This window comes from Pseudomonas sp. NFACC56-3 (assembly GCF_900100025.1).
GTDB classification, from domain to species: Bacteria; Pseudomonadota; Gammaproteobacteria; order Pseudomonadales; family Pseudomonadaceae; genus Aquipseudomonas; species Aquipseudomonas fluorescens_AA.
Genome location: NZ_FMTK01000010.1, coordinates 57672 through 171440 on the forward strand (window position 1 = coordinate 57672; position 113769 = coordinate 171440).

Below are 113769 nucleotides of genomic sequence, written 5' to 3' on the forward strand. Positions count from 1 at the left end.
AACAGCCCCAGCTCCAACCCCACCAGCATCAAGCCGGCCGCGTAGATGAAGCCCAGGGCCACCATCACCAGCAACTGCCCCCGCACGAACGCCCCCAACACTTCATGGCACTCGCCGGTCAGGGTCATGATGCGTTCTTCGCGCTGACGCGGCAGCAGGCTGCGGATCTTGGCCATCATCAGATCCCAGTCCCGCAGCAGATAGAAAGCCACCACCGGGATCAGCACCAGGTTCGCCAGCCAGCCGATCAACGCCAGGCCCGAGGCCGTGGCCTGGCTCAACACCACGCCAACGATGTCGGTCGTCTGGCCCATGTGCTCGCTGATGGCGGCCTTGACCTTGTCGAACTTCCAGAAACCGTCGGCCAAGCCCAATTTCGACTGCACCCACGGCATCGCGCTGTGCTGCAACCAATCGAGCATCTGCGGTGCCAATTCGTACAGGCGCACCAGTTGCTTGGCGAGCATCGGTATCAGCACCAGTAACAGGGCACTCACAATCAGTGTGAACAGCGCAAACACCGTCACCACGCCCCAGGTCCGCGACAGGCCGAGTTTTTCCAGGCGATCCACGACAGGGTCGAACAGATAGGCCAACAGCAGCGCAACCAGGAACGGTGTGAGGATCGGATGCAGCAAATAGATAAGGGCGAACAGCAGGGCAACCCCACCCAACCAGAACCAACGCCGCGTATCGCCCATGAACCACTCCTAGCTATATAAAGAAAGACAACCTACCAGCGGAACCGCAAATTGGCGGCCGGTGCTGGCGCAGGTGCTGCAACCGGGGCCGAGCCATCGGCGGCGGGCGGCGCGACCGGTACCGGCGCGATGGCCTCCCCGGCTGGAACCTCCTGCAGTTTTGCCAGGGCCAACTGCGCCTTCAATTGTTCGGCGCTGCCGTTGACCCGATAGACGATCCGGTCCCCTTCGACCCGCTGCAACTGCCCTGCGAATGGTTCGAGCAAACGCCCCAGCGCCGCGTAGCGCTCCAGGTTCATGCCCTGCACTTCCAGCAGTTGTTCCGTGGCCACCCCCGGCTTGGCGACGAAGCGCGGCGCCAGGCGCTGGCTCACTGCGAGCATGACCGCATCGGCCAAAGCCGAAGGATCGGCGCCCTGGGCAGTACCCTGCTCACGCTGGTCCCCCAGCCATAGGCGCCAGGTACCGTGCCACTGGCCGCCTTCTTCCTTCGCATGGACCGCCAGCAAGGCGTCCGCCGCGTAGCGTTCCGACGCATCGCGCAGAGGCGCCGGGTCGCTGCCTTCCAGGTTCGGCGCGGTGGCGACGATTTGCTCGCTCAGATCCGCCAGCGGCAGGTGCAAAGCCAGGCCCCGATGCTGCGCGGCACGCCGCAGCGACGTGGCGCTGGCTTGGCCATCGCCCACCAGGCTGGAGCCCTCGGCCGAATCGTTCAGCCACCAGCCCAGGATCGATGGCCGGTTCGCGCTCCAGAGCGACAAGCCTGCCGAGCGCAATGCCCGGTCGGTGCTCGCCGGGTCGAAATCCACCTTGAGGCTTTCCGGCGGGCCGGCGTCGTAGCCATATTGAAGAATGATCTGTTGCGGATCCTGGCGGATGGCCGCCAAGCCGGGACTCTGGGCCGCCTTGGCATCGCCGGTCAGGCGCAGCACCAGCGTATCCAGGGCGCGCAACGTCGCCTGGTTGCGCTCCTCCGGCGTCTGGCTGGTGACCGGTTCGAGCACTTGATAGAGGCCGCTGACGGTTTCGGCATGGCTCGCCAGGCTGATCAGCGACAAGCAGCCCACGGACAAGAATTTGAACAAACGCATGGAAGATTCCCGGACATAACGGCTGGAACAGGCCGTGTGAAGAAGATTGAGCATGGCTGAGACCACAGCACCCGGCAAAACATTCACACGCCCGGTGGAAGTTTCGCACGGTCATCACCATAACCGGTTACCGCTACACCTTATACAGAGGCGTTGCGCAGTACCAATATAAGAAATATCGGTTTTTTTCCGCGGATATGTCCCTGCCCGTCGGCGCGAGGATGGCCGCTGCCCCTCAAGCCTGATAAAATCGCGCGCCTTCGCAGACCGGCAACGGCCGGGCCCCCGGAATAATTCGTACAACGGTTATTCAATGGCCCTGGCGGTCGGTCGTTACCCAGAAATCCCCCCTAAAGGCCTGGATCATGAGCAAGCAACCCTCCCTGAGCTACAAGGACGCCGGTGTAGACATCGACGCCGGTGAAGCATTGGTCGAACGCATCAAGAGCGTCGCCAAGCGCACTGCGCGCCCGGAAGTCATGGGCGGCCTGGGCGGTTTCGGCGCCCTCTGCGAGATCCCGGCCGGCTACAAGCAACCGGTCCTGGTCTCGGGCACCGATGGCGTCGGCACCAAGCTGCGCCTGGCCCTGAACCTGAACAAGCACGACAGCATCGGCATCGACCTGGTGGCCATGTGCGTGAACGACCTGGTGGTGTGCGGTGCCGAGCCACTGTTCTTCCTTGACTACTACGCCACTGGCAAACTGAACGTCGACACCGCTGCCCAGGTCGTGACCGGCATCGGCGCCGGCTGCGAACTGGCCGGCTGCTCCCTGGTCGGCGGCGAAACCGCCGAAATGCCAGGCATGTACGAAGGCGAAGACTACGACCTGGCCGGCTTCTGCGTCGGCGTCGTGGAGAAAGCCGAGATCATCGACGGCTCGAAAGTCGCCGCTGGCGATGCCCTGCTCGCCCTGCCTTCTTCCGGCCCGCATTCCAACGGCTACTCGCTGATCCGCAAGATCATCGAAGTCTCGGGTGCCGACATTGAAAACACCCAGCTCGACGGCAAGCCACTGGCAGACCTGCTGATGGCCCCGACCCGCATCTACGTCAAGCCGCTGCTCAAGCTGATCAAGGACACCGGTGCCGTCAAGGCCATGGCCCACATCACCGGTGGTGGCCTGCTGGACAACATCCCGCGCGTGCTGCCAAAAGGCGCCCAGGCCGTGGTCGACGTGGCGAGCTGGACCCGCCCTGCGGTATTCGACTGGCTGCAAGAGAAAGGCAATGTCGATGAAACCGAAATGCACCGCGTGCTGAACTGCGGCGTGGGCATGGTCATCTGCGTGGCCCAGGAGCACGTCGAGACCGCCCTGAACGTCCTGCGTGAAGCCGGCGAACAGCCTTGGGTCATCGGCCAGATCGCCACCGCGGCCGAAGGCGCCGCACAGGTCGAGCTGAAAAACCTTAAGGCACACTGATGTCCGCAACCTGTGACGTGGTGGTGCTGCTGTCCGGCACCGGCAGTAACTTGCAGGCCTTGATCGACAGCACGCGGACCGGCGACAGCCCGGTCCGTATCCGTGCGGTGATTTCCAACCGCGCCGATGCCTACGGCCTGCAACGCGCCAGGGACGCGGGCATCGACACCCGCGTCCTGGATCACAAGGCGTTCGAGGGCCGTGAAGCCTTCGACGCCGCGCTGATCGAACAGATCGACACCTTCAATCCGCAACTGGTCGTGCTGGCTGGCTTCATGCGCATCCTCAGCGCAGGCTTCGTGCGTCACTACCAGGGCCGCCTGTTCAATATCCACCCCTCGCTGCTGCCCAAATACAAAGGGTTACATACTCACCAGCGCGCGCTGGAGGCCGGAGACACGGAGCACGGCTGCTCCGTGCACTTTGTCACCGAGGAACTCGATGGCGGACCACTGGTCGTACAGGCAGTAATACCGGTAGAGTTGCACGACACGCCGCAAAGTCTGGCGCAACGGGTTCACGCCCGCGAGCACCAGATCTACCCAATGGCCGTGCGTTGGTTTGCCGAAGGAAGGCTGACCCTCGACGATCGCGGTGCCTCACTGGACGGCCAGTTGCTCGCCGCCAGCGGCCATTTGATTCGATACTAGGAGATTTTATGCGTCGCGCCCTGCTCTTCGCTTGCGCTCTGCTTGCCTTGCCCCTGGCACAGGCCGCAGAACTTCAACCGTTCTCCGCCAGCTACACCGCCGACTGGAAACAGTTGCCCATGAGCGGCACCGCCGAGCGCAACCTGACCAAGGAGGCCAACGGCACCTGGAAGCTGAGCTTCAAGGCTTCGATGATGATCGCCAGCCTGACCGAAGAAAGCACCCTGACCCTGGACAAGGACACCCTGCTGCCACAGTCCTACCACTTCGAACGGGGTGGCCTGGGCAAGGCCAAGAAGGCCGACCTGGACTTCGACTGGAACACCAAGATGGTCACCGGCACCGATCGCGGTGACGCGGTCAAGCTGCCGCTCAACCGCGGCATGGTCGATAAATCCACTTACCAGTTGGCCCTGCAGCATGACGTGGCGGCTGGCAAGAAAAGCATGAGCTATCAGGTCGTGGATGATGGCGAAGTCGATACCTACGACTTCCGTGTCCTGGGCTCGGAGAAGGTCGACACCAAGGCCGGACAGATCGATGCGATCAAGGTCGAGCGCGTGCGCGACCCGACACAAAGCAAGCGCATCACCGTGCTCTGGTTCGCCAAGGACTGGGATTACCTGCTGGTGCGCCTGCAACAGGTCGAGACCGACGGCAAGGAGTACAACATCATGCTCCAGGACGGCACGGTCAACGGCAAGGCTGTGAAAGGCAGCTGATCCACACTGATATCAAGAAGCCCCGCACCTGCGGGGCTTCTTTTTGACCAAACTTTCATGAATGCCTAGATGCCCTGGTGGGCTATGTGGGAGCGAGCTTGCTCGCGATAGCAGCGTGTCAGTCGCCATGTTTGTCGCTGATCTACCGCCATCGCGAGCAAGCTCGCTCCCACAGGATGTGTCTTCATGGAGAATGCCTCCTTCAACATGAAATCTTCTTCATGAATAACACCTGCGACCGAATGCCGCGCACCACCTGGCCTGCAGGATTGTTGCACTTTCCATGAAAACTTCTTAACGAACCGGGGCATTTACTTAGCACGCTATCAAAATCTATAACAAAGTCCTGCACACGCCTTGCTGCAGATAACAGAGATTGGAGCTTGCAAGATGACTGTGAAAGTAACTGAACGCGACGACGCCCATATGTCCCACGAAGGCATTGCCGCCGGTATCCGAATCTGGGACGTGCATCAACAGGATCTGCTGGTGGGCATGTTCCACTCCGAAACGGACGCCCACAGCTACAAGGCTGAGCTGGAGCGCGAGGAACGACTGCGCTCGCGTGAAATGGCAGAATCCTGAACGATAAAAAACCTGTGGGAGCGGGCTTGCTCGCGAAAGCAGAGGGTCAGTCGACATCATCGTTACCTGACCCACCGCATTCGCGAGCAAGCCCGCTCCCACATTAAGTTTTGCATTTGGCTCAGCAGTATTGCGTCCGGCTTACCACATCAAATCATCAGGAATCTGATACGCCGCGTACGGATCATCGGCATCCACTTCTTCGGTCTGGGTGTTGAGCTGGACGATGCGCTTGGGGTCGCGTTCCTGGATCTTCAGGGCGGCCTCGCGCGGGATCACTTCGTAACCGCCGGCGTGGTGGACGATCGCCAGGGAGCCACTGCTCAACTTGTTGCGCATCAGCGTATTGACCGAGATGCGCTTGACCTTCTTGTCGTCGACGAAGTTGTAATAATCCTCAGTGGTCAGCTTCGGCAGGCGCGAGACTTCGATCAATTGCTTGATCTGCGCGGCCCGGGCCTTCTGCTCGACCTTTTCCTGCTGCTGCCGGTTGAGTTCCTGGTCGCGCTTGACCTTTTCGGCCATGGCTTCCTGGGCGGCGCGCTGCTGGGAATCATCCAGTTCGATCTGGCCTTTGTGGGCCAGGCGCTGCTGCTTCTGTTTCTCTTTGCCGACCTGCTTGGCCTGCTTTTGGTTGACCAGCCCTGCTTTGAGCAACTGGTCGCGAAGGGAAAGGCTCATGGTGCTTACTCACTTAGGCAACGGCCTCAGCCACAGCTGGGCAAATTCTTTTCCTGACGTTTGGCTTCGCCCCACAAGGCGTCCAACTCTTCGAGGGTGCAATCTTCTATGGGACGGTGGGTGTCGCGCAATGCCTGTTCGATAAATCGGAACCGTCGCTCGAACTTCCCGTTGGCGTCGCGCAGCGCGGTTTCCGGGTCGACCTTGAGGTGGCGAGCCAGGTTCACCACGCTGAACAGCAGATCGCCGATCTCGTCGCTGATAGCCACCGGATCGTTGTCAGCCATGGCTTCGAGGACTTCGTCCAGTTCCTCGCGGACTTTGTCGAGCACCGGCAACGGACCTGGCCAGTCGAAACCGACCTGGCCGGCACGCTTTTGCAGCTTCGCCGAGCGGGACAACGCCGGCAGCGCCCCCGGTACATCGTCGAGCAGCGACAATTGCTCGGGCGCCGAGGCTTTCTCGGCCCGTTCCTCAGCCTTGATCTCTTCCCAGCGATGCTTGACCTGTTCTTCACTCAGGCGCGGGATGTCCACCGGGGCATAAAGGTCACCGGTAGGAAACACATGGGGATGGCGGCGGATCAGCTTGCGGGTGATGCTGTCGACCACGCCGGCGAATTCGAAGCGGTTTTCTTCCCGGGCCAACTGGCTGTAGTACACCACCTGGAACAACAGGTCGCCCAACTCGCCCTGCAGGTGATCGAAATCGCCGCGCTCGATCGCATCGGCCACCTCGTAGGCTTCTTCAAGCGTATGAGGAACGATGGTGGCGTAGGTTTGCTTGATGTCCCACGGGCAGCCGTACTGCGGGTCCCGCAAGCGGTTCATCAGGTGGAGCAGGTCTTCAAGGCTGTACATTAAATCGTCTCATCACACAAACCCTGTGGGAGCGGGCTTGCTCGCGAAAGCGGCGTATCAGACAACATTAATGTCGACTGACACATCGTCTTCGCGAGCAAGCCCGCTCCCACAATTAGTTATGGGATCACCCCGGCGTCCGGTTACGCCGGGTCTCGATGATGTTCGGCAACTGGGAGATCCGCCCCAGCAACCGCCCCAGCGCATCCAGCCCCGGAATCTCGATGGTCAGGGACATCAGCGCGGTGTTGTCTTCCTTGTTCGAACGGGTATTGACCGCCAGCACGTTGATCCGCTCGTTCAGCAACACCTGGGACACGTCACGCAGCAGACCGGAGCGGTCGTAGGCGCGGATGACGATGTCCACCGGGTAGGTGAGCACCGGCACCGGCCCCCAACTGACCTGGATGATCCGCTCCGGCTCGCGACCGGCCAGTTGCAGCACCGAGGCACAGTCCTGGCGGTGAATGCTCACACCGCGGCCCTGGGTGATGTAGCCGACGATCGCATCCCCCGGCAATGGCTGGCAGCAGCCGGCCATCTGGGTCATCAGGTTGCCCACGCCCTGGATCTGGATATCGCCGCGCTTGCCCGGTTTGTAACCGGTGGCCTTGCGCGGGATCAGCTCCAGTTGCTCGTTGCCACGCTCCGGCTCCACCAGTTGCTGGGCCAGGTTGACCAACTGCGCCAGGCGCAGATCGCCGGCACCGAGGGCGGCAAACATGTCCTCGGCGGTTTTCATGTTGGCTTTTTCGGCCAGTTTGTCGAAGTCCACCTGCGGCAGCCCCAGGCGCCCGAGTTCACGCTCGAGCAGGGTTTTGCCGGCGGCGACGTTCTGGTCGCGGGCCTGTAGCTTGAACCAGTGGACGATTTTCGCCCGCGCCCGGGATGTGGTGATGTAGCCCAGGTTCGGGTTCAGCCAGTCGCGGCTCGGCGTACCGTGCTTGCTGGTGATGATTTCGACCTGCTCACCGGTCTGCAGGCTGTAGTTGAGCGGCACGATCCGCCCGTTGATCTTGGCACCACGGCAATTGTGGCCGATCTCGGTGTGGACCCGGTAGGCGAAGTCCAGCGGTGTCGCGCCCTTGGGCAGATCGATCGCGTGGCCGTCGGGGGTGAAGATATAGACCCGGTCCGGTTCGATGTCGACGCGCAGCTGTTCGGCCAGGCCGCCGATGTCACCCAGTTCCTCATGCCACTCGAGCACCTGGCGCAGCCAGGAAATTTTCTCTTCGTAGTGGTTGGACCCGGACTTGACGTCGGTGCCCTTGTATTTCCAGTGGGCACAGACCCCCAGCTCGGCTTCCTCGTGCATGGCATGGGTGCGGATCTGCACTTCCAGCACCTTGCCCTCGGGGCCGATCACCGCGGTGTGCAACGAGCGATAGCCGTTCTCCTTGGGGTTGGCGATGTAGTCGTCGAACTCCTTCGGAATGTGCCGCCACAAGGTGTGGACGATCCCCAGCGCGGTGTAGCAGTCGCGCATTTCCGGGACCAGCACACGAACGGCGCGAACGTCGTAGATCTGGCTGAATTCCAGGCCCTTGCGCTGCATTTTTCGCCAGATCGAGTAGATGTGCTTGGCCCGACCACTGATGTCGGCTTCCACGCCGGTGGCCTGCAACTCTTCGCGTAACTGGGTCATCACATCGGTGATGAAGCGCTCGCGATCCAGGCGCCGCTCATGCAACAGCTTGGCGATCTGCTTGTATTGGTCGGGCTCCAGGTAACGGAAGGACAGGTCCTCCAGCTCCCACTTGATGTGACCGATGCCAAGACGATGGGCCAGAGGTGCATAGATGTCGAACACCTCCCGGGCGACGCGATTGCGCTTTTCGTCATCGGCGGACTTCACGGCGCGGATCGCGCAGGTGCGCTCGGCCAGCTTGATCAGCGCGACGCGCACGTCGTCGACCATCGCCACCAGCATCTTGCGCAGGTTTTCCACCTGGCCCTGGGTGCCCAACACCATGGATTGGCGCGGGCTGAGGCTGGCGCTGATAGCGGCCATGCGCAGCACGCCGTCGATCAGCTTGGCCACCACGGTGCCGAAGCGCTGGCTGACCACCGGTAGCTGGATCTGCCCTTCGCGCACGCCGCGGTACAGCACCGCCGCCACCAGGGAGTCCTGGTCGAGCTTGAGGTCAGCGAGAATTTCGGCGATCTCCAGGCCCGTCTGGAAACTCGAGGTGCCTTCGGACCACAGGTTCTTCGCCGCGTTATGTTGCTGCTCCGCCTCGCGAGCGAACTCGCAGGCGGCCTTCAAGGCTTCGCGATCCAGTGCCATGTCGACGCTGACCGCATGATCGAGCCAAGCCTCGAGATTGATACTGCCGTCGGTGTTGATCGGCTGGTGTGCTCTCACCTGTACCATCTTTGCTTACCTTCCCTACGACGCAGATTCAATGCGTCAACTTCGCTGACCTTCGCTGCCCGTGTTTCCGCCCAGGGCTGTGGCGGGTTGGCACGAACGGGTCAGTCGGACAAGCCATCCTGGCTCGCTTCAAATAACGCCATGGCCTCGACATGCGCCGTTTGAGGAAACATATCGAGAATCCCGGCACGTTTTAACCGGTAGCCCTGCTTGATCAGTTCGACCGTATCCCGGGCCAAAGTTGCCGGGTTGCACGATACATAAACCAACCGTTTGGCCCCCAGGGACGACAGCTTGCGCACCACCTCGAAAGCACCGTCACGGGGTGGGTCCAAGAGTACCGCAGAAAAGCCTTCACCGATCCATTCGGCATCAGCCAGAGGCTGGGATAAATCGGCCTGAAAAAAGGCAGTGTTATTCAAATTGTTGCTGACTGCATTGGCCGCCGCACGGTCCACCATGGCTTGCACGCCTTCCACGGCCACCACTTGGCGCACGCTTTTGGCCAGCGGCAAGGCAAAATTGCCCAGGCCGCAGAACAGGTCCAGCACCCGCTCCTCGGAACGCGGCGCCAGCCATTGCAGGGCCTGGGCGATCATCGCCTCGTTGACCCCGGCGTTCACCTGGATGAAATCCCCGGGCCGGTACGCCAGCTCAAGGTCCCAGGCATCCAGGCGAAAGCCCAAGGCCTGTCCGGGTTCGACCGGTTGCGGCTCACCTTCACCGTGCAACCACAACTGGGCTTCATGAAACGCGCAGAAATCCTTGAGAATGGTCAGGTCGGCCTCCGACAGCGGCGCCATGTGGCGCAGCAATACCGCAAGGGACGAGCCGGCGAACAATTCCACATGGCCCAGGGCCTGGGGTTTGCTCAAGCGTCGAAGCATCTCCGGCAAGCGATTCATGATCGACTGCAAGGGCTGTACCAGCACCGGACAATCGCCAATGGCGACGATGTCCTGGCTGCCGACAGCACGGAATCCCACTTCGAGTTTTTTCGCCTTCTGATCCCAGCGCACCGCCACGCGGGCGCGACGCCGATAACCGAACTCAGGCCCGCTCAATGGCGCGGCCCATTCATCCGGCTCGACCCCGGCCACCCGCGACAGCTGCTCGGCGAGCATGCGCTGTTTCAGGGCGAGTTGTTCGTCATGGGGCAAATGTTGGACGCTGCAACCGCCGCAACGACCGGCATGGATACACGGCGCTGCGCGACGCAAGTCACTGGACAGGAACACCCGCTCGGTCCGGGCCTCGACCACTTTGCCGTGGGCACCGAGCACCCGCGCCTCGACCTCTTCGCCGGCCAGGGCGCCGATGACAAACCAGGTCCGCCCATCGACGAACGCAATGCCCCGGCCATCGTTGGCCAGGCGTTCGATGGTCAGGCGCTGCTTTTTACCGGTGGGCACTTGTGGGGCCCGGCTTCCGCCGCTGGGCTGGAAGCGCAAGCCTCTTTCATGCTTGGCCATCAGTTGGGCGCGTCGAAAATGCCGGTCGACAGGTAACGGTCGCCACGGTCGCAGATGATCGCCACGATCACCGCATTTTCCACTTCCTTCGACAGACGCAGCATCCCCGCCACGGCACCGCCCGACGACACGCCGCAGAAGATGCCCTCCTCACGGGCCAGGCGACGGGTCACGTCCTCGGCTTCGCTCTGGGCCATGTCGATGATGCGGTCCACGCGGTCGGCCTGGTAGATCTTCGGCAGGTACTCTGCGGGCCAGCGGCGAATGCCGGGAATGGCCGAGCCTTCCATCGGTTGCAGGCCGATGATCTGCACATTCGGGTTCTGTTCTTTCAGGTAGCGCGAGGTGCCCATGATGGTGCCGGTGGTGCCCATCGAACTGACGAAATGGGTGATCGTGCCGCCGGTCTGGCGCCAGATCTCAGGGCCGGTGGTGGTGTAGTGGGCCTCGGGATTGTCGCCGTTAGCGAACTGATCCAGCACCTTGCCACGCCCCTCGGCCTGCATGCGCTCGGCCAGGTCCCGGGCACCTTCCATGCCCTGCTCCTGGGTCACCAGGATCAACTCGGCGCCATAGGCCGTCATCGCCGCCTTGCGCTCGGCACTGGAGTTGTCGGGCATGATCAGGATCATCTTGTAGCCCTTGATCGCCGCCGCCATCGCCAAGGCAATACCGGTGTTGCCGGAAGTCGCCTCGATCAGCGTATCGCCAGGCCGGATCTGCCCGCGCAACTCGCCACGGGTGATCATCGACAGCGCCGGCCGGTCCTTGACCGAACCCGCCGGGTTATTCCCTTCGAGCTTGAGCAAAAGCGTATTAGTGGTCTCGCCGGGCAAGCGCTGCAAGCGGACCAGCGGGGTGTTGCCGACGCAATCGGCGATGGTGGGGTACTGCAATGTCATGGCGTATTCGCAATCCGGACTGCGGGGGCGCCTATCATACCGGCAAACCTGGCGCGGCCATATCACGCAAAGTGTGATGGTTATGGCTTATGGGAATAAGCGAGCCAAAGGTGTGGAAAGAGGGCTTGATCCCGCCGGGCTGCGAGCTATCGCCGACGTCGCGAACACGGGAAGTGAAGCAAATCCGACTGGGGACCTCACGTATGGAACCCGTCCCCCTGTCCGCAACTTCCAAACCTATACCTTCTGTACATCAAATACCCCATCAGCTTTCTGGTGATCCACAGTTTTTACGTCAAAATGACCTTTGTATTTGTTTTTTATCTCGAGGGTATCAAGGGTCAAATCTCCAGTGTTTGCCGACCCTAAGAAACCGTGGAACGACATGTATATCCAGATATTATGTTTCTTGATCTCATAGGTACCCGGCGCTGTCAGTGAGCCGAACTGCACGATGACTATACTTTCATCCTCTTCTATAAACCCCACAATGGAGTTAGCGGGCTGATCCAGAATATAAACGTCCTCAGTTTTAATGACCTGTCCATTAAGCGTGATGGTTATTGAGCCTTTCGCATCAAGCCTAGGAGCAGCCTTTACGGCTTTTAATCTTTCTTCTGCACTTATGGCACTCATGTTCTTTCTCCTGATACGCTTATCAATTCAATGCCCACACCGTGCGCACTTGCCGAGCGGTATAGCCAATGGCCTTGAGCTTGCTACGAATCTGGCTGACGTGCATGCCCAGGCTACACCTGGAACTGGCGCCCATCTGCCACCCGAACCTATATAATCCGAACGTCAAATACCCCTTCCATTTTCCGGTGGTCGATAGTTTTTACATCGAAACTACCTTTATATCGTTTTTGTGGCACAAGTGTCTCAAGAGTTAAAGCTCCCGTTTTTCCGACCCCTTCATATCCGCTATAATCCACCTCTACCCAGAGTCTATACCTCTCAATTTCATAGGTACCAGGCTCTACTAGAAGGTGAAACTCCACTACAACTATACCCTGCCCCTCCTTTATAAACGCCACGAAGCCTTTACTATCCCCACTCATGACATAAAAATCTTCGGCTGTAATAGGGGCCTGCCCGTTAACCGTCACCGTCATTGAGCCTTTCGCATCAATCTTAGGATTAGCCTTTAAAGCTTTTATCTTTTCTTTTTCGCTCGTGGCTTTCATGTTTTTCTTCCGATGTATTTATATAACTCAACGACACCGAGCTTAAACAACGGATAGAAAACAACACCTGTCAGGATTGACAGTCCCGACCGATGGTCAATGGCGAGCTGGAAGTGACAAATGGTTTGGCTGCCTACCCGGATCATCGCCAGTTTGACTCCAAATGCCACCGCCACTTATCGCCGTGGGCAATTGCCCAGCGCTACGAATGCACGGCAGACATGAATTTACGAAGATTGCCCGACTGCAAATCGCTACACTGCGCAGGTGGTGCGTGCCGGATGCGCGCACAGCTCAATCAGACCGCTGGATGCAGGAGACAAGTGTGCTCAAGAAACTGGGAATCAAAGGCCGCGTGCTGTTGCTGACCCTGTTGCCGACCAGCCTGATGGCGCTGGTCCTGGGCGGTTATTTCACCTGGATGCAGCAATCGGACCTGCACGCCCAGTTGCTGCAACGTGGCGAGATGATCGCCGAGCAACTGGCCCCGCTGGTCGCCCCGGCCATGAGCCGCCAGGACACCGATCTGCTGGAGCGCATCGCCACCCAGTCCCTGGAGCAAACGGACGTGCGCGCCGTGACCTTCCTCGCCCCCGACCGCGCGCCGTTGGCCCACGCCGGCCCGACCATGCTCAACCGGGCACCGGAGGGCAACAGTGCACAGCTGCTGCAACGCACCGGCAATGACGCCACGCGCTACCTGCTGCCGGTATTTGGCAAGCACCGCAACCTGGCGGGCGAACTGATTCCCGAAGAAGCCGACCGCCTGCTGGGCTGGGTCGAGCTGGAGTTGTCCCACAGCGGCATGTTGCTGCGCGGCTATCGCAGCCTGTTCGCCAGCCTGCTGCTGATCGGCGCGGGCCTGTGCCTGACCGCGTTGCTGGCCCTGCGCATGGGCCGCACGATCAACCGCCCGCTGAGCCAGATCAAGCAAGCCGTGGCGCAACTCAAGGACGGTCACCTGGAAACCCGCCTGCCACCGTTGGGCAGCCAGGAGCTGGATGAATTGGCCTCGGGCATCAATCGCATGGCCAGTACCCTGCAGAACGCCCAGGAAGAATTGCAGCACAGCATCGACCAGGCCACCGAAGACGTGCGCCAGAACCTGGAAACCATCGAGATCCAGAACATCGAGCTGGACCTGGCCCGCAAGGAAGCCCTGGAAGCGAGCCGGATCAAGTCCGAGTTCCTGGCGAACATGAGCCATGAAATCCGCACACCGCTCAACGGCATCCTCGGTTTTACCCACCTGTTGCAAAAAAGCGAACTGACCCCGCGCCAGCTCGATTACCTGGGCACCATCGAGAAATCCGCCGACAGCCTGCTGGGGATCATCAACGAGATCCTCGACTTTTCGAAGATCGAGGCTGGCAAGCTGGTGCTCGACAGCATTCCGTTCAACCTGCGGGACCTGCTGCAAGACACCCTGACCATCCTCGCCCCGGCCGCCCACGCCAAGCAGTTGGAACTGGTGAGCCTGGTCTACCGGGACACACCGCTGTCGCTGGTGGGCGATCCGCTGCGCCTCAAGCAGATCCTCACCAACCTGGTGAGCAACGCGATCAAGTTCACCCGCGAGGGCACCATCGTCGCCCGGGCCATGCTCGAAGACGAGCACGAAGACAGCGTGCAGTTGCGCATCAGCATCCAGGACACCGGTATCGGCCTGTCCAACCAGGACGTGCGGGCGCTGTTCCAGGCATTCAGCCAGGCCGACAACTCACTGTCCCGGCAACCGGGGGGCACCGGCCTGGGCCTGGTGATCTCCAAGCGCCTGGTGGAGCAGATGGGCGGCGAGATCGGCGTCGACAGCACACCGGGCGAAGGCTCGGAGTTCTGGATCAGCCTGCGCCTGCCCAAGACCCGTGACGATGCCGAAGACCTGCCGGGCCCGCCGTTGCTGGGCCGCCGCGTGGCGGTGCTGGAAAACCACGAACTGGCCCGCCAGGCCTTGCAGCACCAGCTCGAAGACTGCGGCCTGCAAGTGACGCCGTTCAACACCCTGGAGAGCCTGACCAACGGCATCACCGTCGCCCACCAGACCGACCAGGCGATCGATCTGGCCGTGCTGGGCATCACCAGCAACGACATGCCGCCGGAGCGCCTCAACCAGCACATCTGGGACCTCGAGCACTTGGGCTGCAAAGTGCTCGTGCTGTGCCCCACCACCGAACAGACCCTGTACCACCTCTCGGTGCCCAACCCCCACAGTCAGTTGCAGGCCAAGCCGGCTTGCACCCGCAAGTTGCGCCGTGCGCTGTCCGACCTGGTCAACCCGCGCCCGCCCCGCAGCGAACCCAGTGAGCCGGTTTCCAGCCGTGCCCCGAAAGTGCTGTGCGTGGACGACAACCCGGCCAACCTGCTGCTGGTGCAAACCCTGCTCGAAGACATGGGCGCCAAGGTGCTGGCGGTGGAAAGCGGCTACGCGGCGGTCAAGGCCGTGCAGAAGGAGACCTTCGACCTGGTGTTGATGGACGTGCAGATGCCCGGCATGGACGGTCGCCAGAGTACCGAGGCGATCCGCCAGTGGGAAAGCGAGCGGCACTGCACGCCGCTGCCCATCGTCGCCCTCACCGCCCACGCCATGGCCAACGAAAAACGCGCGCTGCTGCAAAGCGGCATGGACGACTACCTGACCAAGCCCATCAGCGAACGGCAACTGGCCCAGGTGGTGCTCAAATGGACCGGCCTGGCCCTGCGCAACCAGTCGCCGGAGCGCAACAGCGATGCCCAGGGTGGTAGCGAACTGCTGGTGCTCGATCATGAAGAAGGCTTGCGCCTGGCCGCTGGCAAGGCCGACCTGGCAGCGGACATGCTGGCGATGCTGCTCGCATCCCTGGAAGCCGACCGCGAAGCGATCCGCCAGGCCAGCGAGGCCAACGATCACAACGCCCTGATCGAACGGGTCCACCGCCTGCACGGCGCCACCCGCTACTGCGGCGTACCGCAATTGCGAGCGGCCTGCCAGCGCAGCGAAACCCTGCTCAAGCAACAGGACCCGAAAGCCGCTGCGGCCCTGGAAGACCTGGAGCGTGCGATCAATCGCCTGGCCAGCGAGGCGCGTATCAGCGCCTGATCCAGGGCAATACCCTGGAAATTGGAATCGCTGAAAATCCACGCTCCGACCCCGAACTGTTTTTTCTGCCAGGAGGCCACCATGCGCGCGATTCTTTTCAGCAGCCAGACCTACGACCGTGACAGTTTCATCCAGGCCCCGGCGCCCGCCGGCCTCGAGTTGCAGTTCCAGCCCGCTCGCCTGAACCTGGACACCGTGGCCCTGGCCGAACGGCATGAAGTGGTTTGCGCGTTCATCAACGATGACCTGAGCGCCCCGGTGCTGGAACGGCTGGCCGCGGGCGGCACGCGGCTGATCGCCCTGCGCTCGGCCGGCTACAACCACGTCGACCTGCCCGCCGCCAAGCGCCTGGGCTTGAGCATCGTCCGGGTACCGGCCTACTCGCCCCACGCCGTGGCCGAACATGCCGTGGCGTTGATCATGGCCCTCAATCGCTGCCTGCACCGCGCCTACAACCGCACCCGGGACGGCAATTTCAGCCTCCATGGCTTGACCGGATTCGACCTGGTGGGCAAGACCGTCGGGGTGATCGGCACCGGGCAGATCGGCGCGACGTTCGCGCGGATCATGGCCGGTTTCGGCTGTCAGCTACTGGCTTACGACCCGTCCCCCAATCCTCAGGTGCAAGCCTTGGGCGCGCGCTACCTGCCCCTGGATGAACTGCTGGCGCAAGCGCAGATCATCAGCCTGCACTGCCCGTTGAACGAACAGAGCCGCCACCTGATCAACGCCCAATCCCTGGCATCGATGCAACGCGGCGCCATGTTGATCAACACCGGACGCGGTGGCCTGGTGGATACACCGGCCCTGATCGAGGCGCTGAAGAGCGGTCAACTGGGCTATTTGGGGTTGGATGTCTATGAAGAAGAGGCCGAACTGTTCTTCAAGGACCGCTCCGACCAGCCCTTGCAAGACGATGTGCTGGCACGCCTGCTGACCTTCCCCAACGTGGTGATCACCGCCCACCAGGCCTTCCTCACCCATGAAGCCTTGGCGGCGATTGCCATGACCACCCTGAATAACATCGCGGCCTGGGCCGCCGGCACGCCGAAAAACCTGGTTGACCGCTAAACCTGAACCAACACAACCCCTGTGGGAGCGAGCTTGCTCGCGATAGCGGTCTGTCAGTCAACATCAATACTGACTGATTTGCCGCCATCGCGAGCAAGCTCGCTCCCACAGGGGGTGGAGTTTCGTCGGCAAGATTCGTGGTTGACCATCCCAAGCCATGCCCCGTGCTAGCATGTCGCGCCTATTTGGAGGACCCATGGCCGAACACGATTTTCGCTACACCCTGATGAACCCGCAGCACACCCTGACCGAAGTCCGCGCCCTGGCGCCGGGCCGCTACCAGGTCACCGGCAATGGCGGTTCGATCCAGGCCAACGATGTACTGCTCGTCACGCTCAAGGGCAGCAAGGATTTGTCCATGCGCCTGACCGTGGACACCGTGCGGCACCTGCTCAAACCCATGGGCCAATGGACGGCCATGACCACCGGTCCGGTGTTCGGCGAACTGGCGATCCATACCTGGCAGGTCAACTGCGACGCTTGCGCCAAGGCTCTGAGCTTCGAATTCGCCGTCGATGCCAAACTCGGCGTCAAGGCCGAGAAACCGGCCGCCAGCGCACGGATCGCCGAGCTGGGCTGGACCACCGTGGGTGAAAAACACCTGTGCCCGACATGCCAGGAAGCCGCCTGATGAAACGTTTGGCCCTGTCCGCGTCGATCGGCATGAGCCTGATGGGGTGTGCCGCTGAACCTGTGCAGTTGCAACACAACCGCAGCTATATCCTGGAATGGATCGGCGAACGGCCATTGATGGACTACAGCCACCTGACCATCACCCTCGGGGATGACGGTCGGGCCTACGGCAACGGCGGCTGCAACCACTGGTTCGCGCCCTACACCCTGGAAGGCCATCGTCTGAACTTCGGCAAGATCGGCAGCACCCGCAAGCTCTGCGCCCCGGCGCTGATGGAGCAGGAGACGCGCTTCTTGCAGGCCCTGGAGAAGGTCGAACGCTGGGACATCTCGCCCATCGACCAACTGCGCTTCTGGCCGGCCCAGGGCAAGCCGCTGCGGTGGTGGCTGGAGGAAGGCTGAGGCCTCCAAGGGAAGATCCCGAATCCGGCATGGGTCCCCTGTGGCGAGGGGATTTATCCCCGCTGGGTCGCGAAGCGGCCCCAGATCTATTTGCTACCGTGGTTTGTCAGACGGGACGCAGGGGGCTGCTGCGCAGCCTGGCGGGGATAAATCCCCTCGCCACAAGGTATCCCGCCTGCCATAACGGGGGCTATTTGAACGCCTGCAACGCCTCAAGCTTGGCCATTACCCCCGCCGCCGTCTGCTCCCCCAGCAACTGCTCGCGCACCTTGCCCCGGTTATCGATGATGTAAGTCACCGGCAAGCCTTCACTGCGAGGCAGGTCGAAGATCTCGGCCGGATCCCGGGCCAGCACCGTGAAGCGAATCCCCATCTTGTCGCTGGCGCTCTTGAGCTCTTCGCCTTGCACCTGGTCGAAGTTGACCCCGAACACACCGACGTTGCGCCCCTTGAGCTGTTCGGCCAAGGCATTGAATTCCGGGATTTCGGTGCGGCACGGCGCACACCATTCCGCCCAGTAGTTGAGCACCAGCCATTGTTTGTCCAGCCGCTGCGAGTCGATGGCCTGGCCGTTCTGGTCCACTCCGTAGTCGTTTCCGCAACCGGCGAGCAACAGGATCCCCATGAATGTCAGTGCCGCCATCAATCGCCTTGTCATGTGCCAATCCTTGTCTGAATGTGAACGCTGCTGCGACCCGTCGCCTCTCTAAGGTGCTAGGGACTTCGCGGCACAGTAGAATAGCCGCCACCTTACGCAAGATGCGACCCGCTCATGACCGATCTGACGCTTTATCACAACCCGCGCTGCTCGAAATCCCGCGGTGCGCTGGAACTGCTGGAGGCCCGCGGCCTGACGCCCACCGTGGTCCGCTACCTGGAAACACCGCTCGACGCCGCCCAGCTTGAACGCCTGCTGGGCAAGCTGGGCATCACCGCCCGGCAATTGCTGCGCACCGGCGAAGATGAATACAAAGCGCTGAACCTGGCCGACGAAAGCCTGAGCCAGGCCCAGTTGATCGCAGCCATCGCCGCCCACCCGAAACTCATGGAACGGCCGATTCTGGAAGCCGGTGAAAAGGCCGTGATCGGCCGGCCGCCGGAGAAGATTCTGGAGATCCTGCCGTGACCATGCCGTACATCCTGGTGCTGTATTACAGCCGCAGCGGCTCCACCAACGAGATGGCCCGGCAAATCGCCCGGGGTGTCGAACAGGCCGGGCTGGAAGCCAGGTTGCGTACGGTGCCGGCGATTTCCGCCGAGTGCGAAGCGGTTGCCCCGGACATCCCCGAGCAAGGCCCGCTCTACGCCAGCCTCGATGACCTGAAACATTGCGCCGGGCTGGCCTTGGGCAGCCCGACTCGGTTCGGCAACATGGCTGCGCCACTCAAGTACTTTCTCGACGGAACCAGCAACCTGTGGCTGACCGGCGCGCTGGTGGGCAAACCGGCCGGGGTGTTCACCTCCACCGCGAGCCTGCACGGCGGCCAGGAAACCACCCTGCTGTCGATGATGCTGCCGCTGTTGCACCACGGCATGCTGATCACCGGCCTGCCCTACAGCGAATCGGCCCTGATCGACACCCAGGGCGGCGGCACGCCCTACGGTCCGAGCCATCATGCCGGGGCCGACGGTAAAAGCGGCTTGAACGAACATGAAGTCGCCCTATGCCGCGCCTTGGGTTTGCGCCTGGCGAAAACCGCCCTGCTGCTGGAGAACGGCCGTGGCTAAGAAGCCGAAGATCCTGCCTTCCATCCAATGGCTCGAACCGCGCGTACGCCTGGCTCGTGTCCTCAGCCTGCTGTGCTTCTTCGGCCTCGTGGGGTTGCTCAGCGCCTACTACCTGCTGATCGCCGACCTGCACGGCGCGCGGCCCTGGGTGATTCTGCTGATCGAACTGGTGCCGCTGCTGATACTCGCCCCCGGCATGCTCAGCGGCAGCGCCCGCGGGCATTCGTGGATGTGCTTCGTGGTGAACCTGTATTTCATCAAAGGCGCACTGGCGGCCTATGACCCGAACCGGCAATGGTTCGGCGTGCTGGAAATGGCGGCGAGCGTGGCGGTGTTCTGCTCGGCCCTGCTGTATGTGCGCTGGCGGTTCCAGTTGAACCGGCGGTTGGCGGGGGAAGGCGAGATTTCCGTCGCCTGATACATCGCCATCGCGAGCAAGCTCGCTCCCACAAGGGCTCGATGGCACCCTGTGGGAGCGAGCTTGCTCGCGATAGCCGCAACGCGATCTCAATGATTCACGGTATACGCCAGCATCATCGATATCTGGCTCATGGGCCTTCCCCCGCTCTCTTCATGCCACTGGTTGAAGGCATTCTGCACCGTCGCCAGGTCCCTCTGGCTGGTGGGGACTTTGTCGATGATGTCCTGGGCATTGAGCGCGGCCACCACGTCATAGCTGGGCACGAAGGTGTCCTTGCCCATCATCCGCAAGAAGCGAGGAGCCGACAGGCCACCCAGTTGATGGCCGTGCTTTTTCAGGTAGGTCCACAGGCCGACGATGTCGGTCACCGGCCAGTCGGCCACCAGTGCGCCAAAGCTGCCCTTTTCATGGGCCACGTCCAATATCAGTTGCGCGTTGCGCGGCACGCTCTTGAGCTTGCCCAGGTGACGGATGATCCGCGCGTCCTGCATCAAACGCTCCAGGTGCTCGGCGCTCATCAGCACGACTTTCTCCGGGTCGAACTTGAAGAACACCTCTTCGAACGCCGGCCACTTGGCATCCACCAGGCTGTGCTTGAGCCCGGCGCGGAACACCCGCAGCGCCATGGTCGAAAGGTAGCGGTCGTCGCCGATCTTGCGCAGTTGCGCCGGGGTCTTGGGAACCGGCAGGTGGGCTTCCAGTTCAGCCGCCGAACCGAAGCGGTTCAGACAATACTCGTGCAGCCACTTGTAATCGCGCATGCCCTCTCCTGGGGTCGGAAATGAAAACGGCGCCAGGGGCCCTTATAGCCACTGGCGCCGTGAATAGAGCGGTTGACGCCGTCAGAGGTTCACCACGTTGACGAACCGCGGCGTGGCGTTTTCGTCGATGCGCAGGTTGGTGAAGTCGAACAGGTTGCGGTCCGCCAGTTGCGACGGGATGACGTTCTGCAGGCCACGGAAAATGCTCTCGGTACGGCCCGGGGTCTTGCGTTCCCATTCCTGGAGCATCTCCTTGACCACCTGGCGTTGCAGGTTTTCCTGGGAGCCGCACAGGTTGCAGGGGATGATCGGGAACTGCTTGAAATCCGAATAGGCCTGGATGTCTTTCTCGCTGCAATAGGCCAGCGGGCGGATCACCACGTTGCGCCCGTCATCGGCCCGCAGCTTGGGTGGCATGGCCTTGAGCGAACCGTTGTAGAACATGTTCAGGAAGAACGTCTCGACGATGTCGTCGCGGTGGTGCCCCAAGGCCATCTTGGTCGCGCCGATCTCGTCGGCAAAGGTGTAGAGCGTTCCGCGCCGCAGGCGCGAGCACAGCGAACAGGTGGTCTTGCCTTCGGGAATCAGTTCCTTGACCACCGAATAGGTGTCTTTCTCGACGATGTGGTATTCCACGCCCAGCGACTCGAGGTAGGCCGGCAGCACATGCTCGGGGAAGCCGGGCTGCTTCTGGTCCATGTTCACCGCGACGATGTCGAACTTGATGGGCGCAACCTTCTGCAAATGCATCAGCACATCGAGCAAGGTGTAGCTGTCCTTGCCGCCGGACAGGCAGACCATGACCTTGTCGCCGTCCTCGATCATGTTGAAATCGGCGACCGCCTCACCGGCCTGACGGCGCAGGCGCTTTTGCAGTTTGTTCTGGTTGACCGTAAGAGTGCCCATGACGCGAAATCCGTGAGGTGTGACGAAAGGCCAGCATTTTACGCAAAAAACCTCCCGTATGGCACCGCCCCTCTGTGGCGAGGGAGCTTGCTCTCGCTGGGGTGCGAAGCAGCCCCTAAATCTGCGAGCGCTGCGCACTCGAGCGGGAGCAAGCTCCCTCGCCACAGGTGAATTCTGCCAGCCAGAGCGGTGCACAGACTTATCAGCGATTAACGTTCCCTTCTACAGCGCGATTTGCTCTAAGCCCCCCATCCCCCTCGGAGTAACTCCTTTCTATACTGCGACATAAGGTCGCACACATATTTCAGACCTTTACTTACTTGGCCACCTTGGCCCGTGTAGGCGCTCCGTTGGGGGGCGATGGCAATAACAAAGGAGTGACTGACTATGATCCATCATGTCGTGGGGCTCTTTACCCACCCTGATCAAGAATGGAAAGAAATCCGTGGCGATCAGGAGGAAAGCATCAGCCACATGTACCTCACCCATACGCTGATCTTGGCGGCCATTCCCGCAGTATCGGCGTTCATCGGCACCACACAGGTGGGATGGGTCATCGGCAATCGTCCACCAGTCATGCTCACGCAGGAAAGCGCGCTGTGGATGACCATCATGTCGTACCTGGCCATGTTGGGCGGCGTGGCGGTAATGGGTGCCTTTATCCACTGGATGGCTCGCACCTACGACGCCAATCCAAGCCTGGCCCGTTGCGTCGCGTTCGCCACCTATACCGCGACACCGCTGTTCATCGGCGGCCTGGCGGCGCTCTACCCGCACATGTGGCTGGGAATGATCGTCGGCACGGCGGCAATCTGCTACACCGTCTACCTGTTGTATGTAGGCCTGCCAACGTTCATGAACATTCCCCAGGACGAAGGTTTTCTGTTTTCCAGTTCGGTACTCGCGGTCGGCCTGGTGGTGCTGGTGGCCATCATGGCGTTCACGGTGATTGTCTGGGGGCTGGGCGTCGGCCCGGTCTATACCAATTGAAGTAATGCCCGCCAATAAAAAAGCAGGATCTGCCGACACAGGCCGCCGCAAGGCGGCCTTCCTGTGTTCGAAACGACCACTGGGCGCCTGGGCGATTCGCAACGTCCGACGCTTGCGGCATACTCGGGCTTCTGGAGACCCGTAAAGCATGCTCGAGCAACTCAATACCCGCGTCGAAGAGTGTTACCAACAAGCCGAATCCTTTTTCAAACGTCCTTTCAAACGCCCGGTGGTCAGCTTCAAGTTGCGTGGCCAGAAGGCCGGTGTCGCGCATCTGCATGAAAACCTGCTGCGCTTCAATCCACAGTTGTACCGGGAAAACGCCGAAGACTTCCTCAAGCAGACCGTCGCCCACGAAGTCGCGCACCTGATCGCCCACCAACTGTTTGGCGACCGCATCCAGCCCCATGGCGAAGAATGGCAACTGATCATGCGCGGCGTGTACGAACTGCCGCCCAACCGTTGCCACACCTACGAAATCAAACGCCGCAGTGTGACCCGCTACATCTACAAGTGCCCTTGCGATGGCAGCGACTTCCCGTTCTCGGCCCAACGCCACAGCCTGGTACGCCAGGGACGTCGGTATTTGTGCCGCAGCTGTCGCAATACCTTGGTGTTCAGTGGGGAAACACGGGTGGAGTAATGCTTTTGTGGTGTCTGGGCTGGCCTCATCGCGAGCAAGCTCGCTCCCACAGGATCCTTGAACGCCAAAGATCCAGTGTGGGAGCGAGCTTGCTCGCGATGGCGGCCTTGTCGCCCTACAAAACCACCCCGCTCCTGCGCAATTCGGCAATCCGCTGCGCACTGAACCCCAACGCCCCCAACACCTGATCCGTATGCGCCCCCAGCCCCACGCCAATATGGCGAGGTTCGGGCAGCCCCTCCGAAAACCGCAACGGACAGGCCATTTGCGCCTGGCTCGAACCATCCCCCCGGGGCACCTGTTTCACCAGTTCCCGAGCCTGTAACTGCGGATGCCGGACAGCTTCCTCCAGGCTCAGCACCGGCTCGACACAGGCATCGATCCCGGCAAACAAACCGCACAGTTCGGTAAAATCATGCTTCTCGAACTCGGTTTGCAAGGCCTGCTTCAGGGCCCGCTGCTGCTCAGGCTTGGGCGACAGCCCCTGGGCCGCCAGTTCCGGACGGCCCAGGGCCTCGCACAGCGCCTGCATGAAAGCCGGTTCCAGGCTGCCCACCGACATCCAGCGACCATCGCGAGTGCGGTAATAGTCGTAGAAGCTGCCGCCGTTGAGCATCTGGCTTTCCCAACCCGGTTCCACACCGCAGGCCAGGTAACCGGCACCGGCCATGGCATTGAGGCTGAACACGCAGTCGGTCATGCTCACGTCCAGGTGCTGGCCCTGACCGGTCTGCTGACGGGCGATGACCGCCGCCAACAGTCCGATCACCCCGTGCAATGAACCACCGGCGATATCCGCCGCCTGAATGCCCAGCGGCAACGGTCCGCTGTCGGCACGGCCGGTATGGCTGGCCAGCCCTGCCAGGGCCAGGTAATTGATGTCGTGGCCGGCGCGGTCCTTATAAGGGCCGGTCTGGCCGTAGCCGGTGATCGACACGTAGATCAGCCGCGGATTGATGGCTTTCAAGGCTTCGTACCCCAGGCCCAGCCGCTCCATCACGCCGGGGCGGAACTGTTCCAGCAGGATGTCGTAGTCCCCCAGCAACTGCGTGATCACCTCCAGCGCTTGCGGCTGCTTGAGGTCCAGGGCGAGGCTGCGCTTGTTACGGTTGAGGTAGGCGTGGCTGGCCGATACGCCCTGGTCATGGGGCGGCAATACCCGCAGCAAGTCCTGACGGGTCGGCGACTCGATGCGCAACACCTCGGCCCCCATGTCCGCCAGCAACAGCGAGGCGAACGGGCCTGGCAGCAGGGTCGAGAAGTCCAGAACCTTGAGCGATGCCAGTGGGCCTTGCATGGGTGATCTCCGAGGGGTGACAGCTAAAGACTAGGCAGGGACTGGCGGTGGGGCAATTACCACAGGTGCCAGTCTGGATGACCATTGCGCTCAGCGTGAGAGCCCTTGTGGCGAGGGAGCTTGCTCCCGCTGGGCTGCGCAGCAGCCCCCGCCAGTTGCCTGAGGAACCGTGGTGACAGACACATCTTAGGGTCGCTTCGCAACCCAGCGGGAGCAAGCTCCCTCGCCACAGAAGCCTCCTCGACTGAAGAGTTCTTCCAATAAAAAACCCGCCGAAGCGGGTTTTTCATTGCAGCCTGAAGATTACTTCACAACGCCTGGAGCAGAGGACTCAGCCGCTGCAATCTGCGCCGCCGCGATCTGCTCGTCATCTTCACGAACGTCGGAGATACCGCGACCACCGGAAGCCAGCTCGGTCTGCAGTTGATCTACGTCCAGCTCCTTGACCCACTTGGCAACCACGATGGTGGCGACAGCGTTGCCCACCAGGTTGGTCAGGGCGCGGGCTTCGGACATGAAGCGGTCGATACCCAGGATCAGCGCCAGGCCGGCCACCGGCAGGTGACCTACGGCCGACAGGGTGGCCGCCAGTACGATGAAGCCGCTACCGGTCACGCCAGCCGCACCTTTGGACGACAGCAGCAGCACCAGCAGCAGGGTGATCTGGTGAGTCAGGTCCATCTGGGTGTCGGTGGCCTGGGCGATGAACACCGCCGCCATGGTCAGGTAGATCGAAGTACCGTCGAGGTTGAACGAGTAGCCCGTCGGAATGACCAGGCCAACGACCGACTTCTTGGCGCCCAGGCGTTCCATCTTGATCAGCATGCGAGGCAGGGCCGATTCCGAGGAGGAAGTACCCAGCACGATCAGCAGCTCTTCACGGATGTAGCGGATCAGCTTGATGACGCTGAAGCCGTGGGCGCGGCAGATGGCGCCCAGCACCACCAGCACGAACACCACGCAGGTGATGTAGAAGCAGATCATCAACTGGCCCAGTTGCACCAGCGAACCGACACCGTAGGCACCGATGGTGAAGGCCATGGCACCGAACGCACCCAGTGGAGCCAGCTTCATGATCATGTTGATGATGATGAACATGACGTGGGCGAAGCGATCGATGAAGTCCAGCACCGGCTTGCCATAGGCGCCCAGGCGATGCAGGGCGAAGCCGAAGAGCACCGAGAACATCAGCACTTGCAGGATGTCGCCGTTGGCGAACGCGCCGACGATGGTGTTCGGGATCACGTTGAGGATGAAGGCGACGATGCTCTGGTCTTTACCAGCCGAAATGAAACCGGCGATCTTGCTGGTGTCCAGGGTCGACACGTCGATGTGCATGCCATTACCCGGTTGCACGACGTTGACCACGACCAGGCCGATCAGCAGGGCGATGGTGGAGACGATTTCGAAGTACAGCAGCGCGTAGCCGCCGGTCTTGCCCACCGATTTCATGTTCTGCATGCCGCCGATACCACTGACGACGGTACAGAAGATGATGGGGGCGATGACCATTTTGATCAGTTTGATGAACCCGTCACCGAATGGCTTGAGAGCGACACCTGTCTGCGGGTAGAAGTGGCCGAGCAAAATGCCGATGGCAATGGCTACGATCACTTGGAAATACAGGGATTTGTACAGTGGCTGACGAGTCGTCATGGCAAACCTTCCTCAAGTGTCTCGTGTGATGACATCCACCTGTCATCCACGACACCTCAATTGCGAACCCTCCTGCGCTGGAGGGATTTGTTTTTGTCGGCTGCACGGGGCAGACCTACCCAACGCATCGCAAAGCCCGTGCCATTTTTGCGAAATGCCCTACACCCGGTATAGCAGAAGGGCTTGCGGTTTTCACACGCGACTAAACGCAGTGTATAAGTGGCGGATTTCCGCCTCCAGGCCATCCCGCGCTCCGGGATTTGGCGGATATCCGCCTTGTGCAGTCTCAAGCCCCTGCTACCATCGGCCGCCTAACGGACGGACTTCTGCCATGCGCCAACGCACGATCGCCAGCCACTTCGCCCGCGCAGCCCTGGGCGGCGCACGTCGGCAAGGCTTCGATTATTTGCCTTTGCTGCAACAGCTGGGCATCAGCCCCGAGCTTTTGGATGAGCCGCGGGCACGAATTGCGCCGGAGCAGTTCGCCCGCCTGTTACAAGCGCTGTGGCTGGCAATGGAGGACGAATACCTGGGATTCGGCCGAGCGGCGAGTAAACCCGGGACGTTTGCCATGATGTGCCACGCGTTGATCCACTGTCGGACCCTGGGCAAGGCCCTTCAGCGCGGCTTGCTGTTCTACAGCCTGTTCCCCGACGCCCCACGCCTGACGCTGGAAACCGAAGGCGAACGGGTGCGGCTGGTGCTGGACGACTCAACGTTGTGGGATCCCGATCACTTCCTGACTGAAAGCCTGCTAGTGGTCTGGCATCGCCTCGCCAGTTGGCTGATCGGCCAGCGGATAGGCCTGGAGCAGGTGACTTTCGGCTATGCCAAGCCCGCCCACGGGGCCGAATACGACTTATTGTTCCCCTACCCGCTGGTGTTCGACGCGCCCGGCAGCAGCCTGCTGTTCCACAGCCGCTACCTGGACATGCCGCTGTTGCAGGACGAACGCACCCTCAAGCATTTCCTCGAACACTCCCCCGCCGACCTGCTGTCGCGCCCGGACGATGGCCATAGCCTGAGCAGCCAACTGCGCCGCCTGCTCAGCCGCGACACGGCACGCTGGCCCGACCTGGATACCGTCGCCGCCCACTTGCACATCAGCCCACAGACCCTGCGCCGGCATTTGCGGGAGGAAGGCACCAGCTTCCAGGAACTCAAGGATCAGCTGCGGCGGGATATCGCCATCTACCACTTGGGGCGTGCGGATTTGTCGTTGCAGCAGATTGCCGAGCAGTTGGGCTTCTCCGAACCGTCGGCGTTTCACCGGGCGTTCAAGAAGTGGACGGGGCTGACGCCGGGGGCCTACAGGGAGTTGGAGAACTGATTTCTTGATTGGTTTTTGTGGCGTGCTGACGGGCCTCATCGCGAGCAAGCTCGCTCCCACAGGGATTTGTGAGCGCCGAAAATCCAATGTGGGAGCGAGCTTGCTCGCGATGAGGCCCGCAAACACACCGAAAACTTCCCAGTCAAACCACCGGAAAATGAATCCGGAACGCCGCCCCGCCCAGCTCTGAATCCCCCAGGGTCAACCGGGCGCCGTAGCTTTCGATGATGTCCTTGACCACCGCCAGGCCAATGCCCTGCCCCGGATGCTGACGGTCCAGCCGTTCGCCCCGTTGGAGTATTCGCGCACGTTGATCCGGCGGCACGCCCGGCCCGTCGTCCTCGACGCTCAACTCCGTGCCGCCGAGGGTCTGGTGCACGCTGACGCGCACCTCGCCCAGGCACAGTCGATAGGCGTTCTCCAGCAAGTTGCCGAGCATCTCCAGCAAGGCGCCCTGCTCGATCGGCACCTGGCAGTGCTCCGGCAGATCGAAACTCACATTGACCCGTTTGTCGCGATAGACCTTGTCCAAGGTGTCGCACAGGCTTTGCAGCACCGGGTGCAAGCGCACCTGATGGCGCACCAACCCGCTTTTGCGCAGGCTGGCGCGCTGCAATTGGTAGCCGATCTGCTGGCTCATACGCTCGATCTGGGTTTGCAGCACCCAGGCCTGGCCACGGTCTTCGGGGCGCCGGGCCATGTCTTCGCTGACGCCCTGCAACACCGCCAGCGGGGTCTTCAGGCTGTGGGCGAGGTCATCGAGGGAATCACGGTAACGGCTGCGCTGCTCCCGTTCGCTATGGAGCAGACGGTTGAGGGAGCCGGTCAGGCGCAACAGTTCCCGGGGGTGCTCGGTACTGAGGCTTTCCCGCGCCCCGCTTTCGATTTCGTCCAGTTCCTGACTCAGGCGTCGCAGTGCCCGCAGGCCCCAGGTCAGGCCGATCCATAACAGTGCCAGCAACACTGCCAGGGCAGCGCCAAAGCCCAGGTAGAGATTGTCCCGCAGCCCCTGCAAGGTCACTTCGTAGTCGCGCACTGGTTGCAAGGTGACGATGCTGAACGCCGCGTTCTGGCCGCCGAGCAACTTGATCTCGACGTCATAGACAAAGAACTCCTGGCCGTCGTTCTCGCGAATGCGGGCGAACTGGTTGCCCTGGCCGTCATAGCGCGGCGTGTAGTTGATGTTCTCTTCCTGGGTAGCCTTGGACCGCCAGACCAAGCGCCCCTCACGATCATAGATGTAGCCCAGCAGACGGGCATCGGCGAGGTTGAAGCGCTCATCGGGCAACTGCGCCGGCATCTTCAAGTGGTTGTTTTCCACCCGGGCGGCGGAAATCAGCGTGGTCACGTCCGAGGCCAGGCGTTGCTCGATGGACTCCTGCAGCGCCAGGCTGAACGCGCCTTGCATGGCCGGCAACAAGGCCAGCATGAACAGCACCGCCAGGGTCATCGCGGCCAGCATCAGCCGCAGCCGAAGCGAACGAATCACTGGCAGCGCTCGTTGAACAGGTAACCCAGGCCGCGCACGGTGTCGATGGGCTTGAAGCCGGCGGGGGCTTCCAGTTTGCGGCGCAGGCGCCCTACCAGCACTTCGATGACATTGGGATCGCGCTCGTCGTCATCGGGATAGAGCTGCTCCATCAAGCGGTCCTTGGCCACCACTTGCTGGTGATGGCGCATGAGGTATTCGAGGATGCGGTATTCGTAGGCGGTCAGCGCCAGCGGCTCGTCATCGAGGACGGCCTGCTTGCGATTGAGGTCCAGCAGCAACGGCCCGGCGACGATGGTCGATTGGGTGAAGCCGCTGGAGCGACGCAACAAGGCGTTCAGCCGGGCCTCCAGTTCTTCGAACTGGAACGGCTTGACCACGTAGTCGTCGGCACCGGCGGCCAGGCCCTCGACCTTGTCCTGCCAGTTGCCGCGGGCAGTCAGGATCAGGATCGGAAACGTCTTGTCCTGTGAGCGCAGCCGGCGGATCAGTTCCAGCCCGCTGATACCCGGCAGGCCGAGGTCGATCACCGCCAGGTCGTGGTTGAATTCCCGGACCTGGTACAAGGCCTCTTCGGCATTGGCCACGGCCTGCACCACATGGCCGCTGTCAGTGAGACGGGTTTGCAGGTGATGACGCAACAGCGCTTCGTCTTCGACGACCAGTAACTTCATGGAGCCTCTCCCCAGGCAAATCAAACAATCGCGCGCAGCGCACCTCAACGAAAGGCGCCGGATCGTCTACCACCGATCCGGCTGGATACACTCACCCTGGCCCGCTTAGAACGTGTAGTTGGCGGACAGGTAGGTCTGGGCACTGCTGGTCAGGTCCAGCGAACCGACCTTGTCGCCACCGTGCGGGCTCATCTCGGTGCTGGCGTTGCTGCGCAGGTAACGGTAACCCAGTTCAACCGAGGTGTTTTGCGAAATTTGTTGCAGCACGCCGCCCTGCAGGCCTACCGCGTAGCCGATGTCGCTGTCGCGGCTGAAACCGGGAGAGTCCTGGGTCAGCTTGGTCAGGCCCGCCGTGCCGCCACCGAACAGTTTGGTGCTGCTGGTGACCGGAAGGAATACATCGTAGCTGCCCAGCAGGTTTTCCTGGCGCAATTTGATGCCGTTGTGGGTGCCCGAGACGTTGTCGTAGGTGGCGTAGTAGCGGCCCTGGTCGTTCTGCTTGCCCAGGCGCAGGCCATACGTGGTGTCCTTACCGATGATGCCGTCGGCATTCGGGTGGTTCAGGTTGGCATCCAGGGCGTCGGATTTCTTGACCTTGTCGCTGGTCTGGCCGAGGGTCAGGCTGGCGAAGTTGTCATCGGCGTGGGCCAAGGCGCTGGCGCCCAGCACGGTGAAAGCCAGCAACAGTTTTTTCATCTGAGTCATGGTCGAACTCCTTTGAAGCATGGGTGGTGTGTGAAGTCGCTGTCACGTTAACCAGCGCTCCCTGAACCCCCCTTGAACGTTCTCTGAACCTGCGCTGAATGAATCGGCTAATCTGTGCGGACCACTTTCATAAGGAGATCCGTCATGCGCAGGCTGCTTGCTGTTGTACTTCTGGCCATGAGCGGCGTGAGCCACGCCGCCATCCAGACCCAGGAGCTCCCCTACACCAGCGCCGATGGCACCCAGCTGATCGGTTACTACGCTTATGACGACGCCGTCAAAGGCCCGCGCCCGGGTGTGGTGGTGGTTCATGAATGGTGGGGGCTGAACGATTACACCAAGCGTCGCGCCCGTGATCTCGCGGGCCTGGGCTACAGCGCCCTGGCCATCGACATGTACGGCGACGGCAAGAATACCGAGCACCCCAAGGACGCCATGGCCTTCATGCAGGCGGCGCTCAAGGACGGCAAGGCCGCCAGCGCACGCTTCCAGGCGGGGTTGGACCTGCTGAAAAAACAACCCCAGACCGATCCGGACAAACTGGCCGCCATCGGCTACTGCTTCGGCGGCAAGGTGGTGCTGGACGCGGCGCGCCAGGGTGTGCCGCTGGCCGGCGTGGTGAGTTTCCACGGCGCGCTGGTGACCAATACCCCGGCCACCCCGGGCAGCGTCAAGGCCAAGATACTGGTCGAGCACGGCGCGCTGGACAGCATGGTCACCGAAGACAACGTCACCGCTTTCAAGAGCGAAATGGACAAAGCTGGTGCCGACTATAAGTTCGTCAGCCTCGAAGGTGCCAAGCACGGCTTCAGCAACCCTGACGCCGACCGTTTGAGCCACGGCGAACATGGCGGGCCGGACATTGGCTATAACAAGGAAGCCGACGAGAAGTCGTGGGCGGACATGCAGAAGTTCTTCAAGAAAATCTTTGGCTGACGCCCTGAAAGAGACTTCTTGTGCACATCTGTAGGAGCTGACGAGTGCAACGAGGCTGCGATCTTTCCCTGCCAATTGAATCGAGAGCGGAAGATCAAGATCAAAAGATCGCAGCCTTCGGCAGCTCCTACAGGTCCGGCCCGGCAGGGAAAATCCCATCGCCACTACCCAGCCCCAAGCCAACCCGGCAGAATGCCCGGCATGAAGACACTCCCCCCGCTGCCCGCCTGTTGCTCGCCTCTGGATGAACACTGGCTATTGCCCGACGCGCTGCCCGATACGGTGCTGCTGAGCACCCGCTTCGACCCGTTGCTGCTGACGGGCACCGACTTTCCCGACAGCGCCATCGAACCACCGGCGAGCATCCAGCGCTCGGTGGCCAAGCGTCAGGCAGAATTCCTGGCCGGACGGATCTGCGCCCGGGCGGCGTTGCAGCGGCTCGACGGCCAGGCCTGCGTGCCGGCCATCGGCGAAGACCGCGCCCCGGTGTGGCCAGCTCATATCAGCGGCTCGATCACCCACAGCACGGGCCTGGCAGCGGCCATCGTCGCGAAAAAAGACCACTGGCAAGGCTTGGGCATGGACGTGGAAAACCTGCTCGACCCCGAGCGCGCCGAACGCCTGGCCGGTGAAATCCTCACCTCGCCAGAGTTGCAGCGCATGACCCGGCTCACACGCGATGACCAGGCCTTGCTGGTGACCCTGACCTTTTCAGTGAAGGAAAGCTTGTTCAAGGCGCTGTACCCCATCGTCAGGCAGCGTTTTTATTTCGAGCATGCCGAAGTGCTGGACTGGACACACGACGGGCAGGTGCGGCTGCGCTTGCTGACGGACCTGTCGACCCAATGGCGCCATGGCAGTGAACTGCAGGCGCAATTTGGGGTGAAGGATGGGCAGTTGTTGAGCCTGGTGGGGGTCAGGGCCTGAGATTTTTGGTGTCTGGGAGGGCCTCATCGCGAGCAAGCTCGCTCCCACAGGTTGACGTATGCCCATGTGGGAGCGAGCTTGCTCGCGATGAGGCCGGCACAGGCACCACCTCTCTCAAGACCTGTCCTGATGCCTCGGCCAACTCAAGCTGAAGCAGGCCCCACCCAGGCTCTTGCTCTTGCCGATCAACGCCCGACCGTCATGCCAGTGGATGATCCGCCGCACGATCGACAGCCCCAGCCCATGACCGCCCGACGCGCGGGCGCGGCTGTCGTCCAAGCGCAGGAAGGGTTTGAAAATCCGCTCCCACGCCGCTTCCGGCACACCGGGCCCGTCATCTTCCACGTCCACCCGACAGCGCAACTGGCCCACCTGGTAGCTGACCGTGACCTTGGAATGGGCGTGGCGCATGGCATTGCCCACCAGATTCTGCAAGGCCCGATGCAGAAAGCGTGGCTCGGCCTCGACCCAGGCGCCGTCGCAATCGGCGGCCGACAGGCATAGACCGCGCTCGACCGTGATCCCGGCCCGCAACGGCCCCAGCTCATCGATCACCTGATTAACCAGCGCATCCAGATCCACCCGCTGAAAATTCAACGCCGGCGAACCCTGTTCCAGCCGCGCGTAGGTGAGCATTTCGTCCACCAACCGATCCAGGTCTTCGATGTCGTGGTCCATGCCCGCCAGGTATTTGTTCCGGGCCTGGGGTGTGGTGGCGCTGCCGAGCATTTCCAGGCCAAACCGCAGGCGCGCCACCGGGGTGCGCAATTCGTGGGACACCGCCCGCACCAGCTCGCGCTGGATCGCCAACAGTTGTTGCAAGTGTTCGGCCATGCCATTGAACGCCGCCGCCAATCGCCCGACCGAGTCGGCACCGCGGGCCGGCACCCGGGTTTCCAGGCTGCCCTGGGCGATCTGGGTGGCGGCCGACTCCAGACCGCGCAAGCGCCGCTCCAGCTGACGCACCAACAGGTAGACGATCAACCCGATCAGGCTCAACCCCAGCGCCGCGATCAGCACCAGCCATTGCGGCGGATAAGGGTTCATCTGGTACAGCGGGCCGATCTCCAGGACCCACGGGGTGCCGACCATGCCGGCGAAGACCCGGATGGAATCGCCGCCCTTGCCCAGCGCCATCACCGTATCGCCCTCGGACACACGACGGCGCTGATCTTCGTCCATGTCGGCCTGCTCGGCGGTCATGAGTCGCAGGTCGAAACCAAACCCTTTTTCCTGCTCCAGTTGCGCCAGCCGCTTGGGCTGCTCGGCCACGGGGTAACGCACCAGTTCGTCGGCCAACAGGTAAATGGTCGCGCGGGCCAATTGCTCGCTGATCTGCTGGACTTCCCCGACCAACATCAATTGCTCGGTTTCATTGACCAGCCGATAGACTTTTGCCGCATGGGGCCCGATCTGCTCGACTAACGCCTGGCCGCGCAGTACACGGGTACGCTGGCCGAGATCCAGATCGGTCTGGGAGAAGGTCTGCAATACCAGAGGAATGCCCAGCAGGCGCTCCCACACCAGCAGCGCCCGGTGGCGCTCGGTGTCGTTCATGGGCCGCAGGTTGTCGGCCATCAACGAAAACGTACCGTGGGCCAGGCGCTCGCGGTATTGCTCGCCGCGAGTCTGGTTGAGCAGGTGCAGGGCCAGCACGCCAAGGAACGCCACCAGCACCAGCGCCGCGCACATGCCGCCATAAATACGCAGGAAGATCGAATTCACGGCGCCAAGTCTGCGCAAGCTTCGGGAACGAACAGGTAGCCTTTGCTGCGGATGGTCTTGATCAGCCGTGGATGGTCCGGGTCGTCGCCGATCTTGGGCCGGATGCGCGAAATACGCACGTCGATGGAGCGGTCCTGGCCGTCATAGCCGATGCCGCGCAGGGCGGTGAAGATTTCTTCCCGGGACAGGATGCGCCCGGCATTGGACACCAGCAGCCACAGCAGGTCGAATTCGGCGCTGGTCAGCTCGATACCGTTGCCCTGCAACCAGGCTTCGCGCAGGGCGTCGTCGACCACCAGCGGGCCGAATTGCAGGCGTCGCTGCTTGTGCGCCACGCTCGGTTCCGGCTCGCTGCGTCGCAGCAGGGCCTGGATCCGCGCCAATAGCAAGCGCGGGCGAACCGGCTTGCAGACGTAATCATCGGCGCCCAGGTCCAGGCCCTGGATCTGATCGGTGTCGTCGGTGCGGGCGGTGAGCATCAGGATCGGCCCGTCATAGTGCTCGCGCACCTTGCGGCAGATGCTCAGGCCGTCTTCGCCGGGCAGCATCAGGTCGAGGACCACCAAGTCCGGCTGCTCGGCAATGATCCGCGCCGCCGCCACCGCACCGTCGCCTTCGATGGCGACACGCAACCCGTTGCTTTCGAGGTATTCCCGGGTCAGCTCGGCCAGACGCTGGTCATCCTCGACGATCAATACCTGCCAGGCTTCTTGTTCCACTGGGGCCTCGTCTTGCTGTGAACATAAAAGGAAGGATCAGCACTCACCTGTGGCGAGGGAGCTTGCTCCCGCTGGGCTGCGAAGCGGCCCCGCTTTTGCGATTGCTGCGCAATCGAGCGGGAGCAAGCTCCCTCGCCACAACAGTGCTCGCTCCAGAGATTCGAATACAGCCCCCTCTTTTTGTCATATCAAAAGAGGATAAACATGCCAGTACACCGGCCGATTGTATAAACGTCGCCCCTCTAGAAAACAAGCGGACAAATGCGTTTCGGTCGGGTGGTTTTTATGTGGTAAGGTCCGCGCCCGCAAAAAACCTTCAGGCTGTTTTCGGATCGTCGAAACCGGTGAAAAAAGGTCCACTCCAGCTAGTTCGCGGCCTACAGAGCAGTTCCACGTTTCGCACACAAATTACGCACAGGCTTATCCACAGGTAGTACGTTGCATACCCCCCGAAAACGCATTATCTTGTAGCCCGCCGCGTAAAAAACCCTACATGTAGGGTTTCAGGCCAAAAACCAAACACAAGTCGGGCAGAGAATTCAAGCGCTTTTCTTGCTTCTGTCCAACTGAAACATCGTATTTCCCCAAGCCCAGACCGCCCCTGCGGATGGCAGCTGTTTCCAGGTCGAAAACGACCGAAACGGTACGGGTGTTGCAGTCAATTACTGCCACCCCGGCAATCCGGTTTCGAGCCTCGCTCGCAACCTGAGAACTTCGGATGGAAGCGGCATTAAACGCCTGCTTCCTACTGTCCCGAAGTTGTTATGCCCGGCGCCAGTCGGTTGTAGTGCTTCAGGACGGAACGGTGGGCACCGTGATGGTGCCCAAACAAACATAAAGAACGTGGAGACACCCATGCACACCGACACAACTCGCGAGAACCCGCAGGGCACCGCGCCGCTGGCCGCCGATTCGAGCCCGGATCTGTCCGCCACCGCGCCGGGCCAACTGCGTGTGATCAAGCGTAACGGCACTGTCGTTCCTTACACCGATGACAAGATCACCGTCGCCATCACCAAAGCGTTTCTCGCAGTTGAAGGCGGCACCGCTGCCGCTTCGTCGCGAATCCATGACACCGTGGCCCGCCTGACCGAACAGGTCACCGCGACCTTCAAGCGTCGCATGCCTTCGGGCGGCACCATCCACATCGAAGAAATCCAGGACCAGGTCGAACTGGCCCTGATGCGTGCCGGCGAGCAGAAAGTGGCCCGCGACTACGTGATCTACCGTGACTCCCGCGCCAAGGAGCGTGCCACCCGCTCCCCGGCCGACGCACCGGTCCAGGCCCACCCTTCGATCCGCATCGCACGCGCCGACGGCAGCCTGGCGCCGCTGGACATGGGTCGCCTGAACACCATCGTCACCGAGGCCTGCGAAGGCCTGGAAGAAGTCGATGGCGACCTGATCCAGCGCGAAACCCTGAAGAACCTCTATGACGGCGTCGCCCTCAAGGACGTCAATACCGCGCTGGTGATGACCGCCCGGACCCTGGTGGAACGCGAGCCGAACTACTCCTTCGTGACCGCCCGCCTGCTGATGGACACCCTGCGTGCCGAAGGCCTGAGCTTCCTGGAAGTCGCCGAGAGCGCGACCCACCACGAAATGGTCGACCTGTACGCCAAGGCGTTGCCCGCTTATGTCGCCAAGGGTATCGAGTTCGAATTGCTGAACCCGGTCCTGGCCGAATTCGACCTGGAAAAACTCGGCAAGGCGATCAACCACGAGCGTGACCAGCAGTTCACCTACCTGGGCCTGCAAACCCTGTACGACCGTTACTTCATCCACAAGGACGGTATCCGTTTCGAACTGCCGCAGATCTTCTTCATGCGTGTGGCCATGGGCCTGGCCATCGAAGAGAAGCAGCGCGAAGACCGTGCGATCGAGTTCTACAACCTGTTGTCGTCCTTCGACTACATGGCGTCGACCCCGACCCTGTTCAACGCCGGCACCCTGCGTCCACAGCTGTCGAGCTGCTACCTGACCACCGTTCCGGACGACCTGTCGGGCATCTACGGCGCCATCCACGACAACGCCATGCTGTCGAAATTCGCCGGTGGCCTGGGCAACGACTGGACCCCGGTTCGCGCATTGGGCTCGTACATCAAGGGCACCAACGGCAAATCCCAGGGCGTCGTGCCGTTCCTCAAAGTGGTCAACGACACCGCCGTTGCGGTCAACCAGGGCGGCAAGCGCAAGGGCGCGGTCTGTGCCTACCTGGAAACCTGGCACATGGACATCGAAGAGTTCATCGAGCTGCGCAAGAACACCGGTGATGACCGTCGTCGTACCCACGACATGAACACCGCCAACTGGATCCCCGACCTGTTCATGAAGCGTGTCTTCGACGACGGCAAGTGGACCCTGTTCTCGCCATCCGAAGTGCCGGACCTGCACGACCTGACCGGCAAGGCCTTCGAAGAGCGCTACGAGTACTACGAAGCCCTGACCGAGTACAACAAGATCAAGCTGTTCAAAGTCGTCCAGGCCAAAGACCTGTGGCGCAAGATGCTCTCGATGCTGTTCGAAACCGGCCACCCATGGCTGACCTTCAAGGACCCGTGCAACCTGCGCAGCCCGCAGCAGCACGTGGGCGTGGTCCACAGCTCGAACCTGTGCACCGAGATCACCCTGAACACCAACAAGGACGAGATCGCGGTCTGCAACCTGGGCTCGATCAACCTGCCGAACCACATCGTCGACGGCAAGCTGGACACCGCCAAGCTGCAACGCACCGTGAACACCGCCGTGCGCATGCTCGACAACGTGATCGACATCAACTACTACTCGGTGCCGCAAGCGAAGAACTCCAACTTCAAGCACCGTCCGGTCGGCCTGGGCATCATGGGCTTCCAGGACGCGCTGTACCTGCAGCACATCCCGTACGGTTCCGATGCCGCGGTCGAGTTCGCCGACAAGTCCATGGAAGCGGTCAGCTACTACGCGATCCAGGCTTCCTGCGACCTGGCCGACGAGCGTGGCGCCTACGAGACGTTCCAGGGTTCGCTGTGGTCCCAGGGCATCCTGCCGCTGGACTCGCAACAGATCCTGATCGCCCAGCGCGGCCAGAAGTACATCGACGTCGACCTGAACGAATCCCTGGACTGGGCACCGGTTCGCGCCCGTGTGCAGAAAGGTATCCGTAACTCCAACATCATGGCCATCGCACCGACCGCCACCATCGCCAACATAACCGGCGTGTCGCAGTCGATCGAACCGACCTACCAGAACCTGTATGTGAAATCGAACCTGTCGGGCGAATTCACCGTGATCAACCCGTACCTGGTTCGCGACCTCAAGGCTCGCGGCCTGTGGGACTCGGTCATGATCAACGACCTGAAGTACTACGACGGTTCGGTACAGCAGATCGAACGCATCCCGCAAGAGCTCAAAGCGCTCTATGCCACGGCGTTCGAAGTGGACACCAAGTGGATCGTCGACGCCGCCAGCCGTCGCCAGAAGTGGATCGACCAGGCTCAGTCGCTGAACCTGTACATCGCCGGCGCTTCGGGCAAGAAGCTGGACGTGACCTACCGCATGGCTTGGTACCGTGGCCTGAAAACCACTTACTACCTCCGTGCCCTGGCTGCCACCAGCACCGAGAAGTCGACCATCAACACCGGCAAGCTGAATGCGGTTTCCAGCGGCGGCAACCACGGTGACGATTCGGTCCTGGCGGCTCCAGCAGGTCCGGCGCCAGTGCCAAAGGCCTGCGCGATCGACGAACCGGATTGCGAAGCTTGCCAATAAGCTGAGCGTCTGGGCGCGTAAAGGCGCCTGCTGAAAGAAGCCCCCGATAGGCCGCTGGTTTATCGGGGGTTTTCTTTTGTGTGGAGAAAAGTGCCTGGCCTGGCCCCATCGCGAGCAAGCTCGCTCCCACCTTTGAGCTGCGTGTACAGGCCCCTGTGGGAGCGAGCTTGCTCGCGATGAGGCCGGACCTGGCACGACAAAACCTGCGCCCACAAAAAAGCCCCTCTTGCGAGGGGCTCCTTGTACAGCCTTCAAGCAACCCTCGACATCAGGTCATCTGGATGATGGTCTGCATGATGGTGCTCTGGGTGGAGATGGTCTTGGCGTTCGCCTGGTAGTTGCTCTGGGCCTTGATCAGCTCGACCAGTTCGTTGGTCAGGTTGACGTTGGACTCTTCCAGGGAGTTGGAGACGATCGAACCCAGGGTGCCAGTGGTTGGAGCGTCGTAGCCCGGGATGCCCGAGGCGAAGGTTTCCTTCCAACTGGTGCCGCCTACTGGCTGCAGGCCCTGCTCGTTGGTGAAGCTGGCGAGGGCGAGCTGGCCGATCGGCTTGGTCTGGTTGTTGCTGAAGTTGGCCAACAGTACACCGCTGCCGTCGATGGTCAGGTTGGTGATCTGGCCCGTGGCGTAACCGTTCTGGGTCGGGATCGACCGTGCGGTGTCGGAATTGAACTGGGTGGTGTTGCCCATGGAGATCGTGATGCTCGGCGCGCTGGCGGCACCGTTGGCGGTCCATACGCCGTTGGTCACGGTGCCCGGAACCCAACCGGTCAGTACCAGATCACTATTGACCGTCGCTGGCGGAGTGGTGACCGTGGTCAGCTTGCCGCTCGAATCGAAGTTCATGGTCGAAGGGATCGGCGCAGTCGCACCGGTCGTCGTCGGCAAGCTGCCATCCAGGTTGCGACCGTCAATCAGCGTATAGACATTCCAGGTGTTACCGGAAGTCTTGACCATGTACTGGTCCATGGAATGCTGGTTGCCCTGGGTGTCGTAGACCGGGGTGGTGAACTGCTTGGTGAACGTAGCGGTGTCGTTCGGATTGAACGCCGCAGTGATCGGCGTGGCCGTCGAGTTCAGGTTGATCGTCGAGGACACCAGGCTGGTGGCAGTCGGCGGCAGGTTGGAGGTGTCGATACGCAGGTCGGTCAGGATACCGTTCTGGATCTTGCCGTTGGCGTCCACACCGTAGCCCTGAAGGCGCGAAGTACCGTCAGTGTTGGTGATGAAACCCTCCTTGTCGGTCTTGAACGTACCGGCACGGGTGTAGCTCAGGGAGCCGTCGTTGCTCAGGACAAAGAAGCCCTGGCCCTGGATGCCCATGTCCAGCACGTTGCCGGTATTGTTCACGTCACCCTGGCCGAACTGTTGGGAAACGTTGGCCAGGCGCACACCGTTGCCGACGGTCTTGCTGCCCGAGCCCAGCCTGGTGGCCGAGTAGACGTCTTCGAATTCCGCGCGGGACGATTTGAAACCGGTGGTCGCCACGTTGGCGATGTTGTTGCCGGTCACGTCCAGCTGTTTGTTGGCTGCATAGAGACCGCTAAGGCCGATGTTAAAAGACATGTTGACTCCTTTTGCCGGTTAGTCGGCTCTACATACCAATGGTTTGTACTTTGGACAGGGCAATGCTGCCCAGCCCGGCCAGGTTGAGCATCAGCTCGCCGCCTGTCTGGCTGATGGTCACGCTGCTGACCGTGGCCGGCAGGTTGGTGATCAGCGAGGTGGCCTTGCCGTCGATGGTGGTCGAAGCCGCGAACGTGTAGGTGCCCGACTCGACCGTCGTGCCCGCGTCGTTCTTGCCGTCCCAGATAAAGGCGGAGTTGCCGGCGTTCTGGCTGCCCAGGTCGATGGTACGAACGGTCTTGCCGTCCTTGTCCACGATCTTGACCGCGACAGAGGACACCGAGGTTGGCACCACCACTGTACCGTTGAGGCTCTTGGAGGTATCGACTACAGCCTTGTCACCCGGGGCAATGACTGAGCGGCCCACCAGCGACGAGGCCTGCAAGGCCTGGGACGAGTTGTAGTTGCCGGCGATGCCGCTCACCGTCTCGTTGAGGGTGGTGATGCCTTCCAGGCTGCTGAACTGCGCCAACTGGGCAACGAATTCGCCGTTGTCCTGGGGCTCCAACGGGTTCTGGTTCTTCAGTTGGGTAACGAGCAGTTGCAGGAACGCATCCTTGCCCAGTTCCTTCTTGCCGGTCGCCGCACCTGTCATTGCCCCGAGGGTATCGGAGGTGTTGTTGGTCTTGACCGAGGAGTTGGCCAGAATCTCGTTGAGGCTCAAACCGCTTGTAGTGTTGGTAACGCTCATGTGACTCGCCCCTTATCACTGACCGAGGGTCAGGACCTTCTGCATCATGGCTTTGGCGGTGTTCATCATTTCGGCGTTGGTCTGGAACGAACGACTGGCGGAAATCATGTCGGCCATTTCTTCGACGACGTTGACGTTCGGGTAGTAGACATAACCCTTGGCGTCCGCGGCCGGATGGTTTGGCTCATAACGTGCTTCGAGGTTGCTCTGGTCCTCGACCACGCCAAGCACCTGCACGCCCTGCCCGGCCGCTTCCTGGTCCTGGAACAGCGAGTCGCTGCCGCCGGACTGGCCGCCCTGGAACATGGTGGCGAACACCGGGTGGCGGGCGCGGTAGGTCTGGTCGATGCTCGACGAAACGGTCTCGGCGTTGGCGATGTTACTGGCGACGGTGTTCAGGCGAGTGGTCTGGGCACTCATGGCACTGCCGGCAATGTTGAATACGCTAGCAATCGACATGGCTTACTCTCCGCGCAGGGCCGATATCAGCCCTTTGAACTTACTGTTGAGCAGGGTGAAGCTGGCCTGGAAGTTCACGGAGTTTTCCGCGTAGTTGGACTGTTCCAGTTGAGCGTCCACGGTGTTCTGGTCGATCGACGGTTGCATCGGCGTGCGATACATCAGCGACTCGTCGCCATTGCCCAGGCCTTCGGCTTCGATATGACGGCTGTTGGTCATGTTCAAGGCGAAGTGGCCGTTCTTGGTCTTATCGTTCTGCTCGGCGAGCACCTTGGAAAAGTCCAGGTCCCGCGCCTTGTAGTTCGGGGTGTCGGCGTTGGCGATGTTGTTGGCCAGGACTTCGGCGCGCTGGGCGCGGAAGCTCAGGGCCTGTTCGTGGATACCGAGCGCTTTATCGAAGCTGATGCTCATGTCGGAAACCTTTGGGTGACCAGAATGTACGTACGACGGCTAAAGCAAGCGCCGTGCCATTTCAAAAAACCCCATAAACCGGGGCTTTGCGGGCACCGGCAAAGCGGCAATGCCAGAAAAGCGGCAACGGGTTTCCGCTTACCTGCCGCTTTTCTGCCGCTTTCATCAGGCGACGCGAGTCAAAAATGTGGGAGCGAGCTTGCTCGCGATGGCGGTCTGTCAGCGACATGGATTTTGGATGTGCCACCGCTATCGCGAGCAAGCTCGCTCCCACAGGGGATGGTGCCGGCGGCAGGCAAAAAAAAGGGAGCCCCTTGGGACTCCCGTTTTTTGACAACACCCGCCAATCACTTCGCCTGGTAGATGATCCCCGGGCTGCACTGGACCATCTGGTAATGATCCGGCAAACCGTTCAGCGCTTCGGAGGCGCCAAGGAACAGGTAGCCGCCTGGCTTGAGCGTGCCGTGGATGCGCAGCAGGATGTCTTTCTTCACTTCGGCGGAGAAGTAGATCAGCACGTTGCGGCAAAACACGATGTCGAACTTGCCCAGGCTGGCGTAGCTGTCCAGCAGGTTGAACGAGCGAAACTCCACCCGGCTCTTGATCGGTGCCTTGACCACCCACTTGCCCGGCCCTTTCGGGTCGAAGTAGCGTTGCAGCCGGTCCGGCGACAAACCACGGCCGATGGCCAGGCTGTCGTACTCGCCGGTCTTGCAGTTATTGAGCATGGTCCCGGACAGGTCGGTGGCGACGATCTGCACGCCGCCTTTCAACTGGCCCAGGTTGGAGCGCTCGAACTCATCGATGGACATCGACAGCGAATAGGGTTCCTGCCCCGACGAGCAGGCCGCCGACCAGATCCGCAGGCGCTGGCCCGGGCTGGCCTTGATGGCGGCCGGCAGCACTTTGTTCTTCAGCACTTCGAACGGATAGGTGTCCCGAAACCACAGGGTTTCGTTGGTGGTCATGGCGTCCACCACCATCTCGCGCAAGCCGCTGCGCGGTTGGGTCTGGATACGCTGCACCAGCTCGCCCAATGACTTGAGGCCCTGTTGCTCCATCAATTTATTGAGACGGCTCGACACCAGGTATTGCTTGTTTTCACCAAGCAAGATGCCACAGGCTTTTTCCAGGAAGACCCGGAACTGTTCGAAATCCAAATTACCCGTAGACAAGATACCGCCTCTTTCATCGTGTTGACTTGCCGGGCGCACAACGCGCCCGACCTTTGCTTTATTCTGCTGCCTTGATCCGATCGACGACCCGGGACGCCAGGTCATCGGGACGGAATTTCGCCAGGAAATCGTCGGCACCGACCTTCTTGACCATCGCCTGGTTGAAAACCCCGGACAACGAAGTATGCAAGATGATGTGCAGCTTTTGCATGCGCGGATCGCTGCGGATTTCCGACGTCAGGGTGTACCCGTCCATCTCCGGCATCTCGATGTCGGAGATCATCATCAGGAACTCCTCTTCGGGCTTCTTGCCCTCGTCGACCAGCGCACGCAGGTAATCCAGCGCCTGCCGCCCATCGTTCAACGCCACCACTTCCACACCGACCGTTTGCAGGCAACGGGTCACCTGCTTACGTGCCACCGACGAATCGTCGACAGTCAGCACCCGCAGCGAAATCGCCTTGTGCTGGGTCTCGGCGTCCACCACACCCGCGGAAATCGCCTCCGGCGTGGGGGCCACTTCGGCGAGGATCTTCTCCACGTCGATGATTTCCACCAACTGGTTGTCGACCCGGGTCACAGCCGTCAGGTAGTGATCGCGGCCGGTGCCCTTGGGCGGCGGATGGATCTCCTCCCAGTTCATGTTGACGATGCGCTCCACCGAGCGCACCAGGAACCCCTGGGTCTTGGTGTTGTACTCGGTGATGATCACGAACGGATTGCTCTGGTCCAGCAACCGACCGGAACCGGTCGCCATCGCCAGGTCGAGAATCGGGATGGTCGCACCCCGGATATTGGCCACACCGCACACGACGGGGCTGGACTTGGGCATCAGGGTCAGCTTGGGGCATTGCAGCACCTCGCGGACCTTGAATACGTTGATCCCATACATTTGTTGGCCGTCGAGACGGAACAACAACAGCTCCAGGCGATTCTGACCGACCAGCTGAGTGCGCTGGTTCACCGAATCCATTACTCCCGCCATGCCCTGACTCCTACCTAACGCTAATGTGTCCGACGCGCATTCATCACTAAACGGCACGGGGCTTGCTATTGAACCGGCATGAACGCACAAACGACATTTTCTCGACGCCTGACCACTCACTGCCGCCACTGGCTCGGTGCACTGCTGGCTGCCTGCCTGTTCGCTTCGAGCGGTCCTGCCCTTGCGGCGGCTCCGGTTACCTTGCCTGATCTCCTTATCGGCGTCACTCAGGGCTTTCTTGAATTCACCGTAGAAGACTACCTGGCAACCAGTCAAACCGAAGGCCGTTACGAGATCGAAGTCAATCAGCTCGACCCGCGCTTGCGCATGCCCATGTGTGACAACGAATTGACTGCTTCGCTGGAGAGCCCGGCCCGCCCCCTGGGCCGTGTCACGGTGAAGGTTCGTTGCGACAGCGCCGCGCCCTGGACGGTGTTCGTGCCCGCTCAAGTGCGCCTGTTCCGGGAAATCGTCACCACCACGCGTCCGCTCAAGCGGGCCGGGATCGTCGAGCCCCAGGACGTGATGTTGCGCGAACGGGACATCAGCCAGATCACCCAAGGCTTCCTGACCTCTGTCGATCAGGCCATCGGGCAGAAGCTTGTCCGACCAATGGTCGCCGATCAGGTCGTGACGCTGGTGCACTTGGAACAGGCCGAGGTGGTCCGCAAGGGCGACCAGGTGGTCATCACCGCCCGCAGCGGCTCACTGGCCGTGCGGATGCCCGGCGAGGCCCTGTCCAACGGCGGCATGCGTGAACAGATACGGGTAAAAAACCTTAATTCCCAGCGCGTCATCAAGGCGCAAGTGATGGCTCCAGGCCAAGTGGAAGTGGCGATGTAATGACCCGGTAGAGGAGGTAGAAAGCTGGCGCTTGATCCCGGTGTTCCCTAGACTGTGCCTTACGCAAAGGCAAGCGCAGACGTGCGCACGTTCATTGAATAAATGAGCCTAAAGTTTTTTTGGGAATGGCCGAAAACATGGCAAGCGTCCAAATACCCAGAGGTTTTTTACCATGGTCATCGATTTCAATCGTTTAAACAGCTCTTCACCGCTGACAGGCACTACGCGTACCGGCGCCACCAAGGAAACCGTCGAAACCGACAAATCCGCGCCGGTGTCCACGCCAGCCGAAAAGGTCGGCAACGGGGAGTCGGTACACCTCAGCAATGAGGCTCAGCAGTTGCAGAAGCTCACTGACAAGCTGCGCGATCAACCTGTCGTCGACAACGCCCGCGTGGCTGAGTTGAAAGCAGCCATCGCCGATGGCAGCTACAAAGTCGACAGCAACCGCGTAGCCAGCAAACTGCTCAACTTCGAAGCCCAGCGCTAGGCCGCCGCCTGCGCCAGGCTTTTGGACGCTAAGACCCAAGGCCAGCCATGCACGACACTCATTTATTGCAACTGATCATCGACGACTTCGTTCCAGCGCAACAACTGCTGGAGCTATTGCAGGCCGAATCCGTGGCACTGCACGGTCGTGACATGCCTTTGCTGGAAACTATCCTGGCGCAGAAACAGGCACTGATCATCTTGCTCGACCAGCATGGCCGCAAGCGCAGCGAGATCCTCGCCAGCCTGAACCTGCCCGCCAGTCATGACGGCCTTGAGCAGTTGGCTGCCCAGTCGACCCTCGGCGATCAACTGCGGTCCCAGAGCAAAGTGCTCAACGACCTGCTCGCCCAATGCCAGGCAACCAACGCCCGCAACGGCCAGTCGATCCTGATGCAGCAGGCCGCCACCGCCAACCAGTTGCGCATTCTCAACGGTGGCGAGATCCCGACGCTGTATGACGCCAGCGGTTCGACGGCCAGAATGGTCAAGCACCGCCCGCTCAGCCAGGCATGAAACGAACAATGCCTTCGCTCTATCAACGCGCGATACATGCTGGCAAAATGCCGGCCATTCGTAGTCGTATTTTGCCTGGAGATTGACCCACCGTGTTCAATGCCTCAAACGCGGATGACGCTCCGCAGCCCCCCAAGGTCCTCACCACGCCCCTGGAAATTTCTGGCAACCTGCGGATGCTGCAAGATAGCCATGACCCGCTGATCATTACCTTCCATGAACGTACCCAGCGCTTCCAGAGCTATCTGGTCGATGTCGATCGCGAGACCAACTCCATCGCCCTGGATGAAATGATTCCCCGGGACGGCGAGCGTTTCCTGCTGGCCGGCGAGCCGTTTCGCGTCGAAGGTTTCCATGACGGCGTGCGCATCGCCTGGGATGGCAAGGGTCCACTGACCATCGATGAATCCAGCGACGGTCGCTGCTATCGCGGCGCCCTGCCCGACGAAGTGGTCTACCACCAGCGTCGCAACGCTTTCCGCGCCGCCCTGAAACTGGCCCAACTGGTGAGCGTTGAACTGGGCGGCGACAAGCTCAAGTCCCCCGTGGACGGCAAGCTGCTGGACATCTCCGCCACCGGTTGCAAGTTGCGCTTTGACGGCGACATCACCCAACGCCTGCAATTGGGCCAGGTGTACGAACGCTTCATCGCGGCCCTGCCGTTTGGCAACATGATCGCCCCGGTCGAGCTGCGTTACCTGCATTTCGAAGAAAGATTCAACACCACGTTCGCTGGCGTACGCTTCCACAACATCAGCGGCCTGGTGCAACGGCAGGTCGAGCGGTTCGTCTACCAGCTCCAGCGTGAAGCCCGACGCTTCGATAAAGACGACCTCTGATCGTCCAGCCATGAAAAACGGGCAGTCCCTTGCGGTGACTGCCCGTTTTTTTCATGCCCGTTTCAAGGCCTGGCCTGGGTAAAGCTGGGGGGTTCAGGCGCCTCGGCGTCAACTTCAGCCACGGTCTCAGGGGCGGGCTCGGGCTCCACCTCCGGGCTGGCCGGTGCCTGCATCTGCTCCTGCACCACTTGTTCATCCACCCGCGGATCGAGGCACGCCACCAGAGGCGAACTCGACATGCTGTCCGGCATCGCCACGTGATGCAGCGGTGCGTCATCGACCTGATGCAGGTTGGTCACCGCTTTCGGCCGGATCCGCCACACCAGCACCAAAGCGAAGAAGGCGAAAAAGCCGTAGAGCATCTGGCTACCGAACATCTTCATCAGCACACCCGCCACCAGCGGCCCGATACTGGCGCCAACGCCATAGGTCACCAATAGCATCGCGGTCAGGGACACCCTTCGATCCGCTTCGACGTGGTCGTTGGAAAACGCCACCGCCAGTGGATACAGACAGAACTGCACCAGCGAACAGAAGAACCCGGCGACGAACAGCACCTCCAGCGGCACCGCCGGAAAGATCGCCAACGGCAGCGCACAAATGGCCAGGACCAGCGCAAAGCAACGGATCAGCAGCGCCCGGTCGTAACGGTCAGAGAGCCAGCCCAGCGGCCACTGCACCAACAATCCGGCAAAGATGCAGCTCCCCATGAACAGACCGACCTGCTCGGTCGACAGGCCCTGCTGGGAAGCGTACAGCGGCGCCAAACCATAGAACGAGCCGACGATCAGCCCCGAACCCAACACCGTACTCAACGACTGCGGCACACGCTTGATGAAGAAACGCGGCTCCATGGGCGCCGGGTGCAGCGCCGCCGGGTGAATGCGCCGGGTCAGCGTTACCGGCACCAGACACAGGGCGAAGCACAGCGCCACCAGCATCAGCAGCTCCAGGCCCAAGGCCGGGTGCATGACCAGGATCAACTGCCCCAGCACCAGCCCCAGGTACGAGGCGATCATGTAGCCGCTGAACACCACCCCGCGCTGCTTGGCATCGGCCTGCTCATTGAGCCAGCTCTCGATGACCATGTACTGGCACATCATGCCCAGACCAACAATCATCCGCAGCACGATCCACGCCGGCAGCCAGTCCACCAGGCCATGGCCCAGCACCGCCGCCCCGACGATCCCGGCGCAGGCCGAATAGGCGCGGATGTGCCCGACGCGGGCGATCAGCCGGTGGCCGATCTTGCCACCCAGCACCAGGCCGAAATAGTTGGCGGCCATCAGCGCACCGACCCAGAGGCTGTCCACATGGTCGGCGGCCAGGCGCAAGGCCAGGTAAGTACTCAAGAGGCCCGAGCCGATCAACATCATCAGCGAGGCGAAATAAAGCGCTCGAAAAGGTTTCCAGATTTGGCGCATCGGCGTTCCGAGCGGCTCCTTGAGGTGAGTAAGGGCTATCCGTTGAAGATAGCCCGGATGCAGCGGTTCTTTATGCCTGGGCCGCCAGGACACGTCGCTCCCAGGGGGTGATCTCATCGAAGAAGCTGGTCAGCTCCAGGGTCTTGGAAGCGATGTAGCCTTCGATGAACTCCGTGCCGAACAGTTCCTTCGCCAGATGACTACGCTTCAGACGCTCCAAGGCGGCATGCAAGGTACAGGGTAGCGAAAGATTATCCGGCACTTCGAATTCGCCCTGGATCGCCGCGCTCGGCTCCAGACGCTGTTCGATCCCGTACAACCCGGCGGCCAGGCTGGCGGCAATCGCCAGGTATGGGTTGGCATCGGCCCCGGGCAAGCGATTCTCGACCCGGCGGGCCACCGGCGAACTAGCGGGAATCCGCAGCCCGGCCGAACGATTGTCGTGGGACCAACAGGCATTGTTCGGTGAAGCGAACGGGTGGCACAGCCGCTGGTAGGAATTCACGTTCGGCGCGAACAACGCGGTGAAGTCCGCCAGGCAAGCCTGTTGCCCCCCGATGAAATGCCGGAACGCGGCCGTCGGCTCGCCCGCTTCGTCGCTGAAGACGTTGCGGCCGCTGCCCGCCTCGACGACGCTCTGGTGGATATGCATCGAACTGCCCGGCGTATGGGCCAGGGGCTTGGCCATGCAGACCACGGTCAGGCCGTGCTTGAGGGCCACTTCCTTGAGCAGGTGCTTGAATAAGAAGGTCTGGTCGGCCAGCAGCAGCGGGTCGCCGTGCAGCAGATTGATCTCGAACTGGCTCACGCCCATTTCATGCATGAAGGTGTCGCGCGGCAAGCCCAGCGCCGCCATGCAGGCATAGACCTCGCTGAAGAACGGGCGCAGGCCATTGTTGGAACTGACGCTGAACGCCGAGTGGCCGTCTTCGCGACGTCCATCCAGGCCCATCGGCGGCTGGAACGGCTGGGTCGGGTCCGGGTTGGGGGCGAACACGAAGAACTCCAACTCGGTCGCCACCACCGGCGCCAGGCCAAGGGCGGCATAGCGCGCGACAACGGCCTTGAGCTGGCCGCGCGTCGAGAGCCGGGAGCTTTCACCGGTCAGTTCGTCGGCGTCGCAGATGACCAGGGCCCGGGGCTGTTGGCTCCAGGGCAGGCGGTGGATCTGTTTCGGGTCGGCCACCAGCGCCAGGTCGCCGTCGTCGCTGCCATAGAAACGCGACGGCGGATAACCGCCCATGATGCATTGCAGCAGCACGCCCCGCGCCAGTTGCAACCGCCGGCCTTCGAGGAAACCTTCGGCGGTCATCACCTTGCCTCGCGGCACGCCATTCAAATCCGGCGTGACACATTCAATCTCATCAATGCCCGTCAGTCGCTGCGCGAGTGAACGCTGGCCATCGGTCGTCATGACGCAATCCTTGTTATGTGCGAGCCGCGAACGGCAACCCGTACAAAATAGGCTCCGGCTGTTCGGAATATCAAGCACCCTGAGACAATTAAAATCTTATGCGATATGGCTGTGGGAGCGAGCTTGCTCGCGATAGCGTCGGCCCAGCCAATATTGAGTTGACTGATACACCGCTATCGCGAGCAAGCTCGCTCCCACAGGGGATTTGTGTTGCCAGGGACACTCATGGAGGGCCTGTTCAGGGCAAGTAAAGCCGGAACACCCCACCGCCCAACACACCGCCATTGGCGATCTCGGTCCGCCCGCTCACACCGCCGCGCTGGTGCAGCCCGGCGATTCGCGCGGCGAAGTACAGGCCCAGCCCGGTGCTGCCGCTGCTGTGGTTGATGCCCTGCACATACTCGGCCTGACGCTCGATCATCTCTGGCGGGTAACCGTCGCCATCGTCATTGATGGTTAGCACCAGTTGCCCGGCTTCGTCGCTCACACTGATCAGCAGCGCCTGGCGCGCATGGCGAATGGCGTTGTTGATGCAGTTGTCGAGCACCGAGGCCACCAGCTCGCGGTCGAAAAAGCCCAAGGGGCTAAGGGGATCGACATCGTAGGTGGCCATGATTCCGCGGCTGCGGAACACATCCTGATGGCCGGCCAGTTGCGCCTCGATGAAATCGTCCAGCTCATGGTAGGCCGGGTGCAACGGCAACTGGTTGACGCCGAGCTTGTACAGCCCCAGCAACTGCACCATGAGGCCATTGAGGTGGGCGAACTCGAACTCGATGACGCCCTGCTCCGACGTCTGTCGCTCGGATTCGGGCTGGCGTTCGAGCCATTGCCCATGTGCCTGCATGAGCAAGGTCAGGGAGTTTTTCATGTCGTGCACGGTCGACGCGATCACCGTGGAAAAATCGAGGGCCTGTTCGCTGTCATTCATCGCCAAATGCCTTGCTTCGCAGTTTTTGATAACGCGCAAAACGCGCATCGGAGTCGGGCATCATGCCCACCAGTTTCAGGCAGTCGCGGCACTCCTGCAGCAGTTCCGACTCCACGCTGGTGTCGGTGCCATGCAGCAGCGATTGCGCCATGTTCAGGGCAATACTGATGTTCTTCGGTTGCATCTTCAGGGCGCGGCGGAACAGCTCCCGCGCTTCCGGCAATGCGCCGGTCTTGTAGACCCGCACACCTTCGCGGTTCAACTCGGCGGCGGCATTGCCCTGATTGAGGATGTTCGGGTCGTCGGTGAGCTTGGCAATGCCTTGCATCACCGCCGGGTCATCACCGTAGATTTCCGCGCAGTTCTTGAGCATCGACTCCCCGGCGCTGGTCTGGCCAAGCATTTGCAACTGCTTGGCCACCAGCAACGCGGCCTCGGCGCTCATGAACTGCTCCATGCCATCGAGGCGCTGCAGGGCCTGTTCGGTGAGCTTCTCGGCGGTTTCGGCATCGTTGAGCAACAGGCTGGTGGCCTTCATCAGCCGCGCCCGGACCTGCAACCCCGGGTCGTTGAGGTTCTCCTTCGCCACGGCACTGAGGGTAGTGTTGATCTCCAGCCGGGTGCGGGTATCGAGGCCTTTTTCGCTGCCCTTGCTGATCAGCGCATGGGCCAGGCCCAGATTGGTCTCCGGGTCCTTGAAGCGCGATTGCGCGCCCTGCCCGACCGCCTGGCGATAAGCCCTGGACGCGGTGTCATAGTCTTCGTTGGTCATTGCCAGCTTGCCCAACAGCGCCTGCCGACGGACCGCCAGCGGCGACAGGCGAACCGCTTCTTCCAGCACACTCTGGGCCTGTTTGGTGTCGCCTTCGGTCACCAGCACCTCGGCCATGCCGTCGTATAAGGCTGGCATCATAGGGAAGGTTTTCAAGGCCTTTTCATAGACCTCCTTGGCCTGCCCCACCTGACCGCGCTTGAACAGCAACTTACCCAGCCCCGCGTAGGCCCACGGCAACGGGCGATCCGCCAGGATGGAGTTGTACAGCCGCTCAAGGGCCTCGTTCTGATTCAGGTCACGCAACGCATCGGCCCGATAACGCAGGCACAACGGCCCGTAGCGCGGGTCCTGCTTGCACAAGGCGATGCAGGCATTGAGCACTTCCATCGGCTTGCCACGATCGAGGGCCTGCAGGATCGGCTTGAGCAGGGTCTTGCGCTGCTCGAGCCGCTCCAGCCGCTGGGCCAGGCCGGAGCGGTTGAACGGCTTGGTCAGGTAGGCATCCGGCTCATGCTCCAGGGCACTGAGCACCATCGCCTGGCTGGTCTCGGCGGTCACCATGAGAAACACACTTTCATGGCTGATCAGCTTCTCGACCATCAGGTCTTCCAGCACCTGCTGGCCATTCTTGCGGCCATCGCCCAGGTGATAGTCCTGCAAAATGAAGTCATAACGCTTCTGCGAGCACATGCGCAGCGCCACTTCACCGGTGTCGGCGGTGTCCACGTCCTTGACGCCCAGCTCACGCAGCATGGACCGGATCGAACTGCGGAAATCCGAGAAATCATCGACGATCAGAAAACTTTTTTGGTGGTACGCCAGCATCGAGGATGTCCAGGCAAGTAAGAAAATAACCCAATGGCATAACAACGAAACGCCGTGTCACAACCCCGAGGCGCGCAGATGATAGCCACCAGCCAGCAACGTTCAAGGGATTTCAGTAATCGCTTGGTCTGGCTGTGTCGTGACGCACATTGCGAGCCAAACGCAGGAGACAACCGGGCTCATCGGGTTATCGGCAGCAGATGGCGTTCCGTTAAGGGGAAGGTGTGGGAGAAACCGAGTGCAGAGAATCAGACCGTGGCGAGGGAGCTTGCTCCCGCTGGGCCGCGTAGCGGACCCGTTTTTGCGACTGCTGCGCAACCGAGCGGGAGCAAGCTCCCTCGCCACAAAGGACGATGTCAGGCTTCATCCCTCAAACAATCAGCAAATAACTTCACCCTCACCATTCACCCCCTCCAATAGCATGCCTCTGAGACCCGCACGCTCCAGCCGAAGCTTCACGTCCTCGCTAACGATCAATGCCCCCAAGTGTTTCTTGATACGAAAAATATGTTTTCCCTGGACCTTGGCAGGATCAATGACGAGATTCAGAAAAACGCTGTATTCGCCAGCTCGATCAGGTCGTACGGGATCATGGACCTCATATTTTTTGAAAGCGGAGCGTGATTCGTCTACGCAATCCAATTGGGTCTCGACAATCATCACATAGTAACGATCATGAGCTTGCTCGCCTGCAACCGACACAGGCTCGAGCACGACATTCATATACGGTTCATCAACGTCGGGAACGCCCAACAATGCATCCCTGGCTTTTTCACTCAAGACCGGTACAGAAGCATAGCCAGCCAAGGAAAAATCCAGACTCACACCTTCCTCACGAACCTCAAGGGCGTAAGTACATGGCTCCATGTACTCAGAAGGGGGGTCGATGAAGAGCCAGTTGTTGCAGTGCTTTATATCTCCCAAATACCAGCGTTCAGGAAACTGCACATCTTCCCGCAACAAGTAATACTTCATTTCAGCTCACCGCATGTCGTTGCTTAACTGAAAAGGGTCGCGCCTACGTTTAAAGCCCGAAGAAACGCTTGTAGGCCGTTTCCACCCGGACAGCAAGCTGATCAGAAATGATGACCAGGTGTTCTAGCGCAGCCGTCTCTGCGGACAATAAAGGGCTCGACACCGCTGGAACAGTTAAACCTAGCTGCTGTCGGACCTGGAAAATCGCGTGGATCTCCACAGGCAACAAATCGAAAGGCGCATATTTGAATTCAGGGTCCCACGCCCCACCGCGGTCTTCCGCATGGATGAGGTGATATTGACATAGCTCTTCCAGAGCATGAGCCAGCCCTTGTTCATCTGTCCATTTGTCTATCACGTTTTGATAAATCCCCAGATCCATCGACTTGATCTCTGAAAGCGTCTCTCCTTGCGTATAGACTGAATAAAGCCAGAGCATGAAAGGCTCGAATCGACGCTGTTCAAGATAGCTGGAATCCACGGCGCCATTGATAGTCAGCATTCCAGCCAGCACATCGGCCACGGACGCGGCCAGATCTCGACGATCAGCCACTATCAATCCGGCCAGCAAGCATCCAGCAATGCTCAATTGATTAGTCAAATTGGGGATGGTTTTGATGCCTTGAAGAAAACTCGTTTTTGAGAAAGTCTTGGCGTTGAGCATCAGCGCCCAATAACGGTACATCATCGAGCGCGAGACGTCTTCCCAGCCAGAAGCCTCTCCATCACTGACCGAGACTTCGCCCCGAATGCCGTAATATGTCGCCAGCATCCCCAACGAGTCAGCAACATTGTTCAATCCGCTTAATGAGTCGCTGGCAAGATCCTCATCAATATAGCCAAACTCTTGAGCCATCAGGCCTTCCGACTGGGAAAGCCAACGACGGTGCTGATCAAGCCGGACGTTGATTTCATCCATTTCGATACACTCCTTTTACACCAGCAGGACGTCCTTCCGCTTACCGTGCTCACTCAGGACCGCATCTGCCGAAGGATCGTTAAGTGAACCTCTAAATTGCACTTAACCAACTGATCCAGCGAAGCCGTCCCTCCAAAAAACAATGCAGGCTCAAAGCCATAGATCTCACGCTCGTCAAGTGCACCCAACTTCTCCAACGCCCGCTCAAATAGAAACTCACCTTGATGATCCTCCAGATCATAACGCTCCTTATCAGACATAGCGAAAAATGTCTGAAGGGCGAGATCCGGATCTTTATTAGGCGTTTTCAGCTTATTCATCAACGCGACGATAGAGCCCGTCGGACATGAAACTACAATTTTCTGATTGTATTTCTCCCCCCAAGCATAAAGAGTCCCAAACGCGCTTCTTGCAATAACGTGGTAATTATCTATCTGTGGAAATTCAGTACCCGCGAGCCACATATCGAGCAGATGTTTATAATCATCCGGGTTCACTGTCCAGAAAAGGCCATTGGCATATCCACACCAACCCTCCTCCTGCCAATAGTCGAGCAGCGCGTCAGGGAGCACTTTACGGTACTTCTCAATTTGGGAGTCAGACACCTGTCGATGAGATGTGGCCTCCCCCATCACGCTGATGAAATACTGGAAATCTTCATCCCTCAACTTGTCGTCGCTCCTCTGAGTAGCACTGAAAAGAAAGGGACGGATCTATCAAAGAGCAATTATATAATACCTGCCCCCTTTCCTATCAATGCAATATTCTCGGTCCCTATCTCCACAAAAAACCTAATCATCATAATTGTAGTCAATACTAATTTTCATCCTCTCTACATCCAACGTAACTGCACACGAAGACCAAGCCTTTCCATTTTGGCACAATCCATTTCAACATAATAGCGCCGAAGCTCAACCAACAACTCTGTCAAGTCTCCCACAGCCCTGCTGTCTGGATCGAACCAGCTTGAGCGGTTTGTCTTATCGAAATAATCAAACTCATAACTTCCTCCATCGCCCTCGGCAAAAAGTCTAGCTCTAACAACTATTTTCTGGGCCTCCGAGGGACCAGCATCCAATAAAAGCTGGCCAATTTTTTGATACAGCCTCTGCTCACTCATCAGTTTCCACCTTTAGGTGCATTTTTAGAGAGAAAAGGGGACAGATTTATTTAAGAACAGCGCAATTAAATAAATCTGCCCCCTTTTCCGCTCGAAGTTGAACCTCTCCGACATCAATGACACAAAAATAGTCACCTACTTCATCCTTGCTACAGACCCAGCCCTGTTCACTCAAGATTGAAACAATATCTTTTCTTCCATTACTTCGCCCCAGGAAAATTCATAATCTCTATAGGAATGCCGTTAGGGTAACCTTGATCCTTTAACGGAACCCCCGGCGTCAGGCCAAAGCTTTCAGCCACTTTCCCCCTAGGAATTGAGAAAAGGGGCCAGAGAAAAGGGGCCAGATTTATTTAAGACCAGGACAACCAAATAAATCTGTCACCTTTTCCCATTAACTCTTGGCAAGAGATACAGAGACTTTTCCATATCTCCAGAGGCAAGAACACGCTCAGTTCTATCAACCAACTCTTACGAGGACGGGAAATAACTAAATATACGTCGAACCTCCTCGGAGCCACTGTGCGCTTTCAACAATCCCAAAAAGTGAGACTTATCAAAAACCGCCCTGTCTTCACAGAAGGCACACCAGCTCGACAACAAAGAACTCATGTTTATTTCTCGCCAGTTTTTGGTGTAGGCGGCAATAAATCCTCGCAACCGTTACTCTTCATCCCAGAATTCCCCTGGTGGTGCATATTCACCGCCCCTCAAGATAGCGCACCAACCAAAACTCCTATAAAACATCTCAAGATCAATTATTTCATAAACCCCACCCCCAATATCCTTCAGAGTAATCAGACCAGAAGCATGATGCGTATACTGACCACCCGCCCCTGCAACAGCTCTTAACTCCAATTCTTTCCGATCCCATCCCAACACCACTCCAGACGATTCAGGAATAGTTTCCGCAAAAAAAACCTCAAACTCGCTGGCTATCTTGCATACACAGGGAATCCGCTTCTGCCGAAGCAACTCATCCGTAACCAAATTATTGGGAAATTCAATTTTCAACTTCATTACAAAGCACTCCGAGGCACAACAACCTCACCTGAAAAATTTTTCTCAAAGGTACTGACAGGGCTAAAATACTGAGTGCCATGCGGATCACGGATGGCAACAACAGGGATATTATTTCTTGTTGTAATTCCATCCACGACAACGAAATGCGAGAAATCAGAGCCTCCGGACTTGTCAAAAATACGGACAACCACTGGAGTCCCTTTTGAAGTGTATCTAGCCAAGTCAGCAACATTCCTGCTCCCAAAGGCACTTGCAGGCACACCTTCAGAATTCATCAGAATAGCAACATCTCGAGCGAAAATCCCTTTTTCAGAAGGAGGAAGCTTCTGGATAAGAGTACCTATATCAACGTTTTTTCCCAACGTATCCAAGACCATACCGCAAGAATTGTGACCGCAAGTAGGTACAGACCCCTGATTCACTGTTAGACGGTCACCGTTTCTCGGTATTGCATCATCAAGCAACGGGTTTTTGGCTCCCGCGCCAGCGATCTCACCAGCTTTCGTAAGCCTGGCCATATCAGCCATCTTTTCAAGCCCTTCCGCCCCCACCTTGATTCCGGCTTTCGCCAGCGCCACGCCACCTTTCGCCGCTCCGCCAACCCCCGTGGCAATACTGCCAACCTGCCAAACGAGCTCGCCAATATCCTGGCCCAGTTGCACAGCGCGGTCGTCGCCGCCGTTTTCCAGAGCGTCTTTCACGCGGTCGAGTTTGGCGTTGAGTTCGTTGACCACGCCATCGCCGAACTGCTTGCGGGCCTCGGGGTCGTTGATCAGGGCTTTGAGGCCGTTGATTCCGTCAACCGGATGGAGGAAGAATTGCGCCAGCCCCTCGACGTCGCTCCAGCCCGCCTGCACCAGGCCTTTGCCCACGCCGAAGCGGGTCAGTACGTCTTGCTTCTGGTTGATGTACCCCCATTTGGCGATCACTTGCGCCTTCGCCAGCAGCCCATCGGCCTCGCTGTATTCCTTCTCGGCCTGGACCAATTGCTGGGTCGCCAGCCAGTTGTTGTCCACCGCGGCGCCGGCCGCGCTGGTGGCGGTGGCCGGGTCCAGCGAGGAGCTGGTGGCCGCCAGCCCAGTGACGATGCTGACAATCAGGTTGCGCTTGGCTTCGCGCTGGGCTTCGCTTTCATCGGGGCTGGCTTCGGAGAACAGGCCGGTGAGCAGGCTTGATGCCGCCGCGCCCGCGGCACCGCTGCCACAACTCTGGCTGCTGGCCGCGGCCCCCGCGCAGGCGACGATGCCGTGCAGGGCGGCGTGCAGCGGCGAGCCTTCGGTGAGCTTGCCGTCCGCCACCAGGTCGCCGATGTAGCCGGCGCCCTGCTGTTGCACGTAATTGACCACCAGCCCTTGGACGAACGCGCTGTTGCCGCCACTGATGTTGCCGCTGGCCGCGCCCACCAGGGCAGTGGTGATCTGCCGGTAGGTACCGCCCGCGCCCCACTTGTCGGCGATGCCGCTGGCTTCGGCATTGAGGCGCTGAGCGTTGCCGAGCAGCGCCAGGCGTTCGGTGTCGGTGAGTTGGGCGTTGGGGTCCAGGGCCGCAGCCTGAGCCGCCTCGGCCTGTTTGCGCTTGAGGTCGACTTCCTTGGCCTTGTTGGCGAGCAAGGTGCTGGCCTCGTTGGCGAACGCTCCGACAATCTCGAAACCGGCACGGATTTCGTCTTCATCGAAGATCGGCTTGAGCGTGTTGGTGGTGTCGCGGTCGCTGGAGACATCGCGGTTGAGGCTGGCGACGGTTTGCTCGCCATTCTTGCCGGTGCGCTTCTGTTGCTCGGCGTCGTTGCTGATGACGATGGTGCCGCCACTGATGCCACTGCGAGTGACGCTGCTGGCGTCGTCGCTGGCACTGATGGCAATCGGCATGGTGGCGCTGAGGTCGTTATCGTTCTTCGGCAAGTCGGTGCCAGGGGTTTTCGTGCCGCCGCTGGTGGCGTTGCCCTGCTGGTCCTTGCCGACTTCGCGGTAGCCGCCCCCGACGCTGACGGTGCTGGCGTCGTACTCGGCCTTGTTCTTGATGTCGCGGCTGGTGAGGCTGGCGGTGACCAAGCGGTTCTTGCCGTCCTGCACCGCCTTGTCGCTGCTGGCGATGACGCCGCCAACCAAGTCGGTGTTGCCACCTACGCGAATGTCGAAGCCGTCGTCCCCGGCCTTGATGCCCGATTGCTCGGTCACGCTGGCGTAGTTGGAGTCGATATCCGTGGCACCGAAGCTGCCACTGGCACCGCTGACCGAACTCATGCCGTAGCAGAACGGCGGAATGCACAGGCTGATGCCAAAGCCCAGGCTCTTCTCATCGACCACGTAGGTGTTGGTGTCTTGCAGGCTTTCGATGTTCAGGTCGCCGCCGATGTCGGCCAGGACCTGTTTGCCACTGGCCACCGCGCCTTTGAGGTTGGTGTCGCCGCCGGAGGCCAGCAGCAACTGGTTGCCCGCCTGGACATGGGTATTGGTGTGGGTGAGTCCATCGCCATCCGCCTGGCCGCGACTGCCGGATGCCCCCAGGTCCAGGGTGAAACCGTTGCGTGTGCCGCCCAGGGAAAAGCCGATGCCGATGCTCGCGCTGGTGCCTTTGCTGTCGGTTTCCTGCTTGTCGGTATTGCGGGCGGCGAGCAGGTTGATGTCACCGTCCGCCAGCAGGCTGGCGTTGCGTCCGGCCTTGATATCGCTGCCTTGCACGGTGATGTCGCTGGCGGCCCCGGCGCCCGTGGCGCGCAGGCGGATGTCATTGCCGGCGGTCATGGTCGAGCCGGCCGCGCTGTCGCTGGTGTAGGTGGTGGTGCTTTGGTTTTTCTTGGTGCCCAGCGACAGGCTGATGTTGATCCCGCCCGCCGAACCCGGGTCCATCGCCACGGCGGTCGCCGCGTTGTTGGCGGCCAGCACGGCGGTGGCGGCGGCCAGGGCCTTCATGCGCCCGTCGTCGGTTTTCTCCGACGCATGTTTCATTTGCTGGGACGTCTGGATCGCGCTGATCACCGGGTTGGTCACGGTAAGGGTGAACCCGGTCTGCTTGAACAGGGTTTCACGCTCGCGTTCGCGGGTGTTGCGCGCCTCGACGACATCGATGGTCTGCGCCGTGACGTCGATGTTGCCTTGTGGCGCCGACACCTGGCTGCCCACCTGGCGATAGCCCTTTCCGGCTTCGATCAACACATCGCCGGCGGTCGAGCCGACGGTGCTGGCCGCAGCCGTGTGCTCGGTGGTGAGGTCCTTGACGCTCTGTTGCTGGGTCCCCAGGGTGACGGCGATGCCACCGCCGCTGAACAGGCCGCTTTTCTTCACGGACTTGTCGTGGCGCTCGCTGCTGCTGGCGGTGTCGGCTTCGATGTTGACGTTGTTGTCCGCCACCAGAACCGTCTGGGTCGTGGACACCACGTTGCTGCCCTTGAGGTTGATGTCGCGACCGGCCTGGACATAGGTCTGCTCGCCACTCAGGGTGGAACCTTCGACCGAGGTCTGGCTAATGGTGTCACGGGTGGTGGTGGTCTTGCTGGAGAACATCCCGTTGCTGCCTTTGACCTTGTGCGCTTCATCGGCGAACTGGTAGTTCTGGCCGGCGGTCAGGTTGACGTCGCGCTTGGCCTCGGCAAACACTGCGCCTTGCTCGCTGGTGACACGGGCGGCGCGGGCGTTGAGGTCCTGGCCCGCGCTCAAGCGCACGTCGCCCTGCCCTTGGACCAGGGAGCCGACTTCGGTCCGGCTGGCGTCCTTGCGCCAGTTGCTGCTGTTCCAGGTCAGCCCTTGCTCGTGCGCTTCGCCGACGGTGGCCAGGTTGATGTTCTTGCCCGCCTCCAGCAACGTGCTGCCGCCCTTGCCGGCATTGACCACCTGGGCCCCGGTGAGGTTGAGGTCGTTGCCGGCGCTCACACCCATCGTGCCCTGGGCGCCGCTGACGAACAGCCCGGCGACCCGCGACAGGTTGGTGCGGGTGCCTTGGGCACTGCTGCTGTCCCGGCTGCTGGAAATGACATTGATGTCCTGCCCGGCCTTGACCGACAGGCTGTCCACGGCACCGATCAGGCCACCGAGGTTGTTGAGGTTTTCCCGCGCGGTGAGCGATGCCTTGTCGGCCTGGATACGCCCACCAAGGTTCTCGATGTTCTGCGCGGTGATCGCCATGACGCTGCGCCCGGCGAGGCTGCCACTGTTGACCAGGTCGCCGGCGATGTTCAGGTTCAACTGCTGCCCGGCAATCAGGGCGCCGGAGCCGTTGAGGTCGCCTTCCTGGACCCGTACGTACACTTGCGGCACCAGCACGTTGCGGGTGTCACCGTTGGCCAGGGTCACCTGCTTCTGCACCAGCCAGACAATGTCGCTGGTCAACTGGGCCATCTGCGCGGAGGTCAGGGCCACGCCGGGCACCAGTTGCCACTGGCTGGCGACGGTCACGGCGTTGTCGATCAGGGCACGGTATTGCGCCTCGTCATTGGCGTAGCCGTCGAGGAAACGTCGACCGGTGAGTTGCGCCACTTGCTCGCGAATCAGCTTCTGCTCATAGAAGCCGTCGCCCAGACGTTGTTGCGTCAGTGCCGGGTCCACTTGCAGGCGCTGCAACATGTAGTCCGACGACAGCCAGGTGCGATAGCTGGCAAAACGCGGATCGGTTTCGATCAGGTAGCGGCTGGTGCTCTGGGGGTTGGTGCTGAACAGGCTGTTGTTCGGTAATGCCAGGGATGGCCCGCCGCTGCGGATCTGCTCGGCGACGCCCTTGCCGTTCAGGGTGGTCTGGGCCGCGACCTGAACGATGGGCGCCACTTGATAGGTCCTGTCGACCGGGGCGCTGACCGTGCCTGTGGCGGCGATCTGCTCGCTGACGCCCTGTGTGGCACGGGCGCCGATCTGGGTGCCGGTCCCGTTGCCAGTGGCGTTCTGGGCGAACACGGTCGGTTGCAGGGTGATGTCCTGGATCAAGGAGGCAGGCGTGTAGGCCGTGACGGCTGTTCCTTGACGGTCCCGGCCCTTGCGCTGGATGCGATAGAAATTCGTAGCGGTGCCACTGTCGGTGGTGGTGCGCTGGCCGGTCAATTCGGTGTTGGTCAGGCTGGCAATGTTGGCCTGCAACAACCCGCCGGCAATGATGCGGCTCTTGTCGTTGAGCACATCGCCTGCGTTGATTTGCATCGTCCCGCCAGAGAGGATCTGCGCCGGTGCCGAGGTGGCGATCTGGGTTTCCTGGACCACGCGGGTGTAGTCGTAGCGGTTCCAGTTGTCTTTGCGCCCCTCGGGCGTGTAGAGGTACAGGACCTCATCGTTGCGCAGGGAAATCTGGTCGCCCTGGTAGCGGTTCGGCGAACCGCTGAGCTGGAACTCCTGCAAGGCCGTGCGGCTGACTTCCACCTGTTGGGTGCTGAAGTGTTCGTTGGTGTTGCGCACGCTTTGCACATCGAGCGACAGGTTGCCGAGGGCCTCGATGGTCGCGCTGGCGTTGCTCAGCAGTTGGGCCCGCTCCTGGGCCTTGTCAGTGGCGCTCAGCGCACCGCCGATGGCGAGGTCCCCGGCACTGAAGATCAGCGCCCGTTCGCGGTTGTCCAGGGTGCCGGTGCCAATGTCCAGCGACTCGCGGGCGGCGATGGTCGCGGCGACACCGTTTTCATCGCGGTTGCTCAGTGCCGAGGTGGCGATCGCCAATCGATCACCGTACAGGCGCCCGGTGCCCAGGTTATTCAGCGACAGCGCTTGCACACGCACTTGCTGGCCGTCGATCAGGCCACGGTTGGTCAGGCTGTCGTTGACGTTCAGGCGAACCTGGCCGGCGCTGATCTCGCCGTTGGCGGCGTTGTCCAGCGTCTGCGAGTGCACCAGCAGGAGATTGCCCGCCAGCAGTTTTCCGCTGTTGTTGAAAGCCCCATCGGTGCTCAGGTCAACCTTGTTATTGGCCTGGATCTGTCCACTCAGGTCCAGGCCACTTTGCAGGCTGAACGTCAGGTCGCCCAGGCTCAGGGCCCGACCGGTGCCCGCGTAATAGGCGGCGTTGAGGGACAACAGGCTGCCGGCGAGCAAGGTCCCGTCGAGGTTGTGCACCGACTGGCGACGTTGCGCCGGATCGCGATCGGTGATGGTCAGGCCGGCCCCCGAGGAAATCAGGCCGCCCTGGTTATCCAACGCCTGGCTGACGCCGATGGACAACCCTTGGTCGGCGCGCACGGCACCGGCCTGGTTGCCGAAGGTGTTGAGCGCCAGGCTCATGGCGCGACCTTCGAGCCCCTGGTTGGCACCTTGGGTGGCGCTGTTGTCGAGCACGTCGGCAGTCACGCCCAGGGTGCCCGCGCTGCGCACCAGTCCGCCCTGGTTGTTGAGGGTCTCACCCAGCGACAACTGGAGATCGCCGAGGCCCTGCAACTGACCGCCGCGGTTATCCACCCGGGCGCCTTCGACCTGAACGCTCTTCTGGCCAATGATCTGGCCGCCGCTGCCGTTGGTCAGGTCGGTGGCCTTGAGCACCAGCGCGCCCTTGGCACCGAGGAATCCGGCGCTGTTGTTGAACTGGGCGCTGTGGATTTCCACCGCATCCTGGCCGCTGATGCCTTGGGTGGTGCCAGACTGAAGGTTGTTCAGCGCCTGGCTGCCGGTGTCGATGAACAGCTTGCCCTTGGCCTGGATCAGGCCCGCCGCGTTGCGCAACTCACCGCTGCGCAGGTCGAGGGTCGCGCCGGCATTCAACGTGCCCTGGCTGTTGTCCAGCAGCAGGCCGTGGCTGTTCAGGTCCAAGGCCTGGCCACTGATCACCCCGCCCTGGTTATTCAAACCTTGGGCCGACAGCGTGATATCGCCCAGCGCTTCAAGGCGCCCGCCGCTGTTGTTCAGCGCATCCGCCGAGACGCTGACCAGCAACCCGGACTTCACCGAGCCCAGCACGCCGTTGGTGTTGTTCAACTGCCCGGCGATGATCTGCATGCGCTGGGTCGCGGCCAGCGTGCCACCAATGTTGTTCAAGCGATCGAACGTCGCGTCCAGCTCACCGCCGGCACTCACTGTGCCTTGGGTGTTATCCAGCGCCTCGCCGCTGACCTTTGTCGTACCGCTGGCGGCCAGCGTCCCGCCACCGTTATTGATCTCTTTGTCGGCCGTGACGGTCAACGCACCGTTATCGGTGGCGAGGACTTTGCCGCCCTGGTTGTTCAACGTGCCGACCTTCAAAACCACCGCTGCAGGACCGCTGACTTGCCCGGCCTGATTGTCGAAGCGTTCACGGGCGGTGACCTGCAACGGTTGCGCGCCGGTCTGGAGAATGCGCCCACGCTGGTTGGACAGGGTCGTGGTGTCGAGCGTGATCTGTTGACCTTGGGTCAGGCCGTCATCGACCACCACCTCACTGGCCTTGACACTCAACTTGCCATTGCTCGCCAGAGTGCCTTTGCTGCCGGCCAACTGGTTGGCCTGGATGTCCAGGGTGCCTTTGCCGGCGTGCTCGACCTTGCCGTTGTTGTTGTCGAGGCGATTGGCGCCAAGCTTCAGGTTGCTGGCGTTGGAGGCAATACGGCCACCGCTGTTGTCGAGCGTGGCGGCAGCGGTGATCGACGTGTCGGCGGTGCCGGTCTGCACCAGTTCACCGCCGGCATTGGACACATCCCGCGCACTCAATTGCAGGTTGCCAGCGCTGACTTTGGCCGCATCGGTGCGCAGGGTCTTGGCCGCTTTGGCGGTCAGCACCTGGGCCGCATCGACTTGGCTGCCACTGAGGTTGGCATCGCCGGAACTGGCCGTCAGCGTGACGTTGCTGCCCAGGGTCTGGCTGCCACTCAGGTCCAGGTCAGCGGCCTCGACGCCGACATCGCCGCCGGCAAGGTTCTGGCCTTGCGCCTTGATCGTGGTGGCCCGTAGCGCGAGGTTGCCACTCTTGCCCAGCTTGCCGTCCGCGCCAACGCCCGCCGCCAGGCTCGACGCCTTGGTGCTGCGAATGGCCTTGGCGGTGAGTGTGGTGTGGTTCTGGCTGGCAATGGTGCCGCTGTTGTCGATATCACCGACGCTGTCGAGCTTCAGGTCGCCCTTGGCGTAGAGCGTGCCGCTGTTGTCAACGCTGGCGGCAGTGATTTGCGTCGCCGTTGCGCTGCTGATCGCGCCCTGGTTTTGCAATTTGCCGTCGGCGCTGATCACCACCTCGCCAGCCATGGCGCCGATCTGCCCGGCGTTGCGCACCCCCACGCCGGACTCCGTGCCCACCAGCATGATCTTCCCGGCATACATGCCGCCGAGCTTGGCAACGTCGATGGCAACGGTGGGTTTTTCTCCCTCGGTGCCCGGCAGCGGCGTGGCCTGGGTGTTATCGGCATTGACCTGATTACGTCCGGCGGTGACCTTCAAGTCGTTGGCCCACACCCCGGCGTTGACCTGCACCGAGCGGGCAATCAGGTCCGTGTAGTCAGCCTCGCGGGCATCCAGGCCTTTGCCTTCGATGTTGATCGCGCCGCCCTGCACGGTGTAGCCCGTGATGCGACCGTTCTCCAACTGCGCGCGGCCGGTGCTGAGGGTGGCCCGGTCGGCGTTGATGAAGCCGCAACCGTTGCAAGTGATGCCGGAGGGGTTGGCGATGACCACTTCGGCGCGCTGGCCGGCGACTTCGACGTAACCGCGCAATTGGCTGGGGTTGCTGGAATTGACTTCGTTGAGGATGACCCGCGCGCTGCCATTGCCCAACATCGGGTTGCCTTCGATCCAACCGCCCAGTTTCGTCTGGCTGTTGCCTGCGCCGTTGTTGAGGATCACCCCCCGGCTGTCGACATCGAACTGGTTGTAGGTGTTGCGCGAGACCCCGCCGGCGCTGGGCGCGCGGATATTCACCTGCGGCGTGCCGTTGGCGCTTTGTATCACCGTCGGTTGTTGGCCAGCCGGAGCGCCTGGGTCGGCGACGATGGTGCCGGCCCAGGTCGGTGCGACGCTCAGGGACACCAGGCCGATCGCTGTCATCACGGCAAAGCGCAACGCCCCCAGTGTCGCCGTGCAAGCCGCTGCGCCCGTCGTCGGCCCGGAGCGGGTCCCCGGCGCCTTGACCTGGCTGGTGACGTTCTCGGCTACGACCATCAACAGCCCGCGGGCCTTGTTGAAAACGATTCGGTACAGATGCTTGTTCATAGCAATTCCATTTGCGGAGCCTGCCCGCACGACCAGTGGTTGGAGTTACGCTTCGACTGCCAGCGGGTGGGCGGCAAACCAGGCCTGGGCCTGTTCGGGGATGACCCCGATCCCTTGGAATGTCTTGACCCGCAGGCCACGCTCGTCGCCTCGGTGATAGAGGGCTCGGGCGCAGCGATCGATGAAAAGGTGACGTTGCAACAGGCGGCTCAATACCGCCGTGTGGCCAAAGGGGGCGACCCAGTCGTTGAGCCAGAGGCGTTCGCCGCTGTTCCAGTCCTCTTGGCTCAGCGCCAGCGGCGACTGGCGCAGGTAACGTTGCTCTGCCGCCTCGTCGAGGTTGAGCCAGGACAGGTAGAACACCGGCTTGCCGTGTTCGGAGCCGAGCACGAACTGGCGATGCTTGAGCGCCGGCAACAGCAACGTCGGCAAGGTGTGCAACGGCGCATCGCGATGGGCCTTGGAATGCATCCACAACCAGGTGGCGGAGCCGAACACTGCGGCTTCGCTCCAGGGTTCGTCGATCAGGCCGGGAGCGATAATGTCTAGCGTCTCGAACTGCATGGGATCACCTCAGAATGACCAGATGACGGTGAACGCGCTGGTCACGTTGGCCGTCTCGAAACCATCGGGTTTCTTCAACGGCGTACCCACCGACCAGTCATAGGACAGGCCCTTGTAACCGCCGCGTATGCCCACCACGGCCCCCGCCAGGCGCTGGCCGATCAGGAACTCACTGGATTGGCCGCTGACTTCGCCATAGTCGATGCCGGTGTAGAGCTCCTGGCCGGTCTGCCCCAGGGACAGTCCGATTTCGTTGCGCAGGGTCCAGCCACGGTCGGCGGAAAGAATGTTTTCACCATCGAAGCCGCGCACGCTGTAGCGCCCGCCGATGGAGAAGCGATCCTGGGGCACCAACGGCGTACGGTTCCATTGCGCGCGCCAGCCACCGATGTAGCGCAGGCGCTGATCGGCGACCTGAAACGGCACCTGCAATTGAGCATCGGCGGTGATGATCTGCGAGCGCGACGTACCGGCGTCAAAATCTTCCTCAGGTGCCCTGAGCGCGTCGTGGGCACCGGTGCCGCGACGATAGGCAACGCCCAGGTCAAGAATCGAAGCGCCAATGAACTCCCGATGGTCCAGCCCCAACTGCCAGCCGGCCATGCGGCGTTTCTGGTTGCCGATTTCAGTGTCGTCGATGAAGTTCTCCGATGAGCGCGTCCACAGGCTGCCCCAGGCGGTGGTCTTGCGAACGGCGTCGCGGTACAGCAGGCGCGACAGGCGCACCTCGTTGTTACGACTCTCGCCTCGGTACTGATAGGTCTGGTTAGCGCCGGCGACAGACTGTTCGTAGTTGTATTCGCTGCTGGTGAACCCCAACTGCCAGTAGCCGAACGGCAGCGAATAATGCAGCGTGTTGCCATCGGAACCGCGGTGCCCGGACTCGCCGCCACCCAAGTCATGGTTGACGCTGGCGTAGAACAAATCGTTGAGCGACAGCAGGTTGTCCAAGGACAGCGATACGTTGCCCTGGTATTTGCCCGTGCTCTTGCTGCCCGAATTGTCCACCGACAGGCTCACCCGGGCGGGGAACCGCTGGCTCCAGGCGATCACCACGTCGCTCTCACCGGGTCTGGCGTCGGCGGCACGGGCTGGCGCGATCTTGATGTCGGCCTCTGCGGTCGGCACGCGCTTGAAGTTCTCCAGCGCCTGCTCGATGTCGCGCAAGTTGAGCAGATCGCCAGGATTGGCCGGCATCGCGTTCCAGGCATTGGCGCGGGCGCTGGTACCCTCCTCGAAACGAATCTCGCGAATGCGCCCTGGCACCAGGGTCAACACCAGCACCCCACTGTTCAAGTCCTGGGCTTCGGCGAGTACGCGAGTGGTGACGTAGCCGGCCTCGATGATCGCATTCTGCATGCGCTTCATCGTCAGGTTGATCCCGCCGCCACCGAGGCAACGACCGATGGAGGGATCATCCTTGGGATTGGCGGCGCGCAACGCCCACTGGAATTTTTCCGACGCCTCGCCGATCAGGCGGATGTCATTGATGGCAAAGCAGGGAGTTTCCTTGGCGGGCAAGCGCCCGGCACCTTCATCCACGGGTGCCGCCTGCAGACGCACGTCGGGCCGGGACTCCAACTGATCGCGCAAAACCCGTTCGCGCTCTTGCTGGCGCAACAGTTCTTCTTCAGGTCCGGCCGCCTGCGCAGCGCTCCACGCGCCCGTCATCCACGCCGCCATCAGCAGCAGGGCGAGACGCTTGGCGTTCTGTGCGGATGAACGAGTTCCGCCAGCACAACGGCGAGGGGTGCTTGGTATACGCGTTCGGCAGGGTGCGGCTGGCTGCATGTCACATCCTTGTGGCCTGAATCGAAGACACAGTGAGTCAGGCCCGCCGGAAGCGGCATTGGCACTGACGCAGATAAATAACGAGGTACGTAATCCACCGGAAACGAAGGAAAAGTCCTACAACGTACCGAGACGGTCTGATGGCAGAGAGGGGAGAAAGTTTCCCGTGACCGAAATATGTTCGATACAAATGGGTAAAAATGGGCAGTTGGTCACAGCTTGGGGGAATGAGGCGCTGTGCGAGGCATGAACGACACGCTCAAGCCGAGGTTGAATCGTACGGGGGATGGGATTCAAGCAGGAAAAGTCAGCGGCAATTACGCTAACCCACTGTTTATAATGGTGTCCCAGGGCAGGTTCGAACTGCCAACCTTCCCCTTAGGAGGGGGATGCTCTATCCAATTGAGCTACTGAGACACAAGTCGACCACGAGAACCGTGGTGCGCGGGACGGCGTGCATGGTAACGACCTGCCCTGCGTTTGTCATGTCGTCGCTGTTTTTTAAGTGTAGGCAAATGGTACCGCCTGGAAGCCAGACAAGGCCCTGGCGGCCATTAATCGCCACCATTCATCTGTCCCAGGCTCGTTCATCCTAGTAAATCGGCCATTTGCCACTATCCTGTACAAGACAGGGACGGCAAGCGTTTTGGTCCATTTCCGTTATCCGCCAGACGGTATGGCACAACGACACAATTCGACGGTCACAAAATGCGAACCTGTTGTTTTTTCCAACCAGTCCGCATTTTTTGATGAAAGGTGCTGGCATAACGCCTTTACCCGGATCAGAATTTGTCACAGAATTGGCGCCAATGATCTGGCAATTTTGAGGCATGATGCGGGCCTCTTAACAATTCAGGTTGAACATTTGGCAGCAGAGCTTGTCCTATCGACATCCTGCGGCCAATCCCGAGAACCGCTCCCCTGAACTAACCGGTTAAATAAATATGCGCCCAATGACAAAGGCAATTTATTCCAGCCGTACGGCTGACAAGTTCGTCGTGCGTCTGCCAGACGGAATGCGGGAACGCATTGCCGAGGTGGCTCGTAATCATCACCGCAGCATGAACTCTGAAATCATTGCGCGCCTGGAGCAAAGCCTGATTCAGGAAGGTGCACTGGGTGAAGAGCTGAGCATGCGCCTGGACAGCCCGGAGCTGTCTTTGCATGAGCGCGAACTGCTTCAACGCTTCCGACAACTCTCCCACCGTCAGCAGAACGCCCTCGTTTCGCTGATTGCCCATGACGTGGAGATGGCCGCAGACGCGACCTGATCATAGCCAAAACACTCAAGCCAGCCTCGTGCTGGCTTTTTTGTGCCTGGCGTTTGGCCCAGCTGAAATGCATGACGGCACACATATCGTGAACACCCACGACCCCATGTGGGAGCGAGCTTGCTCGCGATAGCGGTGTTGCCGTTGCATAGCGGCTGGACCTGCCAGATGCTCTTGCTTTGAGCGCTTGATCTCGACACCCCGTCATTCGAAAGGAAGCTCAAAAAAACGGCGCTTCCCATTTCTGAAAGAAGCGCCGTTTTTTCCAAGCGAACAGTTCTACGCCAAACAGGCGGGTTTCTCGATGAGCGACTCAGAGCAGGAAAATCGTCGCCAACCCCAGGAAAATGAAGAACCCACCGCTGTCGGTCACAGCGGTAATCATGACGCTGGCACCCATGGCAGGATCGCGTCCCATGCGGGCCAGGGTCATGGGGATCAAGACCCCCATCAATGCCGCCAGCAGCAGGTTGAGCGTCATTGCGGCCGTCATGACCACCCCCAATGACCAGCTGCCATAAAGCAGATAAGCCACCACACCAATCACCCCACCCCAAATCACGCCGTTGATCAAGGAGACCGCCAGTTCCTTGCGCATCAATCGCGATGTATTGCCGGTGCTGACCTGGTCCAGCGCCATGGCACGGACGATCATGGTGATGGTCTGGTTACCGGAGTTGCCACCGATGCCGGCGACGATGGGCATCAGCGCCGCGAGCGCCACCAGCTTCTCGATGGAGCCCTCGAACAGGCCGATGACCCGGGAAGCGACAAACGCCGTGATCAGGTTGATCGCCAGCCAGGCCCAGCGGTTGCGCAGGGACTTCCAGACCGAGGCGAAGATGTCTTCTTCTTCGCGCAGACCGGCCATGTTGAGGACTTCGCTTTCGCTTTCCTCACGAATCAAGTCGACCATTTCATCGATGGTCAGACGGCCGATCAGCTTGCCGTTCTTGTCGACCACCGGTGCAGAAATCAAGTCATAACGTTCGAATGCCTGGGCCGCATCGTAGGCGTCTTCGTCCGGGTGGAAGCTCACCGGATCGCTGGCCATAACCTCGGCCACCTGCTTTTCCGGGTCGTTGACGAGCAAACGCTTGATGGGCAGCACGCCCTTGAGCACGCCGTCGTAGTCGACCACGAAAAGCTTGTCGGTATGGCCAGGCAGTTCCTTGAGGCGACGCAGGTAGCGCAAGACCACTTCAAGGCTGACATCCTCGCGGATCGTCACCATCTCGAAGTCCATCAACGCACCGACCTGCTCCTCGTCATAGGACAACGCCGAGCGCACACGCTCACGCTGCTGGCCGTCGAGGGCCTCCATCAGTTCGTGAACAACGTCCCGTGGCAGTTCGGGCGCAAGGTCGGCGAGTTCGTCGGCGTCCATTTCCTTGGCCGCCGCCAGCAACTCATGATCATCCATGTCGGCGATCAGGGTTTCGCGAACCGAATCCGACACTTCGAGCAGGATGTCACCGTCTCGATCAGCCTTGACCAACTGCCAGACCGTCAGACGCTCTTCCAGGGGCAAGGCTTCAAGAATGTAGGCGACGTCGGCGGAGTGCAGGTCATCGAGCTTGCGTTGCAGCTCGACGAGATTCTGCCGGTGGACCAGGTTTTCGACCCGGTCATGATTCGGGCCTTCCTGGCGATGCGTCAGGTCTTCGACGACCCGCTGGCGCTGCAGCAGCTCAACGACTTGAGCGAGACGATCCTGAAGGCTTTCCTGCGTTTTTTTTACTTCTACTTGGGTCATAGGCGAACTCCACTCCCAGCAGTGGAGCACGCCGGAAGGATCAATCAGTTAATTCATGATTGGCAAAACTAAATATTGAGTAACTACTGGGTAAGTCCATGGAGATATTCCAAAGCCCCGGCGGGGCTGACGGGCGCAATCATACACCGCTTGACGCTTTAAAACGCTAAAAAATCATGGCAAGAACAAGCGCTTGCGAGACAAACCTGAACGCAGGCTGAACCTTGTGCTTTACGACGACTTATCCGGAAAAGAAAACACACGCCTCGACAGAAATGCGGCGACTACCCTGTTCTCCTGCACCGTCAAGGAGGACGACCGGATGCCCATCAACCACTACCTGATTCTGCTCGCCAGCCTGCCCTGCCTGCCTTTGTGGGCCGCCGGGCAAACCGTGCATCGCTGCGAAAGCATTGCGGGGCACGTGACATTCACCACCTTGAGTTGTGGCCCGGGTGAAGCCCTGTCACTCCAGCAGATCCATCCCTACAGCCCAGGTTCGATCGAGCCGACGACCGAGGCGATGCTGCCCGAAGCGGAGCGCTGGCAAACATCCGGCAACACAACCACGCGCAAGGAGCCGACCGTGGTCGGCCAGTTCCAGGACCGCTGCGGGAACCTCATCGATGCCAGGCAACGCCGCGATGCCATCCTGGAACGACGAATCGTCGTCGGCATGAGCCAACAGGACGTCGAGAGCGCCCTGGGCAAGCCAGACTCAGTCAAGATTCGAAATTCGAGCACACGGTATACCTACAAGGCGAAGAAAGGTCGCAGCGCAGAGGTCGTGTTCGATGAAAGGGGGTGCGTGAAAGGCAAATCGTAGACAGCAAAAAGCCCGCGTTTAACGCGGGCTTTTTGGTGTTTGGTGCACTCGACAGGATTCGAACCTGTGACCGCTCGGTTCGTAGCCGAGTACTCTATCCAGCTGAGCTACGAGTGCAAGTTGTGGTTTTATACCAGATCACAACTGGTTGAAGCCAAGTTATTTGCATTGCTGCAAACAACTCTTAAATGGTGCACTCGACAGGATTCGAACCTGTGACCGCTCGGTTCGTAGCCGAGTACTCTATCCAGCTGAGCTACGAGTGCATTTGTTGCCGCGCATTATAGGTCGTCAAATCCTTTTGTAAAGCGCTTTTTTTCAGTAATTTCAACCACTTACTGATCAAGCCAGGTTCTGACGCACTAAACGAATAATGGCGGAGAACGGGGGATTCGAACCCCCGACACCCTTTTGAGGTGTACTCCCTTAGCAGGGGAGCGCCTTCGGCCACTCGGCCAGCTCTCCGCAACACGGGGCGTATATTAACCACCTTCATCCCCGTTTGCAAACATAAAAATCGATAAAAATTAATGGCTTGGTTCGTCGTCCTTCTCTTTCTTGATACGCAGGTAGATTTCCTCCCGGTGTACAGCAACCTCTTTCGGGGCGTTGACGCCGATACGCACTTGGTTTCCTTTGACGCCGAGCACGGTCACGGTGATTTCGCCATCGCCAATAATCAGGCTTTCTGCACACCGACGAGTCAGAATCAGCATACCTTTCTCCTCACGCAATTCACTTAAGGGACAACAGTCTGCAAAAAAAAGGCATTGGACCTACAACCGAAACGGTCGAAGCCTACAGGCCTAGTATTGACCAGCGCGGGCAAAAGAACAGTTTTGGGACGCGCCATTCAGAAAAACAAAGGGCGCGGTCCAGCCGCGCCCTTTGGATAACGCTTTACTCGCCCTGCTGGGCAGCAGCGTCGAGCTCGAAAGCCGTGTGCAGGGCGCGCACGGCCAGTTCCAGGTATTTCTCTTCGATCACCACGGAAACCTTGATTTCCGAAGTAGAGATCATCTGGATGTTGATGCTTTCCTTGGCCAGGGATTCGAACATGCGGCTGGCCACGCCTGCGTGGGAACGCATGCCGACACCGACGATCGAGACCTTGGCGATCTTGGTATCGCCCACCACTTCCCGGGCACCGATCTCGCCAGCGGTCTTTTTCAGGATCGCTTCGGCAGACTGGTAGTCGTTGCGGTGCACGGTGAAGGTGAAGTCAGTGGTGTTATCGTGCGAGACGTTCTGCACGATCATGTCGACTTCGATGTTCGCGGCACTGATCGGGCCGAGAATCTTGAACGCCACGCCGGGGGTGTCTGGCACGCCACGGATGGTCAGCTTGGCCTCATCGCGGTTGAAAGCGATGCCGGAAATGATCGGCTGTTCCATGGATTCCTCTTCATCAATAGTAATGAGGGTGCCCGGACCCTCTTTGAAGCTGTGCAGGACGCGCAGCGGAACGTTGTACTTGCCGGCGAATTCGACCGCCCGGATCTGCAACACCTTCGAGCCGAGACTGGCCATTTCCAGCATTTCTTCGAACGTAATCTTGTCCAGGCGCTGGGCCACAGGCACCACCCGTGGGTCGGTGGTGTAGACACCGTCCACATCGGTGTAGATCTGGCATTCGTCAGCCTTGAGAGCCGCCGCCAGTGCTACGCCCGTGGTGTCGGAACCGCCACGGCCGAGGGTGGTGATATTGCCCTGTTCGTCCACGCCCTGGAAACCGGCGACAACCACGACACGGCCAGCCTTCAGGTCGCCGCGAATCTTCTGGTCGTCGATCTGCAGGATACGCGCTTTGTTGTGCGCGCTGTCCGTCAGGATACGCACCTGATTGCCGGTGTAGGACACCGCCGGCACACCACGCTTGATCAGCGCCATGGCCAGCAAGGCGATGGTCACCTGCTCGCCAGTGGAAACGATCACGTCCAGCTCACGGGGAACCGGTTGCTGGTCGCCGCTGATTTGCTTGGCCAGATCGATCAGACGGTTGGTCTCGCCGCTCATTGCCGACAGCACAACCACCAGGTCATCGCCCGCTTCACGGAATTTCTTAACCTTGTCGGCGACTTGTTCGATTCTCTCGACAGTGCCGACCGAGGTGCCTCCAAATTTCTGTACGATCAAAGCCATTTCAAAGCCGCCTCTGCCCATGAAGGGCGCCCAATAAATCACTCAAACAGCGGCCGGGCTCGTCACTAGACCACGAGCCCGGCGACACTGCCTTAAATACCCTGCTCTACGAATGCAACGGTCTGGGCCAGTGCCGCGTCCAGGGCGCCGACGTCGGTACCACCGCCTTGCGCCATGTCCGGACGACCACCGCCCTTTCCGCCCACTGCCGCAGCGGCCTGCTTCATCAAATCACCGGCCTTGAGTTGGCCAGTCAGGTCTTTGGTCACGCCTGCGACGAGAACGACCTTTTCCTCATGGACACTGCCGAGCAGGATCACTGCGCGGCCGAGTTTGTTCTTCAGTTGATCGACCAGCGCCAGCAGCGCCTTGCCATCCTGGCCGTCCAGACGCACGGCCAGCACCTTCACGCCCTTGACGTCCACCGCCTGGGCCGACAGATCGTCGCCCGCGGCACTGGCGGCCTTGGCCTGCAACTGTTCGAGCTGCTTCTCCAGCAGGCGGTTGCGCTCCAGCACAGCCGACAGCTTGTCGATCAGGTTGTCGCGACTGCCCTTGATCAGGGTTGCCGCTTCCTTGAGTTGTTCTTCGGCCGCGTTGAGGTACGCCAGGGCCGCGGCGCCGGTGACCGCTTCGATCCGGCGCACACCGGATGCCACGCCACCTTCGCTGATGATTTTCATCAGGCCGATGTCGCCGGTCCGGTTGGCGTGAATGCCACCGCACAGTTCAACGGAGAAGTCGCCCATGCTCAGTACCCGCACGCTGTCGCCATACTTCTCGCCGAACAACGCCATCGCGCCCTTGCGCTTGGCGGTCTCGATGTCGGTCTCTTCGGTTTCCACCGGGGAGTTCTTGCGAATCTCGGCGTTGACGATCTCTTCCAGCGCCTTGAGTTGCTCAGGCTTGATGGCTTCGAAATGGCTGAAGTCAAAGCGCAGGCGCTGACTGTCCACCAACGAGCCCTTCTGCTGGACATGCTCGCCCAGCACCTGGCGCAACGCCGCGTGCAGCAAGTGGGTGGCGGAGTGGTTCAGCGATGTAGCATGGCGCACCTCGGCGTCGACATGGGCGGCCACCGGGGCGGCGATCATCAGGCTGCCCGACGCCAGCACGCCGTGGTGCAGGAACGCACCGCCGGTCTTGGTGGTGTCACGCACGTCGAAACGCGAGTTGCCCGCCTGCAGGTAACCGCTGTCGCCGATCTGGCCACCGGACTCGGCGTAGAACGGGGTCTTGTCCAGCACGATCACGCCTTCCTGGCCTTCGCTCAGGATGTCGACCGATTGCCCGTCCTTATAGATGGCAACGATCTTGGCCGAGCCGGTGGTACCGGCATAACCGGTGAACTCGGTGGCCACGTCTACCTTGACCAGGCTGTTGTAGTCCATGCCGAAGGAGCTGGCGGAACGCGCACGCACCCGCTGGGCTTCCATCTCGCGCTCGAACCCTTCCTCGTCGAGGGTCAGGTTGCGTTCGCGGGCGATGTCGCCGGTCAGGTCCATCGGGAAGCCATAGGTGTCGTACAACTTGAACACCACGTCGCCCGGAACCACGTTGCCCTTGAGTTCGGCCAGGTCCTGCTCGAGGATCTTCAGGCCTTGCTCCAGGGTCTTGGCGAATTGCTCTTCTTCAGCCTTGAGCACGCGTTCGATATGCGCCTGCTGGGACTTGAGTTCCGGGAAGGCGTCGCCCATCTCGGCCACCAATGCCGCGACGATCTGATAGAAGAAGCTGCCCTTGGCGCCCAGCTTGTTGCCGTGACGGCAGGCGCGACGGATGATCCGGCGCAGTACATAGCCACGGCCTTCGTTGGACGGCAGCACGCCGTCGGCAATCAGGAAGCCGCAGGAACGGATGTGGTCGGCGACCACTTTCAGCGAGGCCTGGTTGTCGTTGGTGCAACCGATGGCCTTGGCCGACGCGCTCAGCAGGCTCTGGAACAGGTCGATTTCGTAGTTGGAATGAACGTGCTGCAGCACCGCACTGATCCGTTCCAGGCCCATGCCGGTGTCCACCGACGGCGCTGGCAGCGGATGCAACACGCCATCGGCGGTGCGGTTGAACTGCATGAACACGTTGTTCCAGATCTCGATGTAGCGGTCGCCGTCTTCTTCCGGCGAGCCGGGTGGGCCGCCCCAGATGTCGGCGCCGTGATCGTAGAAGATCTCGGTGCAAGGGCCGCATGGGCCGGTGTCGCCCATGGTCCAGAAGTTATCGGAGGCGTAAGGCGCGCCTTTGTTGTCGCCAATGCGCACCATGCGCTCTGGCGGGACACCGACCTCTTTGGTCCAGATGTCATAGGCTTCGTCGTCGGTGGCGTAGACCGTGACCCAAAGCTTCTCCTTGGGCAGGTTCAGCCACTTGTCGGAGGTCAGGAAGGTCCAGGCGAAGGTGATGGCGTCACGCTTGAAATAGTCACCGAAGCTGAAGTTACCCAGCATTTCGAAGAACGTGTGGTGACGTGCGGTATAGCCGACGTTTTCCAGGTCGTTGTGCTTGCCGCCGGCACGCACGCACTTCTGGCTGCTTACCGCACGGGTGTAGGCACGTTTTTCCTGGCCCAGGAAGCAGTCCTTGAACTGGTTCATCCCCGCGTTGGTGAACAGCAGGGTCGGGTCGTTGCCCGGAATCAAAGAGCTGGAGGCTACTCGGGTGTGGCCTTGCTCTTCGAAGAAGCGAAGGAAGGCTTCACGGATTTCTGCGCTTTTCATTAGGTTCTTCCACGGAGGCTGCGGCCAAAGGCCTGTGCAAAACGTCAACAGACGAAGCAACGGCAAAGGGCCGCATTATATCGGCCCTGCGCGTGGGGTACAGCGTGTTTATACGATAGAAACTGTCAATTGCCCCGGTTAGCGGGTCATTGGCGAGAAAATTCGACGAAAGTGGCGACCACCTGGCCGATTTGCGCCGCGCTCACGTCCATGTGCGTCACCATTCGCAGGCGTGGCGCCGCGCTGATCTTGACGCCCCGTTCATCGGCGAACGCCTTGATCGCCTCGGCCCGCTCGCCCATTTGTACGTAGACCATGTTGGTCTGCACCGGCTCGACCTCGTAACCCGCCCCACGCAGGCCCTCGGCAAGCCGCTGGGCATTGGCGTGGTCATCGGCCAGGCGCTGGACCTGATGCTCCAGGGCATACAACCCGGCCGCCGCGAGGATCCCGGCCTGGCGCATGCCGCCACCGACCATCTTGCGCAGGCGGCGGGCTTTGCCGATCAGTTCGACGCTGCCGCACAGGACCGAGCCCACCGGAGCGCCAAGGCCCTTGGACAGGCACACCGACACCGAATCGAAATGTTGCGTGATTTGCCGGGCATCGACATTCAACTTGACCGCAGCGTTGTACAACCGCGCCCCGTCCAAGTGCAGGGCCAGGCCATGTTCCTGGGTGAAGCGTCGGGCCCGGGCCAGGTATTCCAAGGGCAGCACCTTGCCCTGCATGGTGTTTTCCAGGGCCAGCAGGCGGGTGCGGGCAAAGTGAAAGTCATCGGGCTTGATCGCCGCGGCGACGTGCGCCAGGTCCAGGGAACCGTCCGCTTGCACCTCGAGGGGCTGGGGTTGGATCGAACCGAGCACCGCCGCACCGCCGCCCTCGTATTTGTAGGTATGGGCCTGCTGGCCGACGATGTACTCATCGCCGCGTTCGCAGTGGGCCATCAACCCCAGCAGATTACTCATGGTGCCCGACGGCACGAACAGCGCCGCCGCGAATCCCAGGCGCCCGGCCAGTTCGGCTTCGAGGCGATTGACGGTCGGGTCTTCGCCATATACATCATCGCCGGTTGGCGCGCTGGCCATGGCATCCAGCATGCCGGCGGTAGGTTGGGTGACCGTGTCGCTGCGAAGATCGATAACACTCATGAATCTAGCCTCGGGTTCTGGCGGGGGATTCCCTTTCGAAGGGCAATTACTGCGGGCATGGTGAAGAATAATCAAGACTGATCGACGGAAAGCCTGAAGATTATCCAGAACGCCTGTGGGAGCGAGCTTGCTCGCGATGGCGGCAGCGCATCCAGCATCAACGCAAGCTGAACCACCGCTATCGCGAGCAAGCTCGCTCCCACAGTAGGTTATGTGTTAAAAATCCTCCGCCGCCAAAAACCATGGCGGCAAAACGTTCTCAGGGCGGGGTGTAACTCCCCACCGGCGGTAATTGCACGCAACGTGCATAGCCCGCGAGCGCTTGGTGGTACACCACTTTTTGGGGTGTAGCGGCAAGGTCAGCAGACCCGGTGTGATCCCGGGGCCGACGGTCATAGTCCGGATGAAGAGAGAACGGGATTGGTACCCAAGGGCCGACTGCGACTGTCTTGTACGCGGCGTACCCTCGAATCCCCTTCGATTCATGACGCCCTGTTTTTCACACAAACAGGAACCAGAACATGCAACCCACTGCAATCGACAGCAAAAGCAAAAGTCATCCGGGCGAGCGCGTCGCGTTCATCCAGGCCTGCTGGCACAAGGAAATCGTCGACCAGAGCCGTAAAGGCTTCGTCGCCGAAATGATCATCCAGGGTTACCAGGAAAGCGATATCGACTTCTTCGAAGTCGGCGGCGCCTTCGAGATTCCGCTGCACGCCAAGCTGCTGGCCAAGTCAGGCCGTTACGCCGGCATCGTCGCCGCCGGCCTGGTGGTGGACGGAGGTATCTACCGTCACGAGTTCGTCGCCCAATCGGTGATCAGCGGCCTGATGCAGGTTCAGTTGGAAACCGAAGTGCCAGTGTTCTCGGTGGTGCTCACGCCGCATCATTTCCATGCGGGGGAAGAACATCAGAAATTCTTCTTCGAGCATTTCGTGCACAAGGGCCAGGAAGCGGCGAAGACTTGCGCCGATACCCTGCACAAGACCCGGGCGTTGCGTCGCAGTGAGCAGCGGGCGGTAGCGAGCTAAACATCACCCAAAAAACTGTGGGAGCGGGCTTGCTCGCGAATGCGGTGTGTCAGTTAACCAATATTTTTACTGACACACCGCATTCGCGAGCAAGCCCGCTCCCACATTTGAAAGATGTGGCTTCAGGCCAGGTTTTCGTCAGTCGCCGGTACGATCAGGATCCCGGCCCGCAAGCCATTCTTGACCTTGGGGTTCGGGAAGATGATCCGGGCGCCCTCCTCTTCGATCACCCAGCGGGTCTGGGCGATGTCTTCGGCCAGCACATAACCTTTTTCAAGCTCGGAGAAGTTCTCGATGTCCGCCGGCAGGTTCAGGCGGAAGCTGTCGCTGTGCTTGATGATTTCCCGCGCCACGCTGAATAGCTGCAGGCCATCCAACCCTTCGTCCAGCTCAGGCTCGTTGCCTTCGATGATCTGTTGCAGGCGGGTCTCCAGCAGGCCGACGTTGACCCCATCGTTCTGCCCGAATGGCCGGGCCTTGCCCAGTTCCAGGGTGAAGGACTCGGCGCCGAGCTGATCGTAGGTGTAGGCACTGAAGACGATGGACGGCTTGTTCTGCAGCAACACCGCCTCCATGCCCGCGGCACGCAGGCGCGCCAGCTCGCGGCGTGAATGCGCGCGGCCTTCCTTCCAGGGGTAAAGGGCAAACTGCTCGATCTTCGAACCGCGGATAGCGGTGTGCAGGTCGTAATGCAAGCGACTGCGCTCCGGCCGACTGAAGAAGCTGGCGGCCAGCCGTTCCAGCTCGCAGGCCCGCAGCGCTTCAGCACCGCCACTGAGCTCATGGCGACCATTGAACAGCCGGTTGACGTCCTGCTCGACGAAACGCTCACCGCGCCGGATGGCCTCGGGGTTGCCGAACAGGAACAGAATGCGTGCCCGCGGCTTCAGGTCGCCACGGGCAATGTCGTGCAGCAGGCGGTCGAGCAATTCGATCGGCGCGGTTTCATTGCCGTGGATACCGGCCGAGAGCAGCAGGTCCAGGCCGTTATCCCGGGCTTCGGGCGGCTTGACCTCCAGCGCGCCCTCGCTCAACCAGCGCATCCGTACGCCTTCGACAGTCAGTTGAGTCTTCTCCGCCGGTTCACGGCCGGCGAGGGTCAGTTCAAGCAGTTTGCCGAGGGCGAGCATAGCGCGGTTTCCTTAGTGGTCGTGGCCGCAATCCGGGCCATGGACATGGTCATCGTCGCCAACGTCCGCCGGTTCCATTTCCAGTTGCAGGCTGACCAGGTTGGTCGCCAATGGACGCAACAACAGGTTGGCGTATTCCTCGTCCCCTTCCTCGACATCGACGCCGATCAGCAACTGACCGCGGCCATCCTGCTGGATCCACAACTCCTTGCCTTGCCACATCACCGCGACACGGGTGCAGGAGGTTTCCAGTTGGGTGCCGTCGGTGTCTTCAAGGATCAGCTGCAGGGTATCGCTCATGTCTTTACGTTCTCGTCTGGGGATAAGGCAACGCGCCCTGCTTTGACTGTAGTCAGGTCGCGCGCGCTTTCAATTGATCTGGAAAGGATAAACCGCGCCAAGTTTAAGGATTTGTGTCAGTTCATCCAGTGCCCCACGGCATTCGAGCAGCAACTGCGGGTCTGCCAGGTCATTTTCGGTCATGCGATCGCGGTAGTGCCGCTCGACCCATTGGGTCAGCGAATCGTACAACGGCGCGGTCATGATAACCCCTGGGTTGACGGCCGCCAGCTCGGTTTCATTGAGGGCCACGCGCAACCTCAGGCAAGCCGGGCCGCCACCGTTCTGCATGCTTTGCTTGAGGTCGAAGACCTTCACTTCGCGAATGATCCCGCCAGCGCCCGTCAGGCCTTGCAGGTATTGCCAGACGCGTTCGTTGCTGCGGCATTCTTCCGGCACGATCAAGAGCATGGAGCCGTCGGGACGCGACAGCAACTGGCTATTGAACAGGTAGGAACGTACCGCGTCATCGACAGTAACCGCCGAACGCGGCACGCACACCGATTGAAATTTCCCACCGACCTTGGCGAGTTTGCTGCTCAACTCGGCCAACATCTTGTCGGTCTCGAGAAACGCGTCCTCGTGATAGAACAGCACTTCGCCATTGCCCACCGCGATCACATCGTTGTGGAACACACCCTGGTCGATCACCGACGGATTCTGTTGGGCGTACACCACGCCCTCCTCCCGCAGCCCATGCAGGCGGGCAACGGCCTGGGAGGCTTCCAGGGTCTGGCGCGCCGGATACTTCTGCGGTGCGGGATAACGGGTGTCGAAGGCGCTGCGACCGAAGACGAAGAACTCCACGCCGGCCTCGCCGTGGGCGCGGCAGAAACGCGTGTGGTTAGCCGCGCCTTCATCGCCGAACTGCGCCACCGCCGGCAACGCGGCGTGGTGGGCGAAGTGCTGCTGGTCGGCAAACATGGCCCCCAACACGCGACTGGTGGTCGGATGCTCGATGCTGCGGTGGTACTTGCAGTTCAGGTTGGCGGCGGTGAAATGCACGCGTCCATCGGCGGTGTCGGCACTCGGGCTGACGGTGGCGGCGTTGGCCACCCACATGCTGGAGGCCGAGCAGCTGGCGACCAGCAACGGCATCGCTTCCTTCGCGGCCTGCTGGATGACCTGGGCATCGCTGCCGGCAAAGCCCAAGCGGCGCAGGGCCGCCACGTCCGGACGCTCCTGCGGCGCCAGCACGCCTTGCTGGAAACCCATGTCCATCAACGCTTTCATTTTCGCCAGGCCCTGCAACGCCGCTTCCTTGGGGTTGGAGGACTGCTGGCTGTTGCTCTGGGACGCGACGTTGCCGTACGAGAGCCCACCGTAGTTATGGGTCGGCCCCACTAGACCGTCAAAGTTGACTTCATAGGATTTCATCAGCGAGGCTCCACGAGAATCTGTTTTTTATAGGCATCAAATAACAACTGCGGCGCGGCTATCGCGAGCAAGCTCGCTCCCACAGGGTCTTGCACTGTCCTTGTGGGAGCGAGCTTGCTCGCGATCGGGGTTCACACCATTCTCACGCCGGGGGTCAGGGCAGCCGGCATGACAAGGCTTGGCGTTTCCAGGGAAGCCACCGGGTACGCGCAATAATCGGCCGCGTAATAAGCACTGGCGCGATGGTTGCCCGAGGCACCGACACCGCCGAACGGGGCGCTGCTGGCGGCACCGGTCAGCTGTTTGTTCCAGTTGACGATACCGGCGCGGCTCTGCAGCCAGAATTGCTGGTAACGCGCCTGGGAATCGGACAGCAACCCGGCGGCCAGGCCGTATTGCGTATTGTTGGCCTCGGTAATGGCCGCGGCGAAGTCCGTGTAGCGGATCACTTGCAGCAACGGCCCGAACAGCTCTTCATCAGGACGCTCGGCCACGGCGGTCACATCCAGGATACCCGGCGTCAGCAATGCCGCCTGGGGCTGCGGCTGGGTCATGGCCAACAGCGGCACGGCGCCTTTGCCCAGCAAATGGTTTTGCGCGTCCATCAGCGCCTTCGCCGCGCCCAGGGAAATCACCGAGCCCATGAACGGTGCCGGTTGCTGGTCGAAGGCACCGACTTCAAGGGTCGAGCTGACCGCCACCAGGCGCGCCAGCAAGGCATCGCCCCAGGCGCCTTCCGGCACCAGCAGGCGGCGCGCACAGGTGCAGCGCTGTCCGGCGGAAATGAAGGCCGACTGGATAATGGTGTAGACCGCCGCATCGACGTCCGCCACCTCATCCACCACCAGTGGGTTGTTACCGCCCATTTCCAGCGCGAGGATCTTGTCCGGGCGCCCGGAAAATTGTTGATGCAGCAGATTGCCGGTGCGGCTGGAGCCGGTGAAGAACAGCCCGTCGATACCTGGGTTCGCTGCGAGGGCGATACCGGTTTCCCGCGCGCCTTGCAGCAGGTTCAGCACACCCGCCGGCAGACCGGCCTCGATCCAGCACTTGACCGTCAGTTCGGCGACTTTCGGCGTCAGCTCGCTCGGCTTGAACAACACGCTGTTGCCGGCCAGCAGTGCGGGCACGATGTGGCCATTGGGCAAGTGCCCGGGGAAGTTGTAGGGGCCGAAGACCGCCACCACGCCGTGGGGCTTGTGGCGCAGCACGGCGGTGGCGTCGCCCAGGGGGCCGCTCTTCTCGCCGGTCCGCTCGCGGTAGCTCTGCACCGAAATGGCGACTTTGTTGACCATGCTGGTCACTTCGGTCGCCGCTTCCCACAACGGCTTGCCGGTTTCTTCACCGATGCACTGGGCCAGTTCGTCGGAGTGGCTTTTCAGGGCCGCGGCAAAAGCTTTCAGCACCTGGATACGTTCATCCAGCGAGCGCCGTGCCCAGTCCGGAAACGCCTGGCGCGCGGCCTGCACCGCCGATTCCACTTGCGCCGCCGTGGCGCCGTTGCCCGACCACAACACCTGCTGGGTCACGGGGTTCAACGACTCAAAGAGGTCGCCCTGGCCTTCCAGCCAGCTACCTGCGATGTACAACGAATTCATCATTTCGACTCCCGGGCAGCGGACAACGCAACGGCACGCACCTGATCGCCGGCATTGAGCTGAAGACGTTTGGCGGTCAGCGGATCGACCACCAGAGTGCCTGCGGCGAAACGCGCCGGTGCAGCCGTGATGCGGCAGTCTTCGCGCTTGCGGTTGTGGATGAGGAACGGCGTGGCGTCATCGCCCGGCGTGCCGATGGCCAACACCAGCGCCTGGCTGTCGCGAATCGCGCGGATCTTGCCGGTTTCGCACTCCACCGCCGGGCCGGCGTCGAAGATGTCGACGTAACCCTGATAGCTGAAACCTTCGCTCTTGAGCATCGACAAGGCCGGTTCAGTGTCCGGATGAACCTGGCCAATCACGGCCCGGGCATCTTCGGATAGGAAACAGGTGTACAGCGGGAATTTGGGCATCAGTTCAGCGATGAACGCCTTGTTGCCCACGCCGGTGAGGTAATCGGCCTGGCTGAACTCCATTTTGAAGAAATGCCGGCCCAAGCTTTCCCAGAACGGCGAACGGCCGTTGTCGTCGGACATGCCGCGCATCTCGGCAATGATCTTGTTGCCGAACAATTGCGGAAACTCGGCGATGAACAACAGCCGCGCCTTGGCCAGCATCCGGCCATTGAGGCCACTGCGGTAGTCGGCGTGGAGAAACAGCGAGCACAGCTCGGAATTGCCGGTCAGGTCGTTGGCCAGGAACAGAGTCGGGATTTCCCGATAGATGTTCAATTCCTGGGAAGCGCTGACCGTCAGGCCGACCCGAAAGTTATACCAGGGCTCACGCAGCCCCACGGCACCGGCGATGGCGGAAATGCCCACCACGCGACCGTCATCGTCTTCGAGCACGAACAGGTAGTCCGCGTCACCGCGCCCGGCTTCGCCGCGAAAGGTCTTCTCGGCCCAACCCACCCGATGGGCCAGGCGCTCTTCATTGGCCGGCAAGGTGGTCAGGCCAGTGCCCGTGCTGCGGGCCAGGGCGATCAGAGCGGGTAAATCGCTGCTGCGTACGGGACGAACGATCATGCTATCTCCTCAAACGGGCCGCTTGCGCCACCCGCGAAACTCATTAAACCGCCACCAGGCGCACGCTGGCGCCTTCGCCAACGCCCAAGGCTTCGGCCGCTTCCATATCCAGGGTCACCGGTTTGCCCGGCGCGTAGTCGAGTTCGAGCAGCACGGCGCGGTAATCCTGCAACTGGGCATTGGCCACCAGGTATTGGCGGCCGGCGCCCTTGACCGGCTCGCCGATCTTGACCGGCACCACGCGGCTCTGGGCGATCGAGCGGATGCCCGAGACGCGGGCATGCAGGGTCGGGCCACCGTCGAAGATGTCGATGTAGTGATCGGTCTCGAAACCCTCGCGCATCAGGATGTCGAAGGTGATCTGCGCCCGCGGATGCACCTGGCCCATGGCTTCCTGGGCGGCATCCGGCAACAGCGGCACGTAGATCGGGTAATGGGGCATCAGCTCGGCGAGGAAGGTACGGCTCTTCAGCCCGCACAGGCGCTCGGCGGCGGCGTAGTTGAGGTCGAAGAAGTTGCGACCGATGGCGTCCCAGAACGGCGAATCACCATTCTCATCGCTGTAGCCGACGATCTCGGTCACCACCGAATCGGCGAACCGCTCCGGATGGCTGGCGACGAACAGCAGCCGCCCCCGTGAGTTGAGCTCCGACCATGGCGAGCCCACCAGTTCCGGCACCACGTAGAAGCTGGTCAGCAGGCTGTTGCCGGTCAGGTCGTGGCATTGGGAGAGCACGTGGATCTTGTTGTGGATCTTCAGCTCGCGGGAGGCATGGACGAAGGTCTCGTTGCGAAAGCTGTAGAACGGTTCGGAATAACCGGCCGACGCTACGATGGCCGAACAGCCCGCCAGCTTGCCGGTCGCGGTGTCTTCGAGGACGAAGAAATAGCTCTCTTCACCGTTGAAGCTGACTTCGGCGGCAAACGAGGCTTCGCTTGCGGCGATCTTGTCGCTCAGGCGTTCCACGTCATCCGGCAAGGAAGTGACACCGATCGGACTGTCCGCAGCCAGACGCTGTACCTCGCCCAGATCCGCCATTTGCGCGGGGCGCATCACCAGCATGGTGTCACTCCTTAACTTGAAATAAAGGGTTCGACCCTCAGGTCGACACACAGAAAAAAACTAAACGAACACGCGGCTCCGCATTGCATCTGCCGCGGTCTTCGATTTTCAGCCGCAGCAAGCCCCCTGTGGGAGCGAGCTTGCTCGCGATAGCGGTGTATCAGTCAACATCGATGCTGGCTGGTCCGACGCCATCGCGAGCAAGCTCGCTCCCACAAGGGGTCCAGCTTCAGCGTCAGGCCTGGGTCAGCTTCGCCGCCGCCCGCTCGAAGCGGTCCAGGCCGGCGTCGATATCGGCGTCTTCCACCACCAGGCTCGGGGCGAAGCGAATCACGTCCGGGCCGGCTTGCAAGATCATCAGGCCTTCCTGTTCGGCGGCGTTGAAGATGTCCTTGGCCTTGCCTTTCCAGGCATCGTTCAGCACGCAACCGATCAGCAGGCCCAGGCCACGCACTTGGGTGAACAGGCCGTACTTCTCGCCGATCTGCTCCAGGCGCGCCTTGAACTTGGCGTGCTTGGTTTTGACACCAGCGAGCACCTCAGGCGTATTGACCACATCGATCACCGCTTCGGCCACTGCGCAGGCGAGCGGGTTGCCGCCATAGGTGGTGCCATGGGTGCCGACCACCAGGTGCTTGGCCAAGGCTTCGGTGGTGAGCATCGCCGCAATCGGGAAACCTCCACCCAGGCTCTTGGCGCTGGTGAGGATGTCCGGGACCACGCCGTAATGCATGTAGGCGAACAGATGACCGCTGCGGCCCATGCCGGTCTGCACCTCATCGAACACCAGCAACGCGTCGTGGGCATCGCACAGGTCGCGGGCGCCTTGCAGGTAGGCCTGCTCGGCCGGCAGCACGCCGCCCTCGCCCTGGATCGGCTCCAGCACCACGGCGCAGGTCTTGTCCGAGACAGCGGCTTTCAACGCGGCCAGGTCGTTGTAAGGAACGTGGGTGATGCCAGTGATTTTAGGCCCGAAACCGTCGGAGTACTTCGACTGCCCGCCGACGTTGACGGTGAACAGGGTGCGACCGTGGAAGCTGTTGAGCGCGGCGATGATTTCGTATTTTTCGCTGCCGAAACGATCGAACGCAACGCGACGGGCCAGCTTGAAGGCGGCCTCGTTGGCTTCGGCGCCGGAGTTGCAGAAAAACGCGCGCTCGGCAAACGTCGCGTTGACCAGCTTGTGGGCCAGGCGCAGGGCCGGCTCATTGGTGAAGACGTTGGAGACGTGCCACAGCTTGTTGGCCTGTTCGGTCAGTGCGCCGACCAGCGCCGGGTGGGCGTGGCCCAGTACGTTGACTGCAATACCGCCAGCGAAGTCGATCAACTCACGACCGGATTGGTCCCATACGCGGGAACCGGCACCACGCACAGGTATGAAGGCAGCAGGTGCATAGTTGGGAACCATAACCTGGTCGAAATCGGCGCGTTGTACCGCGGCTTGCTCAACGGACATCGGAGTCTCCTGATGAGGAACACCCGCCTGGAACTGGCGGGCTTGGTAAGGATTGTAAGGACAGTTTTCAGCCCGGCCTTGCCGCCAAGCGACAACTTCTTATAGCGCCAACCCACGTTTTGCGCGGGTTTACGGCAATGCGACAAATAGCGTCGCAAAGGCGCAGTTTAAACGTTGCCAAGGGATTTGAGGCGCCTGCGTCCATATTTCCGCTGCCAGACACAAAACACCTGTGGGAGCGAGCTTGCTCGCGATAGCGTCGGCTCAGCTGGCATTAGCGTCGACTGATAACCCGCCATCGCGAGCAAGCTCGCTCCCACGATTTTTTGTGTCGACCGCCCTATCCGCAGCCTTGCCGCCTAGCCGCGCTCGGACGGCACCGAGGACAATTCGAACGGGCTGCTGCTGCGTCGCTGGTTGCGGTCTTCCCGCGGCGTGGCGCCGAAGAAGTTGCGGTAGGCACTGGAGAAGTGTGGCCCCGAGGAGAAACCGCAGGACAGGCCGATCTGGATGATGGATTTGCTGGTCTGCATCAACATCTGCCGGGCCTTGTTCAGGCGCAGCTCCAGGTAATACTGGCTGGGCACGCGATTGAGGTATTGCTTGAAGATCCGCTCCAGTTGCCGGCGGGATACACACACATGCTGGGCGATTTCGTCGGTGGTCAGCGGCTCTTCGATATTGGCTTCCATCAGCAGCACCGCCTGGGTGAGCTTTGGATGGCTGGAGCCGAGGCGGTTCTGCAACGGGATGCGCTGGCGCTCGCCGCCTTCACGAATGCGCTCGACCACCAGCTCTTCCGACACCGCGCCGGCCAGTTCCGCACCGTGATCCCGGGCCAGGACCGCCAGCAACAGGTCCAGCACCGACATGCCACCGCAAGCGCTCAGGCGATCGCGATCCCAGTCGAACAGATGGCTGGTGGCGATGACCTTGGGGAAACGTTCGGAGAAGTCGTCCTGCCAGCGCCAATGCACGGCGGCACGGTAACCGTCGAGCAAACCCAACTGGGCCAAGGGATAGACACCCGCCGACAAACCACCGATCACGCAACCGGCACGCACCAGTTGCTTGAGGGCGCTGCTCAGGGGCGCGGCCAGTGCGGTCGGCGGCTCATCGGCCAGCAGGAACAGCTTCTGGAACCCCTCGAGCTTGCCGGCCCAAGGCTCGCCCGGCAATTGCCAGGCGCCGGCGGCCGCTGGCTCGGCCTGCAGGAACGACAACTCGTAGACCACATCCGGATGCACCCGCTGGGCGACACGCAAGGCCTCCTCGGCCAGCGCCAGCGTCAAGGCTTTAGTGCTGGGCCAAATCAGGAAACCTATTCGATGGGCAGTCATGGCGGGCGATCCGAAGCGAAAACAGTGTTAAAGCCAAAAGCGGCTGCAACCAAATTAGACCATCTGGCACGCGGTGCGCAGCATGACCCAAATCAGGTGCGTAACGGGAGCGATTACTTGAGGCTGCCCGAAAGAAATTGTTGCAGGCGCTCCGATTGCGGATTGACCAGCACTTCACGGGGGTTGCCGCTTTCTTCGACGATGCCCTTGTGCAGGAACACCAGTTGGTTCGAGACCTCGCGGGCAAAGCCCATTTCGTGGGTCACCACCACCATGGTCCGACCTTCCAGGGCCAGGGCCTGCATCACCTTGAGCACGTCGCCCACCAGCTCCGGGTCCAGCGCCGAAGTCGGTTCGTCGAACAGCATCACCTCAGGTTCCATCGCCAGCGCACGGGCAATCGCCACGCGTTGCTGCTCGCCGCCGGACATGTGGCCCGGGTAGGCATCCTTGCGATGGGCCACGCCGACCTTGTTCAGGTAGTGCTCGGCCTTCTCCCGCGCTTCAGCCTTGGCCACGCCCAGTACATGCACAGGCGCCTCCATGATGTTTTCCAGCGCGGTCATGTGGGACCACAGGTTGAAATGCTGGAACACCATCGACAGCCGCGAACGCATGCGCTGCAGTTGCTTGGGGTCCGCGGCCTTCATGGCGCCATCTTTGCCGGCGACCAGTTTCAGCTCTTCGTTGTTGAGCAGAATCTTGCCGGCATGGGGTTGCTCGAGCAGGTTGATGCAACGCAGGAAGGTACTCTTGCCGGAGCCACTGGAGCCGATGATGCTGATCACATCGCCAGCAGCGGCCTTCAGGGACACACCCTTGAGCACTTCGTGACTGCCATAGCGTTTATGCAGGTCTTGGACTTCAAGCTTGTACATGCGGTCGGTTCTCACAAAACGTCAGTCGTTGAGCAGTCGATCGGATCGATGCGTTATCAGTGCTTGCGCGGGGCCAGGTAACCCAGCCAGCGGCGCTCGGCCAGTTTGAACAGGCGCACCAGGATGAAGGTCAGGCACAGGTAGAAAGCGCCGGCCGTGATGTAAGCCTCGAACGGCAAGTAATACTGCGCATTCACCGTGCGCGCCGCGCCGGTGATGTCGATCAGGGTCACGATGGAGGCCAGGCTGGTGGTCTGCAACATCATGATCACTTCGTTGCTGTATTGCGGCAGCGCCCGACGCAAGGCCGACGGCAACAGGATCCGGCGATACAGCTTGTAGCGCGACATGCCCATGGCCTTGGCCGCCTCGATCTCACCATTGGGCGTGGCCCGCAGGCTGCCGGCGATGATTTCGGCGGTGTAGGCGCTGGTGTTGATGGCGAACGCCAGGCACGCACAGAACGTCGCACTGGACAGCCACGGCCAGAGGAAGCTTTCGCGCACGATCGCGAACTGCGCCAGCCCGTAGTAGATCAGGAACAGCTGCACCAGCATCGGCGTACCGCGGATCACGTAGGTGTAGAGCCAGGCCGTCATGTTGACGATCGGCTGCTTGGACACCCGCATCAGCCCCAGGGGCAACGCCGCCAGCAAGCCGAAGAACAGCGACAGGGCCAACAATTTGAGAGTGGTCAGCAAGCCGCTGAAATACAGCGGCAAGGCCTCATAGATGACGTTGTAGTCGAAGATCATAGATCAGCCGCCCTTACGCCTACCGAGTAGCGCTTCTCAAGGTGACGCAACGCCAGCAACGAGACACTGGTGATCACCAGGTACATCGCCGCCACTGCGAGGAAGAAGGTGAAAGGCTCGCGAGTGGCATCCGCCGCCTGCTTGGCCTTGAACATCATGTCTTGCAGGCCCACCACGGAAATCAGCGCGGTGGCCTTGGTCAATACCAGCCAGTTGTTGGTGAAACCCGGAATCGCCAGGCGAATCATCTGCGGCACCAGCACCCGGAAGAACACCTGGAAGCCGCTCATGCCATACGCCATGCCCGCCTCGGCCTGGCCCTTGGGAATCGCCATGAATGCACCGCGAAAGGTCTCCGACAGGTACGCACCGAAGATGAAACCCAGGGTGCCGATACCGGCCGCCAACGGGTTCAGGTCGATGTAGTCGTCGTAGCCGAGCATCGGCGCCACGCGATTGAGCAAGTCCTGGCCGCCGTAGAAAATCAGCAGGATCAGCACCAGGTCGGGAATGCCGCGAATGACCGTGGAATACAGGTCGCCCAGCCACGCCAGCCAGCGCACCGGAGAAAGGCGCAACGCAACGCCGATCAGCCCCAGGACGATGGCCAGGGCCATGGACGACAAGGCGAGCTCAAGCGTCAACCATGCGCCATCGAGGATGACAGCCCCGTAGCCTTTCAACATGATTCAGGTCCTCGAAAGTGGGATGAAAAAATGGCGCAAACCGCAGAGATCCTGTTGCTTGCGCCATTTCGCACGAGTGGCGGGACGTCGTTACTTGCCGTAGATGTCGAAAGCGAAGTACTTGTCCTGGATCTGCTTGTATTTGCCGTTCTCGCGGATGGCGGTGATCGCGCCATTGATCTTGTCTTTCAGCGCATCGCCCTTGCGAACCGCGATACCGATGCCGTCGCCGAAGTACTTCTCGTCGGTGAAGGCTGGGCCTACAAATGCGAAGCCCTTGCCGGCATCGGTCTTGAGGAAGCCGTCATCCAACAGGGTAGCGTCTGCCACGGTGCCGTCGAGACGGCCGGCGGAGACGTCCAGGTAGATTTCGTTCTGCGAACCGTACGGCTTGATCTCGGCACCCAGCGGGGCCAGGACTTCACGGGCGAAACGCTCGTGGATCGAACCGCGCTGCACGCCGATGTTCTTGCCCTTGAGCTCGGCGAGGCTGTCGCTGACCTGGGTACCGGCCTTCATCACCAGACGAGCCGGGGTGTTGTAGTACTTGTTGGTGAAATCAACGGACTTCTTGCGATCTTCAGTGATGGACATGGACGACAGGATCGCGTCGATCTTGCGCACCTTCAGCGCCGGTATCAGGCCGTCGAACTCTTGCTCGACCCAGACGCACTTGACCTTCATTTCTTCGCACAGCGCATTGCCGATGTCGTAGTCGAAACCGACGATGCTGCCATCCGGGGCTTTCGAGGCGAACGGAGGGTAAGCCGCTTCGATACCAATCTTCAGGGGTTTCTCATCAGCGAAGGTCGGCAGGGACAGCACGGACAGTGCCAGGGCGCCAAGCAGCACAAGTTTCTTCATCTTGGGACTCCATCGGTAAAGGGCGAAAACGGCAGAGTGAGCAACAGCCCAATATGCGAATGGGTGGAACGAACGTGGGTGCTGCGTCCTGGGAAGCTCACGGTTTATCCGACGCGAGCCACGACGAGCGAGTGATCGGCATTCTAACGACAGGCCCGAAGCCGATATTTCTTCAATGCGACAACAAATTACAGAAGCACCGAGAAAGCGGTTCGAGCACATTGACAGCTTCGCAAATTCATGCAAGAGCAAAAGAAGGGAAACCGATCTATGCTGCAAATAGCGGGCCCATTATTCGCAAACCCTTCTAATCCGGCAAGCACAGCGTGTCGGCTTATTTTCCAAGACGCCCGGAGCCGCCCTATGACGGCGCTTCGCGTTTCACATCGCCCCGTTGTGGCGCCTTTGGTTACACATTTCGAAACACCGGTAACGCTCAGACACGTCCTACTTCAAACCTCGATATTTATTCATCCGCCGAACCTGTGGCGAGGGAGCTTGCTCCCGCTGGGCTGCGAAGCAGCCCCAAAGCCAGGCACCGCGGTCGTTCGAACACCCTACTTGTGGCGAGGGGATTTATCCCCTCGCCACAAGGGCTATATGACGCGCACAAAAAAGCCCCGCCAGGCAAATGCCAGGCGGGGCTTCTTGAGGTCACAAACCGCCGTCAGGCAACGTTCATGGTCTTGTGCGTCTCGATCAAGTGCGCCACCACACCCGGGTCGGCCAGGGTGGAGATATCACCCAACCCGTCGTATTCCGCCGTGGCGATCTTGCGCAGGATGCGGCGCATGATCTTGCCGGAACGGGTCTTCGGCAGCCCTGGTGCCCACTGGATCACATCCGGCGACGCAATCGGACCGATCTCCTTGCGCACCCAGTTCTTCAGCTCCAGGCGCAGGGCCTCGCTGGTTTCCTCGCCAGCATTGAGGGTGACGTAGACATAGATGCCCTGCCCCTTGATGTCGTGCGGCACACCCACCACCGCCGCTTCGGCGACTTTCGGGTGAGCAACCATGGCGCTCTCGATCTCGGCCGTGCCCATGCGGTGGCCGGACACGTTGAGCACGTCATCCACTCGACCGGTGATCCAGTAGTAACCATCCTCGTCGCGACGGGCGCCGTCACCGGTGAAGTACATGCCACTGAAGGTCTTGAAGTAGGTGTCGACGAAACGGTCATGATCGCCGTACAGGGTACGGGCCTGGCCTGGCCACGAATCGAGGATCACCAGGTTGCCTTCGGCGGCGCCTTCGATCAGGTTGCCGAGGTTGTCCACCAGCGCCGGCACCACACCGAAGAACGGGCGAGTGGCCGAACCCGGCTTCAACGCCGTGGCGCCTGGCAATGGACTGATCAGCACGCCACCGGTCTCGGTCTGCCACCAGGTGTCGACGATCGGGCAACGTTCCTTGCCGACATTCTTGTAGTACCAGTCCCAGGCTTCCGGGTTGATCGGCTCGCCCACCGAACCCAACAGGCGCAGGCTGCTGCCATCGGCGCCTTCGACGGCGGCGGTGCCCGAGGCCATCATCGCGCGAATAGCCGTCGGGGCGGTGTAGAGGATATTGACCTTGTGCTTGTCGATGACCTTGGCCACCCGGGTGATGTCCGGGTAGTTCGGCACGCCTTCGAACAGCAGCGTGGTCGCACCGTTGGCCAGCGGGCCGTAGACGATATAGCTGTGGCCGGTGACCCAACCCACGTCGGCGGTGCACCAGTAGACCTCGCCTGGCTTGTAGTCGAACACGCGCTCATGGGTCAGCGCTGCGTACAGCAGGTAGCCGGCCGTGGTGTGCTGCACGCCCTTGGGCTTACCGGTGGAGCCAGAGGTGTAGAGGATGAACAGCGCTTCTTCGGCGCCCATTTCCTTCGGTGCGCAAACGGTGCCGGCCACTTTCATCAAGTCTTCGTACCAGATGTCGCGGTGCTGGTTCCACTTGATGCCACCACCGGTGCGCTTGCACACGATGACTTTCTGGATGCTGCTGGTTTCCGGGTTGGTCAGCGCGTCATCGACGTTGGCCTTGAGCGGGATCTTCTTGCCGGCGCGAACGCCTTCGTCGGCGGTGATCACCACTTTGGATTTGCAGTCGATGATCCGGCCGGCCAGCGCTTCAGGGGAGAAACCGCCGAACACCACCGAGTGAATCGCACCGATCCGGGTACAGGCCAGCATCGCGACCACAGCCTCAGGGATCATCGGCATGTAGATGGTCACCACGTCGCCGCGATGCACGTCCTGGCCACGCAGGGCGTTGGCGAACTTGCAGACTTCTTCATGCAGTTCGCGATAGGTGATGTTGCGGCTCTCGGACGGGTCATCGCCCTCCCAGATAATCGCAATTTGATCGCCGCGCTCAGCCAGGTGACGGTCGAGGCAGTTGTAGGACACGTTCAAGGTGCCATCGGCGAACCACTTGATGTCGACATGGTGATCGTCGAAGGAGGTCTGCTTCACCGTGGTGAACGGTTTGATCCAGTCGAGGCGCTTGGCCTGCTCGCGCCAGAAGCCATCCGGGTTGACGACCGACTGCTGATACATCGCCTTGTAGGTCGCCTCGTCAGTCAACGTACTGGCCGCAACCTCGGGGCGAACGGGATACAGAGAAGCCGCACTCATCTTTCTTACCTCGGAGACATAGTTGTTTTTGTATGGTCCCGTTGTAGCCCGGGGCGGGCCTATAGAACCATTCGACGATGGTAGTAACAAGTCCCTACAAAATGTCGGTACTAACCGGCAACCCCCTGCCTGCAGGCATTTTCCTGCGTGGGAGCAAGCCCCCTCCCGCAGTTTGTCCTACACCACAGATCCAATGTGGGAGCGAGCTTGCTCGCGATGACGGCAGCACCTCCAACATAGATGCCACAGACAACCCCACCACCTGCAGCGATTATTACCAGATCAACCAACAGTGTTTATCAAAACCAAGGCTTTTTGTGCCCAGCCCCACTCCCTAAAATTCATCTCGCCAACCGGCAAATACGATTAACGCAACACAGCCCCCACAAAGGCCGTTAATCCAACCTCCAATACTTGCTCCACACGCAACCCCAAAAAGGTTGCGTGACCCCACTCGACCTCAAAAAAGGTGAATCAGATGAAAGCTTTATGGGTTCTGGTCCTCGGCAGCCTGTGCGCCACCGCGATGGCGGATGAGGCCCCGACCGATGTCGCACAGCAAAAACCGGCCATTGAGGAGTACACCTACTCCACCCACCTGGACATCGCCAAGGTCATCTCCATGAGCGCCATCCCGAATGTCTGCGAAGTGGTCCCGGCGAAGATGGAGTACGACGACTCCAAGGGCCAACGCCACATCCTGCGCTACAGCGTCATGGGAACCGGTTGCTCCAACGGCTGATCACAACTGGCAATTTCCACGGCCCGATTTCGCTCGGGCCTGGTTGTGTCTGGAGCCACCAAAAACGCCCCACAAACACAACATGTAGTGCAAACCCGCAAAAAACGCTGGTTTTTTAATCAAAAAAATCTGCGATCCGCTTCATGCAAAAAAAATCTTAAGCGGCCAAAGCCTTGTAAACCCTCGCTCCCACGCGGATATGCCACCCGCCGCCCCTTCTGTGAGCTATTTCGCCGCACCACGTAGGCAAAAAAGTCCTTATAATGCCGCCTTAAACGGGCCTGCAATATTCCCTTACAGGGGATCACGCTTACTGGGAGCCTACGCAGAGGCCAATCGCCTCCTCGCGTTCACCGCCGCTCCGGTATGACCCGTACATTTTTCTGTTTATTGCCTGCGTCAGCTGCTGCAACAAACGATTTTTCAAGATCCATCGCGGCCAGTAGGCCTTCATCGGGCATCTGGCCCTCACGCAGGAGACGACACGTCATGCTGAGCTGGGACGAATTCGACAAAGAAGACGGCGAAGTTGCTGTAAAAGGCGCCAACGCCGGCCACGCTTCTGAAGCCAACATGGACCGCCTCGACAGCGCCGGCGGTGCCGCCGCCCTCGAAGCCCGGGCCGTGACGGCCAGCGACTCGGCCGCGATCATTCGCGCCAAGGCCGCCCTCGACAAACTCGATGTCGCCGAAGGCCTCGCCGAACTCGAAGGCGCCTCCGCCCGTGTCGCCGTCGATGAAAAGCGCATGATCAACTGCCGCGCCGACCTCAACCAGCTCGTCCCCTTCAAATACGACTGGGCCTGGCAGAAGTACCTGGACGGCTGCGCAAACCACTGGATGCCGCAAGAAGTCAACATGACCGCCGACATCGCCCTCTGGAAAAACCCGGAAGGCCTGACCGACGACGAGCGCCGCATCGTCATGCGCAACCTGGGCTTCTTCTCCACCGCTGACTCCCTGGTCGCCAACAACCTGGTCCTGGCCGTGTACCGCCTGATCACCAACCCGGAATGCCGCCAGTACATCCTGCGCCAGGCGTTCGAAGAGGCGATCCACACCCACGCCTACCAGTACTGCATCGAATCGCTGGCCATGGACGAAGGTGAAATCTTCAACATGTACCACGAGATCCCATCGGTCGCGAAAAAAGCCGCCTGGGGCCTGAAGTACACCCGTTCGATCTCCGATCCGAAGTTCGAAACCGGCACCCCGGAAACCGACAAAGAGCTGCTGCGCAACCTGATCGCCTACTACTGCGTCCTGGAAGGCATCTTCTTCTACTGCGGCTTCACCCAGATCCTCTCCATGGGCCGCCGCAACAAAATGACCGGCGTCGCCGAGCAGTTCCAATACATCCTGCGCGACGAATCCATGCACCTGAACTTCGGCATCGACGTGATCAACCAGATCAAAATCGAAAACCCGCACCTGTGGGATGCCGAGATGAAGGAAGAAGCGACCCAGATGATCCTGCAGGGTACGCAGCTGGAGATCGAATACGCCCGCGACACCATGCCTCGCGGCGTGTTGGGCATGAACGCGGCGATGATGGAGGACTACCTCAAGTTCATCGCCAACCGTCGCCTGTCGCAGATTGGTCTGAAAGAAGAGTATCCAGGCACGACTAACCCGTTCCCTTGGATGAGCGAGATCATGGACTTGAAGAAAGAGAAGAACTTCTTTGAGACGCGAGTGATTGAGTATCAAACGGGTGGGGCTTTGAGCTGGGATTGATGTCGAACGATCCTAAGCAGAACCCGCCGAGTTACTTGGCGAGCGCTTAACTAAAAACCCCGTGAAAACGGGGTTTTTTGTGCCCCGCAGAATCAGCCGTGTTTAGCTTCAGGGCAAGCATGCCTCCTTCCCCCTACGAAAAAACCAGAATTTTTCCGCATTGACGCCGTATCGCCTGGTTACCTATCTTATCCGCAGGTGCCTAAGAAACGCCCAACGTAGTAGCTAATCGCCAAACATCGAACCGCTTACCGTCCGAGGACGTATGCGACTCTGTGGTGAGAAATAGCTTGTTGGGATTCTTCTTACACCCTCTACGTCGGGCTCGCGCCGCTAACTTCATACGTAGAGGTCGTTATGCTTAGAAGAAATCCAACCTGCTCTCCGCACACCTCGGAGAGTGATCATGCGTGACGCTTACATTCCGGCAGTTTTCACCCGTCACAACCTCCACCTCCACGCCCTCCTCCTGGAAAACCAACCTTGGTTCTGTGCTCGCGATCTCGGTCGGTTAATGGGTGTGCATCTGAACGACCGTATGGTCAGCAAGCTGGATGAAGACCAGCGACACATCCTGCCGATTTGTTACCACGGCCAACCTGAAAAACGGCTGATGCTCAGCGAGTCCGGTGTATACGCCTTGTTGGTTTACCACTACGCGCCCGGAAATCGCTTGTTGCGTGAATGGCTCACGCATCATGTAGTGCCAGCGTTGAGGGACGCACAGGCCCCAAGCGATACCGAGCGGCCAATGCTGAGCGTTTTGGATTGGCCGGAGATGTCGTTGAGTCTACTGCATTGGCAAAACGACGGTTGGATTCGGCTGCGGGACATGCCGTATCTGTTGCTTAACCGGACTCGGGGTCGAGCGAAGGTGATTAAGCCTTGGTGGCGTAGGTTACTTGAGGCTTTTCATGAGGCTGGGCATTCAGTCTCCTAGGATCCATCCGAACGAAAACTGAGCTTTTTCTGTAGGAATTTTCGTAGACAGCCGTAATGGCCTGTCAGTATCGTCCGAGGGTTTTTAACCCTCGGCGGACGTATGGATACCCCAAAGGAAAAAAGCGGTTGGAGCGACAGAGAGCTTGAGGCTTCGATTGATGCTTATTTGAAAATGCTAGATCGAGAGTTAAACGGCCAGACCTTCAAGAAGTCGATTGAAAATCAGCTTCTGCGTGACGGACCGCTGAGCAAGCGCAGCGCCTCGTCGGTTGAATACCGCATGCAGAATATTTCGGCGGTGTTGGAGCAAATGAGTCTGCCACGAATCAGTGGCTACATGCCTGCCAAAAATATCGGTGCAGGTGTCGCCCAGCGAATCCGTAAGGTGCTTGCCAGCAAGGTGATGCCTAGCGCGGGAGAATCCGCCCCGACATCTGACCAGCGAACGTTAATCAGCAGAGCCTCGAATCTGCAGAAGAAAGGACTCAAGGCCGAGCCTTTAGGCAATCCAAATCCACAGCAAGTCAGCACGACCACGACGTCCTACGTTCGGGATCCCAAAATCCGGGCATGGGTTGCTGAACTGGCTAAGGGTGTCTGCGAAGGTTGCGGCCAGAAAGCACCGTTCGAGGTTGATGGGTTACCCTTTCTTGAGGTGCATCATGTGAAGCATTTAGCTCAGCAAGGATCGGACAGCATTACCAACGCGGTTGCGTTGTGCCCGAATTGTCATCGGCGTTGTCATCTTGCCAGTGATAAGGAGGCGTTCACTTTGTCGCTGTATGGGAAGGTCAGTCGGTTGGTTGCTGAGTGATTTGGCGGGATTAGATTGGGGCTGCTTCGCAGCCCAGCGGGAGCAAGCTCCCTCGCCACGGGGATGGGGCAAGGCTTCAGTCCGACTTCTACTGGAGATATTCAATGGCTGACGAATTCAAAAGTGAGGCCTTCGAGTCGATTCACAGTTCGGCTGAAGCGCTGCTGAAAATCGACGCTATCGACGAGGCGACCATGGGGGAATTCGACCAGGCTTGCATTGCTGAAGTGCCTGTTGACCCGCCTATTGGCGACGAGGCTTAGTGCCGCGAATGGGCGCATTAGAGGCAGGCTTTTCCTGCCCAAGCGGCGGCGTGTAAATGGTTTGTGGCGCTCTGGTCAGCCCGAGACGCAGTCCGAACTTCCTCATGATGGCGTCAATGGTGCTGAGGGTCGGATTACCCTTGTCCTTCTCGATCTGGTACAGGGCTTTGGTCGACATCTTGCACATCAGTGCAAAGGTTTCCTGGTCCAAACCGGTGACCTCGAGTCGTAGCCGGCGAACGGCGGTTCCCAGGGTTTCGTTTCCCGTCGCGTGCTGGGTCGAGATATCTTCAAGCAGTGCCTGGCGACCTTCGGGGGTGTATTCTTTCATTGATTTTCTCGTTCGACCGGGCGCTCAGCTTTCAGCAATATAATTCCGATTAGTCAAGGGTTTCACCGCGTAACCGGCATTATTATGCCGGTTGTCTTGGGGCTGCTTCGCAGCCCAGCGGGGATAAATCCCCTCGCCACAGGGTTGGTGTCGAGCTGAGGATATCAATAAAATCTCGGGTGCTGTCCATGGCCGGGGTATTGCTGCAGATTTTGCACTGAGCTGAAAACAGTCAGTGCAACCCACCCCGTCTCCCGCTATTAATATCCTTTCCCCCTCAAGGCCCCGAGTCCGCAATGAAATTCGACCTCGCTTACTGCCGCAGCCTCGACGACAAGCTGTCGATCTATGACGTGCGCGATCTGAATTTCGACGAGACGGTGGCGTTCGATTCCGCGAAAGAACAGTTCCAGTGCCCCAACGATGCCTGTCGGGCGGCGTTTGATGAGGAGAATCGGCTGACGACGTTCAATGCCAAGAACGTCAATTACATTCGCACGCCACATTTCAAGAACCAACCAACGACCCAGCATATCGAGGGCTGCCCTTATGTCAGTCCGAAAACGCCGGGGTTGGGTGATCAGAGTGACGAGGCGGAAACGGATGACGACCGCGAAGAGCATTTTCCGTCGGAGCTGTTGCTGACTCGGCGTCAGTACGTGCGTCAACCGTCCGATCTGCCGAAGGATGTTGAAGCGACTCGCCCTATGCCCCTCTCTGTATCGCCCCACGGTGATAACACTCATTCCGCCCAGGACTCGACACCGGACAAGACCAGTGTCTTCGCCCACCCGGTGGAATGTTTCGTCTCGAATTTCGATAACAAGGATCTGCTCAAGCGCATGCCGCTGAAGATCGGCGAGCACACGGCGCCCTATGGATCGTTCTTCAAGAAGATCGAGTACTTGCAGGACAACAAGGGCTTGATCTACTGGGGCAAGATCAAGGAAATCAAGGATTACACACTGAGCTTTCGCATCGATTTCGACGCAAAGGTCTGGTTCAAGCAAGCGGACGAGGCAAAAAAGAAGCCTTACTCAGTCAACGTTTACCTGAGCAAGAAGCTGATCGACAACTACCGCAAGCGCAAAGCGTTCCTGGCAGAAATCAAGCACGCCATCGACAGTGACGCGCCGTTGTATTGCTTCTTTTATGGCGTGACGCCGGAGTTCAAGCAGGTGCCGAGCAAGAAAAACCCCGACCAGACGTTCGGGGTGTTCAGTGCCAATATCGAGAACCTGGACCACTTCATTATTCGGGAAGCGCCGGGGTTGGCGGATCACTAACTCCCTACCCCAGCAACATCCCACCCATCACCACCACCAGTAACCCCACATACACCCGCGCATGCAGTCGATCCGGTATCCGCCCGATCCACGGCGTTGCCAGGCGGATGCCCACTAGCGCCCCGAGCGTGAGTACAGCGAAGGCCAGCAAGTCGACATAACCGACGTACCACGGCCCAAGGTCCGTTCCGGTGAAAGCGGCCAAGGCCATGTAGGTCACGGTGCCGGCCAAAGCGACAGGCAGGCTCAGCGGATTGGCCATGGACGTGGCCTGGGACATGTTCAAACCACATCGGCGCAGCAGCGGCACGGTCATGACACTTCCGCCAACCCCCAGGAACGTGGCAATGATTCCGACAGCGGTCCCCCCCAACGTCGTTTTTATTGCCGAAAGGGGTCGTGGGACAACATCGCAGGCGCGTGTCAGAAAATCTCGGCGCAACAGGCTGTCCAGAATGGTCAGGCCCAAGTAGGCAATGAAGGCGTAGCGGATAATCTCACCGCTCATCCAGGTGGCAGCCGTGGCGCCGAGGGTCGCGCCCAGGGCGATGAAGCCGCCGAACGGCCACAAGTAATGACGAAGCAGCTGACCGGCGCGGTGATGTTTTCCAGTGGCAACCAGGGCGTTGACGATCATGACGCAGGTGGAAGTGGCCACGGCGATGTGCATCGCCGATCCACCGATAACGTCACCTGCGTGGCGAGCCATCAGCAGGCGGTAGATCAACGGCACCACGACAAAACCACCGCCGAACCCAAACAGCACGGCGGTCACGCCACTCAAGCAGCCGAAACAGGCAAGCAATACATAGAACATCCAGGGAAGTCCGTGGAATGGGGAGGCGTCCACGATAGGTAAACGAAGGTTGGCCTGCTCTAGCAAATCGGCCAATAATGTTCGCGTTTACGCCAATCACGAGTCACCCTTCGATGCGCAACACTTCGATCGATTTGTTGGATGCGACACCCAGGGCGGTCGTCGCCATTGGTACCGATTACCCCCACGGGCATTTGCTGCCGTTGCACCGTCATCGCCGGGCACAGTTGCTCTACGGCGCCACCGGGGTGATGCAGGTCAGTACGGCAGATGGCAATTGGGTGGTGCCGCCGCAACGAGCGGTCTGGATTCCGCCAGGGGTCGACCATGAAGTACTGATGCTGGGCGTGAGCACCCGCAGCCTGTACATCGAACCGGCGGCGGTAACGGCCATGGACACGTGGTGCCAGGTCATCAGCGTGTCGCCCTTGATGCGCCAGTTGCTGATGGAAGCCGTGGAGCTTGCGCCGGACTACGACGAGGCTGGACGCGATGGCGCGCTGATCGATCTGCTGCTGCACGAACTGCTGCGCAGCGCCCATCTGCCACTGCACCTGCCACTGCCCCAAGACCCGCGCCTGCTCGACCTGTGCCAGGCGTTCCTGAAACACCCCGACACCCATGCCTCGCCCGTGCAATGGGCGGCGCAATTGCATATCAGCCTGCGCTCATTCAACCGCCTGTTCAGCCGACAGACCACGCTGAGTTTCAGCCAGTGGCGGCAGCAGGCGTGTGTCATGGCGGCGTTGGCCCGTTTGGCCGAAGGGGATTCGGTGACGCGCATAGCCCTGGATCTGGGCTACGACAGCCCCGCTGCGTTTTCCACCATGTTCCGTCGGGTACTGGGTCACGCACCGAACGCCTGGCTGGAGAAGACCACCGGTCATTGATCAAAAAATGAGATTGATCAGGACTCAAAACAACTGTACAAAAACACAGTATTTTTTGAATCCCACAGCTTTGGAGCACCCCATGGCCTCTCTCGCAATCAAAACCACCCTGGAACGCATCGCTGTCTATCAATTCACCCCTGCTCACAGTGCGCAGGCCCGAGCCATGCTGGGCTGGAGTGTCGAGGAGCTGTCCCGGCAATCCGGCGTTTCGGTCCAGGCCATCCGCCGCTTCGAGGCCGGTGGCGAGTTGCTCGATGTCACCCGCTTGGCCCTGGCATTTCGCCTGGAGGCCGAGGGTCTGGTGTTCTTCCCCGGGTTTGCACCGGGGCGTGGCATGAACATCAAGGGCGCGACGCCGGACCCGATGGGGCGCTCCGATTACGCGATGATCGAATAACACCCCCTGCGCAGGTGCTAGGCAATACCGGCCCGGTCCGGGTACGCCGAGGTTTCTACGTCCAGCCACCAGGCGCGGCCACGTTGCGGCTGCGCCAGGGTGAACGCTTCGCCCATTTGCGGAGTGGTGATGCACACGTTGCGCTCCCAGGCCAAGGCCAGGATGCGATCGAAGGGTTCATACCAGGCATGCATCGCCAGGTCGAACGTTCCGTTGTGGATCGGCAGCAGCCAGCGGCCCTTCAGGTCGATATGAGCCTGCAGGGTCTGCTCCGGCTGCATGTGGACATGGGGCCAATCGACGTTATAGGCGCCGGTTTCCATCAGCGTCAGGTCGAAAGGGCCGTATTGTTCGCCGATGCGTTTGAAACCCTCGAAGTAGCCGGTGTCGCCGCTGAAGAAAATTCGTGTGGCGCCATCGATCATCACCCACGAGGCCCATAAGGTGCTGTTGCTGTCGAACAGACCGCGACCGGAAAAATGCTGGGAGGGCGTGGCGATGAACTCGATGCCGTCCACCTCGGTGCCTTGCCACCAGTCCAACTGACGCACCTTGCTGGCGTCGACCCCCCATTTGATCAGGGTATCGCCCACGCCAAGGGGGGCCAGGAAGTGACGAGTCTTGGCCGCAAGCTTGAGGATGGCCTGATGATCGAGGTGGTCGTAATGATCGTGGGAAAGGATCACCGCTTCAATCGGCGGCAACTCTTCCAGGCTGATGGGCGGCTGATGGAAACGCTTGGGGCCGACCCATTGCACCGGTGAAGCACGTTCGGAGAACACCGGGTCGGTCAGCCAGAACTTGTCCCGCAGCTTGAGCAACACGGTGGAGTGGCCGAGACGGAAGACGCTGTGATTGGGCGCGGCCAGCAACGCGGCGCGCGTCAGCGGTTGAACCTCGATGGTGCCCGCAGGCCGGGTAGCGCGCGGCTTGTGGAAGGTCATGTTCCAGATGATGCGCAGGGTCGTGCCGAACCCTTGCCGCGGAGTGAAGGCGTGATTGCGATACTTGCCCTGTTCGTGCAGTGATAAATGTTGGGCAGCCGGGCTATCGGTCGGAAAAGAGGGAATGGTCATGGTGCGATAACTCCAAGGACGTCGTCGCAATTGCGCTTCGCCGTTGTGGGACGCTGGATGGCCGTTGCATGCACGCTCAGCCGTTCGACACAGAAACTACACCATTCGGTGTAGTTTCTAGATTGCATGAATGCCGGAAGCAAGTAAACTGCCGAGTGTAATTTCTCTCCTCTCAACCGACGAATGCCCATGACCGTACCGCAGCGCCTTACCGAGCGAAAACGCGAAGCCATCCTCCAGGCCGCGATTGCTGAATTTCGTAGCAGCGGTTTCGAGATCACCAGCATGGACAAGATCGCGGCGACTGCCGGCGTATCGAAGCGCACGGTGTATAACCATTTCCCGAGCAAGGAAGAATTGTTTGCCGAAATTCTGAATCGGTTATGGAACAGCATTACCGCAGAACAAGACATGCCCTACAGCTCGCAAACGCCGCTGCGGGAACAGCTTCAAACGTTGCTGCAAGCCAAGCTGCACCTGCTGGCGGACGAGAATTTCCTCGACCTGGCGCGCATCGCCATCGCCGCAACGATTCACTCCCCGGAGCGGGCCCAGGACATGGTGTCGCGCATGGGCCAGCGTGAAGAAGGCCTGACGGCCTGGATTCGCCAGGCCCAGGCCGATGCTCGGTTGAAGCCCGTGGAGCCGGCATTTGCCGCCCAGCAAATGCATGGGCTACTCAAGACGTTCGCCTTCTGGCCGCAGGTTTCGATGGGGCAACCGAGCCTGACCCAGGAGGAGCAGGCCCGGGTGATCGAATCGGCCCTCGACATGTTCCTGAGTCGTTACCAGGCCTGAGGGTCAGCGCCACCGCAGATTGCGCCCCAACTCATCGAACAAGGTCACCACCGAACGCAGGGCCCGGCAGTCCGGACGGGTCAGGAGCCACAGAGCCGTGTCATATCCCTGCAACGGTTCACCGACTGGCATCAGGCCCTGGCTTTCGTCGATCAGGAAGTCCGGCAGCGCCGCCACCCCCAAACCCGCCCGCACCAGTTCGGTGACCGAAAGCATGCTGTTGCAACGATAGGCGGGCACTACGCCGGGTAAATGCTGACGACGCCAGGCCACGGTGGGGTGATCGGGGAGAAAATCGTCCGGCGCGATCCAGGTCATGGCGGCCAGGTCATCCACATTCGCCGGGCGCAGGTACGTGGCACCGACACATACCCGGAACGTCACATTGCCGAGGTTGCGACCAACCAAGTGCTCCGGCGGCGTACGGGTCAGTCGCAACGCAATGTCGGCATCGCGGCGGCTGAGGTTGGCGAAGTCATTCGAGGTGCTCAACTCGAGGCTCAACGCCGGATAAGCAGGCATGAAACGCGCCAGCGCCGGCAACAACAACGCTTGCAGGACCGAATCACTGCACGTCAGGCGCACCGTGCCGCTGATGACCTCGCCGCCCTGCTCCACCCCCACCCGCGCCGCCTCCAAAGCCTGCTCGGCGCGCTCGGCTTGTTCGGCCAATGCCTGGGCCAGGCTCGTGGGCAAGTACCCGGAACGACTTTTCTCGAACAAGGGCTGACCCAGGGCTGCCTCCAGCCGACGTACCGAACGAAACACCGTGGACACGTCCACCTGCAGCAGCCGAGCGGCCCGGGCCAGCGAGCCGCCACGGACCAGCGCCAGGATCAGGGACAGATCGGGATAGTCCAGACGATAGTGCGTTGCTGCATTGTTCACTTGGATAAACGCCAATATTGATTGCGTGAACGCCAATCTATAGTGGCCACCAGGAATCAACAAGCGGCGAGCCTCCCATGGAAAAACAGCATCCGTTAAACATCGCCCTGGTCGGCGACCACGACCCACGCATCACCGCTCACCGGGCGATCCCCCTCGCACTTGAGCTGGCAGGCAAACAAACCGGCCATGCCATTCGCCTGCAATGGCTGGCAACGCCGCTCATTACCGACAACGCTGTGCTGGAGGGTTTCGACAGTGTCTGGTGCGTGCCCGGCAGCCCCTACCAAAACGAAGCCGGCGCCTTGCAAGCCATTCGTTTTGCCCGCGAACAGCGTCGCCCTTTCCTGGGCACCTGCGGTGGTTTTCAGCATGCCGTGCTGGAATATGCCCGTCACGTGATGGGCTGGGTCGACGCCGTCCATGGTGAAACCTCTCCCGAGGCTGAACGGGCGCTGTTGACGCCGCTGAGCTGTGCCCTGGTGGAAACCATCGACAGCCTTCAACTCGAGGCGGGCTCGTTGATCGCCAAGGCCTATGGCCGACAGACAGCGTTCGAGGGCTACCATTGCCGTTTCGGGGTCAATCCGGATTTTGAAAAAGACTTGCTGAGCCAGCGCCTGCACGCCGTCGCCCGGGATTCGGCCGGCGGCCTGCGAGCAGTGGAGCTGCAGGGCCATCCGTTCTTTGTCGCCACGCTGTTCCAGCCTGAACGAGCTGCGTTGGAAGGCCGGGTGCCGCCGCTGGCCCGTGCGTTTGTCGAAGCCTGCGCGAGGAAAATGTCATGAGCGCCCACTATTACGCCGTGATTTTCACCTCCCAGCGTACCGAGGGGGACCAAGGCTACGCCGAAGCCGCCGAGCGCATGCTGGCCCTGGCCCGGGAGCAGTCCGGATTTTTAGGTGTCGAATCGGCCCGTGGCGACGATGGTTTGGGGATTACCGTGTCGTATTGGAGCGATGAAGCCGCGATCCTGGCCTGGAAGCAGCATCCCGAACACCGCGCGATCCGTGAGCGAGGCCGCTCCACCTGGTATACCCATTGCCATACGAGAGTGTGCAAGGTCGAACGGGACTATGCCTTCCAACGCCAAACCTGATGCCAGGATACAAACCTGTGGGAGCGGGCTTGCTCGCGAAGACGTCGGCACATTCAACATCGCTGCAAGCTGATCCGCCGCTTTCGCGAGCAAGCCCGCTCCCACACTGAATCTCGGGTGTTCACAGATCTACCTTCACCACAAATCCCCTGTGGGAGCTGAGTCTGCTCCCACAGTGTTTCTAGATCCTGGCCTCAGCCTTCCACCAACTGCCGCACCGCCACGATTTCCGGCAGATCGCTGCGGGCCATGTACACCTGCAACGGTTCGGTGAGGTTGATGCGGTCGTCGATGTTCTGGTCCAGCAGCAACTGGATTCGCTCGCGCTTGAGGGCCATGGTGCCGTCTGCCACTGCAGCCCAGACAAATTCGCTGGTGGGAATGATGCCGTCGTCGGCCACGTCCATGCCGAAAGCGTCTTCGCTGAATCGCACGATGTACTGGCCGGTCTTGCGGTTCAGGCCGACAAAACCCTTGAGCTGGTCGGCGGCCTGGCAGATGAATGTCGAAGTGGTGCGCATGGTAAACCTCATGGATGCGTCCCTCGGGACGTCTGATCGATGGTTTACACGCAGGGCAAGCGAATGCTGGAGTTAAGGTTTCCCTCTGCGGGGAAACTGATGCGGTCAAGATTACCGTAGACCGGCCTGAAAAAGCACCGCAACAGAGGTATTCGTCTCGACCTGGATTAAATGAGCTCGATGAGCCGGGCAGTTCCCGGCTCATCAGGTCAGAATCTCGTTACGGTCTGAATGTTGGATGAACCAGTTTCAAGGAAGCTTGCTCATAGGCATAGGCAAATCCCAATACCCCGGCGTCTTGCCACATGGACCCGATAAAGGATATGGAAGTTGGCTCACCCCCCGGCTCTACACCGGACGGTACGGTGATGATAGGGTAGCCTGCGATTGCAGCGCTCGGCTGGGAGATATAATCATAATCGGCCACCATGACATCCAGCGTGTGATTATGGAATTGAGTGTCGATCAGGCTTTTGAAACTTGCCCGTATCGGCAACCATAGAGCATCTATTTGTGCTTCACTTAACGTTTGCGCGTTGATTTGCTCAAGCATCCCCTGGCCATGGTTCCCTTCCACCGGATTTTGCTCGTTGAACTCGATCAACGTAGCAATAGACGTAATGGGCAACCCGCTACGAGTACTCAAGTACGTTTGCAGTTCGAGCTTCATCGCCGCGGCCAATACTTGAACGTAGTTGCTCATGTCTGGAATGCTCAGCGTCACCGGAACGAGGGTAGCGCCATTATCCCTGAGGGTTTTTACCGCCGCGCAATATTGAGGACTGAGGTCGTGCACCATCCCGTTACCCAAATCACATTGCGACCGCTTCACGCTCTTCACGACGGGAAACAGCGGAAAAGCACCGAGATGTTTCTCGCCTTCATCCAGGACCACCCCGACGCGTTTGCCTCGTAACGCCTCGGTGGATAAAGCGCGGGTGTAATCGGTGCCTTGCGGTGCATTGCCGGTCAGTGGGTCGGCTGGATCGGAGCCTGCCAACTGGTACAGCAGCAAGGCGACATCATAGACGTTGCGCGCTATTGGCCCAGGGGTGTCCTGCCGCCGGGTGATTGGAACGACACCCGAGCGACTCAGCAATCCAAGGCTGGGTTTGAAGCCTACGACCCCATTGACGGCGGATGGGCAGATGATCGAGCCATTGGTCTCGGTGCCTACCGAAATGGGCGCAAAACCCGCAGCCACACTAGCCGCCGAGCCGGAGCTGGAGCCACAGGTACCTGCGCTTAAAACATGAGGGTTGAGCCCTTGCCCACCTCGGCCGCTCCACCCTTGCGGCACTCTCAGGTCTCTCATTCCAGCCCATTCGCTCATGTTGGCTTTGCCCAGGATAATGGCGCCAGCGTCGCGTAGCCGCTGGATGACGAAGGCGTCTTGCGCGGCCGGCGTCCCAACCATCGCCAGTGAGCCGGCAGAAGTCTGCATCAGGTCCGCAGTGTCGATATTGTCCTTGATCAATACCGGTATACCGTGCAGCGGACCTCGCACGTTACCGCTTGCGCGCTCACTGTCGCGTAACGCTGCATCTGCCAGGGCCTGAGGATTCAGTTCGAGAACAGCCTTGAGGTGAGGACCTTCCTTATCCAGCGTCCGGATCCGGTTATTCAAATAGTTCACCAGTTGCACCGAAGTCAGCTGGTTGGCAGTCAATCTCTGATTGAGTTCCGTGACACTCAAATACTCGTAGGCCTGCGTGGCAGCTTCAGTTGTTTTTGTCTGGGCTTGGACAGTGATTGCAATGCACGATAAAAACCCGAGCTTAGCTATCCACAACGTTCTTTTAATACTCATGTCGATCCTTTGGCATGGAGAATACAAGCGAGCTGTTTCGCTCTGCCGCGCATAGTAAGAGTCGAAAAAAACAGAAGCACTGCCAGAACCGTTAGGCGATATTGCTCGATTTTTTAGCCAAGCCAGATAAACCAGGGAACTACGCTGTACACGCAGTTTCAGCGAGCGAATCGATGGGGAGGCAGGAATTTTCTTGTAAATATTCAGAATGATCGACGCCGAACGCCACCCCTTTCAATACACGAAATCGCTGAGCCAAGCGGTCTGCATAGCAGCCCCTGGCGACGAAAAAATTGCATTGCGCAGGTTTAGGTCGGTTTGGCGATAGCGCCGAACGCGTTCAATTGTTAAAAGAGAAGCCTTTGAAATCACGAAAGGATCTCGAGCATGCCTGTCACCTTCACCCGCAGCGCCTTGGTGCTGAGCCTGTTGCTCGGCTTTGGTCAGACACAAGCCTCCGAAGCCCCGAGCCCCAAGGCCCTGGCAACCCTTCAAGGCATTCCGCATCCGGCGGTCATTGCCCACCGCGGTGCCTCGTTCGACGCGCCGGAATCCACCGCCGCCGCCTACAAGCTGGCCCGCGACCTAGGCGCCGATTATCTGGAACTGGACCTGCAACGCAGCAAGGACGGAGTGTTGTTCGTCCTGCATGACGACAGCCTGCTGCGCACCACGGATGTCGCCACCAAGTTTCCCGATCGCAAGGACAGCACCGCCAACGAGTTCACCATGGCGGAACTCAAAACCCTCGATGCCGGCAGCTGGTTCAACACCGCCTACCCGGACCGCGCCCGCCCTTCGTTCGCTGGCCTGAAAATCCTCACCCTCGATGAAGTGATCGACATTGCGGAGGGCAACCCACGGCACAAACCGGGGCTGTACATCGAAACCAAGGAGCCGAAGCTGTTTCCCGGCATCGAACGTGACCTCAAGGACAAATTGCAGGACCGTGGCTGGTTGAGCCCCTCCGGCTCCAAACTCGCAAAAAGCGCCACCGGGGTCGGTCAAGGCAAGGGCAAGGTGGTCTTGCAGACCTTCGAGAAGAACAGCCTGGAACTGTTGCACAAAGAGATGCCGAAGGTGCCGAAGATCCTCTTGCTGTGGGTCGGCGAGGGCAACATCGAGCCCAAGTCCAAGGTGCCGTTTGCCGAATCCGGTGAAACGGACAAGGCGGCCTACTATGCCAGGCAGGAACCCAAGGACAGGGCGGAATTCGAGAAATGGGTCCAGTACGCCAAGGCCCAGGGCGCAGTGGGCACCGGTCCGTCCGCTGCCTTGACCCATGGCGGCAGCCAGAGTTACTCGGATCTCGTGAAGCCGTGGATGAACCAGTACACCCATGCCCAGGGTTTGCTGGTGCATGTCTACACTGTGGATGAGCCGGTGGACTTCAAGAAAGTGATGGACGCTGGCGTCGATGGCATTTTCACCAATCGGGCCAGTGAGTTGCTCAAGTACTTCAAGCGTCCCGAAACAGGCAGTGTGACGCAACTGTTGGAGAAGAACGGCTACTGAGTCGAAAGACGTTTCCAGGAAACGTGCTTCAAGTTTTTTCGAATTAAGGGTGAATTAAGTTGCCAGAGATAATCTGAACCCACTTAAACGACTCACCCTTTAACGACACCAAGGAAAGACATATGAAAACTTTGACTGCCCTGTTCACCGCTGCCGCCCTGACCCTCACTGCTGGCCTGGCCCAGGCTGACGTTCGAATCGACCAGGTTCCGCAACTGGTCAAGGAAGGCAAGATCAAATCCCTGGAATCGATGAATGAAGAAGCCCTGAAGTTGCACCCAGGCGCCACCATCACCGACACCGACTTGGATAACCACTTCAACGGTTATGAGTATGAAGTGGAACTGAAAACTGCCGACGGCAAAGAGTTTGACGTGGACTTCGATGCCACAACGGGTAAAGTCCTGACCAACAAGCAAGACACTTGATCCATCGATTAAAAAAGCCGCGCAACTTTCAAGTTGCGCGGCTTTTTTGCGTACGCCGTGTATAAACCGCCACCGATCTGACGATACCGCGCAACTGTCACAAAACCTTCAAGAAAGCTTGCAATGATGCCGCTCAAGTGAACCTGTTGTCGCCGCGACAGGCACTCCCCGCAGCGAGCCCTCATGAACCACAGCATCGACCAAAGCCATCGCGATCCTGACCTGTTCGGCCTGCTCTACGGCTTTCGTTTCCGCCCCGGCGAGCGTGGCCGGGAGATCGATTCGGCCCAGGCCCTGCGAAGCCTGCAACAACCGCAAGACCCGGATGAGTTTCTCTGGCTGCACCTGAACCTGGCTCACGCAGCGTGCGAACGCTGGATGAAAAGTCACCTGGCCCTGCCCGAGGAATTTTTCGAGGCCTTGCACGAAGGTTCACGCTCGACCCGGATCGAACATGTCGACTCGGCATTGCTGGCCGTGGTCAACGATGTGGTGTTCAACCTCAGCAACCTGGTGTCCTCGGATGTCTCCACGTTGTGGGTTTGCGTGCACAGTCGGTTGATCATCAGCGCGCGCCTGCAACCTTTGCATTCGGTCGACAAGCTGCGCTCATCGGTCAAGGCCGGCGAGTGCTTTCGCTCACCGCTGGAACTGCTCGTGCACCTGCTACGCGACCAAGGCGAAGTGCTGACTCAGATCGTGCGCAAGACCAGCCTCAGCGTCGACCAGATCGAAGACCAATTGCTCTCTTCGCGACTGTCCACCAACCGCTCCGAGTTGGGCGCTCAACGTCGCGTGCTGGTGCGTCTGCAACGCCTGCTGGCCCTCGAGCCAGGCTCGTTGCTGCGCTTGCTCAACCGCCCACCGCAATGGTTGCAGAAGGAGGACGTCAAGGAGCTGCGCAAGTCCACCGAGGAGTTTGCCCTGATCATCAACGACCTCACCGCCCTGGGCGAGCGGATCAAGCTGCTGCAGGAAGAGATCGCTGCCAACCTCAACGAACAAAGCAACCGTACGCTGTTCACCCTGACCGTGGTCACGGTCCTGGCGCTGCCCATCAACATCATTGCCGGCTTCTTCGGCATGAACGTCGGCGGCGTACCGCTGGCCGGTGATCCCGAGGGCTTCTGGATCCTGGTAGCGCTGGTGGCGACCTTTACCGTGATTGCAGGCCGATGGGCGTTTCGCAAGCGACGCGACTATTGAGCATGACTTGTCCAGACAACCCCTTTTGTCGGCACGCCAGGATTTAAAAGTCTTTTTGTCATTTCTCCTGGGGTATCCTGCCCACGCTTTGTAAAAGCGCGGATCTACCAGATCTATCCACAGACTTTGCGAGGAGCGCGATATGCACGAGATCCCTAATCTCCCCTTCCCAAGCCTGCACGACACTGAGCAGACGACCACGCTACAAGCCGGGGGGCAACCTGATGCCCAGCAACCCGAGCCCAATGAAGCCACTGAACGCCGCCAGGCCGACAGCGAAGACTGATTGACCCGCACCACCAGACCGTGTGGAAAGCGCTAAGATGCGTTTTCCACACTGCCTGAACCCGAGTGCCCCATGACCGATGACACCCCTCCCTTCAGCGAAACCCAGGCCAGCGTCCTGATCGGCACCGCCGAGAGAATGGTCGAGATCTGGACCCGCCTTCCCGCCGAGAAACAAGCGGCCCTGCTGGCCCGTTTCGGCAGCGAAGAAAACGCCATCGCCGCGCTGGTCACCACGCGCCTGATCAGCGGACAGCACGACCGCTGAACCACCATTGGGCAAATAGTTTTAATTTTCCACGCCCGGATGCCGCGCTCGCCGTTATCATAAGCAGCCTATCTATCCCGCTGCTCCATGGACCTCTTATCCCATGTCAGATTCCCAGCGCCCCCTGGCGGTCACGCTGCAAGTCGTTTCCATCGTCCTGTTCACCTTCATCGGCTACCTGAATATCGGCATTCCCCTGGCCGTGCTGCCCGGTTTCGTCCATGGCGAATTGGGTTTCGGCGCGGTAATCGCCGGGCTGGTGATCAGCGTGCAGTACCTGGCCACCCTGCTCAGTCGCCCTTACGCAGGGCGAATAATCGACAACCTGGGGAGCAAGCGCGCGGTGATGTTCGGCCTCGCCGGCTGTGGGCTGAGCGGTGTGTTCATGCTCGTGTCGGCCTGGACGCCCCACCTGCCGACATTCAGCCTGATCAGCCTGTTGATCGGTCGCCTGGTGCTGGGCAGTGCCGAAAGCCTGGTGGGTTCGGGTTCGATTGGCTGGGGCATTGGCCGGGTCGGTGCAGCGAATACCGCCAAGGTGATTTCCTGGAACGGTATCGCCAGTTACGGCGCGCTGGCGATCGGTGCGCCGCTGGGGGTATGGCTGGTCAATGCGTTGGGGCTGTGGAGCATGGGCGTCAGCATCATCTTGCTGGGGTTGCTGGGGCTGGCATTGGCCTGGCGCAAAACCGCGGCGCCCATCGTCGCTGGCGAACGCCTGCCGTTCATGCATGTGTTGGGACGTGTACTGCCACACGGCTGCGGCCTGGCCCTGGGCTCCATCGGGTTTGGCACGATCGCGACCTTCATCACCCTGTACTACGCCACGCAGCACTGGGACAACGCCGTACTGTGCCTGAGCCTGTTCGGCGCCAGCTTCATCGGCGCGCGCCTGCTGTTCGGCAACCTGATCAACCGTCTGGGCGGCTTTCGCGTAGCGATTGCCTGCCTGTCGGTGGAAACCCTCGGCCTGTTGCTGTTGTGGCTCGCACCGGATGCCCACTGGGCCCTGGCGGGCGCGGCGTTGAGCGGTTTCGGCTTTTCCCTGGTGTTTCCGGCGCTGGGCGTGGAAGCGGTCAACCTGGTGCCGGCCTCCAGTCGTGGGGCGGCGGTGGGCGCCTATTCGCTGTTCATCGATTTGTCGTTGGGGATCACCGGGCCACTGGCCGGCGCGATTGCCGCAGGCTTCGGCTTTGCCTCGATCTTCCTGTTCGCCGCCCTGGCGGCCCTGGGCGGGTTGGCATTGAGTGTCTACCTGTACCGGCAGGCACCCCGGTACCGTGAAGCGCGGGAGAAGGACTAGAAATCCACCTTGCCGCGCCCGGCCTTGATCGAGCCGCGCTTGGTCTTGGATTCCAGGCGACGCTTTTTCGAACCCAGGGTCGGCTTGGTCGGGCGGCGCTTCTTTTCGACCTTGGTGGCGCTGAGGATCAGTTCGGACAGGCGCTCCAACGCGTCGGCACGGTTCTGTTCCTGGGTGCGGTATTGTTGGGCCTTGATGATCAGCACACCGTCGCTGGTAATGCGACTGTCGCGCAGGGCCAGCAGCCGCTCCTTGTAGAACTCGGGCAGCGACGAGGCCGGAATGTCGAAGCGCAAATGCACGGCGCTGGAGACCTTGTTGACGTTCTGCCCCCCGGCCCCCTGGGCGCGGATGGCCGTCAGCTCGATCTCGGCGTCCGGGATGTGCACGGTGTTGGAAATCGCCAGCATGGGAAAGGGTCCGCAATCAGGACCCACAGAATACCCCGAATCCCCCCGACAACGCCTAACCCTGTGGGAGCGAGCTTGCTCGCGATTGCAATGCGTCAGTCACCCTTGATATTGCTGACCCACCACCATCGCGAGCAAGCTCGCTCCCACAAGGTTTCGTGCTTACTTGGCAGCCGCCACAGCCAATTCCTGGCGGGCACTGCGCTTGTTCTTGATCACGTAGCACACCCACATGAACACCACCCACACCGGAATCGCATACACCGAGATCTGGATGCCGGGGATCAGCAACATCACGCCCAGGATGAACACCACGAACGCCAGGCAGATGTAGTTGCCGTACGGATACCACAGCGCCTTGAACAACGGCGTCTGGTAGGTCTGGTTCATGTGCTGGCGGAACTTGAAGTGCGAGTAGCTGATCATCGCCCAGTTGATCACCAGGGTCGCGACCACCAGCGACATCAGCAACTCCAACGCATGCTGCGGGATCAGGTAGTTCAACAGCACCGCCACCAGCGTGACCGCCGCCGACGCGAGGATCGAACGTACCGGCACGCCGC

Annotated in this window: 105 protein-coding genes, 4 tRNA genes, 1 pseudogene and 1 riboswitch (2 of these 111 running past the window's edge); of the genes and pseudogenes, 41 read left to right on the plus strand and 69 right to left on the minus strand. The window is 60.5% G+C overall.

Annotation, left to right across the window (positions count from 1 at the left end):
- Together BLO80_RS15325 and BLO80_RS15330 are read right to left on the minus strand one after the other, a co-directional pair.
- Positions 1 to 701 carry the 5' portion of an AI-2E family transporter gene (locus BLO80_RS15325; RefSeq protein ID WP_092204039.1) on the minus strand. The gene continues 373 nt to the left of window position 1, outside the view, so the window shows 701 of its 1074 coding nt (coding positions 1–701); its start codon is at positions 699 to 701; its stop codon lies off the left edge, out of view.
- 32 nt (positions 702 to 733) lie between these two features.
- Positions 734 to 1792, minus strand: a complete 1059-nt coding sequence (locus BLO80_RS15330) for a DUF2066 domain-containing protein (RefSeq protein WP_092330455.1) — start codon at positions 1790 to 1792, stop codon at positions 734 to 736.
- 365 nt (positions 1793 to 2157) lie between these two features.
- Between BLO80_RS15330 and purM the strand changes: the two genes are divergently transcribed.
- The 4 genes from purM (at position 2158) to BLO80_RS15350 (ending at position 5173) form a co-directional block, all read left to right on the plus strand.
- Positions 2158 to 3216, plus strand: coding sequence for a phosphoribosylformylglycinamidine cyclo-ligase (gene purM, locus BLO80_RS15335; RefSeq protein WP_092170007.1), 1059 nt, complete (start codon positions 2158 to 2160; stop codon positions 3214 to 3216).
- Complete coding sequence (purN, locus tag BLO80_RS15340; RefSeq protein WP_060741065.1) at positions 3216 to 3866, plus strand: phosphoribosylglycinamide formyltransferase; 651 nt, start codon at positions 3216 to 3218, stop codon at positions 3864 to 3866. Before purM ends, purN begins: the two co-directional genes overlap by 1 nt.
- An 8-nt stretch (positions 3867 to 3874) precedes the next feature.
- Positions 3875 to 4588: a DUF3108 domain-containing protein gene (locus BLO80_RS15345; RefSeq protein ID WP_060741064.1), complete on the plus strand. Its 714-nt coding sequence runs from the start codon at positions 3875 to 3877 to the stop codon at positions 4586 to 4588.
- 390 nt (positions 4589 to 4978) lie between these two features.
- On the plus strand, positions 4979 to 5173 hold the full coding sequence (locus BLO80_RS15350) for a hypothetical protein (protein ID WP_025215049.1): 195 nt from the start codon (positions 4979 to 4981) through the stop codon (positions 5171 to 5173).
- A gap of 141 nt (positions 5174 to 5314) precedes the next feature.
- On the opposite strand, the gene BLO80_RS15355 is transcribed toward BLO80_RS15350, so the two are convergent.
- The 8 genes and pseudogenes from BLO80_RS15355 to BLO80_RS15385 form a co-directional block, all read right to left on the minus strand.
- Positions 5315 to 5854 (minus strand): DUF2058 domain-containing protein, encoded by a 540-nt coding sequence (locus BLO80_RS15355; RefSeq protein WP_053124301.1) that lies wholly within the window; start codon positions 5852 to 5854, stop codon positions 5315 to 5317.
- 26 nt (positions 5855 to 5880) lie between these two features.
- The gene (gene mazG / locus BLO80_RS15360) at positions 5881 to 6714 is read right to left on the minus strand and encodes a nucleoside triphosphate pyrophosphohydrolase (RefSeq protein ID WP_092330458.1); all 834 of its coding nucleotides are present in this window, start codon (positions 6712 to 6714) and stop codon (positions 5881 to 5883) included.
- 127 nt (positions 6715 to 6841) lie between these two features.
- Entirely contained in the window at positions 6842 to 9088 is a 2247-nt protein-coding gene (relA, locus tag BLO80_RS15365) for a GTP diphosphokinase (protein WP_014339754.1), read from the minus strand.
- 101 nt (positions 9089 to 9189) lie between these two features.
- On the minus strand, positions 9190 to 10560 hold the full coding sequence (gene rlmD / locus BLO80_RS15370; RefSeq protein WP_092330461.1) for a 23S rRNA (uracil(1939)-C(5))-methyltransferase RlmD: 1371 nt from the start codon (positions 10558 to 10560) through the stop codon (positions 9190 to 9192).
- Positions 10560 to 11462 carry a cysteine synthase CysM gene (gene cysM, locus BLO80_RS15375; RefSeq protein WP_092330464.1) on the minus strand — a complete coding sequence of 301 codons (903 nt, stop codon included), beginning with the start codon at positions 11460 to 11462 and terminating at the stop codon, positions 10560 to 10562. The genes rlmD and cysM overlap by 1 nt, the downstream gene beginning before the upstream one ends.
- A 237-nt stretch (positions 11463 to 11699) precedes the next feature.
- A complete protein-coding gene (locus BLO80_RS15380; RefSeq protein WP_092330466.1) occupies positions 11700 to 12098 on the minus strand; it encodes a hypothetical protein in 399 nt (132 codons plus the stop codon).
- A 22-nt stretch (positions 12099 to 12120) separates the two neighbouring features.
- Positions 12121 to 12255, minus strand: a pseudogene (locus BLO80_RS29310) (DNA-binding response regulator); the annotation flags it as partial.
- Positions 12248 to 12649, minus strand: coding sequence for a hypothetical protein (locus BLO80_RS15385; RefSeq protein ID WP_092330469.1), 402 nt, complete (start codon positions 12647 to 12649; stop codon positions 12248 to 12250). The gene BLO80_RS15385 and the pseudogene BLO80_RS29310, both read right to left, overlap by 8 nt.
- A 325-nt stretch (positions 12650 to 12974) precedes the next feature.
- Here BLO80_RS15385 and BLO80_RS15390 point away from each other — a divergent pair, with 325 nt between their 5' ends.
- From BLO80_RS15390 to BLO80_RS15405, 4 genes are all read left to right on the plus strand, one after another.
- Positions 12975 to 15725: a response regulator gene (locus tag BLO80_RS15390; protein ID WP_092330471.1), complete on the plus strand. Its 2751-nt coding sequence runs from the start codon at positions 12975 to 12977 to the stop codon at positions 15723 to 15725.
- 81 nt (positions 15726 to 15806) lie between these two features.
- Entirely contained in the window at positions 15807 to 16796 is a 990-nt protein-coding gene (locus BLO80_RS15395) for a 2-hydroxyacid dehydrogenase (RefSeq protein WP_092330474.1), read from the plus strand.
- A gap of 196 nt (positions 16797 to 16992) precedes the next feature.
- Positions 16993 to 17427, plus strand: a complete 435-nt coding sequence (locus BLO80_RS15400; protein WP_092169984.1) for a hypothetical protein — start codon at positions 16993 to 16995, stop codon at positions 17425 to 17427.
- On the plus strand, positions 17427 to 17831 hold the full coding sequence (locus BLO80_RS15405; RefSeq protein ID WP_092330476.1) for an META domain-containing protein: 405 nt from the start codon (positions 17427 to 17429) through the stop codon (positions 17829 to 17831). The genes BLO80_RS15400 and BLO80_RS15405 overlap by 1 nt, the downstream gene beginning before the upstream one ends.
- A gap of 190 nt (positions 17832 to 18021) precedes the next feature.
- Here the strand turns inward: BLO80_RS15405 and BLO80_RS15410 are convergent, their stop codons facing one another.
- Positions 18022 to 18489 carry a TlpA disulfide reductase family protein gene (locus tag BLO80_RS15410; protein WP_060741056.1) on the minus strand — a complete coding sequence of 156 codons (468 nt, stop codon included), beginning with the start codon at positions 18487 to 18489 and terminating at the stop codon, positions 18022 to 18024.
- A 114-nt stretch (positions 18490 to 18603) separates the two neighbouring features.
- Here BLO80_RS15410 and arsC point away from each other — a divergent pair, with 114 nt between their 5' ends.
- Genes arsC through BLO80_RS15425 form a run of 3 tightly spaced genes read left to right on the plus strand, consistent with a single transcriptional unit; the run spans position 18604 to position 19977 of the window.
- A complete protein-coding gene (gene arsC, locus BLO80_RS15415) occupies positions 18604 to 18957 on the plus strand; it encodes an arsenate reductase (glutaredoxin) (protein WP_092330479.1) in 354 nt (117 codons plus the stop codon).
- Positions 18954 to 19559, plus strand: a complete 606-nt coding sequence (wrbA, locus tag BLO80_RS15420; protein ID WP_092330481.1) for an NAD(P)H:quinone oxidoreductase — start codon at positions 18954 to 18956, stop codon at positions 19557 to 19559. The genes arsC and wrbA overlap by 4 nt, the downstream gene beginning before the upstream one ends.
- Complete coding sequence (locus tag BLO80_RS15425; protein WP_092169969.1) at positions 19552 to 19977, plus strand: DUF2069 domain-containing protein; 426 nt, start codon at positions 19552 to 19554, stop codon at positions 19975 to 19977. Before wrbA ends, BLO80_RS15425 begins: the two co-directional genes overlap by 8 nt.
- 89 nt (positions 19978 to 20066) lie before the next feature.
- Here BLO80_RS15425 and BLO80_RS15430 read toward each other — a convergent pair whose 3' ends face one another.
- Both BLO80_RS15430 and ttcA read right to left on the minus strand, forming a co-directional pair.
- On the minus strand, positions 20067 to 20741 hold the full coding sequence (locus BLO80_RS15430) for a DNA-3-methyladenine glycosylase I (RefSeq protein ID WP_092330484.1): 675 nt from the start codon (positions 20739 to 20741) through the stop codon (positions 20067 to 20069).
- 81 nt (positions 20742 to 20822) lie between these two features.
- Positions 20823 to 21647 carry a tRNA 2-thiocytidine(32) synthetase TtcA gene (gene ttcA / locus BLO80_RS15435; RefSeq protein ID WP_003204698.1) on the minus strand — a complete coding sequence of 275 codons (825 nt, stop codon included), beginning with the start codon at positions 21645 to 21647 and terminating at the stop codon, positions 20823 to 20825.
- A 387-nt stretch (positions 21648 to 22034) separates the two neighbouring features.
- Between ttcA and BLO80_RS15440 the strand changes: the two genes are divergently transcribed.
- Together BLO80_RS15440 and BLO80_RS15445 are read left to right on the plus strand one after the other, a co-directional pair.
- Positions 22035 to 22637, plus strand: coding sequence for a Yip1 family protein (locus BLO80_RS15440; RefSeq protein ID WP_039591896.1), 603 nt, complete (start codon positions 22035 to 22037; stop codon positions 22635 to 22637).
- A 148-nt stretch (positions 22638 to 22785) separates the two neighbouring features.
- Positions 22786 to 23280: a SprT family zinc-dependent metalloprotease gene (locus tag BLO80_RS15445; RefSeq protein ID WP_092204003.1), complete on the plus strand. Its 495-nt coding sequence runs from the start codon at positions 22786 to 22788 to the stop codon at positions 23278 to 23280.
- Between the two features lie 115 nt (positions 23281 to 23395).
- Here BLO80_RS15445 and BLO80_RS15450 read toward each other — a convergent pair whose 3' ends face one another.
- Entirely contained in the window at positions 23396 to 24577 is a 1182-nt protein-coding gene (locus tag BLO80_RS15450) for a CaiB/BaiF CoA transferase family protein (RefSeq protein WP_092330486.1), read from the minus strand.
- A gap of 303 nt (positions 24578 to 24880) precedes the next feature.
- On the minus strand, positions 24881 to 26233 hold the full coding sequence (locus tag BLO80_RS15455) for a dicarboxylate/amino acid:cation symporter (protein WP_092330489.1): 1353 nt from the start codon (positions 26231 to 26233) through the stop codon (positions 24881 to 24883).
- Positions 26234 to 26564: 331 nt separating this feature from the next.
- Here BLO80_RS15455 and BLO80_RS15460 point away from each other — a divergent pair, with 331 nt between their 5' ends.
- Entirely contained in the window at positions 26565 to 27563 is a 999-nt protein-coding gene (locus tag BLO80_RS15460) for an AraC family transcriptional regulator (protein ID WP_092330491.1), read from the plus strand.
- Positions 27564 to 27705: 142 nt separating this feature from the next.
- Here BLO80_RS15460 and BLO80_RS15465 read toward each other — a convergent pair whose 3' ends face one another.
- The 3 genes from BLO80_RS15465 to BLO80_RS15475 form a co-directional block, all read right to left on the minus strand.
- Positions 27706 to 29052 (minus strand): ATP-binding protein, encoded by a 1347-nt coding sequence (locus tag BLO80_RS15465; RefSeq protein ID WP_092330494.1) that lies wholly within the window; start codon positions 29050 to 29052, stop codon positions 27706 to 27708.
- Positions 29049 to 29726, minus strand: coding sequence for a response regulator (locus tag BLO80_RS15470; RefSeq protein ID WP_092203994.1), 678 nt, complete (start codon positions 29724 to 29726; stop codon positions 29049 to 29051). Before BLO80_RS15470 ends, BLO80_RS15465 begins: the two co-directional genes overlap by 4 nt.
- 105 nt (positions 29727 to 29831) lie before the next feature.
- Positions 29832 to 30431 carry a hypothetical protein gene (locus BLO80_RS15475; protein ID WP_092330496.1) on the minus strand — a complete coding sequence of 200 codons (600 nt, stop codon included), beginning with the start codon at positions 30429 to 30431 and terminating at the stop codon, positions 29832 to 29834.
- Positions 30432 to 30575: 144 nt separating this feature from the next.
- Here BLO80_RS15475 and BLO80_RS15480 point away from each other — a divergent pair, with 144 nt between their 5' ends.
- Together BLO80_RS15480 and BLO80_RS15485 are read left to right on the plus strand one after the other, a co-directional pair.
- Positions 30576 to 31367, plus strand: a complete 792-nt coding sequence (locus BLO80_RS15480; RefSeq protein WP_092330499.1) for a dienelactone hydrolase family protein — start codon at positions 30576 to 30578, stop codon at positions 31365 to 31367.
- Between the two features lie 201 nt (positions 31368 to 31568).
- Positions 31569 to 32294, plus strand: a complete 726-nt coding sequence (locus BLO80_RS15485; RefSeq protein WP_218189374.1) for a 4'-phosphopantetheinyl transferase family protein — start codon at positions 31569 to 31571, stop codon at positions 32292 to 32294.
- Between the two features lie 114 nt (positions 32295 to 32408).
- Here BLO80_RS15485 and BLO80_RS15490 read toward each other — a convergent pair whose 3' ends face one another.
- Together BLO80_RS15490 and BLO80_RS15495 are read right to left on the minus strand one after the other, a co-directional pair.
- Complete coding sequence (locus BLO80_RS15490) at positions 32409 to 34019, minus strand: ATP-binding protein (RefSeq protein ID WP_092330504.1); 1611 nt, start codon at positions 34017 to 34019, stop codon at positions 32409 to 32411.
- A complete protein-coding gene (locus BLO80_RS15495) occupies positions 34016 to 34738 on the minus strand; it encodes a response regulator (protein WP_092330507.1) in 723 nt (240 codons plus the stop codon). The genes BLO80_RS15490 and BLO80_RS15495 overlap by 4 nt, the downstream gene beginning before the upstream one ends.
- Positions 34739 to 35593: 855 nt before the next feature.
- On the opposite strand from BLO80_RS15495, the gene BLO80_RS15500 reads away from it, so the two are divergent.
- Positions 35594 to 38485, plus strand: coding sequence for a ribonucleoside-diphosphate reductase subunit alpha (locus tag BLO80_RS15500; protein WP_060741041.1), 2892 nt, complete (start codon positions 35594 to 35596; stop codon positions 38483 to 38485).
- 268 nt (positions 38486 to 38753) lie between these two features.
- Here the strand turns inward: BLO80_RS15500 and flgE are convergent, their stop codons facing one another.
- The 6 genes from flgE to BLO80_RS15530 all read right to left on the minus strand — a co-directional run bounded on the left by flgE (position 38754) and on the right by BLO80_RS15530 (position 43833).
- The gene (gene flgE / locus BLO80_RS15505; protein ID WP_092330509.1) at positions 38754 to 40052 is read right to left on the minus strand and encodes a flagellar hook protein FlgE; all 1299 of its coding nucleotides are present in this window, start codon (positions 40050 to 40052) and stop codon (positions 38754 to 38756) included.
- 28 nt (positions 40053 to 40080) lie between these two features.
- Complete coding sequence (gene flgD, locus BLO80_RS15510) at positions 40081 to 40803, minus strand: flagellar hook assembly protein FlgD (RefSeq protein WP_092330512.1); 723 nt, start codon at positions 40801 to 40803, stop codon at positions 40081 to 40083.
- 15 nt (positions 40804 to 40818) lie between these two features.
- Positions 40819 to 41262, minus strand: a complete 444-nt coding sequence (flgC, locus tag BLO80_RS15515; RefSeq protein ID WP_060741038.1) for a flagellar basal body rod protein FlgC — start codon at positions 41260 to 41262, stop codon at positions 40819 to 40821.
- A gap of 3 nt (positions 41263 to 41265) precedes the next feature.
- On the minus strand, positions 41266 to 41673 hold the full coding sequence (gene flgB / locus BLO80_RS15520; protein WP_092330514.1) for a flagellar basal body rod protein FlgB: 408 nt from the start codon (positions 41671 to 41673) through the stop codon (positions 41266 to 41268).
- A 347-nt stretch (positions 41674 to 42020) separates the two neighbouring features.
- On the minus strand, positions 42021 to 42848 hold the full coding sequence (gene cheR / locus BLO80_RS15525) for a protein-glutamate O-methyltransferase CheR (RefSeq protein WP_063324730.1): 828 nt from the start codon (positions 42846 to 42848) through the stop codon (positions 42021 to 42023).
- Between the two features lie 58 nt (positions 42849 to 42906).
- A complete protein-coding gene (locus BLO80_RS15530) occupies positions 42907 to 43833 on the minus strand; it encodes a chemotaxis protein CheV (protein ID WP_060741036.1) in 927 nt (308 codons plus the stop codon).
- Between the two features lie 78 nt (positions 43834 to 43911).
- On the opposite strand from BLO80_RS15530, the gene flgA reads away from it, so the two are divergent.
- From flgA to BLO80_RS15550, 4 genes are all read left to right on the plus strand, one after another.
- Positions 43912 to 44676, plus strand: a complete 765-nt coding sequence (flgA, locus tag BLO80_RS15535; RefSeq protein WP_092330517.1) for a flagellar basal body P-ring formation chaperone FlgA — start codon at positions 43912 to 43914, stop codon at positions 44674 to 44676.
- A 172-nt stretch (positions 44677 to 44848) separates the two neighbouring features.
- Positions 44849 to 45166: a flagellar biosynthesis anti-sigma factor FlgM gene (gene flgM / locus BLO80_RS15540; RefSeq protein ID WP_092330519.1), complete on the plus strand. Its 318-nt coding sequence runs from the start codon at positions 44849 to 44851 to the stop codon at positions 45164 to 45166.
- 47 nt (positions 45167 to 45213) lie between these two features.
- A complete protein-coding gene (locus tag BLO80_RS15545) occupies positions 45214 to 45681 on the plus strand; it encodes a flagella synthesis protein FlgN (RefSeq protein ID WP_092169919.1) in 468 nt (155 codons plus the stop codon).
- A 92-nt stretch (positions 45682 to 45773) separates the two neighbouring features.
- Positions 45774 to 46520: a flagellar brake protein gene (locus BLO80_RS15550; RefSeq protein WP_092330522.1), complete on the plus strand. Its 747-nt coding sequence runs from the start codon at positions 45774 to 45776 to the stop codon at positions 46518 to 46520.
- Between the two features lie 62 nt (positions 46521 to 46582).
- Here the strand turns inward: BLO80_RS15550 and BLO80_RS15555 are convergent, their stop codons facing one another.
- From BLO80_RS15555 to BLO80_RS15620, 14 genes are all read right to left on the minus strand, one after another.
- Positions 46583 to 47944 (minus strand): MFS transporter, encoded by a 1362-nt coding sequence (locus tag BLO80_RS15555; protein WP_092330524.1) that lies wholly within the window; start codon positions 47942 to 47944, stop codon positions 46583 to 46585.
- A 70-nt stretch (positions 47945 to 48014) separates the two neighbouring features.
- Positions 48015 to 49256: a glutamine synthetase family protein gene (locus BLO80_RS15560; RefSeq protein WP_175459509.1), complete on the minus strand. Its 1242-nt coding sequence runs from the start codon at positions 49254 to 49256 to the stop codon at positions 48015 to 48017.
- A gap of 340 nt (positions 49257 to 49596) precedes the next feature.
- Complete coding sequence (locus BLO80_RS15565; RefSeq protein WP_092330528.1) at positions 49597 to 50289, minus strand: sensor histidine kinase; 693 nt, start codon at positions 50287 to 50289, stop codon at positions 49597 to 49599.
- Complete coding sequence (locus BLO80_RS15570) at positions 50282 to 51889, minus strand: tetratricopeptide repeat-containing response regulator (RefSeq protein ID WP_092330530.1); 1608 nt, start codon at positions 51887 to 51889, stop codon at positions 50282 to 50284. The genes BLO80_RS15565 and BLO80_RS15570 overlap by 8 nt, the downstream gene beginning before the upstream one ends.
- Before the next feature lie 378 nt (positions 51890 to 52267).
- Positions 52268 to 52864 carry an imm11 family protein gene (locus BLO80_RS15580; RefSeq protein ID WP_092169904.1) on the minus strand — a complete coding sequence of 199 codons (597 nt, stop codon included), beginning with the start codon at positions 52862 to 52864 and terminating at the stop codon, positions 52268 to 52270.
- A gap of 49 nt (positions 52865 to 52913) precedes the next feature.
- Complete coding sequence (locus tag BLO80_RS15585; RefSeq protein ID WP_092330536.1) at positions 52914 to 53783, minus strand: hypothetical protein; 870 nt, start codon at positions 53781 to 53783, stop codon at positions 52914 to 52916.
- A gap of 53 nt (positions 53784 to 53836) precedes the next feature.
- Complete coding sequence (locus BLO80_RS15590) at positions 53837 to 54451, minus strand: GAD-like domain-containing protein (protein WP_092330539.1); 615 nt, start codon at positions 54449 to 54451, stop codon at positions 53837 to 53839.
- A 164-nt stretch (positions 54452 to 54615) separates the two neighbouring features.
- The gene (locus BLO80_RS15595; protein ID WP_218189375.1) at positions 54616 to 54903 is read right to left on the minus strand and encodes a hypothetical protein; all 288 of its coding nucleotides are present in this window, start codon (positions 54901 to 54903) and stop codon (positions 54616 to 54618) included.
- Positions 54904 to 54949: 46 nt separating this feature from the next.
- On the minus strand, positions 54950 to 55123 hold the full coding sequence (locus BLO80_RS30665; RefSeq protein WP_371856611.1) for a DUF6990 domain-containing protein: 174 nt from the start codon (positions 55121 to 55123) through the stop codon (positions 54950 to 54952).
- A 443-nt stretch (positions 55124 to 55566) separates the two neighbouring features.
- Positions 55567 to 55923, minus strand: coding sequence for a hypothetical protein (locus BLO80_RS15600; protein WP_092330541.1), 357 nt, complete (start codon positions 55921 to 55923; stop codon positions 55567 to 55569).
- The gene (locus tag BLO80_RS15605) at positions 55923 to 64997 is read right to left on the minus strand and encodes a two-partner secretion domain-containing protein (RefSeq protein WP_092330544.1); all 9075 of its coding nucleotides are present in this window, start codon (positions 64995 to 64997) and stop codon (positions 55923 to 55925) included. Before BLO80_RS15605 ends, BLO80_RS15600 begins: the two co-directional genes overlap by 1 nt.
- A gap of 45 nt (positions 64998 to 65042) precedes the next feature.
- Positions 65043 to 65561, minus strand: a complete 519-nt coding sequence (locus tag BLO80_RS15610; RefSeq protein ID WP_060741021.1) for a toxin-activating lysine-acyltransferase — start codon at positions 65559 to 65561, stop codon at positions 65043 to 65045.
- Positions 65562 to 65570: 9 nt separating this feature from the next.
- On the minus strand, positions 65571 to 67232 hold the full coding sequence (locus tag BLO80_RS15615) for a ShlB/FhaC/HecB family hemolysin secretion/activation protein (protein ID WP_092330546.1): 1662 nt from the start codon (positions 67230 to 67232) through the stop codon (positions 65571 to 65573).
- 460 nt (positions 67233 to 67692) lie between these two features.
- Positions 67693 to 67769, minus strand: a tRNA-Arg gene (locus tag BLO80_RS15620).
- 527 nt (positions 67770 to 68296) lie between these two features.
- Between BLO80_RS15620 and BLO80_RS15630 the strand changes: the two genes are divergently transcribed.
- Positions 68297 to 68623: an Arc family DNA-binding protein gene (locus BLO80_RS15630; protein ID WP_092169876.1), complete on the plus strand. Its 327-nt coding sequence runs from the start codon at positions 68297 to 68299 to the stop codon at positions 68621 to 68623.
- 313 nt (positions 68624 to 68936) lie between these two features.
- Here BLO80_RS15630 and mgtE read toward each other — a convergent pair whose 3' ends face one another.
- Positions 68937 to 70379: a magnesium transporter gene (mgtE, locus tag BLO80_RS15635; protein ID WP_060741018.1), complete on the minus strand. Its 1443-nt coding sequence runs from the start codon at positions 70377 to 70379 to the stop codon at positions 68937 to 68939.
- Positions 70380 to 70701: 322 nt separating this feature from the next.
- Here mgtE and BLO80_RS15640 point away from each other — a divergent pair, with 322 nt between their 5' ends.
- The gene (locus BLO80_RS15640) at positions 70702 to 71205 is read left to right on the plus strand and encodes a cell envelope protein SmpA (RefSeq protein WP_092330552.1); all 504 of its coding nucleotides are present in this window, start codon (positions 70702 to 70704) and stop codon (positions 71203 to 71205) included.
- Between the two features lie 40 nt (positions 71206 to 71245).
- Here the strand turns inward: BLO80_RS15640 and BLO80_RS15645 are convergent.
- From BLO80_RS15645 to ltaE, 7 genes are all read right to left on the minus strand, one after another.
- Positions 71246 to 71322, minus strand: a tRNA-Arg gene (locus BLO80_RS15645).
- Between the two features lie 72 nt (positions 71323 to 71394).
- Positions 71395 to 71471, minus strand: a tRNA-Arg gene (locus BLO80_RS15650).
- Between the two features lie 108 nt (positions 71472 to 71579).
- Positions 71580 to 71670, minus strand: a tRNA-Ser gene (locus BLO80_RS15655).
- A gap of 62 nt (positions 71671 to 71732) precedes the next feature.
- Positions 71733 to 71921 (minus strand): carbon storage regulator CsrA, encoded by a 189-nt coding sequence (csrA, locus tag BLO80_RS15660; RefSeq protein ID WP_003178872.1) that lies wholly within the window; start codon positions 71919 to 71921, stop codon positions 71733 to 71735.
- 184 nt (positions 71922 to 72105) lie between these two features.
- Positions 72106 to 73347, minus strand: a complete 1242-nt coding sequence (locus tag BLO80_RS15665) for an aspartate kinase (RefSeq protein WP_060741016.1) — start codon at positions 73345 to 73347, stop codon at positions 72106 to 72108.
- 92 nt (positions 73348 to 73439) lie between these two features.
- Positions 73440 to 76061: an alanine--tRNA ligase gene (alaS, locus tag BLO80_RS15670; RefSeq protein ID WP_092333564.1), complete on the minus strand. Its 2622-nt coding sequence runs from the start codon at positions 76059 to 76061 to the stop codon at positions 73440 to 73442.
- 146 nt (positions 76062 to 76207) lie between these two features.
- A complete protein-coding gene (gene ltaE / locus BLO80_RS15675; protein WP_092333562.1) occupies positions 76208 to 77212 on the minus strand; it encodes a low-specificity L-threonine aldolase in 1005 nt (334 codons plus the stop codon).
- 251 nt (positions 77213 to 77463) lie between these two features.
- Positions 77464 to 77632: riboswitch (FMN riboswitch) on the plus strand.
- A 101-nt stretch (positions 77633 to 77733) separates the two neighbouring features.
- Between ltaE and BLO80_RS15680 the strand changes: the two genes are divergently transcribed.
- Positions 77734 to 78243 (plus strand): 6,7-dimethyl-8-ribityllumazine synthase, encoded by a 510-nt coding sequence (locus tag BLO80_RS15680; protein WP_092145243.1) that lies wholly within the window; start codon positions 77734 to 77736, stop codon positions 78241 to 78243.
- Positions 78244 to 78365: 122 nt separating this feature from the next.
- On the opposite strand, the gene astE is transcribed toward BLO80_RS15680, so the two are convergent.
- From astE to acs, 13 genes are all read right to left on the minus strand, one after another.
- A complete protein-coding gene (astE, locus tag BLO80_RS15685) occupies positions 78366 to 79373 on the minus strand; it encodes a succinylglutamate desuccinylase (RefSeq protein WP_092333560.1) in 1008 nt (335 codons plus the stop codon).
- Positions 79374 to 79385: 12 nt separating this feature from the next.
- The gene (locus BLO80_RS15690) at positions 79386 to 79673 is read right to left on the minus strand and encodes a hypothetical protein (RefSeq protein WP_003178862.1); all 288 of its coding nucleotides are present in this window, start codon (positions 79671 to 79673) and stop codon (positions 79386 to 79388) included.
- 69 nt (positions 79674 to 79742) lie between these two features.
- Entirely contained in the window at positions 79743 to 81089 is a 1347-nt protein-coding gene (gene astB / locus BLO80_RS15695) for an N-succinylarginine dihydrolase (protein WP_092333558.1), read from the minus strand.
- 131 nt (positions 81090 to 81220) lie between these two features.
- Positions 81221 to 82690, minus strand: a complete 1470-nt coding sequence (gene astD, locus BLO80_RS15700) for a succinylglutamate-semialdehyde dehydrogenase (RefSeq protein WP_175459506.1) — start codon at positions 82688 to 82690, stop codon at positions 81221 to 81223.
- Complete coding sequence (gene astA / locus BLO80_RS15705; protein ID WP_039591862.1) at positions 82687 to 83712, minus strand: arginine N-succinyltransferase; 1026 nt, start codon at positions 83710 to 83712, stop codon at positions 82687 to 82689. Before astA ends, astD begins: the two co-directional genes overlap by 4 nt.
- A 43-nt stretch (positions 83713 to 83755) precedes the next feature.
- Positions 83756 to 84775: an arginine/ornithine succinyltransferase subunit alpha gene (aruF, locus tag BLO80_RS15710; protein WP_003178851.1), complete on the minus strand. Its 1020-nt coding sequence runs from the start codon at positions 84773 to 84775 to the stop codon at positions 83756 to 83758.
- A 235-nt stretch (positions 84776 to 85010) separates the two neighbouring features.
- Entirely contained in the window at positions 85011 to 86231 is a 1221-nt protein-coding gene (locus BLO80_RS15715) for an aspartate aminotransferase family protein (RefSeq protein WP_092333554.1), read from the minus strand.
- Between the two features lie 359 nt (positions 86232 to 86590).
- The gene (locus BLO80_RS15720; RefSeq protein ID WP_092333552.1) at positions 86591 to 87571 is read right to left on the minus strand and encodes a GlxA family transcriptional regulator; all 981 of its coding nucleotides are present in this window, start codon (positions 87569 to 87571) and stop codon (positions 86591 to 86593) included.
- Positions 87572 to 87684: 113 nt separating this feature from the next.
- Positions 87685 to 88449 carry an ABC transporter ATP-binding protein gene (locus BLO80_RS15725; RefSeq protein WP_053124413.1) on the minus strand — a complete coding sequence of 255 codons (765 nt, stop codon included), beginning with the start codon at positions 88447 to 88449 and terminating at the stop codon, positions 87685 to 87687.
- A gap of 56 nt (positions 88450 to 88505) precedes the next feature.
- A complete protein-coding gene (locus tag BLO80_RS15730) occupies positions 88506 to 89204 on the minus strand; it encodes an ABC transporter permease (protein WP_060741005.1) in 699 nt (232 codons plus the stop codon).
- Complete coding sequence (locus BLO80_RS15735; protein WP_060741004.1) at positions 89201 to 89890, minus strand: ABC transporter permease; 690 nt, start codon at positions 89888 to 89890, stop codon at positions 89201 to 89203. Before BLO80_RS15735 ends, BLO80_RS15730 begins: the two co-directional genes overlap by 4 nt.
- A 90-nt stretch (positions 89891 to 89980) precedes the next feature.
- Complete coding sequence (locus BLO80_RS15740; protein ID WP_092333550.1) at positions 89981 to 90754, minus strand: ABC transporter substrate-binding protein; 774 nt, start codon at positions 90752 to 90754, stop codon at positions 89981 to 89983.
- 667 nt (positions 90755 to 91421) lie between these two features.
- The gene (acs, locus tag BLO80_RS15745; RefSeq protein ID WP_092333548.1) at positions 91422 to 93377 is read right to left on the minus strand and encodes an acetate--CoA ligase; all 1956 of its coding nucleotides are present in this window, start codon (positions 93375 to 93377) and stop codon (positions 91422 to 91424) included.
- A gap of 478 nt (positions 93378 to 93855) precedes the next feature.
- Here acs and BLO80_RS15750 point away from each other — a divergent pair, with 478 nt between their 5' ends.
- The 5 genes from BLO80_RS15750 (at position 93856) to BLO80_RS15770 (ending at position 97875) form a co-directional block, all read left to right on the plus strand.
- A complete protein-coding gene (locus BLO80_RS15750) occupies positions 93856 to 94119 on the plus strand; it encodes a DUF2790 domain-containing protein (RefSeq protein WP_092333546.1) in 264 nt (87 codons plus the stop codon).
- A gap of 489 nt (positions 94120 to 94608) precedes the next feature.
- Positions 94609 to 95856, plus strand: a complete 1248-nt coding sequence (locus BLO80_RS15755; protein WP_024776511.1) for a ribonucleotide-diphosphate reductase subunit beta — start codon at positions 94609 to 94611, stop codon at positions 95854 to 95856.
- 406 nt (positions 95857 to 96262) lie between these two features.
- Positions 96263 to 96796 (plus strand): BRO-N domain-containing protein, encoded by a 534-nt coding sequence (locus tag BLO80_RS15760; RefSeq protein WP_092333544.1) that lies wholly within the window; start codon positions 96263 to 96265, stop codon positions 96794 to 96796.
- Between the two features lie 102 nt (positions 96797 to 96898).
- Positions 96899 to 97612 carry an HNH endonuclease gene (locus BLO80_RS15765; RefSeq protein ID WP_092333542.1) on the plus strand — a complete coding sequence of 238 codons (714 nt, stop codon included), beginning with the start codon at positions 96899 to 96901 and terminating at the stop codon, positions 97610 to 97612.
- A 104-nt stretch (positions 97613 to 97716) separates the two neighbouring features.
- Positions 97717 to 97875 (plus strand): DNA-binding protein, encoded by a 159-nt coding sequence (locus BLO80_RS15770; protein WP_092333540.1) that lies wholly within the window; start codon positions 97717 to 97719, stop codon positions 97873 to 97875.
- Here the strand turns inward: BLO80_RS15770 and BLO80_RS15775 are convergent.
- Complete coding sequence (locus tag BLO80_RS15775; protein ID WP_092333538.1) at positions 97856 to 98206, minus strand: helix-turn-helix domain-containing protein; 351 nt, start codon at positions 98204 to 98206, stop codon at positions 97856 to 97858. The genes BLO80_RS15770 and BLO80_RS15775 overlap by 20 nt on opposite strands.
- Positions 98207 to 98502: 296 nt before the next feature.
- Here BLO80_RS15775 and BLO80_RS15780 point away from each other — a divergent pair, with 296 nt between their 5' ends.
- Positions 98503 to 99492 (plus strand): hypothetical protein, encoded by a 990-nt coding sequence (locus BLO80_RS15780; protein WP_092333536.1) that lies wholly within the window; start codon positions 98503 to 98505, stop codon positions 99490 to 99492.
- 4 nt (positions 99493 to 99496) lie between these two features.
- Here BLO80_RS15780 and BLO80_RS15785 read toward each other — a convergent pair whose 3' ends face one another.
- Positions 99497 to 100309 (minus strand): sulfite exporter TauE/SafE family protein, encoded by an 813-nt coding sequence (locus BLO80_RS15785; protein WP_092333534.1) that lies wholly within the window; start codon positions 100307 to 100309, stop codon positions 99497 to 99499.
- 113 nt (positions 100310 to 100422) lie between these two features.
- On the opposite strand from BLO80_RS15785, the gene BLO80_RS15790 reads away from it, so the two are divergent.
- On the plus strand, positions 100423 to 101199 hold the full coding sequence (locus tag BLO80_RS15790; RefSeq protein WP_092333531.1) for an AraC family transcriptional regulator: 777 nt from the start codon (positions 100423 to 100425) through the stop codon (positions 101197 to 101199).
- 82 nt (positions 101200 to 101281) lie between these two features.
- Positions 101282 to 101599: a helix-turn-helix domain-containing protein gene (locus tag BLO80_RS15795; RefSeq protein ID WP_003204826.1), complete on the plus strand. Its 318-nt coding sequence runs from the start codon at positions 101282 to 101284 to the stop codon at positions 101597 to 101599.
- Positions 101600 to 101616: 17 nt separating this feature from the next.
- On the opposite strand, the gene BLO80_RS15800 is transcribed toward BLO80_RS15795, so the two are convergent.
- The gene (locus BLO80_RS15800) at positions 101617 to 102675 is read right to left on the minus strand and encodes an MBL fold metallo-hydrolase (RefSeq protein WP_092333529.1); all 1059 of its coding nucleotides are present in this window, start codon (positions 102673 to 102675) and stop codon (positions 101617 to 101619) included.
- A gap of 189 nt (positions 102676 to 102864) precedes the next feature.
- Here BLO80_RS15800 and BLO80_RS15805 point away from each other — a divergent pair, with 189 nt between their 5' ends.
- Positions 102865 to 103473 (plus strand): TetR/AcrR family transcriptional regulator, encoded by a 609-nt coding sequence (locus BLO80_RS15805; protein ID WP_092333527.1) that lies wholly within the window; start codon positions 102865 to 102867, stop codon positions 103471 to 103473.
- Positions 103474 to 103476: 3 nt separating this feature from the next.
- On the opposite strand, the gene BLO80_RS15810 is transcribed toward BLO80_RS15805, so the two are convergent.
- Positions 103477 to 104424 carry a LysR family transcriptional regulator gene (locus tag BLO80_RS15810; protein WP_092333525.1) on the minus strand — a complete coding sequence of 316 codons (948 nt, stop codon included), beginning with the start codon at positions 104422 to 104424 and terminating at the stop codon, positions 103477 to 103479.
- Between the two features lie 14 nt (positions 104425 to 104438).
- Between BLO80_RS15810 and BLO80_RS15815 the strand changes: the two genes are divergently transcribed.
- Both BLO80_RS15815 and BLO80_RS15820 read left to right on the plus strand, forming a co-directional pair.
- Complete coding sequence (locus BLO80_RS15815; protein ID WP_092333523.1) at positions 104439 to 105149, plus strand: CTP synthase C-terminal region-related (seleno)protein; 711 nt, start codon at positions 104439 to 104441, stop codon at positions 105147 to 105149.
- Entirely contained in the window at positions 105146 to 105460 is a 315-nt protein-coding gene (locus BLO80_RS15820; protein WP_092333521.1) for an antibiotic biosynthesis monooxygenase family protein, read from the plus strand. Before BLO80_RS15815 ends, BLO80_RS15820 begins: the two co-directional genes overlap by 4 nt.
- Before the next feature lie 194 nt (positions 105461 to 105654).
- On the opposite strand, the gene BLO80_RS15825 is transcribed toward BLO80_RS15820, so the two are convergent.
- Entirely contained in the window at positions 105655 to 105981 is a 327-nt protein-coding gene (locus tag BLO80_RS15825) for a DUF2025 family protein (protein WP_092333519.1), read from the minus strand.
- A gap of 220 nt (positions 105982 to 106201) precedes the next feature.
- Complete coding sequence (locus BLO80_RS15830) at positions 106202 to 107791, minus strand: amidase family protein (protein WP_092333517.1); 1590 nt, start codon at positions 107789 to 107791, stop codon at positions 106202 to 106204.
- Between the two features lie 387 nt (positions 107792 to 108178).
- Here BLO80_RS15830 and BLO80_RS15835 point away from each other — a divergent pair, with 387 nt between their 5' ends.
- The 6 genes from BLO80_RS15835 to BLO80_RS15855 all read left to right on the plus strand — a co-directional run bounded on the left by BLO80_RS15835 (position 108179) and on the right by BLO80_RS15855 (position 112796).
- Positions 108179 to 109306: a glycerophosphodiester phosphodiesterase gene (locus BLO80_RS15835; RefSeq protein WP_092333515.1), complete on the plus strand. Its 1128-nt coding sequence runs from the start codon at positions 108179 to 108181 to the stop codon at positions 109304 to 109306.
- 122 nt (positions 109307 to 109428) lie between these two features.
- On the plus strand, positions 109429 to 109734 hold the full coding sequence (locus BLO80_RS15840; protein WP_092333513.1) for a PepSY domain-containing protein: 306 nt from the start codon (positions 109429 to 109431) through the stop codon (positions 109732 to 109734).
- Between the two features lie 183 nt (positions 109735 to 109917).
- Complete coding sequence (locus BLO80_RS15845; protein WP_072408633.1) at positions 109918 to 110940, plus strand: transporter; 1023 nt, start codon at positions 109918 to 109920, stop codon at positions 110938 to 110940.
- Between the two features lie 142 nt (positions 110941 to 111082).
- Positions 111083 to 111226, plus strand: coding sequence for a hypothetical protein (locus tag BLO80_RS29955; RefSeq protein WP_175459507.1), 144 nt, complete (start codon positions 111083 to 111085; stop codon positions 111224 to 111226).
- Between the two features lie 72 nt (positions 111227 to 111298).
- Complete coding sequence (locus BLO80_RS15850; protein WP_092333511.1) at positions 111299 to 111493, plus strand: hypothetical protein; 195 nt, start codon at positions 111299 to 111301, stop codon at positions 111491 to 111493.
- A 103-nt stretch (positions 111494 to 111596) separates the two neighbouring features.
- Positions 111597 to 112796: an MFS transporter gene (locus tag BLO80_RS15855; RefSeq protein ID WP_092333509.1), complete on the plus strand. Its 1200-nt coding sequence runs from the start codon at positions 111597 to 111599 to the stop codon at positions 112794 to 112796.
- Here the strand turns inward: BLO80_RS15855 and arfB are convergent.
- Together arfB and BLO80_RS15865 are read right to left on the minus strand one after the other, a co-directional pair.
- Positions 112793 to 113206, minus strand: a complete 414-nt coding sequence (gene arfB / locus BLO80_RS15860) for an alternative ribosome rescue aminoacyl-tRNA hydrolase ArfB (RefSeq protein ID WP_060740976.1) — start codon at positions 113204 to 113206, stop codon at positions 112793 to 112795. The genes BLO80_RS15855 and arfB overlap by 4 nt on opposite strands.
- Before the next feature lie 162 nt (positions 113207 to 113368).
- A protein-coding gene (locus BLO80_RS15865) for an amino acid permease (protein WP_092333507.1) crosses the window boundary here: on the minus strand, positions 113369 to 113769 show its 3' end. It continues 1015 nt past the right edge of the window; only the last 401 of its 1416 coding nucleotides appear in the window; its start codon lies off the right edge, out of view; it ends in the stop codon at positions 113369 to 113371.

Excerpts from the sequence above, each read along its gene's own strand:
- BLO80_RS15330 (WP_092330455.1), bottom strand. The coding sequence starts at position 1,792 with ATGCGTTTGTTCAAATTCTTGTCCGTGGGCTGCTTGTCGCTGATCAGC.
- purM (WP_092170007.1), top strand. The coding sequence starts at position 2,158 with ATGAGCAAGCAACCCTCCCTGAGCTACAAGGACGCCGGTGTAGACATC.
- purN (WP_060741065.1), top strand. The coding sequence starts at position 3,216 with ATGTCCGCAACCTGTGACGTGGTGGTGCTGCTGTCCGGCACCGGCAGT.
- BLO80_RS15345 (WP_060741064.1), top strand. The coding sequence starts at position 3,875 with ATGCGTCGCGCCCTGCTCTTCGCTTGCGCTCTGCTTGCCTTGCCCCTG.
- BLO80_RS15350 (WP_025215049.1), top strand. The coding sequence starts at position 4,979 with ATGACTGTGAAAGTAACTGAACGCGACGACGCCCATATGTCCCACGAA.
- BLO80_RS15355 (WP_053124301.1), bottom strand. The coding sequence starts at position 5,854 with ATGAGCCTTTCCCTTCGCGACCAGTTGCTCAAAGCAGGGCTGGTCAAC.
- mazG (WP_092330458.1), bottom strand. The coding sequence starts at position 6,714 with ATGTACAGCCTTGAAGACCTGCTCCACCTGATGAACCGCTTGCGGGAC.
- relA (WP_014339754.1), bottom strand. The coding sequence starts at position 9,088 with ATGGTACAGGTGAGAGCACACCAGCCGATCAACACCGACGGCAGTATC.
- rlmD (WP_092330461.1), bottom strand. The coding sequence starts at position 10,560 with ATGGCCAAGCATGAAAGAGGCTTGCGCTTCCAGCCCAGCGGCGGAAGC.
- cysM (WP_092330464.1), bottom strand. The coding sequence starts at position 11,462 with ATGACATTGCAGTACCCCACCATCGCCGATTGCGTCGGCAACACCCCG.
- BLO80_RS15380 (WP_092330466.1), bottom strand. The coding sequence starts at position 12,098 with ATGAGTGCCATAAGTGCAGAAGAAAGATTAAAAGCCGTAAAGGCTGCT.
- BLO80_RS15385 (WP_092330469.1), bottom strand. The coding sequence starts at position 12,649 with ATGAAAGCCACGAGCGAAAAAGAAAAGATAAAAGCTTTAAAGGCTAAT.
- BLO80_RS15395 (WP_092330474.1), top strand. The coding sequence starts at position 15,807 with ATGCGCGCGATTCTTTTCAGCAGCCAGACCTACGACCGTGACAGTTTC.
- BLO80_RS15400 (WP_092169984.1), top strand. The coding sequence starts at position 16,993 with ATGGCCGAACACGATTTTCGCTACACCCTGATGAACCCGCAGCACACC.
- BLO80_RS15405 (WP_092330476.1), top strand. The coding sequence starts at position 17,427 with ATGAAACGTTTGGCCCTGTCCGCGTCGATCGGCATGAGCCTGATGGGG.
- BLO80_RS15410 (WP_060741056.1), bottom strand. The coding sequence starts at position 18,489 with ATGACAAGGCGATTGATGGCGGCACTGACATTCATGGGGATCCTGTTG.
- arsC (WP_092330479.1), top strand. The coding sequence starts at position 18,604 with ATGACCGATCTGACGCTTTATCACAACCCGCGCTGCTCGAAATCCCGC.
- BLO80_RS15430 (WP_092330484.1), bottom strand. The coding sequence starts at position 20,741 with ATGCGCGATTACAAGTGGCTGCACGAGTATTGTCTGAACCGCTTCGGT.
- ttcA (WP_003204698.1), bottom strand. The coding sequence starts at position 21,647 with ATGGGCACTCTTACGGTCAACCAGAACAAACTGCAAAAGCGCCTGCGC.
- BLO80_RS15440 (WP_039591896.1), top strand. The coding sequence starts at position 22,035 with ATGATCCATCATGTCGTGGGGCTCTTTACCCACCCTGATCAAGAATGG.
- BLO80_RS15445 (WP_092204003.1), top strand. The coding sequence starts at position 22,786 with ATGCTCGAGCAACTCAATACCCGCGTCGAAGAGTGTTACCAACAAGCC.
- BLO80_RS15450 (WP_092330486.1), bottom strand. The coding sequence starts at position 24,577 with ATGCAAGGCCCACTGGCATCGCTCAAGGTTCTGGACTTCTCGACCCTG.
- BLO80_RS15455 (WP_092330489.1), bottom strand. The coding sequence starts at position 26,233 with ATGACGACTCGTCAGCCACTGTACAAATCCCTGTATTTCCAAGTGATC.
- BLO80_RS15460 (WP_092330491.1), top strand. The coding sequence starts at position 26,565 with ATGCGCCAACGCACGATCGCCAGCCACTTCGCCCGCGCAGCCCTGGGC.
- BLO80_RS15470 (WP_092203994.1), bottom strand. The coding sequence starts at position 29,726 with ATGAAGTTACTGGTCGTCGAAGACGAAGCGCTGTTGCGTCATCACCTG.
- BLO80_RS15475 (WP_092330496.1), bottom strand. The coding sequence starts at position 30,431 with ATGACTCAGATGAAAAAACTGTTGCTGGCTTTCACCGTGCTGGGCGCC.
- BLO80_RS15480 (WP_092330499.1), top strand. The coding sequence starts at position 30,576 with ATGCGCAGGCTGCTTGCTGTTGTACTTCTGGCCATGAGCGGCGTGAGC.
- BLO80_RS15485 (WP_218189374.1), top strand. The coding sequence starts at position 31,569 with ATGAAGACACTCCCCCCGCTGCCCGCCTGTTGCTCGCCTCTGGATGAA.
- BLO80_RS15500 (WP_060741041.1), top strand. The coding sequence starts at position 35,594 with ATGCACACCGACACAACTCGCGAGAACCCGCAGGGCACCGCGCCGCTG.
- flgE (WP_092330509.1), bottom strand. The coding sequence starts at position 40,052 with ATGTCTTTTAACATCGGCCTTAGCGGTCTCTATGCAGCCAACAAACAG.
- flgD (WP_092330512.1), bottom strand. The coding sequence starts at position 40,803 with ATGAGCGTTACCAACACTACAAGCGGTTTGAGCCTCAACGAGATTCTG.
- flgC (WP_060741038.1), bottom strand. The coding sequence starts at position 41,262 with ATGTCGATTGCTAGCGTATTCAACATTGCCGGCAGTGCCATGAGTGCC.
- flgB (WP_092330514.1), bottom strand. The coding sequence starts at position 41,673 with ATGAGCATCAGCTTCGATAAAGCGCTCGGTATCCACGAACAGGCCCTG.
- BLO80_RS15530 (WP_060741036.1), bottom strand. The coding sequence starts at position 43,833 with ATGGCGGGAGTAATGGATTCGGTGAACCAGCGCACTCAGCTGGTCGGT.
- flgA (WP_092330517.1), top strand. The coding sequence starts at position 43,912 with ATGAACGCACAAACGACATTTTCTCGACGCCTGACCACTCACTGCCGC.
- flgM (WP_092330519.1), top strand. The coding sequence starts at position 44,849 with ATGGTCATCGATTTCAATCGTTTAAACAGCTCTTCACCGCTGACAGGC.
- BLO80_RS15545 (WP_092169919.1), top strand. The coding sequence starts at position 45,214 with ATGCACGACACTCATTTATTGCAACTGATCATCGACGACTTCGTTCCA.
- BLO80_RS15555 (WP_092330524.1), bottom strand. The coding sequence starts at position 47,944 with ATGCGCCAAATCTGGAAACCTTTTCGAGCGCTTTATTTCGCCTCGCTG.
- BLO80_RS15560 (WP_175459509.1), bottom strand. The coding sequence starts at position 49,256 with ATGACCGCCGAAGGTTTCCTCGAAGGCCGGCGGTTGCAACTGGCGCGG.
- BLO80_RS15565 (WP_092330528.1), bottom strand. The coding sequence starts at position 50,289 with ATGAATGACAGCGAACAGGCCCTCGATTTTTCCACGGTGATCGCGTCG.
- BLO80_RS15570 (WP_092330530.1), bottom strand. The coding sequence starts at position 51,889 with ATGCTGGCGTACCACCAAAAAAGTTTTCTGATCGTCGATGATTTCTCG.
- BLO80_RS15580 (WP_092169904.1), bottom strand. The coding sequence starts at position 52,864 with ATGAAGTATTACTTGTTGCGGGAAGATGTGCAGTTTCCTGAACGCTGG.
- BLO80_RS15585 (WP_092330536.1), bottom strand. The coding sequence starts at position 53,783 with ATGGATGAAATCAACGTCCGGCTTGATCAGCACCGTCGTTGGCTTTCC.
- BLO80_RS15595 (WP_218189375.1), bottom strand. The coding sequence starts at position 54,903 with ATGAGTGAGCAGAGGCTGTATCAAAAAATTGGCCAGCTTTTATTGGAT.
- BLO80_RS15600 (WP_092330541.1), bottom strand. The coding sequence starts at position 55,923 with ATGAAGTTGAAAATTGAATTTCCCAATAATTTGGTTACGGATGAGTTG.
- BLO80_RS15605 (WP_092330544.1), bottom strand. The coding sequence starts at position 64,997 with ATGAACAAGCATCTGTACCGAATCGTTTTCAACAAGGCCCGCGGGCTG.
- BLO80_RS15610 (WP_060741021.1), bottom strand. The coding sequence starts at position 65,561 with ATGCAGTTCGAGACGCTAGACATTATCGCTCCCGGCCTGATCGACGAA.
- BLO80_RS15615 (WP_092330546.1), bottom strand. The coding sequence starts at position 67,232 with ATGACGGGCGCGTGGAGCGCTGCGCAGGCGGCCGGACCTGAAGAAGAA.
- BLO80_RS15630 (WP_092169876.1), top strand. The coding sequence starts at position 68,297 with ATGCGCCCAATGACAAAGGCAATTTATTCCAGCCGTACGGCTGACAAG.
- mgtE (WP_060741018.1), bottom strand. The coding sequence starts at position 70,379 with ATGACCCAAGTAGAAGTAAAAAAAACGCAGGAAAGCCTTCAGGATCGT.
- BLO80_RS15640 (WP_092330552.1), top strand. The coding sequence starts at position 70,702 with ATGCCCATCAACCACTACCTGATTCTGCTCGCCAGCCTGCCCTGCCTG.
- csrA (WP_003178872.1), bottom strand. The coding sequence starts at position 71,921 with ATGCTGATTCTGACTCGTCGGTGTGCAGAAAGCCTGATTATTGGCGAT.
- BLO80_RS15665 (WP_060741016.1), bottom strand. The coding sequence starts at position 73,347 with ATGGCTTTGATCGTACAGAAATTTGGAGGCACCTCGGTCGGCACTGTC.
- alaS (WP_092333564.1), bottom strand. The coding sequence starts at position 76,061 with ATGAAAAGCGCAGAAATCCGTGAAGCCTTCCTTCGCTTCTTCGAAGAG.
- ltaE (WP_092333562.1), bottom strand. The coding sequence starts at position 77,212 with ATGAGTGTTATCGATCTTCGCAGCGACACGGTCACCCAACCTACCGCC.
- BLO80_RS15680 (WP_092145243.1), top strand. The coding sequence starts at position 77,734 with ATGCAACCCACTGCAATCGACAGCAAAAGCAAAAGTCATCCGGGCGAG.
- astE (WP_092333560.1), bottom strand. The coding sequence starts at position 79,373 with ATGCTCGCCCTCGGCAAACTGCTTGAACTGACCCTCGCCGGCCGTGAA.
- BLO80_RS15690 (WP_003178862.1), bottom strand. The coding sequence starts at position 79,673 with ATGAGCGATACCCTGCAGCTGATCCTTGAAGACACCGACGGCACCCAA.
- astB (WP_092333558.1), bottom strand. The coding sequence starts at position 81,089 with ATGAAATCCTATGAAGTCAACTTTGACGGTCTAGTGGGGCCGACCCAT.
- astD (WP_175459506.1), bottom strand. The coding sequence starts at position 82,690 with ATGATGAATTCGTTGTACATCGCAGGTAGCTGGCTGGAAGGCCAGGGC.
- astA (WP_039591862.1), bottom strand. The coding sequence starts at position 83,712 with ATGATCGTTCGTCCCGTACGCAGCAGCGATTTACCCGCTCTGATCGCC.
- aruF (WP_003178851.1), bottom strand. The coding sequence starts at position 84,775 with ATGCTGGTGATGCGCCCCGCGCAAATGGCGGATCTGGGCGAGGTACAG.
- BLO80_RS15715 (WP_092333554.1), bottom strand. The coding sequence starts at position 86,231 with ATGTCCGTTGAGCAAGCCGCGGTACAACGCGCCGATTTCGACCAGGTT.
- BLO80_RS15720 (WP_092333552.1), bottom strand. The coding sequence starts at position 87,571 with ATGACTGCCCATCGAATAGGTTTCCTGATTTGGCCCAGCACTAAAGCC.
- BLO80_RS15725 (WP_053124413.1), bottom strand. The coding sequence starts at position 88,449 with ATGTACAAGCTTGAAGTCCAAGACCTGCATAAACGCTATGGCAGTCAC.
- BLO80_RS15730 (WP_060741005.1), bottom strand. The coding sequence starts at position 89,204 with ATGATCTTCGACTACAACGTCATCTATGAGGCCTTGCCGCTGTATTTC.
- BLO80_RS15735 (WP_060741004.1), bottom strand. The coding sequence starts at position 89,890 with ATGTTGAAAGGCTACGGGGCTGTCATCCTCGATGGCGCATGGTTGACG.
- BLO80_RS15740 (WP_092333550.1), bottom strand. The coding sequence starts at position 90,754 with ATGAAGAAACTTGTGCTGCTTGGCGCCCTGGCACTGTCCGTGCTGTCC.
- acs (WP_092333548.1), bottom strand. The coding sequence starts at position 93,377 with ATGAGTGCGGCTTCTCTGTATCCCGTTCGCCCCGAGGTTGCGGCCAGT.
- BLO80_RS15750 (WP_092333546.1), top strand. The coding sequence starts at position 93,856 with ATGAAAGCTTTATGGGTTCTGGTCCTCGGCAGCCTGTGCGCCACCGCG.
- BLO80_RS15755 (WP_024776511.1), top strand. The coding sequence starts at position 94,609 with ATGCTGAGCTGGGACGAATTCGACAAAGAAGACGGCGAAGTTGCTGTA.
- BLO80_RS15760 (WP_092333544.1), top strand. The coding sequence starts at position 96,263 with ATGCGTGACGCTTACATTCCGGCAGTTTTCACCCGTCACAACCTCCAC.
- BLO80_RS15765 (WP_092333542.1), top strand. The coding sequence starts at position 96,899 with ATGGATACCCCAAAGGAAAAAAGCGGTTGGAGCGACAGAGAGCTTGAG.
- BLO80_RS15770 (WP_092333540.1), top strand. The coding sequence starts at position 97,717 with ATGGCTGACGAATTCAAAAGTGAGGCCTTCGAGTCGATTCACAGTTCG.
- BLO80_RS15775 (WP_092333538.1), bottom strand. The coding sequence starts at position 98,206 with ATGAAAGAATACACCCCCGAAGGTCGCCAGGCACTGCTTGAAGATATC.
- BLO80_RS15780 (WP_092333536.1), top strand. The coding sequence starts at position 98,503 with ATGAAATTCGACCTCGCTTACTGCCGCAGCCTCGACGACAAGCTGTCG.
- BLO80_RS15785 (WP_092333534.1), bottom strand. The coding sequence starts at position 100,309 with ATGTTCTATGTATTGCTTGCCTGTTTCGGCTGCTTGAGTGGCGTGACC.
- BLO80_RS15790 (WP_092333531.1), top strand. The coding sequence starts at position 100,423 with ATGCGCAACACTTCGATCGATTTGTTGGATGCGACACCCAGGGCGGTC.
- BLO80_RS15795 (WP_003204826.1), top strand. The coding sequence starts at position 101,282 with ATGGCCTCTCTCGCAATCAAAACCACCCTGGAACGCATCGCTGTCTAT.
- BLO80_RS15800 (WP_092333529.1), bottom strand. The coding sequence starts at position 102,675 with ATGACCATTCCCTCTTTTCCGACCGATAGCCCGGCTGCCCAACATTTA.
- BLO80_RS15805 (WP_092333527.1), top strand. The coding sequence starts at position 102,865 with ATGACCGTACCGCAGCGCCTTACCGAGCGAAAACGCGAAGCCATCCTC.
- BLO80_RS15815 (WP_092333523.1), top strand. The coding sequence starts at position 104,439 with ATGGAAAAACAGCATCCGTTAAACATCGCCCTGGTCGGCGACCACGAC.
- BLO80_RS15820 (WP_092333521.1), top strand. The coding sequence starts at position 105,146 with ATGAGCGCCCACTATTACGCCGTGATTTTCACCTCCCAGCGTACCGAG.
- BLO80_RS15825 (WP_092333519.1), bottom strand. The coding sequence starts at position 105,981 with ATGCGCACCACTTCGACATTCATCTGCCAGGCCGCCGACCAGCTCAAG.
- BLO80_RS15830 (WP_092333517.1), bottom strand. The coding sequence starts at position 107,791 with ATGAGTATTAAAAGAACGTTGTGGATAGCTAAGCTCGGGTTTTTATCG.
- BLO80_RS15835 (WP_092333515.1), top strand. The coding sequence starts at position 108,179 with ATGCCTGTCACCTTCACCCGCAGCGCCTTGGTGCTGAGCCTGTTGCTC.
- BLO80_RS15840 (WP_092333513.1), top strand. The coding sequence starts at position 109,429 with ATGAAAACTTTGACTGCCCTGTTCACCGCTGCCGCCCTGACCCTCACT.
- BLO80_RS15845 (WP_072408633.1), top strand. The coding sequence starts at position 109,918 with ATGAACCACAGCATCGACCAAAGCCATCGCGATCCTGACCTGTTCGGC.
- BLO80_RS29955 (WP_175459507.1), top strand. The coding sequence starts at position 111,083 with ATGCACGAGATCCCTAATCTCCCCTTCCCAAGCCTGCACGACACTGAG.
- BLO80_RS15850 (WP_092333511.1), top strand. The coding sequence starts at position 111,299 with ATGACCGATGACACCCCTCCCTTCAGCGAAACCCAGGCCAGCGTCCTG.
- BLO80_RS15855 (WP_092333509.1), top strand. The coding sequence starts at position 111,597 with ATGTCAGATTCCCAGCGCCCCCTGGCGGTCACGCTGCAAGTCGTTTCC.
- arfB (WP_060740976.1), bottom strand. The coding sequence starts at position 113,206 with ATGCTGGCGATTTCCAACACCGTGCACATCCCGGACGCCGAGATCGAG.